Origin of the sequence: Floridaenema fluviatile BLCC-F154, from assembly GCF_041929135.1 — a bacterium.
Classification (GTDB): Bacteria; Cyanobacteriota; Cyanobacteriia; order Cyanobacteriales; family Aerosakkonemataceae; genus Floridanema; species Floridanema fluviatile.
On record NZ_JBHFNS010000069.1, the window covers coordinates 1 to 90794 of the forward strand.

84 protein-coding genes, 1 tRNA gene and 6 pseudogenes are annotated in these 90794 nt (G+C 38.9%); 31 read left to right on the forward strand and 60 right to left on the reverse strand.

Annotated features, from left to right (window positions below):
• Positions 1-183: 183 nt before the first annotated feature.
• The 14 genes from ACE1B6_RS17535 to ACE1B6_RS17600 form a co-directional block, all read right to left on the reverse strand.
• Positions 184-1233: a M42 family metallopeptidase gene (locus tag ACE1B6_RS17535; RefSeq protein WP_413258545.1), complete on the reverse strand. Its 1050-nt coding sequence runs from the start codon at positions 1231-1233 to the stop codon at positions 184-186.
• Between the two features lie 219 nt (positions 1234-1452).
• Positions 1453-2775 (reverse strand): S-layer homology domain-containing protein, encoded by a 1323-nt coding sequence (locus ACE1B6_RS17540; protein ID WP_413258546.1) that lies wholly within the window; start codon positions 2773-2775, stop codon positions 1453-1455.
• 126 nt (positions 2776-2901) lie between these two features.
• Positions 2902-3162 carry a hypothetical protein gene (locus ACE1B6_RS17545; protein WP_413258547.1) on the reverse strand — a complete coding sequence of 87 codons (261 nt, stop codon included), beginning with the start codon at positions 3160-3162 and terminating at the stop codon, positions 2902-2904.
• A 248-nt stretch (positions 3163-3410) separates the two neighbouring features.
• Positions 3411-4484, reverse strand: coding sequence for a WD40 repeat domain-containing protein (locus ACE1B6_RS17550; protein ID WP_413258548.1), 1074 nt, complete (start codon positions 4482-4484; stop codon positions 3411-3413).
• Positions 4472-5440 carry a CobW family GTP-binding protein gene (locus ACE1B6_RS17555; RefSeq protein ID WP_413258549.1) on the reverse strand — a complete coding sequence of 323 codons (969 nt, stop codon included), beginning with the start codon at positions 5438-5440 and terminating at the stop codon, positions 4472-4474. The genes ACE1B6_RS17550 and ACE1B6_RS17555 overlap by 13 nt, the downstream gene beginning before the upstream one ends.
• A 286-nt stretch (positions 5441-5726) precedes the next feature.
• Positions 5727-6632: an alpha/beta fold hydrolase gene (locus ACE1B6_RS17560; RefSeq protein ID WP_413258550.1), complete on the reverse strand. Its 906-nt coding sequence runs from the start codon at positions 6630-6632 to the stop codon at positions 5727-5729.
• A gap of 53 nt (positions 6633-6685) precedes the next feature.
• Positions 6686-7039 carry a hypothetical protein gene (locus ACE1B6_RS17565; protein ID WP_413258551.1) on the reverse strand — a complete coding sequence of 118 codons (354 nt, stop codon included), beginning with the start codon at positions 7037-7039 and terminating at the stop codon, positions 6686-6688.
• 170 nt (positions 7040-7209) lie between these two features.
• On the reverse strand, positions 7210-8199 hold the full coding sequence (locus ACE1B6_RS17570; RefSeq protein WP_413258552.1) for a CobW family GTP-binding protein: 990 nt from the start codon (positions 8197-8199) through the stop codon (positions 7210-7212).
• Positions 8196-8627 carry a SufE family protein gene (locus ACE1B6_RS17575; RefSeq protein ID WP_413258553.1) on the reverse strand — a complete coding sequence of 144 codons (432 nt, stop codon included), beginning with the start codon at positions 8625-8627 and terminating at the stop codon, positions 8196-8198. The genes ACE1B6_RS17570 and ACE1B6_RS17575 overlap by 4 nt, the downstream gene beginning before the upstream one ends.
• 5 nt (positions 8628-8632) lie before the next feature.
• Positions 8633-9637 (reverse strand): porphobilinogen synthase, encoded by a 1005-nt coding sequence (hemB, locus tag ACE1B6_RS17580; protein ID WP_413258554.1) that lies wholly within the window; start codon positions 9635-9637, stop codon positions 8633-8635.
• A 202-nt stretch (positions 9638-9839) separates the two neighbouring features.
• Positions 9840-11225, reverse strand: a complete 1386-nt coding sequence (locus ACE1B6_RS17585; protein WP_413258555.1) for a hypothetical protein — start codon at positions 11223-11225, stop codon at positions 9840-9842.
• A gap of 46 nt (positions 11226-11271) precedes the next feature.
• On the reverse strand, positions 11272-12447 hold the full coding sequence (locus ACE1B6_RS17590; RefSeq protein WP_413258556.1) for an AI-2E family transporter: 1176 nt from the start codon (positions 12445-12447) through the stop codon (positions 11272-11274).
• A gap of 72 nt (positions 12448-12519) precedes the next feature.
• On the reverse strand, positions 12520-12708 hold the full coding sequence (locus ACE1B6_RS17595; RefSeq protein WP_413258557.1) for a hypothetical protein: 189 nt from the start codon (positions 12706-12708) through the stop codon (positions 12520-12522).
• 131 nt (positions 12709-12839) lie between these two features.
• The gene (locus ACE1B6_RS17600; protein ID WP_413258558.1) at positions 12840-13859 is read right to left on the reverse strand and encodes an aldo/keto reductase; all 1020 of its coding nucleotides are present in this window, start codon (positions 13857-13859) and stop codon (positions 12840-12842) included.
• A 150-nt stretch (positions 13860-14009) separates the two neighbouring features.
• Between ACE1B6_RS17600 and ACE1B6_RS17605 the strand changes: the two genes are divergently transcribed.
• From ACE1B6_RS17605 to ACE1B6_RS17615, 3 genes are all read left to right on the forward strand, one after another.
• Complete coding sequence (locus tag ACE1B6_RS17605) at positions 14010-15233, forward strand: BMP family lipoprotein (protein WP_413258559.1); 1224 nt, start codon at positions 14010-14012, stop codon at positions 15231-15233.
• Between the two features lie 105 nt (positions 15234-15338).
• A complete protein-coding gene (locus tag ACE1B6_RS17610; protein WP_413258560.1) occupies positions 15339-16871 on the forward strand; it encodes an ABC transporter ATP-binding protein in 1533 nt (510 codons plus the stop codon).
• Between the two features lie 31 nt (positions 16872-16902).
• Positions 16903-17922, forward strand: coding sequence for an ABC transporter permease (locus ACE1B6_RS17615; RefSeq protein WP_413258561.1), 1020 nt, complete (start codon positions 16903-16905; stop codon positions 17920-17922).
• A 12-nt stretch (positions 17923-17934) separates the two neighbouring features.
• Here ACE1B6_RS17615 and ACE1B6_RS17620 read toward each other — a convergent pair whose 3' ends face one another.
• Entirely contained in the window at positions 17935-19218 is a 1284-nt protein-coding gene (locus ACE1B6_RS17620; RefSeq protein ID WP_413258562.1) for a tetratricopeptide repeat protein, read from the reverse strand.
• Positions 19219-19389: 171 nt separating this feature from the next.
• Between ACE1B6_RS17620 and ACE1B6_RS17625 the strand changes: the two genes are divergently transcribed.
• Entirely contained in the window at positions 19390-20373 is a 984-nt protein-coding gene (locus ACE1B6_RS17625; protein ID WP_413258563.1) for an ABC transporter permease, read from the forward strand.
• A 127-nt stretch (positions 20374-20500) separates the two neighbouring features.
• Here ACE1B6_RS17625 and ACE1B6_RS17630 read toward each other — a convergent pair whose 3' ends face one another.
• On the reverse strand, positions 20501-20908 hold the full coding sequence (locus ACE1B6_RS17630) for a hypothetical protein (RefSeq protein WP_413258564.1): 408 nt from the start codon (positions 20906-20908) through the stop codon (positions 20501-20503).
• Positions 20909-21122: 214 nt separating this feature from the next.
• Here ACE1B6_RS17630 and ACE1B6_RS17635 point away from each other — a divergent pair, with 214 nt between their 5' ends.
• Both ACE1B6_RS17635 and ACE1B6_RS17640 read left to right on the forward strand, forming a co-directional pair.
• Positions 21123-21524, forward strand: a complete 402-nt coding sequence (locus ACE1B6_RS17635) for a fasciclin domain-containing protein (protein WP_413258565.1) — start codon at positions 21123-21125, stop codon at positions 21522-21524.
• 153 nt (positions 21525-21677) lie between these two features.
• Positions 21678-22913 (forward strand): DUF4336 domain-containing protein, encoded by a 1236-nt coding sequence (locus tag ACE1B6_RS17640; RefSeq protein WP_413258566.1) that lies wholly within the window; start codon positions 21678-21680, stop codon positions 22911-22913.
• A gap of 7 nt (positions 22914-22920) precedes the next feature.
• Here ACE1B6_RS17640 and ACE1B6_RS17645 read toward each other — a convergent pair whose 3' ends face one another.
• Both ACE1B6_RS17645 and ACE1B6_RS17650 read right to left on the reverse strand, forming a co-directional pair.
• Positions 22921-23313: a group I truncated hemoglobin gene (locus ACE1B6_RS17645; RefSeq protein ID WP_413258567.1), complete on the reverse strand. Its 393-nt coding sequence runs from the start codon at positions 23311-23313 to the stop codon at positions 22921-22923.
• 78 nt (positions 23314-23391) lie between these two features.
• Positions 23392-24000, reverse strand: a complete 609-nt coding sequence (locus ACE1B6_RS17650) for a class I SAM-dependent methyltransferase (protein WP_413258568.1) — start codon at positions 23998-24000, stop codon at positions 23392-23394.
• 313 nt (positions 24001-24313) lie between these two features.
• Here ACE1B6_RS17650 and ACE1B6_RS17655 point away from each other — a divergent pair, with 313 nt between their 5' ends.
• The 3 genes from ACE1B6_RS17655 to ACE1B6_RS17665 all read left to right on the forward strand — a co-directional run bounded on the left by ACE1B6_RS17655 (position 24314) and on the right by ACE1B6_RS17665 (position 26881).
• Complete coding sequence (locus tag ACE1B6_RS17655) at positions 24314-25624, forward strand: NAD(P)/FAD-dependent oxidoreductase (RefSeq protein WP_413258569.1); 1311 nt, start codon at positions 24314-24316, stop codon at positions 25622-25624.
• 209 nt (positions 25625-25833) lie between these two features.
• On the forward strand, positions 25834-26613 hold the full coding sequence (locus ACE1B6_RS17660; protein ID WP_413258570.1) for a Uma2 family endonuclease: 780 nt from the start codon (positions 25834-25836) through the stop codon (positions 26611-26613).
• Positions 26614-26656: 43 nt separating this feature from the next.
• Positions 26657-26881 (forward strand): hypothetical protein, encoded by a 225-nt coding sequence (locus tag ACE1B6_RS17665; protein ID WP_413258571.1) that lies wholly within the window; start codon positions 26657-26659, stop codon positions 26879-26881.
• Between the two features lie 31 nt (positions 26882-26912).
• On the opposite strand, the gene ACE1B6_RS17670 is transcribed toward ACE1B6_RS17665, so the two are convergent.
• The 6 genes and pseudogenes from ACE1B6_RS17670 to ACE1B6_RS17690 all read right to left on the reverse strand — a co-directional run bounded on the left by ACE1B6_RS17670 (position 26913) and on the right by ACE1B6_RS17690 (position 29891).
• Entirely contained in the window at positions 26913-27236 is a 324-nt protein-coding gene (locus tag ACE1B6_RS17670) for a type II toxin-antitoxin system PemK/MazF family toxin (protein WP_413258627.1), read from the reverse strand.
• A 14-nt stretch (positions 27237-27250) separates the two neighbouring features.
• A complete protein-coding gene (locus ACE1B6_RS17675; protein WP_413258572.1) occupies positions 27251-27487 on the reverse strand; it encodes a hypothetical protein in 237 nt (78 codons plus the stop codon).
• A gap of 71 nt (positions 27488-27558) precedes the next feature.
• Positions 27559-27741, reverse strand: a pseudogene (locus tag ACE1B6_RS30125) (hypothetical protein); the annotation flags it as partial.
• Between the two features lie 84 nt (positions 27742-27825).
• Positions 27826-27942, reverse strand: a pseudogene (locus ACE1B6_RS30130) (DUF2281 domain-containing protein); the annotation flags it as partial.
• 46 nt (positions 27943-27988) lie between these two features.
• On the reverse strand, positions 27989-28486 hold the full coding sequence (locus ACE1B6_RS17685; RefSeq protein ID WP_413258574.1) for a hypothetical protein: 498 nt from the start codon (positions 28484-28486) through the stop codon (positions 27989-27991).
• A 169-nt stretch (positions 28487-28655) separates the two neighbouring features.
• Positions 28656-29891 carry an LL-diaminopimelate aminotransferase gene (locus ACE1B6_RS17690; protein ID WP_413258575.1) on the reverse strand — a complete coding sequence of 412 codons (1236 nt, stop codon included), beginning with the start codon at positions 29889-29891 and terminating at the stop codon, positions 28656-28658.
• 476 nt (positions 29892-30367) lie between these two features.
• Here ACE1B6_RS17690 and ACE1B6_RS17695 point away from each other — a divergent pair, with 476 nt between their 5' ends.
• Positions 30368-31363, forward strand: a complete 996-nt coding sequence (locus ACE1B6_RS17695; protein ID WP_413258576.1) for a glycosyltransferase — start codon at positions 30368-30370, stop codon at positions 31361-31363.
• Between the two features lie 4 nt (positions 31364-31367).
• A complete protein-coding gene (locus tag ACE1B6_RS17700; RefSeq protein WP_413258577.1) occupies positions 31368-32132 on the forward strand; it encodes a 5-formyltetrahydrofolate cyclo-ligase in 765 nt (254 codons plus the stop codon).
• A 21-nt stretch (positions 32133-32153) separates the two neighbouring features.
• Here ACE1B6_RS17700 and ACE1B6_RS17705 read toward each other — a convergent pair whose 3' ends face one another.
• The gene (locus ACE1B6_RS17705) at positions 32154-32534 is read right to left on the reverse strand and encodes a circadian clock KaiB family protein (protein WP_413258578.1); all 381 of its coding nucleotides are present in this window, start codon (positions 32532-32534) and stop codon (positions 32154-32156) included.
• Between the two features lie 126 nt (positions 32535-32660).
• Positions 32661-34373: a circadian clock protein KaiC gene (kaiC, locus tag ACE1B6_RS17710; protein ID WP_413258579.1), complete on the reverse strand. Its 1713-nt coding sequence runs from the start codon at positions 34371-34373 to the stop codon at positions 32661-32663.
• A gap of 280 nt (positions 34374-34653) precedes the next feature.
• Here kaiC and ACE1B6_RS17715 point away from each other — a divergent pair, with 280 nt between their 5' ends.
• The 4 genes and pseudogenes from ACE1B6_RS17715 to ACE1B6_RS17730 all read left to right on the forward strand — a co-directional run bounded on the left by ACE1B6_RS17715 (position 34654) and on the right by ACE1B6_RS17730 (position 37714).
• Positions 34654-35811 (forward strand): MGDG synthase family glycosyltransferase, encoded by a 1158-nt coding sequence (locus tag ACE1B6_RS17715; RefSeq protein ID WP_413258580.1) that lies wholly within the window; start codon positions 34654-34656, stop codon positions 35809-35811.
• Between the two features lie 4 nt (positions 35812-35815).
• Positions 35816-37363 carry a glycoside hydrolase family 1 protein gene (locus ACE1B6_RS17720; protein ID WP_413258581.1) on the forward strand — a complete coding sequence of 516 codons (1548 nt, stop codon included), beginning with the start codon at positions 35816-35818 and terminating at the stop codon, positions 37361-37363.
• Positions 37364-37367: 4 nt separating this feature from the next.
• Positions 37368-37526: pseudogene (locus ACE1B6_RS17725) on the forward strand (DUF6932 family protein); the annotation flags it as partial.
• Positions 37523-37714, forward strand: a complete 192-nt coding sequence (locus ACE1B6_RS17730) for a hypothetical protein (RefSeq protein WP_413258582.1) — start codon at positions 37523-37525, stop codon at positions 37712-37714. The pseudogene ACE1B6_RS17725 and the gene ACE1B6_RS17730, both read left to right, overlap by 4 nt.
• A 68-nt stretch (positions 37715-37782) precedes the next feature.
• Here ACE1B6_RS17730 and ACE1B6_RS17735 read toward each other — a convergent pair whose 3' ends face one another.
• The gene (locus ACE1B6_RS17735) at positions 37783-38154 is read right to left on the reverse strand and encodes a Spx/MgsR family RNA polymerase-binding regulatory protein (RefSeq protein WP_413258583.1); all 372 of its coding nucleotides are present in this window, start codon (positions 38152-38154) and stop codon (positions 37783-37785) included.
• 155 nt (positions 38155-38309) lie between these two features.
• Between ACE1B6_RS17735 and ACE1B6_RS17740 the strand changes: the two genes are divergently transcribed.
• Positions 38310-39650, forward strand: a complete 1341-nt coding sequence (locus ACE1B6_RS17740; protein WP_413258584.1) for a YcjF family protein — start codon at positions 38310-38312, stop codon at positions 39648-39650.
• A gap of 53 nt (positions 39651-39703) precedes the next feature.
• Here ACE1B6_RS17740 and ACE1B6_RS17745 read toward each other — a convergent pair whose 3' ends face one another.
• From ACE1B6_RS17745 to ACE1B6_RS17785, 9 genes and pseudogenes are all read right to left on the reverse strand, one after another.
• A complete protein-coding gene (locus tag ACE1B6_RS17745; RefSeq protein ID WP_413258585.1) occupies positions 39704-40417 on the reverse strand; it encodes a rubrerythrin family protein in 714 nt (237 codons plus the stop codon).
• 95 nt (positions 40418-40512) lie between these two features.
• Positions 40513-41994 (reverse strand): acyl-CoA synthetase, encoded by a 1482-nt coding sequence (locus tag ACE1B6_RS17750; protein ID WP_413258586.1) that lies wholly within the window; start codon positions 41992-41994, stop codon positions 40513-40515.
• Positions 41995-42094: 100 nt separating this feature from the next.
• Positions 42095-42391 (reverse strand): annotated as a pseudogene (locus ACE1B6_RS17755) (hypothetical protein); the annotation flags it as partial.
• Positions 42331-42699, reverse strand: a complete 369-nt coding sequence (locus ACE1B6_RS17760) for a hypothetical protein (protein ID WP_413258587.1) — start codon at positions 42697-42699, stop codon at positions 42331-42333. The pseudogene ACE1B6_RS17755 and the gene ACE1B6_RS17760, both read right to left, overlap by 61 nt.
• 50 nt (positions 42700-42749) lie before the next feature.
• Complete coding sequence (locus tag ACE1B6_RS17765; protein WP_413258588.1) at positions 42750-42932, reverse strand: hypothetical protein; 183 nt, start codon at positions 42930-42932, stop codon at positions 42750-42752.
• Between the two features lie 105 nt (positions 42933-43037).
• A complete protein-coding gene (locus ACE1B6_RS17770) occupies positions 43038-43616 on the reverse strand; it encodes a Uma2 family endonuclease (protein WP_413258589.1) in 579 nt (192 codons plus the stop codon).
• A gap of 55 nt (positions 43617-43671) precedes the next feature.
• A complete protein-coding gene (locus ACE1B6_RS17775) occupies positions 43672-45927 on the reverse strand; it encodes a DUF1796 family putative cysteine peptidase (protein ID WP_413258590.1) in 2256 nt (751 codons plus the stop codon).
• A 200-nt stretch (positions 45928-46127) separates the two neighbouring features.
• Entirely contained in the window at positions 46128-46622 is a 495-nt protein-coding gene (locus tag ACE1B6_RS17780; RefSeq protein WP_413258591.1) for a DUF427 domain-containing protein, read from the reverse strand.
• Positions 46623-46690: 68 nt separating this feature from the next.
• Entirely contained in the window at positions 46691-47428 is a 738-nt protein-coding gene (locus ACE1B6_RS17785) for a class I SAM-dependent methyltransferase (RefSeq protein ID WP_413258592.1), read from the reverse strand.
• Positions 47429-47557: 129 nt separating this feature from the next.
• On the opposite strand from ACE1B6_RS17785, the gene ACE1B6_RS17790 reads away from it, so the two are divergent.
• Positions 47558-49087: a glycine betaine ABC transporter substrate-binding protein gene (locus ACE1B6_RS17790; protein ID WP_413258593.1), complete on the forward strand. Its 1530-nt coding sequence runs from the start codon at positions 47558-47560 to the stop codon at positions 49085-49087.
• 12 nt (positions 49088-49099) lie between these two features.
• Here the strand turns inward: ACE1B6_RS17790 and ACE1B6_RS17795 are convergent, their stop codons facing one another.
• The 7 genes and pseudogenes from ACE1B6_RS17795 to ACE1B6_RS17825 form a co-directional block, all read right to left on the reverse strand.
• Positions 49100-50806: an iron uptake porin gene (locus tag ACE1B6_RS17795; RefSeq protein WP_413258594.1), complete on the reverse strand. Its 1707-nt coding sequence runs from the start codon at positions 50804-50806 to the stop codon at positions 49100-49102.
• A 77-nt stretch (positions 50807-50883) separates the two neighbouring features.
• Positions 50884-51900: a phosphate ABC transporter substrate-binding protein PstS gene (pstS, locus tag ACE1B6_RS17800; RefSeq protein WP_413258595.1), complete on the reverse strand. Its 1017-nt coding sequence runs from the start codon at positions 51898-51900 to the stop codon at positions 50884-50886.
• A 41-nt stretch (positions 51901-51941) separates the two neighbouring features.
• Positions 51942-52481, reverse strand: a complete 540-nt coding sequence (locus tag ACE1B6_RS17805; protein WP_413258596.1) for a hypothetical protein — start codon at positions 52479-52481, stop codon at positions 51942-51944.
• 179 nt (positions 52482-52660) lie between these two features.
• Positions 52661-54016, reverse strand: a complete 1356-nt coding sequence (locus ACE1B6_RS17810) for a hypothetical protein (protein ID WP_413258597.1) — start codon at positions 54014-54016, stop codon at positions 52661-52663.
• A gap of 123 nt (positions 54017-54139) precedes the next feature.
• Positions 54140-55675, reverse strand: coding sequence for a radical SAM protein (locus ACE1B6_RS17815; protein WP_413258598.1), 1536 nt, complete (start codon positions 55673-55675; stop codon positions 54140-54142).
• 324 nt (positions 55676-55999) lie between these two features.
• Positions 56000-56320, reverse strand: a pseudogene (locus ACE1B6_RS17820) (mechanosensitive ion channel family protein); the annotation flags it as partial.
• Between the two features lie 79 nt (positions 56321-56399).
• The gene (locus ACE1B6_RS17825; RefSeq protein WP_413258599.1) at positions 56400-58292 is read right to left on the reverse strand and encodes an aminotransferase class I/II-fold pyridoxal phosphate-dependent enzyme; all 1893 of its coding nucleotides are present in this window, start codon (positions 58290-58292) and stop codon (positions 56400-56402) included.
• 152 nt (positions 58293-58444) lie between these two features.
• On the opposite strand from ACE1B6_RS17825, the gene ACE1B6_RS17830 reads away from it, so the two are divergent.
• On the forward strand, positions 58445-59437 hold the full coding sequence (locus ACE1B6_RS17830; protein ID WP_413258600.1) for a helix-turn-helix domain-containing protein: 993 nt from the start codon (positions 58445-58447) through the stop codon (positions 59435-59437).
• A 21-nt stretch (positions 59438-59458) separates the two neighbouring features.
• On the opposite strand, the gene ACE1B6_RS17835 is transcribed toward ACE1B6_RS17830, so the two are convergent.
• From ACE1B6_RS17835 to ACE1B6_RS17845, 3 genes and pseudogenes are all read right to left on the reverse strand, one after another.
• Positions 59459-61045: a mechanosensitive ion channel family protein gene (locus ACE1B6_RS17835; RefSeq protein WP_413258601.1), complete on the reverse strand. Its 1587-nt coding sequence runs from the start codon at positions 61043-61045 to the stop codon at positions 59459-59461.
• 110 nt (positions 61046-61155) lie between these two features.
• Positions 61156-62274 (reverse strand): mechanosensitive ion channel family protein, encoded by a 1119-nt coding sequence (locus ACE1B6_RS17840; RefSeq protein WP_413258602.1) that lies wholly within the window; start codon positions 62272-62274, stop codon positions 61156-61158.
• A gap of 323 nt (positions 62275-62597) precedes the next feature.
• Positions 62598-62933, reverse strand: a pseudogene (locus ACE1B6_RS17845) (L-histidine N(alpha)-methyltransferase); the annotation flags it as partial.
• A gap of 416 nt (positions 62934-63349) precedes the next feature.
• Here ACE1B6_RS17845 and ACE1B6_RS17850 point away from each other — a divergent pair.
• The gene (locus tag ACE1B6_RS17850) at positions 63350-63766 is read left to right on the forward strand and encodes a hypothetical protein (RefSeq protein WP_413258603.1); all 417 of its coding nucleotides are present in this window, start codon (positions 63350-63352) and stop codon (positions 63764-63766) included.
• Positions 63767-64075: 309 nt separating this feature from the next.
• Complete coding sequence (locus ACE1B6_RS17855; protein ID WP_413258604.1) at positions 64076-65995, forward strand: GTPase family protein; 1920 nt, start codon at positions 64076-64078, stop codon at positions 65993-65995.
• 29 nt (positions 65996-66024) lie between these two features.
• On the opposite strand, the gene ACE1B6_RS17860 is transcribed toward ACE1B6_RS17855, so the two are convergent.
• From ACE1B6_RS17860 to ACE1B6_RS17875, 4 genes are all read right to left on the reverse strand, one after another.
• The gene (locus ACE1B6_RS17860) at positions 66025-66228 is read right to left on the reverse strand and encodes a hypothetical protein (protein ID WP_413258605.1); all 204 of its coding nucleotides are present in this window, start codon (positions 66226-66228) and stop codon (positions 66025-66027) included.
• 300 nt (positions 66229-66528) lie between these two features.
• Positions 66529-66909, reverse strand: a complete 381-nt coding sequence (locus ACE1B6_RS17865) for a response regulator (protein WP_413258606.1) — start codon at positions 66907-66909, stop codon at positions 66529-66531.
• 200 nt (positions 66910-67109) lie between these two features.
• Positions 67110-67499, reverse strand: a complete 390-nt coding sequence (locus ACE1B6_RS17870) for a response regulator (RefSeq protein WP_413258607.1) — start codon at positions 67497-67499, stop codon at positions 67110-67112.
• A 56-nt stretch (positions 67500-67555) separates the two neighbouring features.
• The gene (locus ACE1B6_RS17875; RefSeq protein WP_413258608.1) at positions 67556-69397 is read right to left on the reverse strand and encodes a response regulator; all 1842 of its coding nucleotides are present in this window, start codon (positions 69395-69397) and stop codon (positions 67556-67558) included.
• A 597-nt stretch (positions 69398-69994) separates the two neighbouring features.
• Here ACE1B6_RS17875 and ACE1B6_RS17880 point away from each other — a divergent pair.
• The gene (locus ACE1B6_RS17880; protein ID WP_459563052.1) at positions 69995-70423 is read left to right on the forward strand and encodes a DUF29 domain-containing protein; all 429 of its coding nucleotides are present in this window, start codon (positions 69995-69997) and stop codon (positions 70421-70423) included.
• Between the two features lie 55 nt (positions 70424-70478).
• Here the strand turns inward: ACE1B6_RS17880 and ACE1B6_RS17885 are convergent, their stop codons facing one another.
• The 4 genes from ACE1B6_RS17885 to ACE1B6_RS17900 form a co-directional block, all read right to left on the reverse strand.
• A complete protein-coding gene (locus tag ACE1B6_RS17885; RefSeq protein WP_413258610.1) occupies positions 70479-70814 on the reverse strand; it encodes a XisI protein in 336 nt (111 codons plus the stop codon).
• A complete protein-coding gene (locus tag ACE1B6_RS17890) occupies positions 70784-70933 on the reverse strand; it encodes an element excision factor XisH family protein (RefSeq protein WP_413258611.1) in 150 nt (49 codons plus the stop codon). Before ACE1B6_RS17890 ends, ACE1B6_RS17885 begins: the two co-directional genes overlap by 31 nt.
• Positions 70934-71018: 85 nt before the next feature.
• A tRNA-Ser gene (locus ACE1B6_RS17895) sits at positions 71019-71105 on the reverse strand.
• A 30-nt stretch (positions 71106-71135) separates the two neighbouring features.
• Positions 71136-72077 (reverse strand): TIGR04168 family protein, encoded by a 942-nt coding sequence (locus tag ACE1B6_RS17900; RefSeq protein ID WP_413258612.1) that lies wholly within the window; start codon positions 72075-72077, stop codon positions 71136-71138.
• Positions 72078-72366: 289 nt separating this feature from the next.
• On the opposite strand from ACE1B6_RS17900, the gene ACE1B6_RS17905 reads away from it, so the two are divergent.
• The 4 genes from ACE1B6_RS17905 (at position 72367) to ACE1B6_RS17920 (ending at position 75376) form a co-directional block, all read left to right on the forward strand.
• Positions 72367-72660, forward strand: a complete 294-nt coding sequence (locus tag ACE1B6_RS17905) for a hypothetical protein (protein WP_413258613.1) — start codon at positions 72367-72369, stop codon at positions 72658-72660.
• A gap of 198 nt (positions 72661-72858) precedes the next feature.
• Positions 72859-73830, forward strand: coding sequence for a quinolinate synthase NadA (gene nadA / locus ACE1B6_RS17910; protein WP_413258614.1), 972 nt, complete (start codon positions 72859-72861; stop codon positions 73828-73830).
• 162 nt (positions 73831-73992) lie between these two features.
• Entirely contained in the window at positions 73993-74607 is a 615-nt protein-coding gene (locus ACE1B6_RS17915) for a TIGR04282 family arsenosugar biosynthesis glycosyltransferase (RefSeq protein ID WP_413258615.1), read from the forward strand.
• Positions 74608-74680: 73 nt separating this feature from the next.
• The gene (locus ACE1B6_RS17920) at positions 74681-75376 is read left to right on the forward strand and encodes a TIGR04283 family arsenosugar biosynthesis glycosyltransferase (protein WP_413258616.1); all 696 of its coding nucleotides are present in this window, start codon (positions 74681-74683) and stop codon (positions 75374-75376) included.
• A gap of 21 nt (positions 75377-75397) precedes the next feature.
• Here the strand turns inward: ACE1B6_RS17920 and ACE1B6_RS17925 are convergent, their stop codons facing one another.
• Entirely contained in the window at positions 75398-76033 is a 636-nt protein-coding gene (locus ACE1B6_RS17925; protein WP_413258617.1) for a tetratricopeptide repeat protein, read from the reverse strand.
• A 103-nt stretch (positions 76034-76136) separates the two neighbouring features.
• Here ACE1B6_RS17925 and ACE1B6_RS17930 point away from each other — a divergent pair, with 103 nt between their 5' ends.
• Complete coding sequence (locus ACE1B6_RS17930) at positions 76137-76475, forward strand: DUF4342 domain-containing protein (RefSeq protein WP_413258618.1); 339 nt, start codon at positions 76137-76139, stop codon at positions 76473-76475.
• A gap of 58 nt (positions 76476-76533) precedes the next feature.
• On the opposite strand, the gene ACE1B6_RS17935 is transcribed toward ACE1B6_RS17930, so the two are convergent.
• A complete protein-coding gene (locus tag ACE1B6_RS17935; RefSeq protein WP_413258629.1) occupies positions 76534-76971 on the reverse strand; it encodes an EVE domain-containing protein in 438 nt (145 codons plus the stop codon).
• A gap of 201 nt (positions 76972-77172) precedes the next feature.
• Between ACE1B6_RS17935 and ACE1B6_RS17940 the strand changes: the two genes are divergently transcribed.
• A complete protein-coding gene (locus ACE1B6_RS17940; protein ID WP_413258619.1) occupies positions 77173-77781 on the forward strand; it encodes an HD domain-containing protein in 609 nt (202 codons plus the stop codon).
• A gap of 91 nt (positions 77782-77872) precedes the next feature.
• Here ACE1B6_RS17940 and ACE1B6_RS17945 read toward each other — a convergent pair whose 3' ends face one another.
• The 4 genes from ACE1B6_RS17945 to ACE1B6_RS17960 all read right to left on the reverse strand — a co-directional run bounded on the left by ACE1B6_RS17945 (position 77873) and on the right by ACE1B6_RS17960 (position 83427).
• Positions 77873-79663: a M61 family metallopeptidase gene (locus ACE1B6_RS17945; protein WP_413258620.1), complete on the reverse strand. Its 1791-nt coding sequence runs from the start codon at positions 79661-79663 to the stop codon at positions 77873-77875.
• Positions 79664-79789: 126 nt separating this feature from the next.
• Complete coding sequence (locus ACE1B6_RS17950; protein ID WP_413258630.1) at positions 79790-80473, reverse strand: Crp/Fnr family transcriptional regulator; 684 nt, start codon at positions 80471-80473, stop codon at positions 79790-79792.
• Positions 80474-80664: 191 nt separating this feature from the next.
• Entirely contained in the window at positions 80665-81819 is a 1155-nt protein-coding gene (locus ACE1B6_RS17955; RefSeq protein ID WP_413258621.1) for an ATPase, T2SS/T4P/T4SS family, read from the reverse strand.
• A gap of 480 nt (positions 81820-82299) precedes the next feature.
• The gene (locus tag ACE1B6_RS17960; RefSeq protein WP_413258622.1) at positions 82300-83427 is read right to left on the reverse strand and encodes a HetZ-related protein 2; all 1128 of its coding nucleotides are present in this window, start codon (positions 83425-83427) and stop codon (positions 82300-82302) included.
• 290 nt (positions 83428-83717) lie between these two features.
• Between ACE1B6_RS17960 and ACE1B6_RS17965 the strand changes: the two genes are divergently transcribed.
• The 4 genes from ACE1B6_RS17965 to ACE1B6_RS17980 all read left to right on the forward strand — a co-directional run.
• A complete protein-coding gene (locus ACE1B6_RS17965) occupies positions 83718-85973 on the forward strand; it encodes a hybrid sensor histidine kinase/response regulator (protein WP_413258623.1) in 2256 nt (751 codons plus the stop codon).
• A 222-nt stretch (positions 85974-86195) separates the two neighbouring features.
• Positions 86196-87347 (forward strand): response regulator, encoded by a 1152-nt coding sequence (locus ACE1B6_RS17970; protein ID WP_413258624.1) that lies wholly within the window; start codon positions 86196-86198, stop codon positions 87345-87347.
• A gap of 177 nt (positions 87348-87524) precedes the next feature.
• On the forward strand, positions 87525-88016 hold the full coding sequence (locus tag ACE1B6_RS17975; protein WP_413258625.1) for a putative quinol monooxygenase: 492 nt from the start codon (positions 87525-87527) through the stop codon (positions 88014-88016).
• A gap of 834 nt (positions 88017-88850) precedes the next feature.
• Positions 88851-90794 (forward strand): choice-of-anchor Q domain-containing protein (locus tag ACE1B6_RS17980; protein ID WP_413258626.1); only part of this gene is annotated, 1944 nt, incomplete at its 3' end.

Below are 90794 nucleotides of genomic sequence, written 5' to 3' on the forward strand. Positions count from 1 at the left end.
ATTATCCTTTAACCGTCAGTTCGACGGGGTTAGCCTGTGGAGAATCTAACCAACTTAATGGCGCTGCTATTAAGGATTCTACGAAGCAGGAAGCAAACATCAGTCTACTTAGGTAGATTTGAGTAGGTTTTGCAGAACGGAGTTAATGGTTTTCAAACTTTCCTAGTCCCCAATCCCTAGTCCCTAGTCCCCGATTCCCTGGCAGTATGCTTGTAAGATGTGGATGCAATTGGCGATCGCGCCGAGATGCGCGATTTCATAGCCGTGGGTGTTTTGGGTGGGAAAGCTTAAGCAGGCGGCGCGGGCGACGTGACCGAATTTCATGGCGATCGAGGCATCGGAACCAAATCCGCTGAGAACTGCTAATTGTAAAGGTATGTCTAGTTGTTTGGCGACGGTTCGTAGGTCGTTGTTTAATGATTCGTCATATATTCCGTAGCCATCTTGTGATAGTAAAACTGGTGCTTCTCCGTCTTTAATTGGGTATTCGCTGGATAGGGGACAAATTTCTAGGGCGATTAAGGCTTCGAGTTTTTGGTTTTGGGTAAAGTATAGTGCTCCGATCGCGCCAACTTCTTCTTTTGCTGAGGCTACTAAATAAGTATCGACTGCGGGTTGTTTGATATTTTCGGCTAGGGCTAGGAGGATGGCGATCGAGGCTTTATTATCTAAGGTGTAACTGGCGATGTGGTCTTTGAGGCGGATGGGGCGTTTGCGGTGTTTGCCAATCACTACGCGAGTTCCGGGGCGAATACCTGCTGCTTCTAGTTCTTCGGTTGTCAGTTTGGTTTCTACCCAGGTATCTTCCCATTTTAAGGGTTTGTCTTCTTGGATGGCTTTTTGCGGTGATTCGTGGGAAACGTGGCGAGATCCAAAGGAAAGAATTCCACTTATTGTTTGATTGTCGCCTAGTAAGTCTAATACTCCTTCGCCGTAAACCCAAGGAAATGCGCCGCCTAGTTTGCGAATTTGGATTTTTCCTTCTGATTCGATGCTTTTAACGATCGCGCCGATTTCGTCTTTGTGGGCGGTGATGGCGATCGATCTGGTAGAATCTTTTCCGGGTAGGTGGGCGATGGCGTTTCCGGCGCGATCGATCCAAGCTTTTACTTGTATTTTTTCAAAGTGTTGGAGTAAGAGGCGATCGATTTCGCTTTCTGCGCCACTGGGCGAATGATGCAATACTAATTGTTCGATGATATTGAATAGATTGTCGTAGGAAGAGGTGGACATTTTTGGTTTTTTTTTAACGCAGATGAATGCAGATGAACGCAGATGAACGCAGATGTTGATCGGAGTTTTTGGCTTCGTTTATAATCTTGGTTTTTTTTACCACAGATGTCCACAGATGAACACAGATGAACACAGATGGAAAATGAGGGTTTTTGGTTTGGCGATAACAGATTGATAAAAAATCCCAGTCCCCAGTCCCCAGTCCCCAGTCCCCAGGTTTTAACTAGATTGATTTTTGACTTTTAATGCTTCTTGGGCTGATATCCCTTCGGTTGGAGTGCCAAAAAACCAAATTGTTCCAGCTGCTTCGGCGCGAGTTACGGGTTTTTTTGGTTGAAATAAAGTAGTGTATCCGTAAACTCGACGAATGTTAGAACTGTCTCCGTTTTGAAAATCTGTTAATACTGCTTTTAAGGCTTTTGGCTCAATTTTAAATGTATCTTGGAAGCCCCAAGTTTGTTTTATTGTCTCAAAGGTTGCACCGGAAGTTACTAATTTGCTGTCTAAGGGAACTTTCCAAAGTATCATTTGTTCTCTGGTTAATGGCGCATCAGGGCGAAACAATAATGCAGTATTATCTCCCGAAAGTTGACTAGGAATTATTCCGGCTTCTGCTAATCCTTGAATTGCGGCAAAATCTGGATCTGTACGGGGTACATCCTGAAAGGCTGGTTGGGAACTTTCGTTAGCTAACCTGATTTGTTTGGCTGGTTCCTTGGCTTTAATTTCATTATTTGCTGCCATTAACCATCGCGCAAATTCTCTTTTGGTAATTACTTTGTTTGGTTCAAATATGGTGCTGTTTGGATCGGTTTTTCCGGCTGTTTGGGCGGGAGTTAATACTCCTAATTGTCCTAATTCGGTAATATAAGAACGTAATTCTTTCGGGGCTTTGTTGACATCGGAAAATGTTAGTGATGTTCCCGTTAAAATAGTCGCATCAGGTGCGGAAGTTGCTTTTGGTGTCAGTGTAGCAGCTACTTCCGGGGTTGCTTCTGTTACGGGGGAAGGTGTAATGTTACTTTCTGGTGTTGTTTCGGCAGTTGTTTCCGGTGTTTCTTTAAGGTATTGAATCGTAAATTCTGTAACTTCAGGATTTTGGGTGGGTACAGCAGAAACGGTAACTTTTAAATCATTCAAACGTGCTTCTAAATTACCTGTTTGTCCATCGGTTTGATCTAAAAGTTCCCATTTATTATCTTGAAATTGTTGTTTATAGAAATTCTGAATTTTGTCTGCACTGTCAGGAGTAAACCAGCGAGTGTTAGTAACTGGTAATGTGGAGGTTACTTCCTGTAATTGTGCGTTGGGGTAACGGGGAATTTCTGTGGGAAAATCAGCTGGTAATTCTGCTACTGGTTGATTTTGGGGTTTTGTATTAGCAACATTCTGCCCTAAGTTAGCAGGGTTTTGTTTTAATTGTGGATCGGCTGCGAAGGTTTGTTCTAAGTTTTTGCTGGCTGGATTATTGGCGCAAGCAGTTAGGGAACTTAGCAGCAGGATGATTAAAGTTAGAGATACAGCAGGACGTTTAGTATACACCGCAGGAACTCAGAATTGTTTTTCTTCCCTACCCTAGCGTATCAGGAAACAGGTTGCTGGTTTTGGGGGTGATGCGATCGGAAATTACCCCCCCGAAAGTGAGATTTCCGATCGCATTCAGTTAATCTAAAAAATATTCGGGCTGTTAGTCATCTGTTCAACACGGCTTTGACAAGATGGGCAATTACAACCGACAATCGATCTGATAATTTCCGATCGTCTATCATTATTTTCTATTGTCAATTGTTGCAGGTTTGATTGTGCGATCGTACTCTCTACGCTTTTGGCAGGTTGTAAGTTAATTTCTCCAGCTATTGCCGTATTACTGGATAGTAAAATTACAGCTAAAGAACTACAACCAAGCAAACTCAACTTATCTGTATTCATAATTCCAGTTGCCTAACAGTCTCGCTAAGTTATTTTATTCAATGATTGTTGAGGTTGCCAATATGTTCCCATTTTATATCAAATCGGAGATCCCCCTAAATCCCCCTTAATAAGGGGGACTTAAAACTCTGTATGGTTCCCCTTGGTAAGGGGGACTTAAACAAGAGTCTTGTTTCCTCTGGTTCCCCCCTTGTTAAGGGGGGTTAGGGGGGATCAAGCCTCTGTAGCAAACATTTACCTCATCGATCTTATCTAGATGCAAAACCTTTTCCTCGCGAAACTTTTGACCAAATAAATATTTCGCCGTTGCTACCTCCTGCGGCTAATTTGTTACCTTGGGGTTGCCAAGCGAGACAGGAAAAACCTTCATTTGCGCCATCGAGAATTTGCACTATTTCTTTAGCTTTTTCCCAAATTCCGATTAACCCATCTTCAGCAGCGGAGGCGAGGAGAAAAGTTTGGGGTTGAAAGGCGATCGCCTGTACAATTCCATCATGGCTATCTAATAATTTACCTTGCCAACCTATTGATTCGTCAGCAGCTTTTTCCCACACGACAACACTTTGGGCAGTTGCAACTGCTAAACGTGGCGCACCAATTGATGTTAACAAATCTGACCAACTTAAGGCGCGAATTTTACCGGGAAAACCTCGCATTAACCAAGGTTCAGGAATATCCCATTGCCAAACTGCTAAAGTATTATCTAAGTTTGCAGAAGCAATAAATTTACTGTCTCCTGACCATGCTAGAGTTAAACTGGCAACCGGAATTTCTAAGTTTCTTGGGTCGTCATTCCAGTTTTTAGCATCCCATATTTTTACGCCTAGCTGACCGCTAATTGCTAAGTTTTCGCCGTTGGGTCGCCAAGCTATACTTAATACTGAAGATGATTCAAAATTTAGCGTTACTTCTACTTTTTGGCTGTCAGCATCCCAAATTTGCACGTATTTTCCCATGCTAAATGCTAGCTGGTTAGTTTGGGGATGCCATGCTAGTTTATCAACCCAGTTCGGGGCGTTTTCTAAAGTAGTAATTAGTTGGGTTTCTTCTGCTTCTAACCGCCAAATTTTGACTTCTCCATTTTGTCCTCCTGCTGCTAAGTATTGCCCATCGGCAGAAAAGGCTAGGCAATCTACAGATTGGTCGTTTGCTGTTTGGAGATAGACCAAGTTTTCTCGATCTTTTAATAAGATAATTTCTCCGGCTGCGTCACTGGCGGCGAGAGTTTTTCCATCAGTTGACCAAGCTACAACGGTGATATAATCTGATAATGTACCTTGCCAAGTTTGGTCGAGGATTTTGTTAGCTGCTAAACTAAACACTGGCGAAAGTCCTCTTTTAATTTTGCTTCATCTAAGTTGCGTCCGATGAAAACTAATTCGTTTTTTCGGGTTTCGTTGGGTTTCCATTTGCGATCGGGTTTTCCTTCAAATATCATGTGTACGCCTTGAAAGACAAAGCGTTGATCTTCTCCGGCTATGTTTAATATGCCTTTCATGCGGAAAATATCTGGCCCTTGAGTTCGCAATAAGTTAGAGATCCAGTTGTTGAGTTTTTCTTCGTCTAATTCTCCTGATTCTACTATTGCTACTGAAGCTACTGTTTCATCATGTTCGTGGGCATTTTCGTTGAGAAATTGCGGATCGATTTCTAAGGCGCGATTCAAATCAAAGGCGTTTACTCCTAGCAATGCTTCCATTTCTAATTCGGAGTTTTGAGTACGATAAATTTTCGCTATTGCATTCATCGCCCGGATTCGCTTTTCTAATTCTTCAAGTTCTTCGGGGGTGACTAAATCGGTTTTGTTTAATAAGATGACATCGGCAAAGGCAATTTGTTCTTGGGCTTCGTCGGTTTCCCAATGTTGCCAAATATGTTTGGCATCGACTACGGTTACTACTGCATCTAAGGAGATTTTATCCCTCATGTCTTCATCGACAAAGAAGGTTTGAATTACTGGGGCGGGATCGGCTAATCCGGTGGTTTCTATTACTAGGTGATCGAATTTGTTTCGGCGTTTCATTAGGTTGCCAATTATCCTAATTAAGTCGCCTCGAACTGTACAGCAAATGCAGCCGTTGTTCATTTCAAATATTTCTTCGTCTGTGTCGATTATTAGTTGGTTGTCTATGCCAACTTCGCCAAATTCGTTGACGATTACGGCTACTTTTTTGCCGTGTTCGTAGGTTAAAATTCGGTTGAGTAAGGTGGTTTTTCCTGCACCTAAGTAGCCTGTTAGTACGGTGACGGGGACGAAGTTTTCTGTTGTGTTTGTCACTGTTATTGCCTCTCTGTTGATATTTAGTTGGCTTCGTAATTTCTTTTTTTTTGAACCACGAAGACACGAAGGACACGAAGGAAGAAGAAGAAGAAGAAGAAGAGGATTTTATAGCAGTCCTACATTATTTGTGATTTTTCCTTTTTTTGAACCGCAGAGACGCAGAGGACACAGAGGGGGAGTTAAGGAGGGGTTATTTTACGGGTTGGTTAGGGCTGCTATGGTTTATGGACTTGAAAATATTATAATCATTCTCATTCTACTTTATTTTGCTGTTTGAGAATGTTTAGTTTTGTAAAAATGGCAGGATTTCGGCGGCGATTTCTTGGGGGAATTCTTCGTGCATTCCTAGAGAACCTGGGAGGCGGCGGGTTTGAATGTTGGGTAGTTGGGCTAGGTTGTCCATTTCTTGTTTTGATTTGGGGGGACATTGTTCGCCAATTACTATCATTATTGGTAGGGAAATTGAGTTAAATAAACTGAGGAATTCGCTGTTTGTTTGGATGGGATCTAATGCGCCTGTGACGAAGGCTACGGGGGCAAATTTTCCGCCCGGTTTTTGGGTGATTTGCCATTTTTTATCGATAAAATCCGATGTAAGTATTTTTGGATCGGTGAATACGTGGCTTTGATACATATAACTGAGGAAGGGTGGCGCAGTGTTTAAGCTGTAGAGAATGTCGCCTAAGATTGGCGATCGCACTGTCTCCCGAATTATACTAAACCAATCTTGCTGTTTCCCTGCCATTGTGGGCAAGGGGCCTCGCCATGTGGGGGCGGTTAAAACAATATGCGAAAATAATTCTGGTTGTTGATTGGCTAGCTGCATCACGTAACCTGCGCTGTGTCCGGCTGCAACGACGGCTACAGGGGTTTTAAACACTGTTTTGACGAAATCTGCCAAAAATTGCTGGAATATGGCTGGTTTGTAGTCTAGGGGCGGGCGATCGGATTCGCCAAATCCGGGCCAATCTAATGTTACTGTTTGAAAATGGGGCGCTAGTAAGTTGGCGATTCCTGCCATTTCGGAACGGCTGGAAACTGTGCTAAAAGCTGGTAAGAGTAAGACTGGTGTTCCTTCGCCTGCGGTTTCGTAAACTACCCATAATTGTTGACCTTGCCAGTTCCAAGCGTATTTTTGCAAAAGTCTGTCGGTGTTGGTGGGGTAAGTTGCTGGAGATGTGGTGTTCATGGCTAGAAGGGAAAAAGGTTTTCGTTTGCATCCGTTCTAGCCTTTAATTTAGGTCAGGTTGGCTGACCACGCAACTGTCGCAGGGAACGAACACAGGCGGGACAATCGCAACCAAACAATGCTACGGCAGATTCGCTTTCTTCTTCGGTAAAATCTAACATGGGTGTGTTGTCTTCCCCAGGTTGCACGTTAGTTGGTGTCACCATCGCTATTGGTAAACTTGATTTTTTGACACACACTAATTTCTTGGTGTGTACCGAAGGGCTACAAACTAAATCCTGTTTATTAGTTTCCCCAGTTTGGCTAATTATTTCCGATGCTTGTGCGGGGTTGATGGTGACAAACAATGACAGTATAGACCCTAAAAGTGTCGGTCTAGTCAGTAAAACCAGCAAAATTCTACTCATTGGCTTCCATCACAAATATCTACTTCTTCGCACAGATTATCCGGTATAATACCGCAAAAAGAAACAGAAAAGCAAAAATCTCCCAAATTGCCCTCAGAATTTGGGTTCCAACCTCCTCCTTTTCTTCTCTCTGCGTCCTCTGCGTCTGGAGCGGTTTATATCGAATCTAATTATCTCGTTAAACAATTATTAAGTTGCTGATTAATTTCCAGCGCATTTAAAGAACGCCCAATAAACACTATTTGATTGCTAGGTTTTCCTTGCCATTCTTCATCTTTTAAGTCGTAACGTTTACCGCTAAGTTGAAAAATATGCCTTCTGGTACTTTCTTTAAACCAAAGAATTCCTTTAGCCCGAAACACACCAACTGGCAATTTATCTTGTAAGAATACCTGGAATTTTTTCACGGCGAAAGGGCGATCGCTACGAAAGGAAAGAGAAACAAATCCATCATTAGCAATATGATTGGCATTATTCGGAATATTGGCTAAATCGAGATTCTGGTAAAATTCAGGTTGGGAGAGTTGGACATCTAAAATTAAGGGTAGGGGAACTTGTCCGTATTGCGATCGTAAAATTCTCGCCCCACCTTTGATCGTATCAAAAAAGTTTTCTAATTCTGCGACTTTTTCTTCTGGGACTAAATCTATTTTATTCAAGATGATAATATCACCGTAAGCCACCTGATTAAGTGCGATCGGACTATCCAAATCATCTGGGGTAAAATACTCAGCATCCACTACAGTTAAAACCGAATCTAACGCGATAAACTCTCTTAATTCTGTGCCAACTAAGGTGAGGATAATCGGTAAAGGATCTGCTAAACCCGTAGTTTCAATTACTAGATAATCAATCCGGTCTTGTCGTTCTAAAATTTTATAAACTGCATCGACTAAACCAGTATTCATTGTACAACAAATGCAGCCATTACTCAACTCTACCATGTCTTCTTCTAAAGAAACAAGTAACTGGCTGTCAATATTAATGTCGCCAAATTCATTAACTAAAACTGCAACTTTCAAATTCTCCTGATTTTTGAGTATTTGATTCAGTAAGGTAGTTTTCCCACTACCCAAAAAACCTGTAATTATGGTGACAGGCATTCCCCTCTTGGGAATTTCTGCCAGGAAATTTTGCTCTGTTACTATTAATTGTTTCATGATTCCGAAGTGAGAGATTGATAGGAAAACGCCTGTTTTTTCATGGTTTGAAAGATGTTGTAAAACCCATTGGCGCGAGAAGGAGTTAAACTAACATTCAAGCCCGTATCTTTAATAAAATCTGGAGAAAGTTCTAAAATTTCTGTAGGTGTTAGTCCGTTCAATCCGGTAATTAATAACCCTACCAAACCTTTAACTAACTGGGAATCAGCATCTCCCTGAAAATAAACTTTCCCGCCTTGTAACTCAGAGGTAATATAAACTTGAGAAACACAGCCAGGAACTTTGTTTTCAGGAAGTTTGGCTGCGGCGGAAAATTCTGGCAACTTTTTGGCATACCAGAGGAGTTGTTCGTAGCGCAATTTAGTATCACTTTGACGGGCAAAACGTTGCACTATTTTGGCTAAGGAATCTGGTAATTGTGGCATTTTTCCTAACCTAAAATCATGGCTACTTCTTTGGCAAAATAGGTAAGAATTAAGTCAGCGCCAGCACGTTTAATACTCAACAAAGTTTCTAACATTACTTGTTTTTCATCAATCCAACCTTGTTGGGCGGCAGCTTTAATCATCGCATATTCACCACTAACGTTATAAGCGGCAACTGGCAGATTTGTTTCGCTGCGAATTTGGTGAATAATATCCAGATAAGCTAAGGCAGGTTTTACCATGACAATATCTGCACCTTCGGCAATATCTAAGAAGGTTTCTTTGATTGCTTCTCTGGCGTTTCCTGCATCCATTTGATAGGTTTTTTTGTCGCCAAATTTGGGTGCGGAATCTAAAGCATCTCGAAAGGGGCCATAATAAGCTGAGGCATATTTTGCGGAGTACGCAAGGATGCCAACGTTAATATATCCTTCGGCATCTAAAGCTTTGCGAATTGCGCCAATTCTGCCATCCATCATATCAGAAGGTGCTACCATATCTGCCCCTGATTCGGCTTGAGAAAGTGCCATTTTTACTAACACCTCGACGGTAGGATCGTTGAGAATTGTGCCGTTTTCATCTATTAATCCATCATGCCCATGTGTGGTGAAAGGATCGAGGGCAACATCGGTAATTACTACTATTTGTGGTACTGCTTGTTTAATTGCTTGAACTGTTTGTTGTACTAGTCCTTCGGGGTTGTAACTTTCGCTGCCTGTGTCGTCTTTTTTACTTTCGGAAATTACGGGAAAAAGGGCTATGGCGTTAATTCCTAATTCGGCAACTGCGGCGATTTCTTCTAATAGTAAATCTGGGGTGTAGCGATAACATCCCGGCATTGATGTAATTTCTACTTTTTTTCCCTCTCCTTCCATGACAAAGAGGGGATAAATTAAGTCGTTGACGCTGAGATTGGTTTCTTTTACCATGCGTCGCAAGGCAGGGGTACGCCGCAAGCGACGGGGGCGATGGGTTATGTTTGGTACGGAGGAATCAGGGTTTGAGGTCATGGCGGCAGATTAATTATAGAATGATTCTCATTATATAATTAGTTGTACCAAACCAGAGAAGGGGATTGGGGACTGGGGACTGGGGACTAGGGACTAGGGATTGAGCAAAAATGAATTTTATCTGTGTAGGCTATGGGAAGGTTAAGCTTACATCTGTGTTCATCTGTGTTTATCTGTGGATATCTGTGGTAAAAAAATATTTCTATTCTAAAATTACATAATTTACTAAGTCGGTGATTTGGGGATCGGGGAAGCGGTTTAAGATGCGCCAAAGTACTGTATAACTACCATCTGGATTGCGCGAAATCGGGCGAAAAGCAATTAATAAATCGCTGCTAGGTGTTGTTAGTAATAATTCCAGGTTGCGGCGTTGTCTTTTGTTAATTCGTTCGTTGTTTAATACTGCTTCTGGTAGTTGAAATTGCACTGTTCGTACTAAATAAGTGTGGTTTAAAATTGCTGGCGCTTGGGCAAAAAGTTTAATGCAACATACGTCTTCAATTTTTCCGGTGATGAAGAGGCGACGATCGATCTGCAACGCCTCCAATCTATCGGGTGGTTGATATTTCAAGAAAAATTCTCTGGTAGGTTCTGCAATATTTAATAACTTAGCATTGAGATTTTCGATTGGTACATCTCCTAAGTCTTCAATAAACCCGTAATTTAATCCTCGCTGCACAATTTGAAATTGATTATTGTCAAGTTGAATTTCTAAACGGGGCAGAAATACACCTGTTTCGGCTAAAGGTGGATAAGGAAAACGTTCTAATCTACTTGCTAATAATCGACTGCGTAATTCTTTCGCGTCTTGGCGATAAAATTCTGCTGGTAATATTCGGGCAATTCCTGTGTTTTCTAAGGCGAGAAATGGACTGTATAATTGATTAAGTGCTGCGGAAATATCGTAGGGATCTTCTATTAGTTGACTGGGAAAATTAAACCTAGTTGGAGGGGGAAAAAGTGCGGTTGCTTGGGAGAGTAATCTTCTGGTGGTTAACAGGGGGGTGGTTGCTTCGATCGAAATGGCGATCGCAGGTAAAACTGGCGGTAAATATCCCTCTATTGGTTGTTTAGCTTCTCTGCCAATTATAGGCGGTTCTGGTGAAGGTAAAGGTGTAATTTGTGGAGGCGAAATTGGTTGTACATCTCCCAATCTAACTAACCTTCCGTTGATGATTGGTTTGAGAGTTTCTAAGCTGTTAGTGGAAATGTAAAGGTAACAGTAAAGTTGTAATTGTTCTGGTGTTAAACTAACGAATGGTGGTAGGTTAGTTGAGTTTCCTAAGCTAACAATTCGACAAAGATCTACAGGGGAAGCGTAGTAGCTTCTGAGGAAGCGATCGACTGCTGAGGTATGCAGGAAAAGTTGCGATCGTACTCCTCTGAGAAATTCTGGATCGGCGCTGGCGATCGCCTTTTCTAAGCGAGAAACTAAATAAATTTGTTCCTGTACCAGTTGTTCTGCTGATTGCCAAAAATTTGTTGATTGATTTGATTGATATGAAGGCATGAAAGGATTTTCTTGCGCCTTCACAAGTTGGGGAGAAAACAACAAAAGTGGTAACAGCAAAGATAAAGGCTTTTTCATGGATTCGGGTTTTTTCTAATTACCAACCATCTTTTTACCACATCTTTTAACTTTCGCGATCTTCTATATTTCGATCGTCCTCTTTCAGGTTAATATTTTCTACTGGTAATTCTTCTTTTGGCGAGTCAGTTGGTATAATTACGACTTTAGTTGTCCGATCTTCTTTCTTTTTCTCCCATTCATCGAGTACGTCTTTAATTAAAACTTCTTTAATCCAAACTTTTCCGACAACAGTAATTGGCAAGGCTAAAACTAATCCCAAAAAGCCAAAGAATGTAGCAAAAAGCACCTGAGAAATTAAGGTAATTGCTGGTAAAAGTGATACCTGTTGCGCCATTACATAAGGAGTAATAAAGTTGCTTTCCAGTTGTTGAATAAATATGTAAAGAATTAACACTAAAAGAGATTTCCAGGGACTATCTAATAGTGCCACACCCATCGGCAAAACTACACTTAATGTCGGGCCAATATTGGGTATAAAATTTAGTAATCCGGCTAAAACTCCTTGTGCTAATGCTAATCTTACGCCAATAATTGAAAGTCCAACAAAGCTTAACAAGGCAACCAAAGTCATACTAATAATTGCGCCAATTACCCATTTTCCTAATGCTACTTCACACTCATTTAAAATTTCTTCTACTCGTCGTCGATAAAAAGAGGGAAATAGCCGGACAAATATTTTGCGATAAGCTAAGGGTTGAGCTAACATCATTATTGAGACAACTAGCACAAATAAAAAGCTCAAAATCATTCCTAATGTATTAGAAACAAATACACCAGCACCCCCAACTAATGACTGGACGAAAGGTTGTAATTGTTGGATTAATTGTTGGCTAGGACGGAAAATTTTTGTATTAATATTAGGTCGAGGTATATATTGGTTTAGCCAAGGTGGTAAGTCATTAATCAGTTGTCTAATTCTGGTACTCCAAATGTCGATCGCCCGTGGAAACAATTCAATCAATTCCTGAGATTGAGCAATAAAAGGCGGTACAATTAAAAAGAAAAAGCCAATAGTAACCGCAAAAAACAGAATTAAAGAAAGTATTACTGACCAAAATCTAGGCAGTTTTAATTTTTTGGTTAACCAACGGACTAATTGATTTAAGGAGGTGGCAAATACAATGGCTGCAAATACTAGCAACAGCAATTGCCGAATTTCCCAAAGAATATATAAACAAATAATAATAACTAATAGGCCGACTATTTGACCCAATTTCACTGTCTTAACTCCTTGATATTTTGCTTATTTTGTGATGTAATCGATCTGATAAATTGCTGGTTATTTTTAATTTTAGGTTTGCTGTTGTTGATATCGCCACCAAAGTGCGATCGCTAATACTACCGTCGGCAGCACTACAATTATCAAGGCTATTTGTGATTCTGCGGGAACATTCAAATAGGGACAGAAATATTTAATAATTACTGACAAAATTGTAGAAAAAATGAATATTTTCAGGATGACTTGAGTTTTACTTTCCATTGTTTTATTCGCCTAAATTAGGTAACTAAATGTTGGTGCAGTAAGGCAGAAATAATTGATAAATTGAAAAAGGTAAAAAGCTGAATAGAAAAGTATTATTTCTTCCGCTTTCTGCCTTCTGCCGTCTTCAACTATCGACGATATTCGTCACCACAATCACCAATGTATTTGAATAAATCTTGGGATTGTTGTGTAACAGTATTGATTTGTTCAATATCCTCTCGATCCAAGGTGAAATTAAACACTCTGGAGTTATCTTGAATATGTTCTGAGATTCCTAATCTTGCGCCGACAATTACTCCTCCGACTGCTGGTTTATCAAGTATATACCGAACCGCAACGTTAGGAATACTAATTTGGTGTTTGGCGGCGATTTTTTGCAAAACTTTAAGCAATTCTTGGAATAAATTCCACCCTCCCCAAGCGTCAATCATATTTTTATATTTTCGCAAGGAAACTGTTTCTAATGTCATGGGATTGGGTTCTGGTTTATCGAGATATTGTTCTGATACAAACCCACCACAAACAGTTCCGTAAGTGAAAAGTTTCACATTATGTTGTTCGCATAATTGAATCATTTTGACTTCGGGACGGCGATCGACTAAAGAAAACTGCACTTGGTTGGAAACAATTTTGATCCCCTCTTCTAAAATAATTTGTAGATGTTCGGTATCAAAATTAGTTAAAGCTAAATGCTTAATTTTCCCTTCTTCTTGCAATTCTGCCATATACTTCAAGGCATCCAAGTAATTGCGATCGCGATATTCCCACCAGTGAAATTGCATTAAATCTAACGATTCTACTGCCATTCTGCGACGAGAAATATTAATATTATCTTCCACTATTTTTCGGGTCATTTTTCCTGGTCTGGGTACCCATTTAGTGAAAGCTTGAATGTTAGATAATGCCGCTTCTCCACGGCTAGCAACAAGCTGACGACGAAATTCGCCAATAAAATCTTCTGCTGGCCCATAATGGTCGGCTAAATCCCAAGTTGTAAAGCCTGCATCGACGTATTTCAACATAGTTTCGATCGCTGCTTTCGGGTTAATTCGTCCATGTGCGCCCGACACTTGCCACATTCCGTTTAGTATGCGACAAATATTTAAATCTGGGGTAAATTGTAGTCGGCTTGAGGCGGGTAAATTCATCTACTACTCAATTCCTTGGTTAACAGCAGATGCCATAGATTTTAACACTATTGCTGTAGGAGATGGAACTATTAAGAACAGTGTAATTTTTGACTGTTTCCGCCAAAGTTAAGGAAGAATATATTTAAGCTGTACTAAATAAATAAAAAAATGAAATTCAATACTCTTAAAAGTTTCGGGTGGTTTGCAGCTTTATGGTTAATTTTAACTGCTTGCAACAATCCTACACCCACCAATAGGGAAATTAATACAACTCCAGCCACAGATAAATTTACAGTTGGATTAATTTTAGTAGGGCCAAAAAATGATGCTGGTTGGAGTCAAGCACATTATGAAGCAATGCAGTACGTAAGCCAAAAGCGGCCAAACGTGGCATTAGAATATGTGGATAAAGTTAATCCAAGCGATCGGCCTAATATCAAGGGTTCACAAGTAGCTGATGAATTAATTGCTAAAGGCGCAAAGCTAGTTATTTTTAACTCAGATGACTTAAAAGATGATGCTTTTGAAACAGCGAAAAAACATCCTAACATTGCAATAATTCATGCTTCTGGTGATTACTCTTGGCAAGAGGGAAAAAACTTTAAAAATCAGCAGAATTTAGTGAATATTATGCCACAAATGGAGTATGGCAGAATGATTGCAGGTTGTGCGGCTGCTTTAAGTACTGAAAATGGCAAAATTGGCTTTTTAGGACCATTAATAAATGATGAAACTCGCCGCTTTGTTTCTGCTGCTTATTTAGGCGCAAAACACTGTTGGGAAAACTATCGAAAAAAAGACATTAAAGACTTAAATTTTAAAGTGACATGGATAGGTTTTTGGTTTAATATTCCTGGCGTAACTTTAGATCCGACTAAAGTTGCTGATGACTTTTATAACAGTGGTTACGATGTGGTAATGACAGGAATTGATACGCCTGAAGCGGCAGTTCAAGGGAAAAAAGCAGCGGCAGCTGGCAAAAAAGTGAAGTTTCTCCATTACACTTTAAAAACAGGTTGCGATTTAGCACCAGATATTTGTTTAGGTGTGCCAATATACAACTGGGGGCCATCCTATTTAGATACAGTGAAAAAAGCCGAAGCTGGTCAAATAAAACCCGAATTTATTTGGGGAAAACCTGATTGGAATAATATCAATAACCCTGATACTTCCGCAGTAGGTTTTGTAGTTGGTAAAGCCTTAACTGCGGAGAACAAAAAAACCTTAGATCGGTTTATTAAGGGTTTAGGAGATGGTAGCATTAATCTTTACCAAGGCCCATTAAAATTCCAAGATGGTACAGACTTTTTAAAAGCTGGAGAAAAGGCTACACCCCAACAAATTTGGTATATGCCCCAATTACTTCAAGGAATTGAGGGTAAGAGTAAATAATCCAATCTAAAAGAGAGAATTGGTTGCCAAAAATTCTCTCTTTACTCTCTCTGCGTCCTCTGCGCCTCTGCGGTTTAAAAATCTTCCCTATCTATTACCTAACTGATGAAAATTGAACTGCAAAATATCACCAAACGTTTTGGTAATGTGCTAGCAAATGATGATGTTTTTCTGACTGTAGAAGCTGGTACAATTCACGGAATTTTAGGAGAAAATGGGGCGGGAAAAAGTACTTTAGTGAAAATCCTCAGTGGTTTTATTAGACACGATCGCGGAACAATTTTACTCAACGGAAAACCTACAGAAGTTAAAACTCCCGCTGCTGCCATTCGTGCCGGAATTGGAATGTTACACCAAGATCCGCTAGATTTTCCCACTTTATCTGTTTTAGATAATTTTATGATTGGCAGAGAAGAGGGAAAGGCTAAAACTTCCTCTGTTGTTCTGCCGAAAAAGTTAGCCAAAAAGGAGTTAAAAACCTTAGCATTTGAGTTCAATTTTTATCTGGATGTTAACGAGATTTTGGGAAATTTAACAATAGGAGAACGGCAACAGTTAGAAATTTTACGATTATTATCTTTAGGCGTAAAAACGCTAATTTTCGATGAACCAACTACGGGGATTTCTGCACTGCAAAAAGATGCTTTGTTTGCGGCAATGCGAAAATTAGCCGATTCAGGTAAGTCGCTGATTTTTGTGTCTCACAAATTGGAAGATGTGGGGGTTTTGTGCGATCGCGTCACGGTAATGCGCCAAGGAAAAGTAGTTGGCAAGGCGAAACTTCCTTGCCCAGAAAATCGCTTAGTTGAAATGATGTTTGGGCGAGAATTAGCAACTCCCAACAAGCCAAAAACTGCTAGTGCTGAAATCGCCTTACAATTGGATAATATTATAGTAAAAACCGAACGATTAACTCTACAAATTGACGAATTAAATATAAAATCAGGTGAGGTAATTGGATTAGCGGGATTAGAAGGTAACGGACAAAAATTGTTACTGTTAATCTGTGCAGGTTTGTTGTCACCAACGTCAGGAAATATTATGATTAATGGTCAAGATATGTCTAAGAAAACATATCAAAATTACCTGAAAGCTGGAGTAGGTTTTCTCCCAGCAGATAGACAAAAAGAAGGTTTAGTAAATGGGTTAACTATTCAAGATCATGTAGCTTTACGTCAGTCATTAGGAAAACGTGCTTTTGTAAATTGGAAAGAAATTTTAACAGTTAGTAAAGATAAAATTAGTTTGTTCAACATTCGGGGAAAAGCTGATACTAAAGTTGAAAGCTTATCAGGGGGAAATCAACAACGTACCCAATTAGCTTTATTACCAATGCCGTTAAAGTTATTGTTAATGGAACATCCAACCAGAGGCTTAGATATTGAATCAACAATTTGGGTTTGGCAACAGTTAATCGCCCGTTGTCAAACTGGCACAACAATTTTATTTACTTCCTCAGATTTAGATGAGATAGTGCAGTATAGCGATCGCATTTTAGTCTTCAGCGGTGGCAATGTTTCTGCACCAATTGATACCAAAGAATTAACAGTAAATAAACTTGGGCAAATGATTGGCGGAAAGTTTGAAGATGGGGGATTGGGGACTAGGGATTGGGGACTGGGAACTGGGGAAGAATAAGCTTGATTTTTGTTGGTATGGGTAAAAATATATGGAAAATAACCAAATCAAAATCAAAGATTATTACTTACGGATTGGTTCAATAATTCTGGCTTTTCTATTCGTTACTCTCATGATTTTCCTAGCTGGCGCATCACCAACCGAGGTATTTGTGGCGCTGTGGCAAGGAATTTCTAACCCCGATCAATTTGCCCGTGTACTATTAACTTTAGCACCATTATTGTTGTGTACTAGTGGCTTAGTTTTTACCTTTATGGTAGGGCTTTATAACTTGGGAATTGAAGGGGAAATGATCGTGGGGGCGATCGCGACTACCTTCGCCTTACGCATATTTCAAGATATGATTCCCGGCTATTTAGCCATACTTTTAGGAATGACTTTTGGCATCTTTGGTGGTGCTTTTTGGGGGCTATTTGCTGGGGTATTAAATGTTTATGGTAAAGTCAATGAAATTTTTGCTGGACTAGGCTTAAACTTTGTGGCTCAAGGATTAACATTGTACCTAGTTTTTGGCCCTTGGAAACGTCCGGGTGTAGCTTCAATGAGTGGCACAGAACAGTTTAAAGAATCTGTTTGGTTGCCGACAATTGGAAATACTGAATTTAGTCCGATCGCTTTAATTTTAGCAGTTTTAGGATTAGTGCTAACAGTGATAGTTATTCGCGGTACTTATTTCGGTTTACAATTGCGTGCTGTCGGGCAAAATTTACGGGCATCTTATATATTAGGAATTCCCGCTTATCGCCGACTTTTAGGTGCTTTTGCTATTTGTGGCGCTTTTGGTGGAATAGCTGGGGCATTGCAAGTTTTGGCAGTATTTCATCGCTTAATTCCTAATATTTCGAGTAACCTGGGTTTTTTAGCTTTACTAATTGGGATGTTGGTGGGAGATGGGATTTTATGGATTTTGCCAGTAGCTTTCTTTTTCAGTGCCTTAAATGTGGGTAGTTTACAATTACCTTTATCTTTGCAGTTAGAGTCATCTTTAGCGGGAGTAATTCAAGGAACTTTGGTGTTATTTGTGCTACTGGCAAGGGCATTTAATAAGTAGTAAATTGCTGATTTAGCGATCGCGTTCCAAATCCTGAATCGCTTTTTCCCAATACCATTCTTCCGGCATTCCGGGATATTTATAACGGGCAATATCCACCAAACGATCGGCAATATCTCGGTATCCACCAACCATTCTAATTAGTTGATTTTGTAATTCTGATAAAGATGTAGAATTGCTAGGAGAAAAGAAATCTGCGGAATTTTTTCTTTGATAACGTCGGGGACGAGATTGTACTTTTTTAATTTGATCTAATATTTCTCGATATTGTTGCCAATCTCCGCGATTAAAGTAAATATTAGCAGCTTGTTGGTAATCCTCAATTGCCCCTGGTAAATCTTCAAAATCTAAACGGGCAACTGCCCTTTGATAATAAGCTTGAGGATCGTCTGATTTCTCTTGAATTACGCGAGAATAATCTTCAATTGCTAAGCGATGATTAGCAGATTTGTGATGAGCTTTACCTCGATAAATGTAAACATCAATGTAGCTAGGATCGATCTGTAATGCTTGGTTGCAATCATTAATTGCGCCGCCATAATCACCCATTTCCATCCGTACCATTGCCCGATAACAATAAGCTTGTAAGATTTGAGGATTGAGTTGTAATGCTTGATTTAAATCATTAATTGCTTGTTGATAATAACCGAGTTTAGATAATACCATTCCTCGATAAGAATGTGCTTGAGCATCATTAGGATCGGCTTGAATTAGCCAGTTTAAATCTTCCCAAGCTTCTGTTAATTTGCCTCGTTGTACTTTTTGCAAAACCTGATAATAAAAACCAGTATGGGTAGCTAATGCAGCTTGGGCGCGATTTTGTTCGGCTTGAATTTCTGTAATACTATCAATGCAACGTTGGCAATTTTGCTTATCTTTTTCTGCTAAATAAATGTTAGCAGCTTGCTTAAAACTGACGATCGCTTCCGCCAAATTTCCCAAGCGGCGCAAAGCTGTTCCTTGTAAACTATAAGCAGGAGCTAAATTGTTATTTAATTTCAAAGTTTGTTCGGCATCAGCAAGCGCCCCAGCATTGTCTTTTAACGCTAATTTAGTTAATCCGCGACTTAAATAAATTTCGGTTCTTTCCGGTTGTAATTGCAAAGCTTGGTTGTAGTCAGCGATCGCGCCTGTACGATCGCCTAACTCAAAACGACACCTTCCCCGTTTATAATATGCCTCAATTAGTTGAGGATTGATTCGCAAAACGCGATCGAATTCTCGCACTGCGCCAGCAAAATCTCCCGCAAGCGCCTTTTCTAATCCACGATTGTAAAACTCTTGTTCTTGATCCATGTTACAAAATCCATTTACCCAACCCTTATTTATTACTTTAGCTCATAGCAAAAATCCTGCACTAAATTACACTTAATAGTTCTAAAATTTAAATTTTTACTAATTTTTTCTACCTATCAGTCAAAAGATATCATATAATTTACGAGATTTATTAAACTTATAAAATAGATAATGAACGAGAATTTTATTAACGAAATCTTGACTATTTTAGCTACAGCGATCGCCACTTCCACCCCCTTAATTTTTGCTTGCATTGGCGAAACAATTTCCGAACAATCAGGAGTAATTAACCTTTCCGCCGAAGGCACAATTATGATGGGGGCAATGACGGGATTTGCGATCGCCAAATTCACCGATAACTTATTATTAGGATTTTTAGGTGCCGCAATAGTTGGGGCAATTATCGCTTTAATTGTTACCTTTGGTGCAATTACTTTGAAACAATCACAAGTGGCGATCGGCTTTGTTCTCGCCCTACTTGGCACAGATTTATCATCATTTTTAGGCAACCCAATTGTCAGAGTACCTGGGCCAACTGTACCTAACTTTAAAATTCCTATTTTACAAGATATTCCAATTTTTGGAAAGTTACTTTTTCAAAGTGACTTGTTAGTTTACCTGAGCTATTTATTAATTATTTTCACTTGGTTTTATTTTTACCACACCAAACCCGGATTAACATTAAGAGCAGCAGGAAATCAACCAGCAGCAGCCTTTGCTAGAGGCACAAACGTCATTTTATTGCGTTACTTTTACACTCTTTTAGGTGGTGCATTAATGGGAATTGCTGGAGCCGCTTTTTCCTTAGATTTTAAAGCAGGTTGGAGCTATCGCCACACAGCTGGTTATGGTTGGATTGCCCTGGCGATCGTAATTTTTGGAGGTTGGCATCCCTTAAAAGTTGCCTTTGGAGTTTACTTGTTTGGTATTTTACAATCCTTAGCCAGTGTCGCTCAAAGCGCCATTCCTAACGTACCCACACAAGTTTTTACTGTCGCACCTTTTGCCTTAATGATTATGGTTTTGGTCATCACTTCCAGCGATTTTTTAGTAAATAACAAATTACCATTACCGACAAAAATTCGCCGTTGGATTAACCAAACAATTCGGATTACTCCCCCGGCTGCTTTGGGTAAAACATTTGAACAGGATTAAACTTATTTAAATCTGAAATTACCCCTTACAGCTGATTTTATGGAATAAATTAAGGACTGAGAAATTTTCATTTACTAAATTCAATCCCAAAATCAAAAATTACCCAGTCCCCAATCCCCAATTCCCATTATTCCCAATTCCAAGACTTTAACCGAAACACTAATTTAGCTTCTTCAGGTTTTGGTTGCAACTCAGAAAATTGAGTTAAAAATATCGAATGTCCATTTCTTAAAGTCACAAGATTTTCGGCTTCAATGTGCAAAACTTTATTACTACCAAAATTACAGTCAAAAGGTGCAACTCGGTAAGCACTCAAAGGGCCAAAATGCCTGCCTAATCTAACACCAACACAAGTAATCTCTGAAGGTTTTTTACCTACTTGGCGCAAAGCTGTATTTACTTCGGTGTTCAGTTTGCTAGATTGGCGAACTAAAGGCATAATTTCATTTAAAGCTAGAGTTCCTCCGGCAAAAGCTGGTTGAGAAATGAAACTGCTGGCGATCGCCAAAGGTAGCACAAACTTTGTAATATTCATTTTTGTTCTCACTTGTACAAAATCTCACAATAATATAATAAATTGACTGTTTAGTTAGCGTTTCTGTTCCCAAAAACAAAACATTTGGAATTATTTAGCAAGAAGACTCGCTTCATGCTAAGGTGACAAATTGAGCCAAGAATCCAACGCACTTTTGGCGTAGGAATATTAATAAGCTCAATAAGGCATCTTTATAGTAGATAAACTGAAACTCATGGCGGACATAGTTGATATTGCAGTTAGCGCAGGTTCATTCCAGACTTTAGTCACAGCTGTCCAAGTTGCTGGTTTAGTGGATGCGTTGAAAAGTCCTGGCCCTTTTACAGTTTTTGCACCAAATGACGAAGCTTTTGCCAAATTGCCACCAGGAACAGTCGAGTCTTTGGTGAAAAGTCCTCCTCAGTTAGGCAGGATTCTCAAATATCATGTGGTAGCAGGAAAATTAATGAAAGAAGATTTAGCTAAACTTAATTCTGTCACTTCTTTGGAAGGTTCGCCAATTCCGATCGATTGTTCTGATGCTTTTGAAGTGAAAAATTCTACAGTTATTGCCGCAGATATTGAAGCGGATAACGGTGTGATTCATGTGATCGATCGCGTAATATTGATGGGTTAATCTGCTGAGTAGAGATCTTGTATACAATTGTAGAGACGTTCTATACAACGTCTCTACAACAGGCGTAAAATAGTAGTGTCAGACACAGCAGACAAACTAAAAATTGTATTTAAGAAATTAACTTGCATCGATTGTAGAGCAGACAAAACTAAAATGAAAGGACAAGAAATACAGGGACAAGCAATTAATCTAAACATCAATCCTAAAGATATTTCCTGGGCTTTTTGGCCCCTTGTACCACTTTATCCATACAGCAAAAGACGAACTATTCGTAAAGAAGTGGTTCCCGATAGTATCTGGACTTTCGATCAACTACAAGGTATTTTATATGTTACCGTACCGATTAGAATGACTGTTGTCAGATTAGAAACCGGAGGTTTGTTAATCTATGCACCAGTCGCCCCAACTTTAGAATGTATTCGATTAGTTAAAGAATTGGTGGCAAAATATGGCGAAGTAAAATATATAATTTTGCCCACTGTTTCCGGTTTAGAACATAAAGTTTTTGTCGGCCCTTTTGCACGACGTTTTCCTCAAGCCCAAGTTTTTATAGCCCCAGGTCAATGGAGTTTTCCCCTTTCTTTACCTTTGAGTTGGTTAGGTTTTCCGCCAAAACGCACTCAATTACTTCCAGAAGATAGCAGTAAAACTCCCTTTGCTGATGAATTTGATTATCGAATTTTAGGGCCAATTGGATTAGGTTTAGGTTCATTTGGTGAGGTGGCTTTTTTCCACAAGCGATCGCAAACTCTCCTAGTAACCGATTCGGTAGTTTCCGTTCCCGAAACTCCCCCGGAAATTGTCGAAATAGAACCTTATCCCTTACTTTTTCACGCCAAAGATGATGCTTTTTCTATTGTTGAGGACAACGAAGCTAACCGTCTCAAAGGTTGGCAACGCATCTCATTATTTGCGTTTTATTTTCGTCCTAGCGCAATGGAAACAGTGAAATTAGGACAAGCATTTCGGAGTTCTTTTCAAGTTGGCGATCGCTCGAAAAAAGCCTATTTTGGGATCTACCCCTTCAAATGGAAAAACGGTTGGCAACAGTCATTTAACGCACTGCGAAGAGATGGGCATTTATTAGTAGCACCAATTCTGCAAGCTTTGATTTTGAATCGCGCACCACAAGAAACAATTAATTGGGCAAATCAAGTTACACAATGGAATTTTCAGCAGATTATTCCTTGTCATTTTGATGCACCGATTCCCGCAACTCCACAGCAATTTCGTCAAGCGTTCAGCTTTTTGGAGAAAGATCCTGCTATTAATGACGATTTAATTGGTGCTACTAAACCTCTGCCAGAAGAGGATTTTCAACTACTTAGAGAACTCGATGAAACTTTAGGCAAACTTGGCATTGTGCCACGGTCAAAGGAAAAAATTTAGGCTGATTTTACTTGTACAAAACAGCTGATTTCAAAGTAGCAACTTTACCAAGTGCTTGGTTAATCCCATCCGAAGAAACTCCATGATTAGCCATTGCTTCGCCTAAATGTTTGGCGATCGCATCAAAATGTTCTGGCTGTAAATTTAAACCAGCGTGCGCTTTTTCCATCGATCGACCTGTATATTCTTTCGGCCCACCAAGCGCAAAAGAAATAAAAGCAGTTTGGTGACTCCGTTGCTTTTCCATATCTGTATGCGCGAAAAACTGATTAACAGTATCGTCTGCTAAAACACGGTTGTAAAAGTCATCAACTATTTCTCTAACTGCTGATTCTCCTCCTACTTGTTCATACAAACTTGGTGCTTTCTGTTCACCATTTCCTTCACTTACATTGGTCATAATGACTTTTCCTTTATTGAAGATTCTGCCTGAATTTTATCAGTAGGATGAAGAAATTTTATCTTTCCTAAGAATCATTTAATCTAGTTTTTGCAGAATGCAAAATAAAGCTGGGGGAAAGGGTTCAACTGTTCCTTGATAGACAGTTTCTTCCAGAGAAATTAAGCGGAACTTGTTGCGGAAAATCTCAGCAATTTCTTCTGGCTGAAATTGATAAGGGCCATCATTTATAGTTCTTTTAGCACTGAAGCATTTCAGGAATAAGCAACCATTTGGTTTCAGTAAAGTAGCGATCGCTTGCACATAAGTTTCCCTTTGGTAAGGATGAAAAACATGGAAACAACCGCGATCGAATATCCAATCAAATTCTGTCTTCAGTTGATGATTAAGAATATCATCCTGCTTCCAGATGATATTTAATTGCTGTGCTTTTTTGCTTTTCTTCGCTTTCTCAATTGCGGTAGGAGAAATATCAGTAGCAGTAACTTGAAAACCTAGTTTTGCTAATGCGATCGCCTGCGTACCGGGTCCAGTTCCTAAATCTAAAACCGTCCCAGCGTGCCAATTCAACCTAATTAACGCCTTCTGCAAATCTGAATCCAATTCTGGGCTAAACCAACCCATTTTTTCCACTTGCTTTTCTTGATAAAACTTTTCCCAGTTAGGCAAAGTACGTAATTCTTGCATAACTTACCATTAGAGCGCAACAACTGAATTTTGCAAGTTCAGTAAACTTACCGATCATCTTAGTGCTGATATCGGGAATTTCTAGAGAATTTCTACTATTATTCAGTTAAAAATTACTCAATTTAAGGAATCATACTAATTTTAAGCTTCTGACGCACCCAACAGAATTTATTTAAGTATATTTACTTAATTTTTTTATTAAGAATTAAGTTAAGTATATTTAACAAAATTTACTATTGTCCCCACTTAGTTATATGCTGATATATCTTGCTAATCATACAAACCTAGCAAAAAGTTTTTGGGACAAAATAGAATGGTTAAATCACCTGAAAAACAATCGGAAATTAATGCTTCTGAGAGCCAAATATCAAAAAAAATTCATCATCAAATAGTAATTATTGGTGGTGGTGCAGCAGGGATTACCTGCACCTCGCTGTTATTAGCTCAAAATGATTCCCTCGATCTTGCCATTATTGAACCAGCGGAAAAACATTATTACCAACCTGGCTGGACAATGGTAGGAGGCGGCGTTTTCCAAGTCGAAGAAACCGTGAGAGATGAACAAGATTTAATTCCCGAAGGTGTAACTTGGATTAAAGATTATGCCGTTAAATTAGACCCGGAAAACAACTTAGTTTTAACCAAAGAAGGTTTAGAAATTGAATACGATTACTTAATTGTTGCTGCGGGAATTCAAATTAACTGGCATTTAATTAAAGGTTTGAAAGAGGCGATCGGGAAAAATGGCGTTACCAGCAATTACTCGCCTATTTATGCACCTTATACTTGGGAACTTATTCAAAACTTTCAAGGTGGAAACGCTATATTTACCTATCCTAACACACCGATTAAATGTGGAGGAGCGCCACAAAAAGTCATGTACATGGCGGATGATAAGTTCCGTGAATTGGGAGTGCGCGATCGAACTAATGTCATGTTTTGTACAAGTTTAACTAAAATGTTTACAGTCGAAGAATACTCAGATATTTTAGATCGAGTAGTCGCCGAACGGAACATAAAAGTTAAGTTTCGCTGTGACTTAAAAGAAATCAAAGCTGACAGCAAAGAAGCGGTTTTTGACCTCACCAAGAATGACGAAACGGTAGAAGAAATCACCTTGAAATATGACATGATTCACGTTGCGCCACCGCAAAGTGCGCCCGACTTTATCAAAGGAAGTCCCTTAGCAGTTCCCAATAATCGTTTCGGTTGGGTAGATGTGAATAAAGACACCTTACAGCATAACCGATATCCAAATGTATTTGCTATAGGTGATTCTTCTTCTTTACCAACTTCTAAAACTGCTGCTGCTGTTCGCAAACAAGCACCAGTTTTAGTGGCAAATTTGTTAGCATTAATGTCTTCTCAACCTTTGCAAAACCACTACGATGGTTATACTTGTTGTCCGTTAATTACTGGTTACAACAGGTTAGTAATGGCAGAGTTTTCTGGTTATACATCTACGCCAATGTCCAGTTTTCCCTTAAATCCGATTAAAGAACGCTGGGTTATGTGGATAATGAAAAAACACATTTTACCTTGGGTTTATTGGCATCGGATGTTGAAAGGAGAGAAGTTTGAAGGAGATTTGATCAAGTTCATGCAGTGGCAATATAAGAAATAGGAAAGGATAAGTTTTAGTAGAGGCAAGATGTTTATTTCACAGCTTTTTATGGAATAGGCATCTTTCCCTTCCTTGATCGACTGACGACAGAATCCACAGATGTTTAAATATAAAATTTAAATTAGCCGGAGAGCTTAACAAAAATTGTCATATATACAATATAATAAACTTACTTAACTTGAAAAGTATGATCTTTAGGATAGTGGATAATGTATCAAACAGAACCGCCACTCCCTGCGAAAGAAACATTACCGACAATGTACGATCTTCCTAGCGAAGACCCAGAGGAAGCAGGTTTGCCAGATCAATTTCATTTATTTCAACCACAATTGTTAACAGAAACATTCCGTCCGCCTCTTTATCCGATCGAGGAAATATTTACAGCTAGCGATCTGAATCTTTATTATGATTCTCGTTATCCACTGTGGCATAAACGCCCGGATTGGTTTGCAGTTGTGGGTGTTCCTTATCTTTATGAAAATCGAGATTTGCGTTTAAGTTATGTAGTTTGGCAAGAAGCTATTAATCCTTATATTGTTGTTGAGTTACTATCACCAGGAACGGAAAAAGAAGATTTAGGTCAAACATTGCGAGATGCGGAAAAACCGCCTAGTAAATGGGAAGTTTACGAAAAGATTTTAAGAGTACCCTATTACGCCATATTCGATCGCTATAAGTCTGAGTTTAGGATGTTTCAATTGACAGGCGATCGCTATGTCGAAACTTTGCATGAAACAACTTTATCTAATTCCCGTTTTTGGATTCCCGGCTTAGAATTAGGGTTAGGAGTTTGGGAAGGTAAATATCAAAATGTCCAAAGACTTTGGTTACGTTGGTACGATCGAAATGGTAATTGGATGTTAATTCCCGCAGAAGAGGAAAGACAAAAAGCCGAACAAGAAAGGCAAAAAGCTGAACAAGAAAGGCAGAAAACAGAGAGATTAATTGCCCAATTGCGATCGCTGGGTGTTGAACCTGATTTAGATTAGAGCGATCGCATCCCATATATAAAACACACTAGATTTAAAACAGATGTCTATTTCCAAAACAGAAGCAAAGCAACTTTTAGAAAGAATGATTTTTGAAGAAACAAGTCCTCAAGATTGGGTACAAGATGTTTGGGGATTAAGCCCTCTGTTGGGAGATAGCGCCGCCAAATTATTTGAAGCTTTTGAAATGTTAATTGAGTGTTGTCCTGAAGAAAAATTAGATAATTTGCTGCAATCTTTGTATCGAGAATTTCTTGATTCGCAGTGATTAGGGACTGGGGAGTTTTTTTTGTACTGGGCTATAAGTACAAGATTGTTCTTAGCCCTTCGTCTATTTCCTCTTGTAAATAGCCAGGTATTGTTCCAACACGCTCAACCAAAAAAGTTTTATCGATCGTCAAAATTTGAGAGACATTAGCAACAGAATCTTTAGGCAAACCTGATGTTTCACAGGACAAAAATACATTTCCTGGTGCTTCTGCTAACTGAGTATTTGAGGTAATAATAACGACGATTACTGTACTGATGCGACTCTGATTAAATGTGTCATCTTGAACGATTAAAACAGGACGACGATAACCAGGCTCCGAACCTACTGGATCGGGTAAATTTGCCCACCAAATTTACCCACGATACATTACCAATCCTCTCGCTGTAGAGAGATAAATTGCATTTTTGCTAATAGGGGATCTAGCTCAGAAGACTCTTCAGAATAGACTTTGTTTAGCTTATTCAAAAGCTGATTACGATTATATTTTTGCAAATATGCTTGCAACGCCTTGGTATAAAGTTCGCTGCGTGATAAGCCTAACTTTTTAGCCAGTGCTTCTGCTTCTTGAAAAACTGAATCTGGTAGCGAAATAGCAGTTTTCATTTGGTTTTGACTGTAATCGACTACACTTTTAGTTATACTTCTGTTATACCAAAACTGCAAGAGCTAAGTCCCTACTCAGCAGATTTGCGCCATTCTTGTCCAAGACGAATCGCTTCATCAAAAGTAGAATCGTTTTCAAAGCTGCCTGCAACTTTTAACCACCAATCATTCTCTTTAGAATTAGGAGCATCAAAGTCATCTGGAACTGTAAACTCACCTGCACACAAACCAAATGGTCGTAGTTGTTTATTGCTTGGTTCTGCGGTTGTTACTTCTAATTGATCGACACTTTCAAACCATTTTAACCATGCTTCGACAAGCTTTTCTTTACTCTGGCTTTCAGCAGTTTTGGCAAGATGTTTTTGGGTAATAAAATCGATAAAATCGCTCACTTCCTGTAAGAGTGGTTCGGGAAGTTGTTGTAATTTGGCGATCGCACTATCACGAATAGTCATAAGAATTGCCTCTTTTAGTCGTCTTAATTAAAACAAAACCTATGAACTATAGGCTTTGGTTAGGAATAAGTTGATTGTGAATGTTGAGTAGGTCAATATAACATTCTCTAGCCATCCATGCTGGATCTCCCATTACAATTTTAAAAGCCATTTTTATGTCACGGAACTTTAAAGCAAATTTCCTTATCAAAATTACTTCGTTACAAATTCTTTTGAACTGCTTAGTAGGAATTATCTCTACAATCTCTCGGATATTAGCATCCCAAAATGGCAACGAAATAACAAAATCCTCTTCTTCGCCGAGGAGAAGAACTTTACCATTGTACTCTACTAGTAACCGTGCATCTATTTGTCCCTTCATACAACTTGCGTCTCTAGAAACCCAACGCATCTTTTGATGAATGCTATCTTTGGCTTCCTGGATCTCCACTTCCAAAGCAGCAAGAAATCGCGATCCTATCATTCTTGACCGAAAAATGGAGGATAGTGATGTAAGGATAGAGCCAATTATAACTCCCAACAATGCTGCAATACCTTGATCCATATAGGTACTGTTCTCCCATAGCTTATAACTAAATTTTTTACTACCAAAAGCTCAGAAAGCAAAATAAAGCTTTTAAATGCAGTCTTGACAAATATTAACTTACTTTCAAAATTTAATGATTAAATTTAACTATTTATTCAGGGTGAGCAAAGCCCACCCAAATTTCATCTTACACCTTAAACTTTTCGGTAATTCGCTTCATCGCTTCTTCCACATTTTCCCGACTATTAAATGCAGAAATGCGGAAGTAACCTTCACCTGCTGCGCCAAAACCAGAACCGGGAGTTCCTACAACATTGCAATTTTGTAACAGTTTATCAAAGAAATCCCAACTCGATAAATTATTTGGGGTTTTTAGCCAAACGTAAGGGGCATTTACTCCGCCATAAACTGCGATTCCTGCTGATGTTAATTGTTCGCGGATAATCCGAGCATTTTCCAAATAAAAACTGACTAATGCTTTAACTTGTGCTTTGCCTGCTTCGGAATAAACTGCTTCTGCGCCTTTTTGTACGATGTAAGAAACGCCATTGAATTTAGTTGATTGGCGACGATTCCACAATTTCCATAATTCTACATCGGAACCGTCGGCAGCTTTGGCGGTTAAGGTTTTTGGTACTACTGTGAATGCACAACGAGTTCCGGTAAATCCGGCGGTTTTGGAGAAAGAACGAAATTCGATCGCACAATCCCGCGCCCCCTCTATTTCATAAATAGAATGGGGTATATTTGACTCAGTAATAAATGCCTCGTAAGCTGCATCATAGAAAATAATTGCATTGTTTGCTTTGGCATAATCAACCCAAGCTTTTAAATGTTCTTTTGTCGCAACTGCACCTGTGGGATTATTAGGAAAACAGAGATAAATTAGATCGGCTTTTTCCGTAGGAAGAGAAGCGGTAAAGTTATTTTCGGCGGTGATTGGCAAATAAATTAAACCTGCAAATTCGCCTTTTTCACTTGCCTCGCCCGTGTGTCCCGCCATTACGTTAGTATCTACATAAACGGGATAAACTGGGTCGGTTACTGCAATAATATTGTTATCGCCAAAAATGTCGAGAATGTTGCCTGTATCGCACTTTGAACCGTCAGAAATGAAGATTTCGGAAGCGTCTACTTCGCATCCTCTCGCTTGGAAGTCGTTAGCAGCAATTTTCTCTCTTAACCAAGCATAACCTTGTTCGGGGCCATATCCTTTAAATGTGTTGCGATCGCCCATTTCTTCCACAGCTTTAATCATAGCTGTGCGGCAAGCTTCTGGCAAAGGTTCAGTAACGTCACCAATACCTAAGCGAATAATTTTAGCATCAGGATTAGCTTCAGCAAAAGCATTGACTCTTCGCGCAATTTCGGGAAATAGATATCCAGCTTTCAGCTTCAAGTAGTTGTCGTTGATGGTTGCCATGTTAAATTGCAAAAAACGCCCTAAAATAGCTTACTGCTAAATAAGTATCTATTTACCTGGTTGATTCTTTGTCGATATTACCCGATCGGGTGAATCTCATGGATGAAGTAGCAAAAGTTGCAATTTTGCGAGAATATAGTTAAGTGGCGATACAAGCTTTCCGCCTGTGTCTCCCAAAAAACTATGCTGTGTTTCCCCACCCTCAAAAGTGGGGTTTCTTATTTTTTCCAGGGTAATTTTGTCCCCATTTCTGTCATCGCTGAAAAAATTAGATAAAGTATTAGCAAGCAAACTCCACCACAAAAAGCTAACAAGTCCCGATCCATATTGTTTTTAATTAATGCTTTAAGTAATAATAACGCAAGTTGCTAGCTATATTCCGTAGGGTGCCTCAGACACCACGATTTTGGTAAATCACAATAATTTTCTGATTCTGACGCACCCTACAAATTAAAATAGTTAATTGAGGTGATGTGATGCGAAAACTTTACTTTTTATTACCGGGAACTCAAGGCAAATTTGCTTGCGGTGGACTTTGGGCAGAATTGAAAACTGTGAAGTTAGCCCAACAAATATGTGATGCTAATATTGTTACTTATCGCCAAAGGGAACAAGATCAACTTTTTATTGATGATGTTTTAAAATATCCGAATTTAGATCGGGCTATTTTCGTAATTAGTTGGGGTTTTGATGTTCCGAAACTTGTTACTAAATTGAAAGGTAATAACTTAATTTATCATGCTCATAGTGCAGGTTACGGCTTTAAGCTTCCGGCAAGTATTCCCATTATTACTGTTAGTAGGAATACTCTAGGATATTGGGGTCAACAATCTCCTCATTCACTAATTTACTATTTACCTAATCAAATTTCTGATGAATTTACTAATTTAAGTTTATCACGGGATATTGATGTTTTAGTGCAAGCGAGAAAGTCTTCTACTTATTTAATTAAAGAGTTAATTCCAGATTTGAAAAAATATTGCAAAGTCGAAGTGATTGATTCTTATGTGTCAGATTTGCCAGGGGTTTTTAATCGATCGCAAGTTTATTTATATGACTCTGCGGAATACTGGGCGCAACAGGGAGTAAGTGAGGGTTTTGGTTTACAACCAATGGAAGCACTTGCTTGCGGTTGTCAGGTTTTTTCTAGCGTAAATGGTGGACTTTCAGATTATTTAGATCCGGGTTTTAATTGTCATAAAATTGCTGGTTACTCAAAGGAATATGATATAAAACGAATTTTAAATGTAGTCCAAAATTCGGCAAATATTACATGGTCAGAACAGTTTATTACTGAATATAGAACCGAGAATATTATTAAGAGATTACAGGTTATTTTGGGGGAAGTCAATCAATTTTTCGACCAAAAGCGGGATTTTTCCACTGAGATTCAAGATCTAACGAAAATGCGAATGTTTCGGCTAAAAACGCAAACATTGCTGAAGAAAATATTAAAAAAGGTAAAGGGTTAAACCAATGAGTGATAAGGTTAAGACTGGGTGGAGTGGCTACAATTTAGAAAAGGATCGGTTAAGAAGTGAAATTTGGTCTTTACTGAAAGAGGAAAAAGCTGCAATTCGCGATCCTTTTGGTCATATTCCTAATTTTGTGGGTGCGGAAAAGGCGGCGGAAAAGCTGACGGAGTTACCCATTTGGCGAGATGCAAAAACTATTAAATGTAATCCTGATTCTCCTCAAGTTCCGGTAAGATTGCAAGCTTTGAAAGATGGAAAACGCTTGTATATGGCGGTTCCCAAGTTAACAAATACTCGCTGTTTTGTGGAGTTGACGGCGGAAATTTTGCGTCAGAATAATGTAGAATTGGGGGAAGGTGCGATCGCACGCCAAGCACTAAAATTTGGTCGATTAGTCAGCTTTACAGAAATGCAACCAATTGATTTAGTAATGGTAGGTTGTGTCGCTGTCACGCGCAATGGCGGACGCACTGGAAAAGGTGCAGGTTTTGCAGATTTGGAATTGGCGATGTTAAAAACTTTTGGATTAATTGAGTCCAATACTCCGATCGCAACTACAACACATCCATTACAAATTGTCGCAGATTCCCGCTTACCAATGCAAGCTCATGATTGGTCGCTTAACTGGATTGTTACGCCTTTTGAAGTAATCGAAATTAATGCTGATTTTCCTCGTCCTACCGGATTAAATTGGGATAATATTCGTCCTGAGCAATATCAGAAAATACCAATTTTAAGGAAGTTAAAAGACCAATTTATCGATTAAATATACAACAGGGATTTTAGTTTACCAATCTTTATGCAATTTTTTATAGTGAACTTCTTTATTCTTTAAAGAAATACCTAAAGAAGCCAGAACTTTTTTGGTATTTGACAAATCACCGACTAACCTTTTTACAGGTAAGGGCGATGCTTTAATCAGAGTAGGAATCGCCACTATATTTTCTGATAAAAGCGTTTCTGGTTGTTCGTAAACATCTATTACTTCTAATTCATAGTTATCGGGAAAATACTTTTCAGCAATTCTTTGCAAGTTTCTTAAAGCTCTAGCAGAATTAGGTGTAGTTCCAGCAACGTACAAACGAAAACAGTAACGCTCATCAGTTATTTGTTTTACCACAGGTTTATTAAATATTTTCGCTAAGTTTTTAACATCTTCTCTTTCCATAAGTTATACCTAAGTTGAGTTTTAAAGTGCTACAATTTTTCGCTAACTCTGCTAGATTTTTCCATCAATAAAAAGCCCTAATTTGCATCTTCTTAGTTAGTATACCCCTTCCATTTGAAAATCTCACTAATCTACATCCGCTTGTCGCCAATTCGCAACTTTTCTTTGCTCTTGGAGAGAAATATCTTGATACAACTGTTCTTGTTCAATCATTAACTGAAACTCTTCTTGTTCGGTTTCTAATTGAGTTTGTAAAGCTTCGATTTGCGATCGCACTAAAGCTTGTTTTTTTTCTAATTCGCGCCGTTTCCGTTCAAATTCTTGCTGACGAACTAAGCTAGCAGCTTTTTCCTTCGCTTCTTGCACATTTCGCGCCGTACCAGTTAGCACAGTTCCCTGTCCTAAATAAACATCTTTTAACTCTATACCTTGACTTGTAAGCACGAATTCCCGTAGCTGATTAGAATGTTCCATTCCGCGAGATTTTAACACATATAAAACTCGGTTACGTTCTCCACTGCTTTCATTAACTCGCAGTTCTAACCATGTATCCATTAAAGATGAAATACCAATTTCTGTATGTTCTAAAGAACTACTACCCGTCACTAAATTAGTTAACATTACCGTAATCTCTTGACTCTTTAAAGAATCAATCAATCGCATGAAAAATGATTTAGACTGAAGTAAATTACCGCCTAAAACTAAATTACTCATTGGATCGACAATCACCACAGTTGGCTGCAATTCATTAATTAAATTATGAATTTGGATCAAGTGCATTTCCAACCCAAAAGCCGTAGGTCGTACTGCTTGAAACTTGAGCAAACCTTTCTCGACAAAGGGACGTAAATCTAGTCCCACTGATAGCATATTGCGGAGAATTTGTTGGGGTGCTTCTTCAAAAGCTAAGTAAAGACAACGTTCACCGCGAAGACAGGTTGCTTGAGCAAAATGAGCAGAAATTGTACTTTTTCCCGTTCCCGCTGTACCTGTTATTAAAATGCTACTACCTCGAAAATATCCTTGACCTCCTAACATTGTATCGAGGCGAGGTATGCCTGTACTGATCCGTTCGGTAGAAATTTCATGGTCTAATCCTACTGAGGTAATAGGTAAGACGGAAATTCCTTTTTCGTTAATTAAAAAGGGATATTCGTTAGTACCGTGACTAGAACCACGATATTTAACTATTTGTAAACGTCGAGTCGAAATTTCATTTTGGATGCGTTGATCTAAACGAATTACACAATCAGCAACGTATTCTTCTAAACCATGTCTGGTGAGAGTATTTTCTCCTTTTTCTCCTGTAATTATTGCTGTCACACCTTTGCTTTTTAACCAGCGAAATAATCTTTGTAATTCGGATCTGACGATCGTCGCATTGGACAAACCAACAAATAATGTTTCAATGGTATCTAAGACAATTCTTTTGGCTCCAATTTTATCAATTATTTGCCCTAATCTAATAAATAAAGCTTCGAGGTTATAATCTCCAGTCTCTTCTATTTCATAAGGATCGATATGAATGTGATCGATTAAAAACTTTTTCTCAGCTATTAGCTGCTTTAAATCCCAACCCAAAGAACGGACATTTTGGATCAGTTCTTCCGGTGTTTCTTCAAAAGAGACGAATACGCCCGGTTCTGAGTAAGAAATCGCACCACAAACCAAAAAATTAACCCCAATTAATGTCTTACCACTCCCCGCTGTTCCGCATACCAGGGTTGGTCTTCCTTGGGGTAAACCACCGCCTGTAATCTCATCTAATCCCTGAATTCCTGTGGGAGATTTAGGTAGTTGATTATTGTCTGATTTAGTAGTTTCACTGTCTAGTAGCATATTAACCGAAAGTTTGACTCTATGAAATTTAAAGAACGAAATTTATGTGTTCTTTCTAATTTATACCAATTTATATTCAAATTGTGGTGTTAATTAGCGGTCTCAGGTATTTAATATTTTGTAATCACGAATCACCTGGTTTAGTTTTGTTTGAATCACCAGATTTTATAAAGACAGGTCTTTTAACTCTTTACTTTTTACCATAATCAGTCTTTAGCTTGGTCAATATGTTATAAACTACACAAGCATAACAAAGTTAATTTGGTGAGGATACTTAACAATGCGAGTGATGATTTTGTATGCTTCTCTAGGAATGGGGCATATTAGTGCTGCTAAGGCTTTAAGTCAGGCTTTCTCTTGCTTTCCAGGGATAGAAGTGCTGAGTGAAGATGCTTTAGCTTATGCTAGTTTAGTTTATCGCAATGCTGTTATTCAAGCTTACAAAAATTCTAGCGAAAAAGTACCGCAACTTTACAAAGCTCTATATGAAGGAAGCGATATTTCTGATTTGGAAAGGTCTTTGGATAGTAACTTAGTGTGGGCGAAGTTAGAACTTCCATTTTTTAGGCGTTTGGGAAGATTAATCAGAGAAACTGCGCCAGATGCGATCGTCTGCGTGCAACAAATTCCCAGCCGACTGTTACAATTATTAGAACCGGAAGACAAAGTAAGCAAACCACAATATGTCGTTGTGACTGATTTAATTGCTCATAGCACCTGGTTAAATTATGGCGTAGATGGCTATTTTTTACCGAACGATTTGAGCGCCAATATTCTGAAACAAAGAGGTTTAGATCCAGCAATTCTTCATGTTACCGGAATTCCGGTTAAACTAGAAATTAGTCAGCCAAAATCTAAATCAGAAGTCCGATCGCGCCGTCATTTACCCCAAGATTTATCGATAGTTACTTTATTTGGTGGGGGGTTGAATAGTCGCCGAGTTTATGCGATCGTTTCCTCTTTGTTGGAAACTCTGACTTCCGCTATGATTGTAGTAGTAGCTGGTAGAAATGAAGACTTACTAGAAACCTTAACCGACTTAACCGATAGCACTCATGTAAGATTAAGTAAATTAGGCACAATTGATTATGTAGATGACTTAATTGTAGCTAGCGATCTAATTATTACCAAAGCCGGGGGACTGATTACTAGCGAAATTTTGGCAAGGGGAACACCAACAATTATTGTCGATCCAATTCCCGGTCAAGAAGAACAAAATGCTGATGTAATTGCTGCCGCAGGTGCCGGAGTACAATTACGACTATTAGAAATGGTTGCCCCAGCAGTTACATATCTTTTAAATCACCCAGAAAGGCTAAATCAAATGCGCCAATCTGCATTGGAAATAGGTAAACCTGATGCAGCTTTAAAGATAGCTCAACATATTTTATCAGATTGGCGATCGCGTACCAAAATGTTACAACCTAGCAAGATTTAAAACTATGGCAACTTCTCTAAATATCCCCACAAAAAATCAGCAAAATGCAGCTTTCCTCTGGGGAGTTGCCACATCCGGTTATCAAAGCGAAGGCGGTTACAATGGTTTTTCCCAACCCCAAAATAATTGGACATTTTGGGAAAAGCAAGGCAAAGTAATGCCAACAAAAGATGCTACGGAATTTTGGCATCGCTACGAAGAAGATTTTAAAACCTGCCAAAGATTAGGTTTAAATTCTTTCCGCTTAGGCTTAGAATGGGCAAGAATTCAACCTTCGACTAGTCCAGAAACTGCCACTGCGCCTGAATTTGACACCGCAGCTTTAGATAATTATACGGCAATAATTGCTGCTTGTTATCAACATAAATTAGAACCAATTGTTACCTTACATCATTTTACCCATCCAGCATGGTTAGGTTTAGATGCTTGGTTATCCAAAGATACAATTGACTGCTTTGTTGAATATGTTCGAGTTACAATTACTCACATAAATCGCCGCTTAACTGATTACTATCAATTGCCGCCAATTAACTGGTATATTACCATTAATGAGCCGAATATTTTGCTGTCTAACACCTATTTAAGCGGTCAATTTCCCGCAGGTTCCGCTAAGGGAATTGGGTCAATGATGAAAGGTTACAATCACATTTTAGCGGCTCATGTGCGGGCTTACAACGTGATTCATGACATTTATGCGGCTGAAGGTTGGACAACGCCGCAAGTTACACTTAATACTTATTGTAGCGATTTGTATTGGTCGGAAAAGGTAATTTGGGATTTACTAAATCATCAAAAAATAGGAATTAAACCTCAAGAATTACCTGAATACATTATTAATAATGCTAAAGAACTTGATGCTGCACTAAAACGCGCAAAATTGCCTTTTCGTCGCAACTTACCCTATTTTTTAGGGAAATTAGTTCATCAGGTATCTAATAAATTAGGCTATCGAATTTTTGATCCAAAAAATTTGGATGTTTATCTGGAAGAGTTGGGAAAATCGGCGCGATCGCAAATCTTCGACTACCTAGCTATTGACTATTACGATCCCTTTTTGGCGCACATTTTTCGACTACCAGATTTTTCCGATTTTGAATTTGAAACCAAAGATTTTCGCGGTTGGTTAATGAGTGGAATTACTAGTAAATGGTGGGATTGGCGATCGTTACCAGAAGGATTACACTTTTTCTGCAAATATTATACTGAAACATTAGGTTATCCGATAATGATTGCCGAAAATGGCATGGCATTACGCCGCAAACCTGACAATAGTATTTCTAGTTATCGTCGGGATCAAATCAAACGCAGCGATTTTTTGAAAGCACATATTCAGCAAATCAAAAAATTATTAAATGAAAAAGTGCCTGTAATTGGTTATATGCACTGGTCATTAACTGATAATTATGAATGGGGTTCTTATACTCCCAGGTTTGGACTTTTTAGTATTGATTTTGCTAAGAATAGCGATCGCATAATTGAAGACCATTTAGGCGATCGACCTTCGGAAACTTACGCACAATTAATTCAAGAAACAAAGAAAGTGATAAGCTAAAAATGACAGAAATGGACAAAAAGCTAAGTATAAAGGCGAAATCTTCCCATGTAACCAACCTGTAGGTGATTACGGAATTAATTCTTTTGATTTTTTTCAAACTGACAGACGCGGAAATAAGAAAGGTATCATAGCTATAGATTTAATAAGGTGGGAACCATGATTAAAGCCGAATTAGAGTATCAAGTTACTCAAGAATGGATAGATAAGTTTAAAAAATCTATAGCATTGATGGATAAAGATGTTCTTAACCTAATCAGGGCGGGTTTTGTTGAAAGATTGTTTGTGAGATGGAAATGTTATCTGCTAAACCCGCCCCTACAAAAATCACGAAAGTATATTTGTTTATAAATGATTGATCCAAATGTGTAGGGGCGGGTTTAGCCAAAAGTTTGGAATACCCAGGAATAAAATTCAAATCAAAACCCGCCCATCCCAATCTCTAGCTTTTGTTTAATGATTTCCGGTTTTTCTCGAAAACCAACTAATACTGCTGTGCCATTTTTAACAAATAATGGTCTTTTAAGTAACATTGCATCTTTAGCAAAAGCATCTATCCATTGTTCATCCGTCCAACCTTGTTTTACTTCCCCCAAAGCGCGGTAAGATTGTCCAGAAGTGTTTCGCATTGGTTTAGAACCCAGCGTTTTTACCCAAGTTTCAATTACCTCACGAGAGGGAGGGTTTTCTTTAGTATTGATGAAATCATATTTAATATTATTATCAGACAACCATTGTAGTGCTTTCTTGCAAGTGCCACAGTTAGGAATGCCGTAAACTTGAATCGTCATAGTGTTGATTACCGAAAATTTGGGGAGAGTTTACCGAAATTGAGATTTTTATTTAATCATCTAGAATTATAAAGTGTAACTCCTAAACTTAATAATCTCAATCCTTGATTTTGAGACAAAATGGAGTCGATAACTAAATCACGGTTTTGATACCAATGGCAGAACCACATAACACTAATTTACCTTCCGATGATTCTTCGGAGTTGAATCAAACAACTGACGATCTTACTAAAAAGTCAGTTGATGAATCTTGGCAAAGTCGTATTGCTGAGGTTTGGAATAATACTGGTAATAGCTTGAATGAGTTTAAAAAACTCCTACCTGTTGAGCCAGTGGCGCAAAAGATTGTAGAATTATTTAGTGTCAGCGAGTCTCAAGTAGCAGAAATTCTGGCAACTGTTCAGGCAGAATTACCCACAACTGAAGCATTGTTAATTGGGAAACCGCAAGCAGGAAAAAGTTCAATTGTTCGCGGACTAACAGGCGTTTCTGCGGAAATTGTTGGTCAAGGTTTTCGTCCTCATACGCAAAATACTAAACGTTATGTTTATCCTTCTGATGATTTGCCGTTGCTGATTTTTACTGATACGGTAGGTCTAGGAGATGTTAATCAGAATACACAGGCTATTATTGATGAATTGGTTGGAGATTTACAAAAAACAAATCGGGCAAAAATCTTAATCCTGACTGTTAAAAGTAATGATTTTGCTACTGATACTTTACGCCAAATCGCTGAAGAATTGCGGAAAAAGTATCCCGATATTCCCTGTTTGTTGGCGGTAACTTGTTTGCATGAAGTTTACCCGCCTGGTGTTGATAATCACCCAAATTATCCGCCTGATTTTGAGGAAGTTAATCGCACATTTACGGCTTTAAAAAATGCTTTTTCTGGTTTGTACGATCGCGCAATCCAAATCGACTTCACCCTAGAAGAAGATGGTTATACTCCCGTATTTTATGGTTTAGAAGCGTTAAGAGATGCCTTAGCAGATTTACTCCCAGAAGCCGAAGCTAACGCGATTTATCAATTATTAGATCAAGAAGAAACTGGCAGAAAATTAGGTAATCTTTATCGAGATGTCGGGCGACGTTATATAATGGCTTTTTCGATTATGGCTGCTACTTTAGCCGCTGTACCTTTGCCTTTTGCAACTATGCCTGTATTAACTGCTTTGCAAGTTTCCATGATAACTTTATTAGGAAATTTGTATGGACAAACTATCACGCCATCCCAAGCAGGTGGGATTGTCAGTGCGATCGCAGGTGGATTTTTAGCTCAAGCGATCGGCAGAGAATTAGTTAAATTTATCCCCATTTTTGGTAGCGTTATTGCTGCATCTTGGGCAGCTGCTTATACTTGGGCTTTAGGCGAAGCTGCTTGTGTTTATTTCGGGGATTTAATAGGCGGAAAAAAACCCGATCCTAAGAAAATTCAAAACGTCATGAAAGAATCTTTTAAAGCAGCAAAAGAAAGATTTAAAGGAATAAATAGTTAATCATAATTAAATGTAGAGACGTTATATATAACATCTCTACATTGGATTATTTTTTAAGCAGCGATCGCTTCTTGATAAACGATAAACAGACTCTTTTTCGCCCCACAAATTGGACAATACCAATCTTCTGGAATCTCAGCAAAAGGAGTTCCCGGAGCAATTCCCGAATCAGGATCGCCTACAGTAGGATCGTAAATCATCGAACATTGGCGACAAATCCATTTTTGCATAGCAGGATCTTCACTTGCAGCTTTGGGAACAGCAGCTTTCCCATCCAAAGCACCCAAAGCTTCGGTATATTGTTGCGCGTGATGTTGCTCAATGTGCGTTAACAAACCAAAATTTTTGGCTGCGGTGTGAAACATAGTAGCGTGTTCTTTAGATTCCGCTGTCTGTGCGTCAAATTCGGCGACTGCATCACTATCTTTATCAGCTTTTGCTTCAGCAGCAAAGCCGGGATACATGGTAGTGTATTCGTAAGTTTCGCCCTCAATAGCGAGTTCTAAACAACGAGCAGCGATCGCCTTTTTCTCCTCTTCACTCAGTTTAGCCGGATCGTCCACAATTAACTCAGGATGCAACAAACGAAAATGTGCAAAAGCGTGTTCCGTCTCTTGATTAGCTGTTTCTTTGAATAACTTTGAAAGTTCACTCATCCCCAATTTTCGAGTCACTTCCGCAAAAAACAAATACTTGCGATTTGCCATTGACTCGCCACCAAAAGCAGCTTCCAAATTTTTAGCAGTGTTCGACTGTGAAAGATCCATCCGTGTCTCCTCAAAATCCAAGAGGCTGTTCGTCAACTTTATCTTAAATCCGTAGGGTGCGTTAGCGCCAGCGTAACGTACCTTTTTTATATTTTCTAAAACAACTTCGCCACGCTAGGCTTAGTAACTTTCCCCATCGCATTCCGAGGTAACTCTTCAACCACCAAAATTTTACTAGGAACTTTATAAGTAGCCAATCGTTCTTTCGCCCAACTTCGGAGAGTTTCTAAACTTAGATCGCTCCCCGATTTTAATATCAAAGCCGCACAAACTCGCTCACCCCATTCAGCATCCTCCACTCCCACAACAGCACAATCTAAAATATCTGAATGAGTGCGTAAAATTTCCTCAATTTCCAAAGCCGAAACTTTATAACCGCCAGTTTTAATAATATCAACACTCATCCTTCCCAAAATCCGATAATTATCGTTTTCTACTACCGCAAAATCCCCCGTACAAAACCAACCATCACAAAAAGCTTTAACAGTAGCTTCTGGTTTTTGCCAATATTCCAGAAAAACAGTTGCGCCTCTAACTTGAATTTCTCCCGGAGTTCCCGAACTTACTAATTCCCCATTTTCATCTACTAATCTAACTTCCACTTGCGGCAAAGGTTTACCCACATATCCGGCAAATCTTTCCCCCTGCAAAGCGTTAGATAAAGCCATACCAATTTCGGTCATTCCGTAGCGTTCTAAGAGAAAATGACCGCTAATATTTTGCCATTTTTCTAATACTTGAACGGGTAAAGCTGCCGAGCCGGAAACCATTAATCGCATTTTAGCACAACCCTCAGAAATTCTTTTTTGTCGATCGCCATTACTCCCTTCCCAAGCTGCAATTAACTTAACATAAATCGTCGGTACAGCCATAAACAAAGTTAAGTCACCTTGACTAATGCGATCGCAAACAATCTCCGCATCAAACTTAGGTAAAATATGACATTCTGCGCCACTCCACAAAGCACAAGTAAGCACGTTAATAATGCCATGAATGTGATGTAAAGGTAAGACGTGCAAAATGCGATCGTCCTTTGTCCATCCCCAAGCAGAAATTAAACTTGTTACTTGCGCTTCAATATTTTTATGTGTAGTAACAACACCCTTGGGTTTTCCAGTTGTCCCGCTAGTATAAAGGATTAAAGCTCGTCTAGTAAGCTCAATTTTTGGCAACAAACTAACTTGTTCGGGCAGAGTTTCCGAAGTTAAAATAAATCTAATATTTTTCTCTTCAGCTATAGGACGCAATAGATTTTCAAAACTCGGATGTGCAATAATAATTGATGCACCCGAATCAGCAATTACATAATCTAACTCAGGTTTGGGATGCGAAACACACAAAGGTACAGCGATTCCTCCAGCACGCCAAATCCCCCATTGGGTAGCGACATATTGAAATCCCGAAGGTATGAGAAAAGCCACTCGCTGTTCTTGTAAATCTGTTATATTATCCAAAAGTTTAGTCGCAACTTTAGCCGAAATTTCGAGCAAATCCTGATAAGTAAAGGTTCCTTCAGTGGCGACAATTGCGGTTTTGGTTGGGTTTTGGTGGGCGCGATCGATCAATGGGAGATTCACGTTAGTTAGTCAGTTTATTCTGGTAACATAAAGAATAACATTGTGAGGCAAATTTTCATACTTGTCAGACTTGCTTGTTTACAATTGTAGACTTGTTGGACTAGATAACTCCATGCTTGATAAAAAGTTTTTCAAAAAAACTTGTAGTCAAGTCTTTACCAGTTTTTTCATTCAACTCAAACCCGCCAAAGCGATAAACTTCGTATTCTTGTAACCTTAACTTTCTATCCTGAGCAACCATCTCTGAATATTTTTGAGGACTAGCTTGATTGCCGTCTGCGTAATGATGCTTTCCATCTACTTCAATAACAACTCGTTCACTATTTGAGAATAGTATTAGAAAATCCATTCTTTGTCTTGGTAGCCGTTTTTTTCCTTTAACTCCTTCAAAGTTTTTGGGTCGTAGTGTAGATAGACTTGAGGAACTAAAGCTGGTAAAGCTTCTCCTAACTTTTCTCGGAAATGGCTAAAATACGTTTCAAATAATAAAATTTCCCCTGGAGAATCAGGAGCAAGTGATTTCTTTAGCCTAACAAATAGATTTTCTTCAGTCTTCTCTTCAGGAAATGGTAAATTATGTTGACTTGCCCACCATTTCACTATATCTGTCCACAATAAACCTCTTTGTAAAATAGGTAAGTCATACACCAGGCATTTATCAGCATTGCTAACAATTTCTATGGTGTTATCCAGTGCATCAGACAAAACCAATCCTGGTTTAAGGCCATCAGCAACAAATATAATGTTTTTAATAGTTAAACGCTTGGATGCACTGGTTTATTAGGCTTTTTCTTCGGAGGTAAGGTTACTGACTTCCTACCACTTTCAGCTTCTCTTTTGCGCCAGTCTGCAAACATAGCAGCTACATCATAATTAAATGATTTAGCATAATCTTCCCGAAATTTATGAATTTCCTCTAAAATTTCATTGGTCAACATTTCCATAGTCTCCCATTAATTCATAAGGTGTGCAAAAAGCTACTAACGTTTCTATTTTAGCGTAGTGATAGGTGCTACAAACTATGCGATCGCCACAACCTAAAATTAAGACAAAATTGAATTCAGATCCAAAACAAAACCAGGTAACACATCTTCACCAGAAAGAGTCGCCGGATTTTCTAAAATTTCTACTTCTTGATTTAGGCGATAAATTTCAACTTTTCCAGTCTCTAAATCAATTAACCAACCTAATCTAGTACCATTTTCTCGATACTCTTGCATTTTAGCGCGTAATCTTTTTAAGCAATCATCTGACGTGATAAATTCAACTACGAAATCAGGGCAAACAGGAGTAAAACTCTCCTTTTGTTCCGGTGTTAAAGCATCCCATTTTTCCCGCTTTAACCAAGAAGCATTAGGAGAACGAACAGCACCATTTGGTAGAGTGAAACCTGCGGAAGAAGCAAAGGCAACTCCCAAAGTTTCGTTACGATTCCACATTCCTAATTGATAAGTTAAATTGGCATTGCGGTTGCTGTTTATGCCGCCTAAAAGTGGTCTAATTACAATGCTTCTATCAGCATTACGTTCAAATCTAATTAGTTCGTGGCGCTGGCAAAGTTGAAAGAATTGTTCGTCTGTTAATTCGGCGATACCGTTTAGGTTTAGGGTAAAAGTGTACATATTTTTGAGAACTAATTTTGAAATTCCTTCTGCTGCAAACCTCTCACTTTTTCAACTAATCTTTCGGCGGATTTGGCGGGCACCAAAACAAGTTTTTACTAGTCACTCCCAAGGATTCAATAATTTCTCGCATGACATCTGTACAATACTTCCAATATCCCAAATCATCATACATTTTATCGGGATTGAACTCCAAATTATAATGCAATACATGAGGTATTCCGCCAAATTCATCGGAAGATTGCGGAGAAATTAGCAAAACTCGGAACGGTTTTTCTTGACATTTTGCGGTCAATTTATCCACCAAATCTAGCACGTAACCGCGATCGGTAATCCCTGTGCGAACAAACAATGCTTCGTCACATTTTTTAAGCGTATACCAAAAGCGTTGAGAACGGGCAGAATAACGCACTCGCATCCGTTCATAAACGGGAGACATATCATTTAATGGATCGTCTGTTTCTTCAACTTCATGGGCGAAAGATAAACCCGACCATTTGCCGTGATAGATTCTCCTTTCTTCATGATTGTAATGTAAAAACTGAGGATTCCACATATCAGAGAATCCATTTTCAATCATGTCTGCTACATCACCAAGGTTGGTACTTCTTGTTAAATCAAAGGGAAATGCTGGCCCGTCATATTCCATTTTGTACAATAACATTCTAGCAGCGCATCGATCGCCTAATGGCAGAATCGCTACTCGGCTAATATCTGTTAATTTACTCTTGTATTCAAAAATTACTGATGATTTAGCTGGTACTTTCACTCGATTTTCTAATCCATCTTTACCAATCATCATTGTCCGAAACGGTAAATCTGGTTCAAATAAATCTTCATAAACACCTTCTGGCATTTCTTTTAAGGCGCTGCGTACTTCTTTCCACATTGGGTGGATGTTATATTCATGGTCTGATTCGTTGATTACTCGAAGAGTAGTATCGCTTTCTTTTAATATTCCTAAAAGTCCGTCGTAATGTAAGACTTGGGAGACTTTTGGGGCAAATAAATGGAAAGCGGCGCTATACTCTACATCAGCACCAGGGGGAATATTGATGCTAGTTTCGATCGCCCCATCCTCCCGCACCCAAAAGTAAGGAACTATCCCTTTTTCTACCTTTTTGCTAATATAAATTCCCGGAATTAGTTCGGCTTTACTTTGAATATGCGCTTGTAGTTCTTCCCAGGAAGTTGCGATCGCATAACTATGTTTTGAAGTATTAATAATTCGCAAACTCTTCTCTTCTGGACAAGCAAACAGATGGAAACCTAAATTATCTCGATAAATTGGTAATTCCTGCTTTTGATTAGAGCGTTGTTTTAGTTGAGTTAATTTGTTTTTATCGATGTCGAATATGGGGAGATCGATCGCCTCAAACATCAATCGATGCCCTAAACTATTAGGATGAGCCACATCAGAAGAAATCCCAGCTTTCCAACGCCCCGCCCCATCATCGATCGCATCCAACCAATTTAACACGGGTACACCCCAACCTAGCATTCGATTGTGCGTATCTCGCAACAGCCAATTATGCTCGGAATAGTAATCCCCATTCGGGTATAATCCCGCTAAAATCGGCATTGCACCCAATTCCTTGGTCATTTTTACAAGTTGCTGCAATCCTCTTTCAAAACGGCGCTGTACCACCCGTCTTTGGTGAGGCGCACAATAAGCTAACCCTTCGTTACCTAAAGAAAGGGCAATAATCACGATATCCGGTTGTTCTGGTGCAACTACCAAAGGAAATCTATCAATGGTTGTGCTGACATTAGCACCAACTTCTGATACATTTACCAGAATGTGACCGTATTTTTCCTGTAATGCTTGGGACAAATGCCAAGCCCAACCCCGCAACAACCAGGAATTACAACCTAAAGCTACAGAACTGCCAATAACAGCGATTTTTAGACCTTTCTTTCCTTTAACGGCTGGGTTTTCGGCAATCGGTTCCTGAAAATATCCGTAGGGAAAAGGTTGCACCCAACCGAACCAGCCATCTTCTACAATAATTGTGGCTGGTGGTAGATTGGATTCAATCGGTATCCAACGATTATTTCCCCAAGCTTCCCATTGCACATTACCATTTGCGCTAATTCGCACATACTTATATTGAATATTTTGCTCATTGGGTGACTCTAAGGATGAAGGAATATCGATTTTAATTTCCGTCCACCATAATGGATAACTTTCGCTACTAGTATTTAGAGGTACGCACCTATTTATGTCCCACATTCCTAACTCAGGAGTCGAACCGACAAGTGCAATAAATTCTCCCCTTTGTGTTTGTGCCCTTACTTGAAATCGATACATACATTTCTCTTCTAATGCTTAAAAATACTATGCCAGACAATTTTAAATAATCAAAACGAAAATGCAAACTACATATCTATTTAAATAGAAGAGTTTACAAAGTTGATTTAAGGTTATCACAATTAGCGATCGATTTCTGTCTTGCAGCACACCAAAACAATTAGATCCCCGACTTCTTGAAGAAGTCAGGGATCTGGAAATTACCAACCCCATGTACCGGGGCCACCTTTAAAAGGCCCAACAATATCAGCAGTAATCCATCCGCCATAAAAATCACCTGCTTGGGGCGTAACTAACTCATCATTGACATAGCAAGCATCCATTAAATTAGCATTAAATCCATAGTATTCTTGAATTGACTCAAAATCAGGGGTAGGCTGAAAAACTCGCCAAACAGCATGATTTATATACTTATCACCAATGCTAACATCGTAATATTTCCAGTACCCTTTCCATTCACACAAACCTTTTGTAGATGTGGCAATCAGGTGTTCTAGTTTAATATCTTCTGGAGGGAAGTAGTAGGTAGGAGGATGGCTTGTTTCTAAGACTCTTTTGCCTTTGCTGGTTTCGGCTAAAATAATGCCATTACAAATTACCTTCAGATGTTTATTGGTATCTTCTAAGATTGCCGGACGAGGGTAATCCCAAACTGATTCTTGACCGGGTTTTGGTGGTATTGGATTGGGTCTCATGGTGAATGATTTCCTGATTTAATGAGGTTGGGCTATTGGTCGATCGCACTGTATAACATCTGCTAATGTTACCACTTGCGATAACAACGAGATGTAATTAGGTAAGGATGAAAAATTTCTAAAAATTTAGTTTGTAAAGTCTGAAAAAATCTTTCTATCAGTTGTTTATCGTCATGGTGAAAAGGAAATTCCTGATTAAACCCTTTGAAGAAATACCAATTAAGAATTATCTTTCCTTCATCAGTCAAAGCTTGATGAAACTTGAGTAACTGTTGTATTGGGTCTGGTAAATGTTCCAGCACATCAAAACAAACTATTGTGTCAAAACTTTCTGTATTGGGCATTTCTTCACATAAGATAATTTTGTTTTCTAACCCCAGTTGTTTAGCTCGATACTTTACAAAATCACGATTGATCGGATTAATATCGCAAAATACCACCTCTTTTACATCAGGACAAAGTGCTGCGCCGATCGCATGAGTACCAATTCCTCCACCAAAATCTAATACCCTACCTTGGGCATATTTAGCAATTAATAGTAATGTATTACCAATATAATCATGACTCGTTAAATGCCAAGCTCCTAGTTCAAACAAATAAGCATCCTTCACCCGGTCTTGATAGAAAGCTGTAGCTTGTTGCCAATCAAAATCTTTGTGACCTAACTCAGCCATCTGTTTTTGACTAGCTGCTAATTTACTTTCTAATGTTTTTACATCCAAATGTAAAAATTCCTGGAGATGCTGCTTTAAATTAAAAGCATCTTGCCAAAAGCTACTTAAAAATGATGGAATTGGTGGTGTCACTCTGTTTTTATACCTTTTTGTTACAAAATTTTAACTCAAGTATATAGTAGGTTTTAGCTATTACCTGCTTTATAGTTGAGTATAGTTTGAAAACCTTGTTAATTATAAACCAAATCATCAGGAGCCAAAATGTTTTTTACTCAATACGCCCCAGAAATTATCCTCCGCATGGGACAACATTTAATTTTAGTGGCGATCGCCATGACAGTAGCAACTGCGATCGGCATTCCTTTAGGCATCCTGATCGCACGCCAACCAAAAATTGCCCAACCAATTCTCGGTGTTGCCAACGCCATTCAAACCATCCCCAGTTTAGCAATTTTTGGCTTCCTAATTTCTGTACCATTTCTGGGAGGAATTGGCACAACTCCCGCCATTGTTGCTTTAACTTTGTACGCTTTACTTCCGCTAATTCGCAATACTTATATTGGCATTAATAGTGTCGATCCGGCAATTCGAGAAGCCGGAAGAGGCATGGGAATGACAGATAATGAATTGCTGTTTCAAGTAGAAATTCCTCTAGCTTTTGGTGTAATTTTAGCAGGAGTCAGGGTAGCCACAGTTATTTCTGTGGGAGTTGCGACTATTGCAGCTGCGATCGGTGCTGGCGGATTGGGAGTATTTATTTTTCGCGGTATTGCTTCAGTTAACAATCAGTTAATTTTAGCAGGGGCAATACCCGCTGCTTTTATCGCTTTAAGTGCAGATTTTTTCTTAGGTTGGGTAGAAAAGCAACTCACACAAAACAGACAAAAAAAAGGGAAATTTAATCGCCAAATTGCTGTTGCCTCTGGCATATTAATCTTAATGATACTGGGCTTATTTGTCTTTGCCAACCGACCAACAGCGCCGACAATTGCGATCGGGGCAAAGAATTTCACTGAACAATTTATTTTAGGAGAAATTCTGGCTCAACAAATTGAGTCTCATACCAATTTAAAGGTCGATCGACGCTTCAATTTAGGAGGAACTTTCATCGTTCATGAAGCTGTAAAAGCAGGTAAAATTGCCGGATATGTGGAATACACAGGAACAGCATTGACAGCTATTTTAAAACAAGAGCCAATCAAGAACCCGGAAATTGTCTATCAAAAAGTCAAGCAAGAGTACGACAAAAAATTCAACTTAGAAGTCTTGCAGTCTTTAGGATTTAACAGCACCTACGCTATGATTATTCGCGGAGAAGATGCTAGACGTTTAAAAATCAAAACTCTTTCCGAAGCTGCCAAATATACTCCCCAATGGCAAGCTGGATTTTGGTATGAATTTCTGGAAAGAAAAGACGGTTATGAAGGGTTAGTTAAGACTTATGGCTTCAAATTTACCAAACCTCCAAAACAAATGGAATTAGGATTAATGTATCAAGCTTTAAAAGAAAAGCAAGTAGATTTTATTGCTGCAAATGCTACAGATGGCTTGATTCCTATGCTGGATTTAGTAATTTTGGAAGATGACAAAAAGTATTTCCCTCCATATTACCCTATCCCAGTTTTTAATCAAGCAACGCTGCAAAAATATCCTGAATTGCGAGAAGTAATCAATGAATTAGCTGGGTTAATTACAACTAAAGAAATGCAAAAAATGAATTATCAAGTAGATAAGCAATCTCGTCCAGTTGGAGAAGTTGCCCGTGAGTGGCTGAAATCTAAAAAACTTTAATCTTAGCCTGACCTAAAATGAAAACGAAGTTCGGATCAAGCCAACCCAAATCGGTGGATTTGCAGCGTTATGTTCGGGATTTGTAACTACCAAAAATCCCGGAATGATAAAAATTCTGTCGGTTACAGGGTAGCGATAAGATAATTCAAAATGCAAAGAAGTATCCCGATCTTCCCGTCCAAAAACATCATTACTTATCACTCTCGGAGGCATACCAAAAACAAAACTTAATTGCGAACTTGTTTTACCTAAATCTGCTAAAAATGCCGTCAGTGCCCAACTCCAAATCTCGGCTTGAGCACCCCGAAAACCATTTAACCCACTCACGCTGGGAGAAGCTTCCGCTTTAGCATTAAAGTAGCTAACCCAACCACCTAATATCAGTTTAGGACTGATTTTGTAAGTAAATTGTAAGCCAAAAGCATTGGAGGAAGTTGCTGTACTTGTACCGAAAGGAAATTGACCGAATACACTACCTTTACTTCCCGTTATATTATTAGTTATTCCAGGTTCGGGTGCATAATAATGACCGTAGGTAAAAGCAAATCCAAATTGCTCGGTTGGGGTATAACTTATTTGACTCAAAACAGTGTACTGACCCTTAAATAGCCCTTCGCTTACATTGCTAAGGGAATCGCTTAAATAACTGATACCTCCCGCTAATTTGTCAGTAAAATTGTAGTAAATTACTCCCCCACCACCAAAGGCAAAAGAATAAATCGGACTTTCTGCGCCAAAATTTGATATGGAACTAACTGGATTAAAAGCTGGGAAAATCCTTGTAGGAAAGTCGGCAATAGGAGCGATCGCTATCACCCCCCTTTTCCCCAATGGAAATTGATAAAACAACGTCCCTAAACGAATATTATTACCAGTGTTTATTGTCAGCAAACGAGACATTTCTGTGCCAGTAACACCCCGACCAAAATTATTAGTATTTCCAGCTACCAGTTGAGTTCGCAATCTATCTTTGCCAGTAAAACTAGTATCAAAATTCAGTACTACTGCTCCTGATAATGTGACTTCATCATCTAACTTTTCCCTAGAGCGAATCCCTGGAGAAACTGCTTTTCTGTCACCAAAAGTACTAATTAAACCAAAATTTGCTGAACCTCGTAAAACTGTAGTCGGACTAAATTGATGTCCTTCAATAAAAGCTACTCGCTGTTCTACGTTGTCTATTTTGGCAGTAATATTCTTCAGTTCTGTAGCGAATTCTGCTTGCAATCTTTCGATAACTAGCAAGTCTTCTTTTTGGGGAAATTGATTGTTAAAACTTTCAATTAAACGCCTAATACTGGTTAAGCAAGCATTTAAACCTGCGGCAAATTCGTAGCGAGTCATCGCTCGATTACCATTGAAATTTCTGCCAGGAGAACCGCTGATACAGCGATATTTTTCGATTAAACTTTGTAATGCTTGATAAGCCCAATGACCGGGAGTTACATCTAATAACTGATTCACATTAGTAATCGTTTCATCCAAATCATCCAAAACCGGAGGAGGTCCACTGTATAGTTTTTCAATTTTTTCAATGGTAGTTTCTTCTTCAGATTCAGGATTATAAGTTACTAATGGTAATCCCCCTGAATTACTTAAAGATGCTTCTTCGATCGGATTTGAATTGAGATTTGTTTGTCCTATAACTGGCGATAATATTAGTAAATTACCACCCAGAATTGCTGAGGTAAGAGAGAAGGATAAATTTAAGTTTTTCATGATGGTTTTGACAGATACATCCTCACACCTAAAACCGCTGTGAAACTTCGCGGTGAATATTGTCAAAAACTAGAAGTTTAATAAGGTCGAATTGACATTTGAGTTTTTACAGCTTCGATCGCCCTTTGCGCCACATCTTCAGGAATTCTGGTATACTCTAACTGCTCATTAAACTCTTGACCTTTAGTTAAAATCCAAGTCAACAAATTTTGCGTTGCCTTCATCGTATCTGGGTTAAGATACTTTTTAGACACCAACAACCAAGTTAAACTCACTAAAGGATAACCCTCTTCTGGATCTTGGATATCTTCAGTAGTGAAATCCTCATTAAATTTGACATTTGCTAAAGCTTTCTTGGTTTCTGCTAAAGTTGGTTGAACGTAACGACCTTTCCGGTTTTCAATACTAGCAACAGAGAGATCGTTGGCAATAGCAAAGCTACTTTGAACATAACCGATCGCACCATCAATTCGGCGCACTTCTCCCGCTATTCCCCCATCTTCAGGAAAAGCAGAATATACCTGAAATCCCCAATTTGGATTTCTACTAGCTGGGATTTTTCCCTTAGTAATTTTGTGAAGATATTTACTCAGAATAAAACTAGTAGCACAGTTGCCAGAACAAACTACCACTTGAATTCTTTGATTAGGAAAGCTAGAATCAATCTGTTGCCAATTGTTAATTTGACCTGTGAAGATTTGCGCCAGTTGTTCGCGAGATAATTTAACTTGTTTGGACACATTTTTCAGGTTATAAACAATAGCTAATGCACCTCCACCTGTGGGCACCATTAACAAACCATCTTCCATTTGATTTTGCTCAATAGGAGTGGGAATTAAACTACTTCCGCCAAAATCGATCGACTTTCTCGCAAATAACCGAATCCCACCACCACTGCCAATAGTTGTGTATTTAAACCTTTCTCCGGTTTGTTGTTCGTACTCTTTGCTATAACGTTGATAAAGAGGTTCGGCAAAAGAATCACCACCGCCTCTAAGTTGCGCCCAAACAGCATTACTCGTCAAAGACATTGTGGTTATTGTTAATGTGGCAATTAATTTTTTCTGCCAGCCATTAATACTCAAATTCTTCATAACTTATTGTCCCTGATCTGCGTAGTTTGACTTTTAACTTATTAACGTAGTCTGCGATTAATGATGACTTTACTAGCATCAGGAGTAACTTCTAACCAAAAATCCGGGATGACAAATTGATAGTACAATTCTCCCAGTCGCACGCTCCGCCAAGTACTAGCAATGGGAGCATTTGGTACCCATACTTTCAGAGCTTTGGTGACAGTTTCAGGAACCGCACTAGGATCTATTTGTTCGTCAATTTGAAGAATATTGCCATCAGCAGTAACTTGAACTTCAACTTCAAAACCTTGTTGGTTTTTCCCTCTGATTTTGTAGAACAGGGAACCATCTGATTTTAGTTCAGTTCTGGCTAAGTTAAAGGTAGCACCTGAAACTGTTTTTGCGGAAGCCATTGCCGGAAGGGGTACTTCTTCTAAGGGAATTTGTCGTTCTATTCCTGCTAAATTTTGAGCAATTATGAGATTTTCTCTCTCAATTTTTGTTTGAGCTTGAACATTACAGGGATAGATAGAAAAAGCAGAAATTGTTATACCTGTAATGATTAATATGCTTTGCCAAGTCTTTGTGTGGAACATCATAGTTTTTTAGTTGGTTGGTGTTTTTTTGGGTAAGCTGTTACGCATTTAAAAGTCATATTGTAGGGTGCGTCAGATTTAGATATTTTCCTTTCTATATAAGGCTTTACCGTCTGACGCACCCTACTCTTTAATAAGTGATTTAAATGCGTAACAGCTTAGTGCGATCGAACAATCCATTTTTAGAACTTATCTTTGAGTTGAGCAAACAGAGCATCAGGAATTGCGTGTTCCTTTAAATACACAAAATTGTACTTTTGTTCGATGTTTTGCCAATCTATAGAACTGTCTGAGAGAATTTCTTGCCTAAACATTTCCAATGCTTTACCAGATAATCCTTTTTCCAAACATCTTTTCATAAATAAACGGCTTTCGTCAATTTCGCCAATACATTCAAAGGGTGTATGAACTGATAAACCTACCATTTCTCGAAATGTCGGTAGTAAATCTTCATCATCAAACAAGTTTGTTTGAAATACTGCATCTACTCGATCGGGTTGACAAAAAGCCATTAACCCTAACCAAACATAAGCACATTTTGGGCATTTTTTACACCAAGGTTTTTGGATGTTACAGGAATGAATTTGGGGAATGACTTCGGGATATTTGCTTAAGTTTTGAAAGATGCGGAAGTCATAAATGGGTTGTAAAATGCTGAAATATTTAAAATTAGATAACAAATTTTCTCGAACAAATCGATCTAAAATCTGTTCTGCTTCCAGACTTTTACCCCATTGATGATTAACTTCTCTGCCAATTTCTGACCAAAATAAGTTACCTGTATTAGCACTTTTTTCATGAGCCAAACATAAATAATTGTATCCTCCAGCTAACATCAAAAATAAAGATTCAAAAATAGAAACGGGGGTTTCTGGGGCGGTGATTCCTGAATTTTCTGGGAAATATAACTGGAGAAAGGGAAAGTCTATAAAATCATCAAAAATTGAGATTTTATGCTTTTTAACTGGCTGGACATTTTCTAGTACTTGACTGATTAATTTGTGTTGCAAGTCGGCTTTACCATAAACACTATGAGAATATTGCATGGAAGCAAAAGGAAGATCCGCTTCTTGCAACATTTTCATGGCTACAATACTATCTTTACCACCCCCACAACCTGTGAGAATAGTCTGATTATCTCCAAAAATTTGCTCTGGATTGCTTTCTCCTAAATCTGCGGAATAGATAATTTCGGGCTGTTGGTAATCTGTGACATTATTTTCGTACCAATGTTGCCCAAATACGCCTTGGTAGATTTTGACAAATAAATCTAAAACTGGTTTTTCCAGATGTTGAGAAATGTTTGAGATATCGTAATATTTGGGAAATAAGGAACATAGTTTCATGCCTTCAAATAAGGCAATATGGGCAGCAATGCGTTCTATTAATTGTTGAGAATATTTTTCTTGCAGTGCTGAAAACGAGATATCATGATAAAAAACTTTTGTGGCAAATTTGAATTTATCCGCACCATAGATAATTTCTAGATGATGTTCATGAATTGCCAAATCATCTATTTTAATTACTTCAATTTTCATTACTGATTGTGTAAGTAACCTTTGTTCGTTATTTTAAGGGTTAATGGCTCAGATATTTATTAAAATTTGTTTAATAAATACAGATCCCCGACTTCTTCAAGAAGTCGGGGATCTAAGACATAATTAACTGGCAACAGCTAGTTTTGTTAGTCCACCATGATAGTTAATTAATTTGGATTCAGCTTTGCCGATTTGAGCTAACCGAAATTGCCACTCAGAAATCTCTTCATAGCTGAGTTGGTGGGTGTCACAACAGGGTGTCCATAAACCACCAACAATTGAGGGATCGTCAAAGCGCAATAAACCAGATTTGCGGATGGTTTCGCCTTGGGGTGTTCCGGGTATGGGAGAAATGGAATAGGATGCGACTTGAAATTCTAAGTCTGGGTTAATTTCTCTGAGTTGTTGATGGAGTTCTAAAATTGCTTCTTCAAGACGAAGTAAACTGTCGTGGTTGTCATCAGGAAATCCAATGATAAAACCATAGATAATTACGGGAAGTCCGACTCGAACGATCGCTCGCATCATCTCACAATGTTGTTGCCAAGGAAGAAGTTTGGCGTAAGATTCTCTGCCAAAAACCGGACGTTCGGCGGGAATATAACCGAGAAAACCGCCAACTTTGCCATCCCATCCCCAAAGTGCTTCGATTAATTCTTCGTCAGGTGTCAAGTCTGTACTATCGTAGTTGCGTCCTCTGCCTAAAGTGGCTTTTCTCAGTTCTAAACCATTGGGCCACAACAGAGGCATTCCCATTTCTCTTGCGCCTTTGGTAATTTGCAGAACTTCTTCTCGTCCGTTGGGAAACAAGACTCGACCGAGAAATTGATCGGACCCCATAACCGTACATTTTGCCCCAGCTTCTTTCTGACGCGCAATCCATTTCAGAGTAGTTTCTGGTGTCATGCGGCGATAGCCTGATGTGTAGGTTGGGGTTTGGCAAAAGTCACATTTGCGATCGCACCCGATGTCAGGATAGACTGAGCCGATCGGTACAAGTTCTTCCACAAAAGGTTCTTCGGAATATTCTTGACCCAAACATTGTCTTGCTACTTCTACTGATGGTAGTGCCCACTCATCTGGACTCATGGCTTTGGTGCGGGTAGGATGATAACGACCATCTGCCAAAATTACACCTGTGAGATTTTCGCGTGGGGTTTTTCCTAACACATAGTCGAAAATGGGCCAATTAGCGGCACCAGATTTATCAATTACGATCGCTGTTGCACCTGCTTTTAGGTAATGCTGAGGTTCAGCAATGGCATCAGAACCACCGACGACAACGGGTTTGCCTTTGCTGGCTAAATGTGCGATCGTCATACAAGTAACTTGGCGTTCTTGGGTGTAGTTAACTGTCACTCCCCAAGCATCATAAGCTTCTGGATCTAAATCAAAAATTCTCCCTCCAACATAAGCTTTCGTCAGATTCATGCCTTTCCAAGTTACTTCTCCGAAAGGTTCTCGACAATCGCCATCTTTGAGATTAACCAATTGTGCATCAAAACCACCCGCTTGCAGATCCGCCATTAAAACCTGCTTACTGAGCAAAGTATTCTTTCTGTATAATGCCGTCCAATTATGTCCTTCTTCGTCATACAATCCCAGCGCAGGTACTTCTACTAGTCCAATTGTCGAAGCCTTTTTTGATGATGATGTCATGAAAATCTCCTAAAAAAGTAAGGAAAAACATGAAATATTTGTACAACTATAAAATAAACTTGAGAAATAGGGAAGCATGAGTTTTCACCTATTAGTTACGCATTTAAATCACTGATTAACGAGTAGGGTGCGTCAGACAGTAAAGCCTTATATAGAAAGGAAAATATCTAAATCTGACGCACCCTACAATATTACTTTTAAATGTGTAACAGCCGATCGCTTCAAAAATACTAATTGCTGACGATCGCGCCTACCGTTACAGTTAAATCGGAAAATGTCAATGAGTAATTTTTACCAATTGTTAATGTAGATTAAAATGGCAAATTAATCTTCGCTACTTTCCCTAGAAGCAGGAAGCAGAATACCTTCCCGCAACAAGGTATCCATAAAATTCTTTCGCAGAATGCGCTGGATCTGAAGATGTTTACCTGGCTTCACTTTGGTTAGAGTTCGTAGCAATAAGTTAGATTCGCCTAGACTTTCTATACCATCTATTTGTGTGGGTTCGAGTACATCTGGATAATCTGTGTTTAATTGTTGTCCTATTTCTTCTATTACTTGATAGATATGAACCAAATTAGAGTTAGAAGGTACGGCAACTTCGACTACGGCAAAAATGTATTGTTTGGAGTAATTGGTAATTGATCTAAACCAACGGTGAAATAAATTAAGTATCGGGACTTAAAAATGTTTTAACTCCCGTTAATTCTATCGACAAAATACGTTACCTCCGTAAAATTAGTAGCTCGTGGTTGCAGCTTTTTAACACACTCATTCTTTCCTTGAAAACTTCTTGCCACATCTTTAGGACACAATAATTTTTGATGGGATTGTAATACAAATCATTATCTTCGACTCTGAGAACTACAGCAAAAATACCACCTGGTTTAAGAATCCGAATCAGTTCCTCAAAGCTTTCTAAAGGAACTTGATTGCGAGTAAAAACGCCTGTTGATACTAAAGCGTTAAACGTATTATCTGCAAAAGAAAGAGTGTTACCCAACTCTTCTAGATGCAAAGCATTGTATATCCCCTGGTCTTTTAATAGGTCTAAAGACTTTTGGCTAATATCCAGTCCTTGGAGATTTTTAAAGCCGTAAGAATTGAGTTCTCGACCTAATAATCCTGTACCACACCCTATATCTAAAATTAAAGCATCTTTCTTTAAATAGGATCTGAGGGTGTAAGCAATATGGTTGAGTAAAACCGTCCAGCCGTTATCGTAATGTTCCTGGTCGTAAAATAATACCCAATTATCGTATTTTCCCCTCACTTCTTCGAGGTTTTCAAAGTAATCTGTTAATCCATTTCGATAATCTTGCTCATCATCTTTTTTCAAGATTTTATACAGAACATCTTTGATAATATAGCCGATTAAATTGAGGTCGTCGAAATTAAAAGATGATGGCAATCTCAGATCGCAAGCCGAAGAAATAATCGATTCGGTTTTTTCTAGGCTGGGTGTTTCCGTAAATGAGTATTGCCAGTTTTTGTAATAACGAGAATTATCGTCTCTGCCAAAAATCTGGATCGCCACACCCCTCTCGCTAGTTTGTTGTACAAATTGATCTACCTGTTCTGAAGTTAATCCCAAAAGATTAAATTGCAAACTGTCAGGCGCACGTTTCACTTTTGACAAAGGAGAGGGAATATAAATATTTCTGACAGAACTGAGAATTTCTGCTAACCGATCGTACTTTTGTATACCTTGAAATATCTTGTCTTCTAAAAATTCTATTTGAGGTCTTAAGACAGCAGCAGTTAAGTTACTCATTCGCAAACTAAAATTAGGAACATGAGGCTTAAGTTTTTCAAATAAATTATCATCATCAGGACGAGCCAGATGTTTCTTGTACAATTTTTCGTAAGAACCCGATCCTAGAATACAATAGGCAGCAAATTGTGGATTATCAGTGGCAATTAAACCCCCTTCACCAGAGTTGAGTAATTTATAACTTTGGGTACTAAAGCAAGCAATTTCTCCATGATGTCCTACTAAGTTTCCATCCCATTTTGCACCTAGACTATGAGCGCAATCTTCTATTAAATAAATTCCCGCGTTGTCACAAATATTCTTGACAGCATCTAAATCGGAAATATGTCCTCTCATGTGAGACAAAACAAAGAACTTTGCTTCTGGATGAGCTTCTACTTTAAGTTTTAAATCTTCAATATCAATTCCATATTCAGAGTTACACTCCACGTAGATCGGAACTCCACCAGCATGAACAATACTACTAGGAACTGCTGTGAAGGTAAAAGAATTAGTCAATACTTTGTTTCCAGCTTTGACCCCTGTTGCTTTCAGGGCTAAAAAGAGCGCACTTCCACAGGAGTTAACTGCAATAACATAGTTATGTTTTGTGTAGAGACTAAATTCATATTCCAGTTTGGCTACTTCAGTTGCTAGTTCCTCATCTCCATCTTTTAACTCATAAGGCTGGCTAGAATTACTCAAATCATCTGAAAAATTATAGCGATAAAGTCTTCCTTTTTGCATCAATTTTATTGCTTGCTCAATACCTGCTTGAGGAATTTGGTCGGGGGTTTTGAAACTCTTATTAAATTTAATTACTGATTGTTGTTCTTGTTTTGATGCGATCGGGTTAAATTTCATTTTTGATTACCCCTAGTCGATAATTTTCCCATGACTTAAAAATAGTATGATGCTATTTCCGCAAAAGGAACATTCCAGAATTCCAACTTTTTAATGTCTGAATAATCGACAAAATAGAGTATAGTTGGGGAACTATCGCCGATAATCTCATCATGTCGATCTCTAGGATCTGTGAAAGCCAACCTGACTCTGCTCCTGTTGTCGTGACGGGCCAATTCGACGATATTGATGTTTGGGCCGAAGCCATCAAACATTTGAATGTTACTGGCAACCAGTTAACCTCTGGTCAGTTTGTGGGGAGAGTTAATTTGGCAGACTTGGAGAGCGTGAAGTTTACTGACGTTACCTATAATCAAGCGATGAGAATAAAGGGGTTAAAAAATCCTCATCTCCTGGCATTTACGATCGCACTTCAAGGCAATCAGACACAGGTACTGTCTCATGGTTGTCCGATCAAAAAACACGACCTATTTGGTTTCGAGCCAACGAGAGAAATTGATATGACGGCAGGGAAAGACGCTCACATAGTCGTCGCCAACGTTAATTTGACAGTTTTCCAGTCCCTAGCCGAGCAAATGGGATACCATGACTTAGGGCAAAAGTTTCTCCAGCAAAATTCACTCCATTTCCATCCCGCTTCATTTCGCCATCTCAGAGCTTATTATCAGCAAGTCTCTCAAATGTTTATTCATCAACCATCATTATTAATGGAGTCGCTAGCCCAATCCCACATCGTCGAAAATTTCTTGCCGTTGCTGATGGATACGATTGGAGCAGGTATCCGACAAAAAAAGCCGATCATAAAAACTTTACGCCGTTACCCGCTCGTGAAAAAAGCCGAAGAAATTGCCCAATCTTATATTGACAAACCCTTAACCCTTAAACAATTGTGCGACGCATTGGAAACTAGCAGTAGCGCCTTATGTTATGGATTTCAAGACATTTTTGGCATGAGTCCAATGGCCTATATCAAGATTCAACGACTCAATGGGGTACGTCGCGCTTTAAAAAATGCTGACCCTGAGACAACAATGGTGATGCAGGTGGCTCATAAGTGGGGATTTTGGAGTTCAGGGCATTTTGCCAGAGATTACCAACAAATGTTCGGTGAATTGCCATCAGAAACGCTGCGACAACAGTCTTAAATCAGAACAAACTAATCAGCATTAATCTTCGCTACTTTCCCTAGAAGCAGGAAGCAGAATACCTTCCCGCAACAAGGTATCCATAAAATTCTTTCGCAGAATGCGCTGGATCTGAAGATGTTTTCCCGGCTTCACTTTGGTTAAAGTTCGTAACAATAAGTTAGATTCGCCAAGACTTTCTACGCCATCTATTTGTGTAGCTTCGAGTACATCTGGATAATTTGCGTTTAATTGTTGTCCTACCGACTCAATTATTTGATAAACATCAACCAAATTAGAATTATATGGTACGGCAACTTCTACTACAGCAAAGATGTATTCTTTAGAGTAATTAGTAATTGAACCCATCTCGCCATTGCGAATAATCTGTAATTGACCGTTGGGATGTCGGATGCGGGTAGTTCTTAGTTCGATCGCTTCTACAACACCTTCTACTACTTTTTCTTCAGCTTTTCCCGCTTCAATATAGTCCCCGACTAAATAGTAGTTTTCAAACAGAATAAAGAAACCGCTGACTATATCATTTATTAATGCCTGTGCCCCTAAACCTATGGCTATACCAACAATACCTGCACCTGCTAGTATGGGAGTTGGATTAATATCGAGAGTGTAAAGGATGGAAACCCCAACGGTGAAATAAATTAAGTATTGCAATAAACTACGAAACAACGGAATCAAAGTTAAGCGTCTGCTTCTTTGGATATCCGTCAAATTTTGTTCTTTAAATACTATTTCTTCAGCTATTAAATAGATAACTTCAAAAATTACCTGACTTAAGAAAATCATGGCAATGATTTTGATTATTCGCAGACCAAAATCGGACAGGTTGGCGATTAACTGCACCTGCTGAACTACCAATGTAGCGATGCAGACGTAAATGAGAAATTCTAAACATCGCTTCAAAAAGGGGATTAGGTGTTGGAGGCGATCGTAGAATTTTAACCAGTTATCAGAACTAGAGTATTTGGTGGTGAGAGCATCAAAAATATCAACGATCGAAGCCACTGCTTTGAGGATGAGTAATCCCACAGCAGTTATCAAGTATATTCTGAGTGCGATCGACAAATATTCGGAAATTATTGCTGGAAATTGGAGAAACAGAACACAAGAAATGATTACCCACAGCCAAATTCCCCATTTTATTCTTTGATAAAGTGAATGGAAGAAAGCTTCAATAATATCATCGTCTGCGGTACTTCTTTCTATGTTTTTGGCGCGATTACTTACTACTTTCAAAGTATATTTGAGTATTTTTAGAGCGATCGCTGCTACAATTACTGCGCCAATACTTTGAGCAATACCAATTCCCAGTGTCACCCAAAATCCTGCCGGGATTTGCCCAATCAAGTTTAGCGTATATTTTTGCAGGTCTTGACCTTGATAAATCAAGAAACCATTAACACCTACAATCAAAATACACAACACCGCACCAACAAGTAACAATAATCCTGTAATGTTCCGGCGTAGGTTTTTGATCTGGCGATCGGTCAGTTTAAATACTGAATATTTCATCAATAGCTTGGATGATCTATCAACCAGCAGAATTAAGGAGAGAGAAATAATTATTACCAAGCTGACTTCAGCCAAGATAATTAATAAGTTGATCATTTTTTCATTAAGTTTTTTTTTGGCAAAATCGATCTGATTTAGAAGTTAAGGATCGAGCTATCCCCATTCCGCTTCTTGTTTGAATGGGGATAGAGACAAGAAATATTTTGTCAATTATTGGCAGCTTTCTCTGCAAATTTGCGTTTTTCTGGTTCGGTTCTTAGTTCCACATGGAGGAAATCGATGTTTTCTTGTTCGAGTAATTCTAATATTGCTAGATTCAATTGTTTCTCAGCATCAAAGTAGAGATTGTCATCATTTACAAAAGCGATAACTTCAATTACTCTAGCATTCTGTTCAATTTGTTTAAATCGAACTATACATGAAGGAGAAAAGCCTTTAATATTTTTCGGCATTTCTTGAATAGCAGCACAAATTCTCGCTGTTTTAGTTGCGGAAATTCCGTCAATTTTGAGAATTAAATTAACCCCCCACTTTAACTCAGTACCAGGATTTTGTGACCAGTTTTCCACAATTCCCGAAATCATTTTAGAGTTGGGCATTTTCACGATCGAACCCCATTTAACCACATGAAGGGTTGTGGTTCTAAATCCGATCGCCATTATCTGCACAAAACCCTCTAATCCCGATACTCCTACCCAGTCACCTTCTCGATAGAGACCATCGGAGTAAATAATGATCGTACAGAACCAATCATAAACGATATCCTTCAACAGCAAACCTAAAGTGATACCAGCACCACCTAACAACCCAACAAGTGCTGCTGCTGATTGCCCTAAAAATATCTCACTCACTTTAATTGCGAGTACGATAATTGCTGCCGATTGAAAAATTTTCGGCATCAAAGGTCTGAGTAATTCATCGAGTTCAGTTTCAGTATGCAGCATCACATTAGCGATTAGCTGCCCGAAGATTGAAGCACTGCGATAAATAACATAAGCAACTATGAAAAAAACTATTAAGTTGAGAACTTTAGTGATGGTTTCACTTAATTGAGCCCCAATATTTGCGGCTAAAACCTCCTTGACTATCCACAGTCCACCAATCAGAATTAACCAACTTAATGCTGGTTTGACAATCGCAATTAATTCGTCATCAAGTGTACTTTCAGTTTTAGCAGTTAAAACCTCAATGCGTTTAATAATCGCAGCAGTCACAAATCTTCTCAATACCTGTGTTATCGTCAAGATGACAATAACTAAAAGGATTTTGCCGATCGGGATGCCTGAATAATCGATATTTTTTAGCGTATCCCAAACTTGTTCCATGATTTAGTTTTTCTCCTGCTCTATCCCACGTACTACTCAGAATTGGGAAGGAACCAATTGCGGTAATATCTTAATAATATTTTAAGGTCTTTGTCCCAATTCAAGAGTGTTAGTTGTTATTTTTTTGTGAAATAATCATATCACGAAAGCAGCAATAGCGATCGGAGAAAGAATATTTAATTTTTGTCGATCGTCGAGAGAATGATAGACAAGCATTTTGCCTGTCTATCACTAACCTTACTAGTTTTGAACTACTCTAAAACCAGCGTGTTGATAGAAATGGGGACGGAGAATTGATCTTAGACTGAGCGATCGCAAATAACTCATTTTGCTGCTTGACAAAGTATTAAACCAAACCATTTTTGTGGATCAGTAAATACTTTTAGAGTCTTTAATCCTTTAGCATCTAGTTGTTGTTGCACAGTCTCTAAGTCAAACTTCCGAGAAATTTCGGTGAGGATACTTTCCCCTGTTTTCCAGGTAACTTTAAAGTCTAGACTTTCTAAATATACAACATGGCTTTTTTGGCAATGTAAATACATTTCAATTTGATTTTCTTTTTGATTATAAATGGCTTGATGGGTGAACAAATTGGTGTCGAAATTCCCTTGAAAACGCCAGTTTAAATGCTCAAGCATATTTAAATTAAAAGCATCTGTTTTTTATATGAAACAATTAATATTGCTAAATTAGTAATCTATAATAATCATCGTATATTTACTTCATAAGACGGAAAATATTTATATTAGTTTTATTAATCAGTTATCGTTCAATGAACATTCGAGAATTTCAACTTTATTATTGTCTGAATAATGAACAAAATAGAGTATAATATGGCGGCTAATATCTAGAAGCTAGCTAAAGTTGAGCCAATCAGTTAACTTCAGTCGGTTCCTGAAAGGAGTTAGTTTTGTCGAGTTGGGAGAATTACTAAATGCTGGCGATCGCACTTACCGATAAAGCTAAATCTGGAAATACTATGAAGTTTTTATGAAGAACCAATAATGACCGTTAGCAATGATATTTGATGGGCAATACTAAAAGTAGGTAGATACTTTTAGTCGGATTTAGTCGGATGAAAATTAGACTCGGATTAGTTACTATTACTGCTTTAATCGGTTTGACTGCTACAGTTGCTAAAGCTCAACAGCGTCCTAATATGTTTATATTCCTACTCAATATAGACGGGAAAGCAAGATTAGTTGGCTTAGGTGGTAAAGATTTGGGACTAGTATCGAGTGACAAATCTTTAGCGGATAGTATCTGCAATTCACCAAGGGCTAATAGTTCAAAGTCGTCAACTCCTTCCATTTGGAATAGATCTTCACCTTATGGCGATCGCACCAGCAGTACCTCTGCTTACAACCCAAACGCCACCCAACCCCCTGTAATGGTATTTAAAGATGGATCGGCAATTTATGTTTCTAAGAATCCCCGGCTCATAGCAGTCGATCCTGATGTAGTTTATAAAGGGCTTTGCAGACAGCAATAAATTAAAATAATACCTTCTAGTGCAGCAGGGCAAAAACAATAATACTCTTTGTTTGAGAATAGATATAGCCACTGATGTACTCTTTACCATCAGGCAATTATATTTGCATCTACTCTACATCAGTGTGTTAAATTCAGTGGTTTCTAAAAAACTTTTAGAAAGTCAGGTAAAATTTCTATCGAGGGTAATTTTTTATCTGACTGGCTCGATCGCAATACCATAAAAAATTCCTCCTTTATACTAATTCTGATGGACTAGCATTGATAGTACAGGTTATCTTTTGCGTCTAAATTAGGTAGGTTAAGGACAATGGTAAGACTAAAACCTTGGAAAATCGTTTTATTAGCAACGCCGATCGCCACTATTATTGCTTTCCTGATGATAGCAGCAGGGCAACAAATTCACGCTTGGGGCATTAATTGGATTTGGGCAATCTTCACTTTAATTTTGCTTGGTTGGCGTTGGTTGTTGGTAAAATGGACGCAACCTGTGGTAGCGCAGATAGAAACTGTGGTTGCAGAAGTGAACAAAGAATTGGCAGCAGCTTCTGAAGATGCTGTCAGTTTACCCGCGGGAAATGATGCTGTAATTAAAACCGAAGCAGCGTTACAAGAAGTATTAAAAACTGCACAGAACGATCGCCCAGTTTGGGAAGATTGGGGTACTTTTTGGCAACGCTGTCAGGATTTGGTAATTGCGATCGCACATTCCTACAATCCCGAAGTAAAATATCCCTTACTTAACATCTACATTCCCCAAGCTTACTCCTTAATTCGCGGCACAGTAGATGATATGGATCGCTGGATGCAAAAATTGTCACCAGTGTTAAATCAAGTTACCGTAGGACAAGCAGTAGAAGCTTATGAAGTTTATCAAAGATTAGAACCTTCGGCGCGAAAACTTTGGCAAATTTGGAATTGGGCACAATGGATAATTAACCCAGCAGCAGCCTTAGCAAGAGTAGCTAGTCAGCGTTCCAATAATCAAGCAACTCAGCAATTGTTGATAAATTTAGGTCAACTGATGCGAGAAGCTGCTTTGCGAAATTTAGCTCGCCAAGCAATTCAACTTTATAGTGGAATTGCAGCAAATCTTTCCGAAACTGCGATTGTTACACCCACACTTCCCCAAGCAAAAACCCAAACTTTACGAGATATTTTAACTCAAGCCGAACCTGTAGAAAAAGTAGAACAAAAACCCGTAAATATTTTATTAGCGGGAAGAACTGGATCGGGAAAAAGCAGTTTAATTAATACTTTGTTTCAAGCAGATTTAGCGGAAGTTGATGTTTTACCTAGTACAGATCAAATTCAAAGCTATCAATGGCAAACTCAAACCGGAGAAAGTTTAACCCTTTGGGATACTCCCGGTTATGAACAAGTGAAACGGGGAGAGTTCCGCGATTTAGTAATTGATTATGCGACAAATGGCGACCTTTTGTTATTAGTTACTCCCGCTTTAGATCCAGCTTTGCAAATGGATGTAGACTTTCTCAAAGATATTAAAGGAGAAGTTGCAGACATTCCAGTAATTACAATTGTTACTCAGGTCGATCGCTTACGTCCGATTCGCGAATGGCAACCCCCTTATGATTGGCAATGGGGCGAAAAACCAAAAGAAATAGCAATTCGAGAAGCGACTGAATATCGAGTAAAACAATTAGGAGAATTCAGCAAACTAGTTTTACCTGTGGTTACTTCAGATAGCCAAACTAGCCGCCAAGCTTGGAATATTGAGCAGTTATCTTTGGCTTTAGTAAATGCCATTTCTCCCGCCAAACAACTACGTTTAGCCAGATTTTTACGTAACTTAGAAGCGCGAACTCTCGCCGCTGCAAAAATTATCGATCGCTACACTTTCCAGATGACAACAACCCAAGGATTAGCGGCATTTTTGAAAAGTCCAATTCTGCAATTTATCTCTACCATGTCTACTGGATCGCCATCCTTAGCCTTTGTTTTAGCTCAACAAATTCCCGTCGAACAATTACCTGTTGTTATTGGTAAATTGCAAATGGCTTATGATATTTACTCGCTGTTAAATGACAAATCGAAACCGCTTGATTTTGACTTAAGACCACTTTGGTTATTGTTACTAGAAAATTCAGCAGCGCCCGATCGCGACGCTTGGGCATTTGGACATACCTTAGTCGAATTTTGGACAAAAAACCTGACCCTACCACAACTACAAGAACGCTATAATTACTACTTAAATTCTCTGAAACAATAGTAAAATACTCATCGCTTCAGTAACTTAAATTAAGATACACTTTGGCGAAGTTTTTCAGATGAGAGCAAAACTTTTTTCTGAAGGAGACTTTCCAAAGATTGACTATATTTTGACAAGGAAGGAGGAGAATTGAAATTAGGCATTTCTTGCCAACAATGGCGACAGTACCAAAAAATTTGGTTATGACGGATATGCCGCAATAAAGTATGAGAACAACAGGGACAACTTGCCATTTTCTTAGACCTCAAAAACTAACGAGGAAGGATGACAATTGATTTACCAGTAACGATTTTGAGAGTAAGAAGAAGATTTGAAGATTTTTTGAAGATGAGCTAAAAATAACGAGAAAGTTATAAAACTACACAATTGTTTACATGGGCAGCCGAGCAGGGGTGCAGTTTTGAGTTAATTAAATTCCCCCAGTCCCCAATCCCCAATCCCCAGTCCCCAATCCCCAATCCCCAGTCCCCAATCCCCAATCCCCAGTCCCCAGTCCCCAGTCCCCAGTCCCCAGTCCCCAGTCCCCAGTAACTTTAAATAGTCAAAAAACAATCAGTCACTACTGCTAATAAATCATGCTTGGTAAAAGGAGCGATTAAATAATTAGTAATCCCTAGTTCTTTAATCAAAGAAATAGCTTCAAATTCGTAATTAGCAGTGATTAAAAGACTTGGTTTTTGCAAATTATGTAAACTGGATTTGATTCGTTTCAGGAGATCTTCTCGGTGTAGGGAGTAAAAATTTAATTCAAAAATAATTAGATCGAATTTTAAGTTAACAGCTAAATCCAAACCAACAGCAATGTTACTGATTAATGTGATGTTAAATCCATCTACATCTAGAATCTTGGCGATATTTGTGCCAAACTCTAAACTGCTGGAGTAATTATCTTCAATAATTAAAATCGTAGTCACTCTTCCTCTCCTGGGATCTCAACGGCGTTACAGTCTTACTTAGGCTCAAAATTTTTACCAGGGGTTTCTGACTAATAATCTTAGATATATTAATGGATAAACTGCCTCTACAGTCTCAGAAAACACCCGTCAAAGTTTTGTGGATGACTACTGCCAGATTAAAGAGAAAGTTTGAAGAAAATTTGAAGAAAATCTAAAATTTACAAAAATTCAAATTTCCAGCCTAAACTTTGGGCCACCTGCTCAACTAATTTTATAGCGTTAAAAGGTTTAATAATTATGCCAGCAACTTGGGGTAACTGAAGAAACTGCTCTCTTTCAGGAGAAAAATTCCTCGCAGTTAGTAAAAAGACAGGGATTGTCTTCGTTGTCAGATTCTCTTGTAATTTCCGTAACATTTGAATTCCGTTCATTTCTGGCATGGAAATATCTAGCAAAATTGCGTCCAATGGTTCGGAGTTAGCAATACGAAGTCCTTCTAAGCCTGAACCTGCTAGCAACACTTGCCATCCGGCTAACTCTTGCAAACAACTCTTAATCACTTCTTGAATTGCTTCGTCGTCGTCAACTACGAGGATTTTTTTATTCATAATTTAATACACTAGATGTATTTATTACTTTCCTATTAATTAAACATCATAGTTAATTAACTAGGATTGCGTTTTAGGCGGCGAATAATTCGCGTTGCTATTTCAGTTCCCACTACTGATTTGTTAATGTAATCATCTGCGCCAGCAGCAAAAGCTCTTTCTATTTGTTCGCTGCCAGTATGTGAAGAAACAAACAAAATTGGTAGATGATGCCATTGCGGATCGTTGCGAACTACTTGACACAATTCTACACCATTAAAATCAGGCATTTCTAGATCGAGAATCAGTAAATCGGGCGTGCAAGCAGTGAGAATTTGCCAGAATTTTTGGGGATTTTGTAATGTTGTCACTTCTACACCCCAAGTTTTTAAGAGGTTAGAGAGATGGGCTAAGGCGATTTGATCGTCATCGACAATCATGATCCGATTTTTGAAAGTTTTTTGGTGTTGAGCAAGTACTTCGCTAACTACTTTTAGAATTTGATGAGCAGGTAATGGTTTGTGTAAAAAAGCACTGGCTCCTAAGCGAGCAACGGCTAATCGATCGCTCAAAGTTTCTCTACCAGTTAAAGCAATTGCCGGAATTGCAGGAACACGCTCAGTGATTTCTTTTAGTAAGGTAGTGCCATTTTCTCGATCGCTAGGAAAGTTTAAATCTAAGAGAACAACATCAGGTGGTTTTTGGGAAATTAATTTTCGGGCTACAGATAAGTCGGTAGCAATTTCTACTCGTAATCCCCAGGCGATCGCTTCAATTCGCACCCGTTCTGCTAACACCAAATCATCATCCACAATTAAAATTAACGGTGCATAAGAATTCCCTGTGGATGATGCAGGAGAAGTAGATTTTGGTTGCACTTCTTGATATATTGCTGTAGCTAACTCAGAAATTCGCCTGACTTGTTCTGCCTCTAGTTGCAAATAATCTAGTTGTAATAACTCTTCCAACTCCTTAGCTAATCTTGAGCCTTCCATAAACCCAAAAATCCCCAAAGATCCAGCTAATTTGTGCGCCTCGTGTTTAGCCTGTTGCTGTAATTCATCTGTCAAAGTTCCATCTGTTAAAGCAGCTGCCGCTTCTCCGAGTGTAGCGATTTGTCCTAACATTTTGCCTTGAAACTTTTCCCAGACTTTAGAAGTTGCTGCTTCGACTCGCTGACGATAATCAGCACCAGTTTTTGGTTCGGGAATTTCCAAGTTATGAGAAATAGTTGTTTCTGGTTGATAAGCAGGAATTCGCAGTCGATAACCTAAACCATGAACTGTTTCAATCATATCGGTTGCTCCTGCTGCTTTCAGTTTTTGCCGCAAACATTTAACATGAGTACTCACTGTTTCTTCTCCGGGTGCTTCGGCAAAATCCCAGAGGCGATCTAAAATAGCCCGACGACTAAAAATCTGTTTGGGATTGAGTAAAAACAGTTCCAACAAACAATATTCTTTCGGTGTTAAATGTAAGATATTTTTCCCACATTTAACTTCATTATTAACTGAATCAAAGCAGACATTTTCCCAAGTAATTAAAGCCGAAGAAACTACTTTTCCTCGACGCAGTAAAGCCCGAATTCTTGCCATTAATTCTTCAAAATCAAAGGGCTTAACGACATAATCATCTGCTCCCGCATCTAAGCCCATAACTCGATCGGTACTGCTATCTTTGGCAGTTAAAAGTAGAATTGGGTTTTGGTATCCACTAGCGCGAAGTTGCTGACAAACACTGATGCCATCGAGTTTAGGAATGACAATATCTAACAAAATTAAGTCATACTCAAACTCTAAAGCCAAATCCTTAGCTACTACTCCATCGGTAGCTAAGTTAACAGTATAATGATGTGTTGTTAAAGTTTCAGCTAGGGCTGAACTGGTCAAAGAGTCATCTTCGACTAATAAGATTTTCATAAGTTTTTCCTGTTTAATCGAGGGTGCGATATACCTACGGCAGATTATGCCAACGCTCACTGGAAATCTAGTACCACTAGACGGAATTTAAAATTAAAAAATTAAAAGAACCTAAAAAATCCGCTATTCAACGATTTTTAATGGTTGGTTTCCGCTGGCAACACTAGTTATTTATTAAGCTGTCAGCTATCAGCCAATAGCTTAATAAATAGCTCACCCCTTCTGGACGACCTGTTTAAGCCGACTGCTGAGTGCTGAGTACTGGTTACTTTTATTGTCGCTGGTTTTTTAGTAGCTACTGTTACAAAAAAGAATTAATTTAGGATTGCTCAAACCCTTAATATTTATAGATTTGAGCAATTACAGAAAGTTACAATTCAAAAGAAAATCTAAAATTTTGCCAAACTGTGAGATATGGATGAGTTAATTACAATTAATTCATCAATGTCGGCATTTGTACTTATTTTGCGATAGTTTTATTAATTGCTTGTTGACGAAAATATTACAGTTGAGTAAATAGGCACATTAGGCGATCGACGACTTTAGCTAAAATATATTTTTCTTCCACTTTCAACCTGAATAATACAGGAAAAAATGATGAAGTCAAGCACCCATGAAAATGATTTTTATGCTTGGACACAGGAACAAGCACATTTGTTAAAAACTGGACAACTCCAGCAGATCGATCGGCAAAATATAGCCGAAGAACTAGAAGATATGGGATGCTTTGAAAAACGACAATTAGAAAGCAGATTAGAAGTTTTAATCATGCACCTATTAAAATGGCAATTTCAGCCTAACTTACGTTCTCGAAGTTGGGAATTAACCATTAAAGAACAACGCCTCCGTCTAGAAAAACTCCTGCAAAAAAACCCTAGTCTTCAACCTAATTTGACTGAAATTATAGAAGATATTTATCCTTTAGCTACTCTAAGCGCCGAAAGAGAAACTGGTTTATCTTTATTTCCTGAAACTTGTCCTTACACCTTAACAGATATTTTATCACCTGAATTTTTCCCAGAATAAATCTGTTATTTCAATATTGTCACCAATGACAATTAATTTTCTGGAAGGCAATCACTTATACGGCTGCAAATTCGGTAAACTGACGTAAACGGGGTGGATGAAAAGCTAAGACAATATCTTCACGAGGCACTCCTGCTTGTAGCAAATCAGTTGCAACGCCGTCTTCCGTCGAGTCTTCTTCAATCCAGATTTTTTGGTCTTTCAAACGAAGGTGAATGACATTGCGTTTGATGCGGTTATCTTGATGCCACCCCATTTTCAGGAGAAGATATTGATCGCGAATTGGGTCAAATAGTAGAGTAGATTCAATATCAGAGTTACCTGAACCGAGTTTGTGATATTCTTCTAAAATTTTCTGGATTAAGCTTCGGTAGTGGTTGAGTTTATCCATTGTCGAATCACCTCTTGAATTGGATCAAAAATCAATAGGTTGATTTGGGCTGTTTGAAGCATTAATTGAGCGAGTGGGGTTTGAAAATTATTGTGATATATGTCGGCTGGAATTGCCAAATTGCTCTAAATTGTACACAGATACCCAACTTCTTCAAGAAGTCGGGTATCTGACTTGCAGTATTATCACCAACTAAAAATTCAACGGAGAGGGTGGGATTTGAACCCACGGTGACATTGCTGCCACACTTGATTTCAAGTCAAGCGCAATCGACCACTCTGCCACCTCTCCAGGCACATTTGTTTATCTTATCAGAAATAATTACAACTGACTACAGGCAGTTTGAGTTTCCGTTGGGGAAACTTGATACAGTATTTCCTCGGAAATTACGTTATAGTCTTTGTCAACCCAAACTAAGGATGCTTGAGTTACAACACCAGCTTGCAAAGTTACTAAAGAGAAGTTGCGCTTGGTGCGATCGCCTTTGTGGATAATTCTCGGTACACTCGCAGAGTTTAAATACACTGTACCATCGTCACTGATGGAAATCTGAGTGCGTAAGCGGTCTTTGCGATGACGGAGGTGATGGTGCATGTGACCAAAAGTAACTAAGGGAATTGATTTTCCCAGGTTTTTCGCTTGGTCGATCGCATTCGCCAAATCCACATCCCCAAAATCTCCCCCCAAAGGTTCCCAGTCTCTCCCACAAGCATCTTCCGGTCGATCGCCCAACCCCAAAGGCCCATTATGTCCGAGAAAGATAATCGTATTATAAGCAGCTTGATTCACTGCTGCCACAATTCGCTTAGTAGAATCAGCAAAACTAGTCACACCATAGCGTTGAGCGTAAAAATCGGCATTTTTCCAAACCTCGCCGCCCCAACTAAAAGGACGACCGCCCACCACAGTTAAGTTAAACTCAGGAAAATCGAGTTTGCTGTATCCCACATGAGTTTCGCCCAGTAAGTCTAACTGATCTTGAACCCAATCTTCCTGTTCGCGATCGTAAGGACAACGCTGACGACCCCACTCGGTAGCAGTGTACCACGCATCATGATTGCCGAAAATTGCCGCTTTGGGGATATCGAGAGATGCGATCGCCTCCACCACCCCCACCGACTCATTCCCAAAATCCCCGACAAATAGCACCAAGTCCACACCCAAACGGCGCAAAGCCTCTCCATCCGCCGTTTCCCATTGGTCGTGAACATCTCCGACCACTGCAATTTTAACCAGTTGATTTTGATTCCCCAAGATGCCCATGCCTTAATGTATTTTTCTGTCTTTTCTTAGCATATTCAAGCAAGAGCAATTTTGGCAGCTTACTAACTGAAGTAAAAATTTCCTGCATGATTACAAGGCACTATTGTTAAGGTGCGTCAGAAGTTCAAACTGTGATATTCTCGATCGAATCTCTGGTCTGACGCACCCTACAATATAGGCAAGCAAGAGCGATCGGCAAATCAAGCATTATTACAACCTGTCTTTTGACAAGCTAGATAAAACTGCCTAAAGTATTGCCCAATCTAAGCTCCCGGCAAGCAGGTTTAAGATGAAAAGGAAATGGTTGTCTGTAGGAACTGTGGCTCATGGTACTGTAGCCATTGGTGTTTCAGCGCATGGGATTGTGGCGATCGGCGTTTCGACTCATGGAATTGTGTCGATCGGTATAATTTCAATGGGAATTTTTTCCGCAGGATTAGTTTCAATGGGCATACTCAGTGCCGGACTGGTAACAATGGGATTAGCAAGTTTTGGCACACACGCAATGGGATTAATGCGCCACTCCCCCCCAGCACAAGAATTACCCCAACCCATGCCAAACACCCATCAGCATAATCATTAAACTCTTGTAGGGTAGGCATCCTGCCTGCCTTTGAGATTCTTTGTTGGAGAGATCAAACGATCTCCCCAGTACGTAGTTGCGCTTTTGTCAGAGTTTCCGTAATTCTTACTGATACTCTACACCCCCATTTTTAGTAAAATCAACTATAATTAATGAACAGTAACCATAATGTCTTCTTAGTTTAATTAGAAAATAGCTGTGTTTATTACTACATTACCTCTCAAAGAAAATACGCAAAGTTCAGCTATCCCCTATGACTTAGTAGGAGCGATCGAAGCTCTGAAAAAAGAACTGAACGCAGTTGTTCTGGCGCACTACTATCAAGACTCGGAAATTCAAGATGTAGCCGATTATATAGGTGATTCCTTGGAACTGTCCCGCCGAGCCGCCAGTACAAATGCTGACGTAATCGTTTTTGCTGGGGTTCACTTTATGGCAGAAACTGCCAAAATTCTCAACCCCGATAAATTGGTACTTTTACCAGATGTGAATGCTGGGTGTTCGTTGGCGGATAGTTGTCCTCCCGATCGATTCGCTGCTTTTAAAGCTGCACACCCCGAACATTTAGTAATTTCTTACATTAATTGTTCGGCGGAAATTAAAGCAATGAGCGATATTATTTGCACTAGTTCCAATGCGGTGAAAATAGTTAATCAAATTGCCGCAGATCAGCCGATTATTTTTGGGCCCGATCGCAATCTCGGACGCTACGTAATGCAGCAAACCGGAAGAGAAATGTTACTATGGCAAGGTGCTTGTATTGTCCATGAAAACTTTTCCGAAAAGAAGATAATCGAGTTAAAAATTGCTCATCCCCATGCCGAAGTTTTAGCACATCCCGAATGCGAACCGCCAGTTTTACGCCACGCTGATTTTATCGGTTCTACCAGTGCTTTATTGAAATATTCCCACGAAAATCCCGGTCAAGAATTCATCGTCGCAACTGAACCGGGAATTATTCACCAAATGCAAAAACAAGAACCGGAAAAACATTTCATTCCCGCACCACCAATAAACAATTGTGCTTGCAATGAATGTCCATTCATGCGATTAAATACCTTAGAAAAGTTATACTTAGCAATGAAAAATCGCACCCCAGAACTCACCTTACCAGAACATTTGAGAATTGCCGCATTACGACCCATGCAAAGAATGCTAGAAATGAGTTAGCGATCGTTTGTCATTGGTCATTTGCATCCTACAATAAATCTTAACGAACATCTGTGTTCATCTGTGTTTATCTGTGGATATCTGTGGTTAAAAAACAAACTCTCGCATCCCACAAAAAAACCTGCTGAACATCTGTGGTTAAAAATTTCATACGAATGACTAATGACTAACAAAAACCCAAAAAACTGTTTAATAATTTTCACTCGCTACCCCGAAGCAGGAAAAACCAAAACGCGATTAATTCCGGTTCTTGGTGCTGAAGGTGCAGCAAATTTGCATCGACAATTAACGGAAACTGTAATTACTCAAGTTAAAGAACTTCAAAACGTTAGAATTGAAGTGCATTTTACTGGCGGAAACCAACAGTTAATGCAAGCATGGTTAGGAGAAAATTTTACTTATCAACCACAAACTGAAGGTGATTTAGGTCAACGAATGGCGACAGCTTTTCAAACAGCTTTCAACAATGGAATGGAGAAAGCGGTAATTATTGGTTCGGACTGTCCGGCGTTAACTTGCCAACTAATAGAATCAGCATTTACAGAACTTTCTCAAGATGAATTAGTTCTTGGTCGTGCAGCAGATGGCGGTTATTATTTAATTGGGTTAAAGCGATTAATTCCCGAATTGTTTACCGGAATTAATTGGGGAACTTCGGAGGTATTGCAGCAAACTGTGGAAATTGCCAAAAATCTGAAGTTAGCAGTTAGTTATCTTACCACTCTTTCGGATATCGATCGCCCAGAAGACCTAGCAATTTTAGATTTGCGATTTTAGATTTTCGATCGGGGATTTTAAATTGCTGCATCTGTGGTTAATATAAGAAAAGGATCTATTTTTTAGTTGATTAATGGTCAACGATCGAATAAAAATTTCGGTAATCATTCCAGTATTGAATGAAGCGGAAGCAATTAAAAATGTGTTGCTTAATTTACAAACTTATCCTGAATTAGAAGTTATTGTGGTGGATGGGGGAAGCGAAGATGAAACTATTGCTATTGTGAAAGGTTTTGGTTACAAAGTTTTAACTTCTCCTCGCGGACGATCGATCCAAATGAATGCAGGTGCTACAGTTGCAACAGGAAATATTCTCCTATTTTTGCATGGCGATACAATTTTACCTGCTAATTTTCCCTCGATGATTTTAGCAGCAATACAAAAACCGGGAATAGTTGGGGGTGCTTTTGAATTAGCGATCGATGCTAAAGTTAAAGGGATTAGGTTAGTAGAGAAAATGGTGAATTGGCGATCGCACTTTTTCTCCCTACCTTACGGCGATCAAGCTATCTTTATTAAAACAGAAATATTCCGCAAAATAGGCGGTTTTCCCATCCAACCAATTATGGAAGATTTCGTCTTTATCCGCCAACTCAGAAAACTCGGAAAAATTGCCATTATCCCCACACCAGTTATCACATCAGGTCGCCGTTGGCAACAACTTGGCATAGTAAAAACCACTCTAATTAACCAATTAATGATTCTCGGTTATTACCTGGGAATTTCTCCAGAAAAACTAGCAGCTTTTTATCGCAAAAAGCGCAATTAGTGAAGGGAAACAGCAAAGCATTCAGCCGAATGTTTTGCCCCTACTCCAACCTCTTAATTTCTGATGTACGCAAGCTAAATACCACATATAATCTTCTAACTCATAACTAACTGCTTGACCAATATAATCTTGAGATTTTGGCAGATCTCCCTCAGCTTCGTAATACAAACCCAAGTAAAGATTGCTATAAAATTTTCCTTGCTTACCTTCCGAATCTCCAGCAATTAACACATCTTCGATCGAACAATTTCCCGCGAATAAATCATAAATACACCGCATAACTTTTCGCGGATCGTTTCGCACCTCTAATAAAGTATTTTTCGCTTCCTTTACTCCTTGAAACCTAGCAATACAAACATATCGCCACACCGTTTCCTCAACATCGTGAGAATTCACAGTTAAATCTATTTCAAATTGATTTGCACCCTCAGCAAATTTTTCGGCATAATAGTAAGAGAGACCACGTTGCCAAAGATATGGCGTGAGACTTGGGTCTAACTTTTCTCCTGTGTCAAAATCCTCAATAGATTCGGCAATTTTAGCCAACTTAAAATTAGTCATTCCCCGGCGAATATATGCCTTAGCATCTTGAGGATTAGTGCGAATAACATTATTCCACCAGGAAAGTTGTGCTAGCAGTGAAATTTGGCTGTTCATGCAAAGTAATATCAACTGTTAGAATGATTTTAATGTAGGAGGTAATGAGTAAATTGTAAATACTTTGATGTCTGATGGTAACTTAATATTGGAGGAATGAATCATGAACACACCTCAAGAAGATGCAAAACCTGTGGAAATTGAAGTAACTACAGTGGAACCTCAAGCCGAAGACACAAAACAGAATGTTAGGGTAGAAGAGTTTAGTGTTAATGGTGATGCTTTAGTAGGTAAAATTAAAGAATTGATTCACCAAGGTAACATTCGTCGCATCACCATCAAAAATGAAGAAGGACATACATTAATAGAAATTCCTCTAACTATTGGTGTTGTCGGAGGAGTAGTTGGTACGGCAATTTTCCCTCTTGTAGCAGCAATTGGGGCAATTGGGGCATTAGTTGCTCATCTAACAATTGCTATTGAAAAAGTTGAAGACTCTTAAGAGAAACTCGGCTTTTTCAGCGTTAATTTTGGGGTAGGTAGATCCTACCCTATTATTTTTAAATTGATAGCTTTAAAATGCTTTTTGCTACAGTTTCGCTGACAGGCATTACTGATAAACGATTACCTTGTTTCACGACTAAAAGTTCATCGCCCCTAAACTCTTGTTTGAGCTTTTCTAAAGTAATAATTTCGGGGAAAATTTGTTTAAATTCTACAATTACAGTTTGCCAGCGTGGAGATTCAGGAGTAGATTTAGGGTCATAATATTTACTTTTAGAATCGAATTGAGTTGGATCGACAATATTATTTTTGATGACGTGCATTAAGCCAACAATTCCCGGAGGATTGGCGTTAGAATGATAAAAAAATGCTAAATCACCTGGGTTCATTTGGCGGAGGAAGTTTCGCGCTTGATAGTTACGCACACCGTCCCAAATAGTTTGGCGATCGCACTCCAAATCAGCTATACTATAAACCGCTGGTTCCGACTTCATCAACCAATAATTAGTCAAGTTGACCACCTTTTTAAAATCGCGACAATATTTTTACGTTTAAGTTTAATCGTACCATTGTTAAATTAGCAGTAAAAATCTGGGAAAAAAACTATGAATATCACCTGAAAAACTGAACAAGTTGGCGCAATTTAAAAGCATTAATTGAGTTAGAACAAAATGAGATTTAAACAGGAATAAAATATGAGCGATCGACTAACCCAGCAAATCCAATTCATCATCGAAATTGACAAACTAAAAAACATTCTACGCCAAACCAAATTAACCGATAGTTCCCGCCAAGAAAACAGCGCCGAACATTCTTGGCATATAGCAATTATGGCAATAATCTTAGCCGAATATGCGGAACCAGAAGTTGATATTATTAAAGCAATTAAAATGCTCTTGATTCACGATTTAATCGAAATTGATGCTGGGGATACTTTCTGTTACGACGTAAAAGGTAACTTAGACAAAGCAGAAAGAGAACTCCAAGCAGCAACTCGACTTTTTGGTTTGTTACCTCCAGAACAAGCTAAAGAATTACGAAAACTTTGGGAAGAATTTGAGGAATCAAAAACAGAAACTGCCAAATTTGCGATCGCCCTAGATCGCCTACAACCTCTCCTGCAAAATCAACAAAATCAAGGCGGAACTTGGCAAACTCACGGAATTACCGAAAACTTAGTCAGAAAAAGAATGTCTCCTGTACAAGAAGCATCGCCTATTCTCGGTAAACTAGTAGAAGAAATAATTGCTGATTGTATCGCCGCTGGATATTTGAAAAAAGAGCGATTAGCTAATCCCAGATAAATTATATATTTAGCACAAATCCTAGTAACACATCTTTCCATCTTGATTGATAGAATTAGAAAGGTGCGTTAATAACGCACCCTACGCAATGTTAATTTGTTAGGTTTTCTAAAGGAATTCCTAACCAAGCTTGAAAGTTTTGCTGTTGGGTTCGATCGGGATTTTCCACAGCAACAATTTTGTAATTGTTAGGTTGCGGTTCTGTTAAAGTAATGGGGAGAGTTTGCAATTCATCTTGATGGAAAATTGACAGATGAATTGTATCTCCGGGTTGATAATCTTTTAGCCTTTCGTTTAGTTGATCTGCATTGACTCGCATTCCATCAATAGCTAATAATTCATCATCCGTACTAACGCCAGCTAGTTGTGCAGGTGAACCAAATTCGACAAATTCAATTTTTTGTTTGCCATTTTGGAATTTGGCTTTTAAGCCAATATAGGGAGGTTGATTTGCATCAATATCAGCTTGTAAACGTAACCCAAAAGGTGCTAAATATTCATCAAAAGGTAACTCTTCAATACCATCAATGTAGCTGGCAAAAAAGTCACTTAAATCTTTTCCGGCTACTAATTCGATCGCCTCTTGCAACTGTTCACCTGTAAACCCAATTTCCCCCTTACCAAAATTCTCCCACATATAGCGCATTACATCATCAAGCGATCGCTCATTCCCCTGTCTCTCCCGAATCAGCAAATCCAACAAAAATGAAACCAATTCCCCTTTCAAATAATAGGAGATTTGACAATTATCACTATTCGCATCTCGGCGATAAAGCTTAATCCAAGCATCAAAACTCGACTCACTCAAAGGCTGAACTTTTCGACCTGGTTTAGTCTGCAACAAAGTAACTTCTTTGCTTAAATTCTGCAAAAAAGTCTGAGCATCATAGATTCCCGCACGCATCGGAATCTGTAAATCATAATAACTAGTTGTGCCTTCAGAAAACCAAAGAGAAGGAGTGTAATTTTCGCGATCGTAATCAAACTTTTCCAAACCTTTCGGACGTAACCTTTTCACATTCCACAAATGAAAAAACTCATGCGCCACCAACTGCATGAAACTTTCATACTTCTCCTGTTTGCGGAAATTAAACCGGGGATAAATTAACGAACAAGCATATTTATGTTCCAAACCCCCACCCGCACTGGGCGACAAATGCAGCAAAAACAAATACCTTTCATAAGGCAAACCACCAAAAATTCCGGCTTCTACCTCAATGATTTTTTTAATATCCTCAATCATCCGTTCTGGTTCAGCATTCCCCTTACCCCAAATCGCTAACTCATGGAACTTACCTAAAGCTTCAAATTGATAAAATTGATGAGTACCAACTTCAAACGGACTATCCACCAAAGTATCAAAATCTGCCGCTACAAAAGTATTTTCTATCCCTGGAACCACAGGTAAAGGCGTTGCAACTTGCCAATCTGCTTGAGGCGGAATAATCGTAATAGTAATTTCTTGCTCGGTAAAATCCGGGATATAAAAACACAGTGCCGCCGGATTAAAATAACCATGAGAACAATCTAAATGATTAGTTCTTACCGATAACTCATTGGCAAAAATCCGATATTGTACCGTAACTTCGTAAACTCCATTTGTTCCCACTTGCCAATGATTTTTCGCCAACTTTCGCCAAGGCAAAATTGTGTTTCCTGCTTGGACAGAAAAATCTTGCAAATTTTTGGCATACTCGCGCACTAAATAAGAACCGGGAGTCCAAACCGGGAGTTTTAAATCTAAAACCGATCCCGACCATCCCGAAATTTGTAAACTCACCTCAAACAGATGTGAACTAGGTTGAGGCATAGCAACTTGAAAGTGAATTTTCGGTGTAGAGCGTGGTAAATTGCTAGGGCGAATAGTAGTTGCTTCGGTCATGGTAATTGAAAATTGATAATGTTTATTTACTTAGTTAAAAATGGCAATCAATATTTTGAAAGAGGAGAAAATTGCGCTAATCCTCTCCCCTACCCCTTGACTGCCTTCATAACTTATGACAGTTGACTAGATTTTTCCCGCTAGGTGCGCCAACTGCTTAAGATTGATTAAATGGATAACTTGACGTGATGGGTCGATTTTAATCCAACCCTTACTATCTAACTTTTCCATAATCTTAGTAGTTTCCTCGACACCTATATCAGCCACATCAGCCAAGTCTTTAAACGGAATATTATAAATTTCCGTTCCTTTGTCTGTGGCTTGACCATAGTTTTCTCCCATAGAAACCAAACTGTTAGCCAATTTAACTGCGGGGGGTTGATGACGTAGTTGAAAACGAATATTCATCTGGCGCAGTCTTCTGACCATCAGTTGCAGCATTCTATGATGTAGCTGCGGGTCTTTAAACAAAGTTTGGATAAATCGCTGCGCGTGAACGCTAAGTAGACGTACCGAGGACAGGGCAATCACATCTGTAGAACGCGGAGATTCATCGAGAATCGCCATTTCTCCAAAAAAGTCGCCCTGTCCCAGAATTGCCAGCGAGCTCCCGTCTTCGCCAACAATCCGGCGGACTTTCACCCAACCGGATAGCACGAAGTAAACCGCATTACCCCAAGCATCTTCCATAAGAACTGCTCTGCCAGCGGGATATTCGTGCTCGTCGGCAACCGATAGCAACCATTCTAAGGTCTCTGGATTGACCGTATTGAAAAGCGGAAAAAGTTCACTAAAATCTTCAGTCTGCATGAAAGATCTTAAAATCACTAAACCAGTATCGCAGCAATAAAAATCTTCTCCTTGGTTGAACAAGGGCTGCTTTCCTGGTAGAAACAATTGGCAATTACCATCGTAGTCTAGGGACGGGTAATTTAGGTTCGATCGATTATACTGAATTTCTTACTGACAGTAAAAAACAGCAACCTTCTTGGGAACTACTGCTAGCTGTGACTGTTTTTCTTGGCTTGAGCTTGAACAATTCTTAAATATTTAATTTGTGCTTCAACATTCTGAAGTAATTCATCTAAAGCTGGTAGAGCGTCTAGCTTGTCTGTATTCAAGCTGGGATCGAGATTAGTCCTTTCGCGAATTTCATTAACTTTTTGTTGCAACTGCTGAGCAATATTCAAGGCATCCCGACTCAAATTTTCCAGCTGTTGCTGTTGATAAAATTTCAAAGCTGCGCCCCTTAGTACTTGTAGGGTTGCTTCTTCGCCATAAGTACCTGGCATCACTCGCAGGCGTAGCAGCAAGCGGTTTTGCTTGTAAATCCGTTCAATTTCGGCTTGCTTGGGTTTTTCCACTGCTAACATTGGCAAGTGGGTTAAACGCTTCAATTCTTGAATTAATCCCTGGAGAATTGAGGTGTTTACGCCTTCTAAGACTAACTGAAGAACTCCGTTTTGGCTCCAGAGAATCCGTCCTTTATCGCTGTGATTTTCTAAATATAACCGTCCAATTCCTCCCGCCAATACTCTAGCCAGTAATTCGTTGAGTAAAATTTTTGGTGGCAGTTCCGCCAAGACTTCGATCGGACTAGATAAGTATTGAGCTTCTACCTCCAAAGTTGGTAAACTTAAACCTCCACTGGGGGCAGCAGGTGGAGTTGGCGCTTTCCGCTTTCCTGTCGGACTGGCAGATAGCGGTTTCTGCGCTGTCAAATTTTGGGAAATAGTTGGTGCTGAAGTTATTGCTGAGGGAGCTTTTTCTTGAATATACTCGCTAGCTGATTCTTCATCATCTAAAATCAGCGTTGGTTTATTATCTTGATTTGACTTTTGGGTAGGGATTTCTGACTGCTCTATGCTAGTTACTGTTTGCTTTAGTTGTCCGGTGTGGCTTAAGTAAGCTGAGAGCAATGCTTGGTGATTTTTCGCGGAAAGTGGCTGTGGGATTAATGAACAATTCATGTAAGCCAAAATCCGGCGAACATAATCCAGGGCTTCTGTATCATTCGTATCTACCATGCCTAAGTTTAAGCGAGTTCCCTCTAGAGAAAGAGGAACCACTTGATGATATAAACAAGCTTCAAAGGGAAGAATACCATCAATCAGGCGGAACATTGCTTCATCTGTGTGAAACTGGTCATCTTTCATCGATGAAAAAGTCTCTCCCTGAGTGTTGATGTGCTTGCTCTTTACAGAGTTAATTTGTGCGGGTAGCATAAATATTTACTTTGACCTGGATTATTTTTTCTAATTTGTTCCCATTTCTTTTCCCTGTTATTGTTGCTTCAGCTTTTTAATTTAGCTTTGGAGAAATGCTAGAAGAGCATTACTTCAAATTTCTCCTGCCAAATGAGTTGAGAGGAGTGGGTAAGCTGAGAAATGACAACTGTTTCAGGTCTGCCAAAAGCCGATTACAGATTACCTGTTAACTTTAAAGTAGTTTTTCCTGAATTACTCAGGAAAAATACTTAATTAAGTATCAGGTGATGATACACCCTGCTAATTAAAAGATATTATAACTTTTGTCTTTTGATACTGTATGGCTCTAGTTAACAATCGCAAATATTTCCCTCGTCTTGTTCTTTAGCTCAAAATCAAAGTTCTTCCGGGAATTTTTACATTTCTTTACTAAGCATTGCGTATTTCTTGGGCGGCTAGATAAATTTTGCTCCATTCCCCCATTACTTGATTAGTTTTCAGGTTTAAGTCTTGGGCTACAGCTTCTAAGGTTTTCCCAGTGGTTAAGTTGTCTAAGAGTCGGCGTTGTTCTGGTGTTAAACTATTCCGATATTCTTGCCACTGGCTTGGGGTTAAGCCAAGACGATGTTCTTCTAGAGAGGTTTCTAACCAGGTGGAAACTAGTTCTGGTTGTACTTTCAGGGCAAAAACTTTGATGGCATGGTAGCTGATTTTTTCCCGGAGGCGATAGATTTCTTTAATTGGTTTGTTTAAAGCACGGGCGATTTCTTCTTGGGATCTGCCTTGTAGGTACAGCTTCAGCCATTCTGAGGCTACCGAATCAATATTTTTCGCTAAATAGGTTTCAAATTCTGTTTTGACGGCAGTACGGGCAGTTTGTTTTTCTTCCCATTCTTGGTTTTCTTGGTATTGGGCGATCGCTTGATTATCCAATAAACTAATTGGATTTTCGGCTTCTTCGGGTACGACTTCTTCCGAAACTAAGCGTACTAAGTCTCCGGTTGGTACTTGGGTGATTCCGCCTCGTTGGGAACGGCGCAAATAATTAACAAAACGATACAGTAGTAATGGTTGGTTGCGAATCGGGCGCATACAGTACTCTTCGGTGCTGGTTAATAACAGCGTGTTTCGCAATCTGGAATCTGTGGTACATTCTCTTATCCAGCCAATTTGCTCTTGGAGGTAGCGATCGGATTGTAATAATTCTTGAATTACTTCTTGGAGAACATCAACCACTGCTCTTTGCCGATCGCGACTTAAAGCCACCCAAGTCTTAATTTTATTGCGAAGCATGACCAAAGAACCCAAGCGAGTCATTAAATTTTTATATGCTCTTTCTGGCCCTACTCCTAAGTACCGATGGTGTAAAATTCGGTAGCGATAGTCTATTGCTTGTCTGGCAATTGCTAACTGATTTGGTGGTAGCGTTTCGTAACGCTCTAAATCTTTTCCCAATAACCATTTAATAATACTCTCTTGAGTTTGTTGGCTGATGTTTTCACAGTCCATTTGCAGCTGCTTTCGCAATTCATTTGTTAGTTTTTCAGCTATTAACATGGACTCTAGCTCCTCAATTCCCTATAACGAAAGTGTGCCCCCTATCTGACTCAAAGCGTTCACCCATAATGGGTAGTGTTTACCTTTGAGAGATATTTTTCTTGACGACAGGTGAAGTGAACCAATTTTACCCACAGGTTTTTCAAGTATATTTTCTCTACTTGTTTAATTGCCACAGGTGTTTTAGATCACAGTTAATCAGAGAGTAGACTCACTAACCCCAAATGTTAATTTTTGTTAACTTAACCGTTGGATAAAAGAATTGTTTGTTCTTAAGAGTGTTTCCCAAGATGAATTTAGAATCTATAGAGATGCGCCTGCAACAACTTAAGCAAGAACAGGATCTAATTGTTAATCAAGTGGAAAATGCGATCGCACTTTTCGATCGATCTCACCAACTAATCCTATTTAACAATAACTTGATCCAGATGTGGGGATTGTCTCCAGAATTTCTGGGAAAAAAGCCCAAGGATGAAGTTGTTTTCCATCATATTGTAGAACAAGGATACTGGTCAGAATCACAAAAGCAACAGTTGGAAACATATTTACAAACAGCAGATACAAACAACACTTGTTTTTACTTGCAACAAAGTAATAACATTTGTTTAGAAGTTTACACTACATTAACATCTGACGGTGGGCGGCTATTTACGTTCCGCGATGTGACAAGATATCAACAAGCACTACGTTCAGCTAGCGAAACCCAAGCTTCCTTAAATGCCGAAGTCAGAAGATTAAATTTTCTCCAACAACTTACCGAACGATTGCAACCTGCTACTGATTTAAAAGAACTGGGCAAATTTGCCCTTGGCTATTTGGTAGAGGTAACGGGTGCAGCTTTTGGAGATGTGAAGGTAATTATCGGTAATGGTAATCAGAGTTATGCTAGTGCGATTACTAATCAGATTTCGGCACAATTTATTGCTACTCATGGAGAAATTGCTGTTGCAGAAATGCAAGGTTTATTAAGTCAAGGTATTCCTTATAATCAAGGGTTACTCTGGGAAGTGGTGGAAACTGGGAAACCCATCTTTGTGGAAGATTACTATAAACATCCGAAAGCTTTACCGGGATTTAAGCATCCAGCGATCGGACAATTAGGAATTTTCCCGATTCCGGCGGCTGATGGTACGATTATCGGAGTGCTAACTTTAGAATCGCGGAGTTTACAGAAGTTACAACAAGCACCACAACAAGATATGCTGATTGCAGCTTGTCGGACTTTGGGGGTAGCGATCGAACGAGTATTAGCGCAAGAAAATTTACGGCAGATTAATGAAGACTTAGAACGCGCTTCCCAAATGAAATCAGAGTTTTTAGCTTCAATGTCTCACGAATTACGCACGCCGCTAAATAGCATTTTAGGGTTTTCTGATTTATTGTTACGCCAAAGTGCAGGTTCTTTGAGCGATCGCCAACTCAATTATGTGCAGACGATCGAAAGAAGCGGCGAACATTTATTACAACTAATTAACGATATTCTCGATCTTTCCAAAGTTGAAGCTGGCAAAGTTGAACTGAACTTAAAGCCAATTTCGATCCATTATTTATGTACAGAATGCCTGAAAATGATTCAATTACGGGCGGTAAAAAAGCGATTGGCATTAACTTTGGAATTAGATTATCGTTTGGAACAAGTTAACATTGATGAACGTCGCGCTTGTCAGATTTTAATTAATTTGCTTTCCAATGCCGTAAAGTTTACCCCAGAAGGCGGACAAATTAAACTTTCTAGTCGTTTAGCTTATGGTAGCCAATTAGAAAAAGAATATCGTCCCGATCGTTCTCCGATCAATCCCAGTACTCCTTACCTTTGCTTAGAAGTGCAAGACTCCGGTATTGGGATTGCCAAACATAAATGGCATTTGCTATTTCGTCCTTTTCAACAAGTCGATACTTCCCTAACTCGCCATCACGAAGGTACTGGTTTAGGTTTGGTGTTAACAAAGCGATTAGCGGAATTACATGGTGGTACAGTTTCTTTAGAATCGGAAGTAAATCAAGGTAGTAAATTTCGAGTTTGGATACCGCTGACGGAGATGCGTCAGCAACAAACTGGGATAGCACAAATTGAGTTTCAACCAGAGTCGAAAATTAATTTACAACTTCAAGAACCTGCTGTTTCTCCTGCTAAATCCCAGACTAAACGAGTTTTGGTAGTGGAAGATCAACCCTACAATCAAGCTTTTATTTCGGAAGTGCTGGAACTCGAAGGATATAAGGTAGAGATGATTTATGATGGCGGAACGATGATGCAGACAATTTATTCTCCTTTGGTTACGCCCCAGTCTCTCCCAGATTTGATTTTAATGGATATTCAATTGCCCCAAGTGGATGGGATTCAGATTATCCGCCAACTGAAGGCGCATGATTTGTGGAAAAGTGTGCCAGTGGTTGCGGTTACGGCGATCGCCATGTCGGGCGATCGCGATCGGTGTTTAGCCGCTGGTGCTGATGCTTACTTGAGTAAACCCTTAAAAGTCGATGAGTTAATCGCTTGCGTGCGCTTGTATACAGACAAGGAAACCAAAGAAGTAAATCAATAAGTAATTAGGCTGGGAGTTGAATATTTTTCGGGAAATTGTTTCAATATATTAAGAAGGCTTGACAAGCATTTGAGTAAAATTACTTGCAGCTAACTTACTGTGAAGGATAAAGCGGGTGTATCTCATCTACCACAGTGTAGAAAAATAAAGACAATGGAGTTATTACTAACTTTAAAACTGATGTTTGTGGTTAGACCACATTAGTAGTTTTTTTCCTTAACTATGCTAAACCACCCGCCAACAATTTTGCTTGTAGATGACGAACCTGTAAATATTACTTTACTAGAAAGTTTACTAGCCGCAGAAGGCTATGATACTGTATCAGCCACTTCTGGAATGGCAGCATTGTCAATGGCTAAAACGTCAATTCCCGACTTAATTGTGCTGGATATCATGATGCCAGAAATGAATGGGTTTGAGGTTTGCCAAAAACTTCGAGAAGATCCTAATTTACAAACTGTACCGATTATTTTTTTGACGGCGTTGGATGACGATCATTCTAAATTGCGTAGTTTAGAAGTGATGGGAGATGATTTTGTAACTAAGCCGTTTAAGAGTAGCTTACTTTTAAGAAAAATTGCCAATATTTTACGACTTCAGGAAATGCGATCGCAACAAGCGCAACAAGAAATTAAAGAAAAAACCAAACGGCAATTTTCAGCAGCTTGGAATATTAATTTAGCCCTTTCGGAAAAATTACGTTTATTTGTCCCCGATCAATTTTTGCGCCGCATTGCACCCACTGGAGTAGAATCAATTCAATTAGGCAATGCTCAAGAAGAAGAAATTACAGTTTTATTTTGTGATATTCGTAAATTTACTACTATTTGTGAATCCCAATCTCCCAGTGAAACTTTCCAATGGTTAAATGTATTTTTTACCCAAATGAATGATTGTATTACAGCAAATTACGGTTTTATTGACAAATACTTGGGAGATGCTTTAATGGTAGTATTCGATCGAAAAGAAACTCACGCCCAAGATGCGGTAAATGGCGCATTGATGATGCAACGAAAGATTGTGGAATTTAATAGCGATCGAACCAAATATAACTTAGAACAACCAATTAATATCGGTATTGGAATTCACACAGGTAAAGGCATTATTGGCGCTTTAGGTGCTGACTCTCGAATTGATTCTACAGTAATAGGTGATGTCGTAAATACAGCAGCAAGACTACAAGAATTAACCAAACATTATGAATGTGGAATTATCGCCAGTGATTCGGTAATTTCTCTATTAACAGAATCCCAGTATTTTGAAGTGCGGTGGATCGACAAAGTAGTACCCAGAGGTAAACAAAAAGCACAAGACATCTACGAAATCTGCGGTAAAAGCACACCACCCACAAATACACCTCTGATGCTAACTTAATCCTTTGTAGAGTGCGTCAAATAATAAATCTAATCGACAGCATCCGGGGTTAAATTTCTGACATACCTTCCTTAAACCTACGCCAGTTGCCTAAGTTATGAAACTTAAATTAAGATTTTGCTAACAGCAGAAATTGCCTGGTAAAATTGAATTGATTTTATTTAACTAAGGTGAGTGATGTTGAAAGTAAATCTAATCAAGTGGTTGAAAAAACCCGTCTTACTGTTGTTAGTAGTAACTTTGACTTTGGGCATCGCTATATTACCACAAGCGAATGCTACAAACACCAAACAAATAAATCAACCTGTTGTCGAACAAAGAACTAAACAAAATCCCACAGACACAGATTTTGCCGGATTACCTTTAGTATTAGCAGCGAGATTTAAAATTAAACCTGCACAACGCGCCACCTTTCTTCAGCTAGCTAATGTTGCTTTAAAGGAAACAGTTAAAGAAACTGGAGTTATTACTTATAACTTGTATGAAGATACAGATACTAAAAATTCCTTTATCTTTTTTGAAGAATGGAAAAGTAGACAAGCACTTGATTCTCACCTGCAAAGAAACTACACTAAAAACCTTTTAGACAAATTTCCCCAGTTAGTTGATGGCGAACCTAGCATCAAAGTTTATAAAGTTCAAGGGGTTGATTTTATTTTGGGAATGTAGTGGGATGGTGCGTTACTAACGCACCTTACAAATATAACTTTTCCGAATTTTTACGTATTTATTCTAGTCCCAAACTGCTATATTAATATTTCTCATCTGTCCATTAAGTATATATTCTGGTGGAATACCACCGCTACAGGTAAGAAATACTTAATTTTTCCAGGTAGGAGCAATTATTAATTTAAGTAAAAATACTGGACAGATATTTCTAAGCTGTCAGATAATAATGATGTGTTTTCCTTAAATACATAGAATTACACAATCCTCGATGAGGCTGTTTCCGAAGAAGTGTAAATACTTGGAAAACTGGCTCAAAAAGTAGCCTTTAAAGATTCCCAGTTTTCTCTTTTTTAGGGCAGGGTGGTTTCATACAAAAGATAAAATTTTGGTAATTTCAAAGTTTTTAGTTCGTGACTTGTAATAATCTAAAAAATTACTACAGAATTCTTGCCTTTGGGAATTTTAGAGGGCATTTATCCTTATTGACGCAAGACAGATAGTTTAACATTTCTAGAGATTAAGCCTAAAAATCAGCGTAAAAAGACCTTTTTTGCCTAAAGATTTGCCGGAATAGGAGTATCCCTATCTAGGAGAGTGCCTACTAATTGTCGGGATATCTGTAAGCTAGTTAATTCAAGTTTTAATATTTCTAGATGTTCTGCTTTTATCAAAAGCACAGGGATAATTTTCCCAAATTTTCCGATCGCAAATTGAAACAAAAAGAAACCAAAGACCACATTAGCTTTCACAAGGTCAATCTCGATCGCAAAATTAATCAATTTATCTGTTTAGTAACTTGTTTCTATGAATAGAAGCAAAAGGAGAAAATAGGCTATGAATAACTATTCAGTTAGCAATCCTTTGATTCTGGAAGAAAGTTTACAAGTAACGCAAGAGTACTTAAAAAAAATTGTCACCAAACCAGATTTTCTCGCCGATATGCAGCGAGCTTTTGGTAACAGTTTTGCTCCTGAGTTAGCCTTAAGTTTAGTACAGAATTGGGCAAAGAGTGATTTTAGCGATTTACCAAAGATTGAGATTCATTCTAGAGATGAGATAAATGGAGCAAATGGTGCTTTTGCTAGCGCCACAAATACGGTTTATCTGTCAGAAGAATTTCTCAAAGCCAGTAGTGCTGAGAATATAGCTAGTGTACTGCTAGAAGAAATTGGTCATGCCATTGATGCACGGTTAAATCAATCAGATAGTCCGGGAGATGAAGGAGCAATTTTTTCAGCATTAGTTCGCGGGAAAGTGCTTTCTCCGCAACAGTTAGCAGCACTGAAAACCGAAGATGATACGGCAACTATTACCTTAGATGGGCAAGCCCTAAAAATTGAGCAATCCAATCTTGTCGTCAATACTATTCTTGATACCGTTAATCCTAATGACGGAAAACTCTCTTTGCGGGAAGCTATTGAACAAGCAAATAGTACCTCTGACGCAGATACTATCACTTTTGATCCCAGCTTAAGTGGTCTGGGAATTTATCTGACTGGGAAAGCACTTGATATTGTTGATTCTGGTGGTAGTTTGACCATTCAAGGTTTGGGAGAAAATCAGCTGACTATTGATGCCGATGGGAAAAGTCGGGTCTTCAATATCACTACTACCAATCCTCAGAACTTGATTGCGATCGAAGAAATAACAATTTCTGGGGGTCAACCCAATTATTCTGAGAGTTATGGCGGCGGAGGTGGCATTTCTAACAGTGGAAATCTTACACTGAGCAACGTTACCATTAGGGATAACAAAATAACTTATTCGACTAGTAACCCATCGGCTGGTGGTATCTATAACACAGGTGTTCTCACCTTAAGCAACGTCACTATCAGCAACAACAGGAATAATAATGGCACTTACAGTACAGGTGGAGGTATATCTAACACAGGTACTATTATTGCCCTTAACAGTACCATCCAAAGCAATGTTTCAGCGTATGGTAATGGCGGTGGGATCTATAACTCAGGGGGAACTCTCACGCTGATAAACACTACTGTTAGCGGTAACACCGGGGCGTACAATTATGTTGGTGGTGGTATTTACACTTATCAGGGTACTGTGAGTCTGATCAACAGCACCGTCAGCGGCAACAGTCTCGGCAACAGTCTCTACTATAGTGGTGATGGTGGTGGTATTTACAACGATATCGGTTTTGTAACTCTAAGTAACAGCACCGTCAGCAATAATTCTCAAGCCGGAATCTCAAACCACGGAAGCCTCGATATCACAAATAGTATTATTGCCAACAATAGTGGTGGAGATTTCAGTACAGTTGGCATAATTAGACCTCACGGTATCAACTTGATAGAGGACGGTAGTGTAACTGGGCTCAATATTATTAATGCCGATCCTAACCTTGGCCCTCTACAAAATAATGCAGGTCTAACACCAACTCATGCACTCCTCGTAGGTAGTCTAGCCATAGATGCGGGAGATAACACTGTAATTTCTCCTGATAGTTCCGATCTCGATGGTGATGAAAATACCAGTGAACCTCTCCCATTCGATCAGCGGGGTGTTGGTTTCTCGCGTATTTTCAACGGTAAGGTTGATCTTGGTGCCTTTGAGTCTTCTGTTGCCAACGCATCAGGCAGTTTAGCTTTTAGTGCGGCTGATTACAGTGTGAATGAAGATGGTACTACTATTGCTGCTGTTACCGTTACCCGCACAGGTGGTAGTGATGGCGCTGTCAGCGTGAATGTGAATCCCACTGACGGTACAGCTACTGCTCCTAATGATTACGACAATACGCCGATTCTGGTTAGTTTTGCCAGT

What these genes read in the sequence shown, in the direction of transcription:
- ACE1B6_RS17810 (WP_413258597.1), bottom strand. Translation starts at nt 54,016, where the DNA reads ATGAAAATTGAAGTAATTAAAATAGATGATTTGGCAATTCATGAACAT.
- ACE1B6_RS17690 (WP_413258575.1), bottom strand. Translation starts at nt 29,891, where the DNA reads ATGGCAACCATCAACGACAACTACTTGAAGCTGAAAGCTGGATATCTA.
- ACE1B6_RS17960 (WP_413258622.1), bottom strand. Translation starts at nt 83,427, where the DNA reads ATGTTAATAGCTGAAAAACTAACAAATGAATTGCGAAAGCAGCTGCAA.
- ACE1B6_RS17935 (WP_413258629.1), bottom strand. Translation starts at nt 76,971, where the DNA reads ATGAAGTCGGAACCAGCGGTTTATAGTATAGCTGATTTGGAGTGCGAT.
- hemB (WP_413258554.1), bottom strand. Translation starts at nt 9,637, where the DNA reads ATGACCTCAAACCCTGATTCCTCCGTACCAAACATAACCCATCGCCCC.
- ACE1B6_RS17730 (WP_413258582.1), top strand. Translation starts at nt 37,523, where the DNA reads ATGATTAAAGCCGAATTAGAGTATCAAGTTACTCAAGAATGGATAGAT.
- ACE1B6_RS17875 (WP_413258608.1), bottom strand. Translation starts at nt 69,397, where the DNA reads ATGAAAATCTTATTAGTCGAAGATGACTCTTTGACCAGTTCAGCCCTA.
- ACE1B6_RS17850 (WP_413258603.1), top strand. Translation starts at nt 63,350, where the DNA reads ATGAAAATTAGACTCGGATTAGTTACTATTACTGCTTTAATCGGTTTG.
- ACE1B6_RS17905 (WP_413258613.1), top strand. Translation starts at nt 72,367, where the DNA reads ATGAAAAGGAAATGGTTGTCTGTAGGAACTGTGGCTCATGGTACTGTA.
- ACE1B6_RS17925 (WP_413258617.1), bottom strand. Translation starts at nt 76,033, where the DNA reads ATGAACAGCCAAATTTCACTGCTAGCACAACTTTCCTGGTGGAATAAT.
- ACE1B6_RS17735 (WP_413258583.1), bottom strand. Translation starts at nt 38,154, where the DNA reads ATGACGATTCAAGTTTACGGCATTCCTAACTGTGGCACTTGCAAGAAA.
- ACE1B6_RS17830 (WP_413258600.1), top strand. Translation starts at nt 58,445, where the DNA reads ATGTCGATCTCTAGGATCTGTGAAAGCCAACCTGACTCTGCTCCTGTT.
- ACE1B6_RS17920 (WP_413258616.1), top strand. Translation starts at nt 74,681, where the DNA reads ATGGTCAACGATCGAATAAAAATTTCGGTAATCATTCCAGTATTGAAT.
- ACE1B6_RS17775 (WP_413258590.1), bottom strand. Translation starts at nt 45,927, where the DNA reads ATGTATCGATTTCAAGTAAGGGCACAAACACAAAGGGGAGAATTTATT.
- ACE1B6_RS17625 (WP_413258563.1), top strand. Translation starts at nt 19,390, where the DNA reads ATGAACGAGAATTTTATTAACGAAATCTTGACTATTTTAGCTACAGCG.
- ACE1B6_RS17770 (WP_413258589.1), bottom strand. Translation starts at nt 43,616, where the DNA reads ATGTACACTTTTACCCTAAACCTAAACGGTATCGCCGAATTAACAGAC.
- ACE1B6_RS17685 (WP_413258574.1), bottom strand. Translation starts at nt 28,486, where the DNA reads ATGGATCAAGGTATTGCAGCATTGTTGGGAGTTATAATTGGCTCTATC.
- ACE1B6_RS17915 (WP_413258615.1), top strand. Translation starts at nt 73,993, where the DNA reads ATGACTAACAAAAACCCAAAAAACTGTTTAATAATTTTCACTCGCTAC.
- ACE1B6_RS17615 (WP_413258561.1), top strand. Translation starts at nt 16,903, where the DNA reads ATGGAAAATAACCAAATCAAAATCAAAGATTATTACTTACGGATTGGT.
- ACE1B6_RS17585 (WP_413258555.1), bottom strand. Translation starts at nt 11,225, where the DNA reads ATGAAAAAGCCTTTATCTTTGCTGTTACCACTTTTGTTGTTTTCTCCC.
- ACE1B6_RS17560 (WP_413258550.1), bottom strand. Translation starts at nt 6,632, where the DNA reads ATGAACACCACATCTCCAGCAACTTACCCCACCAACACCGACAGACTT.
- ACE1B6_RS17535 (WP_413258545.1), bottom strand. Translation starts at nt 1,233, where the DNA reads ATGTCCACCTCTTCCTACGACAATCTATTCAATATCATCGAACAATTA.
- ACE1B6_RS17945 (WP_413258620.1), bottom strand. Translation starts at nt 79,663, where the DNA reads ATGACCGAAGCAACTACTATTCGCCCTAGCAATTTACCACGCTCTACA.
- ACE1B6_RS17955 (WP_413258621.1), bottom strand. Translation starts at nt 81,819, where the DNA reads ATGAAAGATGACCAGTTTCACACAGATGAAGCAATGTTCCGCCTGATT.
- ACE1B6_RS17720 (WP_413258581.1), top strand. Translation starts at nt 35,816, where the DNA reads ATGGCAACTTCTCTAAATATCCCCACAAAAAATCAGCAAAATGCAGCT.
- ACE1B6_RS17840 (WP_413258602.1), bottom strand. Translation starts at nt 62,274, where the DNA reads ATGGAACAAGTTTGGGATACGCTAAAAAATATCGATTATTCAGGCATC.
- ACE1B6_RS17660 (WP_413258570.1), top strand. Translation starts at nt 25,834, where the DNA reads ATGTATCAAACAGAACCGCCACTCCCTGCGAAAGAAACATTACCGACA.
- ACE1B6_RS17815 (WP_413258598.1), bottom strand. Translation starts at nt 55,675, where the DNA reads ATGACATCATCATCAAAAAAGGCTTCGACAATTGGACTAGTAGAAGTA.
- ACE1B6_RS17795 (WP_413258594.1), bottom strand. Translation starts at nt 50,806, where the DNA reads ATGAAAAACTTAAATTTATCCTTCTCTCTTACCTCAGCAATTCTGGGT.
- ACE1B6_RS17740 (WP_413258584.1), top strand. Translation starts at nt 38,310, where the DNA reads ATGGCAGAACCACATAACACTAATTTACCTTCCGATGATTCTTCGGAG.
- ACE1B6_RS17930 (WP_413258618.1), top strand. Translation starts at nt 76,137, where the DNA reads ATGAACACACCTCAAGAAGATGCAAAACCTGTGGAAATTGAAGTAACT.
- pstS (WP_413258595.1), bottom strand. Translation starts at nt 51,900, where the DNA reads ATGAAGAATTTGAGTATTAATGGCTGGCAGAAAAAATTAATTGCCACA.
- ACE1B6_RS17620 (WP_413258562.1), bottom strand. Translation starts at nt 19,218, where the DNA reads ATGGATCAAGAACAAGAGTTTTACAATCGTGGATTAGAAAAGGCGCTT.
- ACE1B6_RS17675 (WP_413258572.1), bottom strand. Translation starts at nt 27,487, where the DNA reads ATGAAAACTGCTATTTCGCTACCAGATTCAGTTTTTCAAGAAGCAGAA.
- ACE1B6_RS17790 (WP_413258593.1), top strand. Translation starts at nt 47,558, where the DNA reads ATGTTTTTTACTCAATACGCCCCAGAAATTATCCTCCGCATGGGACAA.
- ACE1B6_RS17635 (WP_413258565.1), top strand. Translation starts at nt 21,123, where the DNA reads ATGGCGGACATAGTTGATATTGCAGTTAGCGCAGGTTCATTCCAGACT.
- ACE1B6_RS17780 (WP_413258591.1), bottom strand. Translation starts at nt 46,622, where the DNA reads ATGAGACCCAATCCAATACCACCAAAACCCGGTCAAGAATCAGTTTGG.
- ACE1B6_RS17950 (WP_413258630.1), bottom strand. Translation starts at nt 80,473, where the DNA reads ATGCAGACTGAAGATTTTAGTGAACTTTTTCCGCTTTTCAATACGGTC.
- ACE1B6_RS17665 (WP_413258571.1), top strand. Translation starts at nt 26,657, where the DNA reads ATGTCTATTTCCAAAACAGAAGCAAAGCAACTTTTAGAAAGAATGATT.
- ACE1B6_RS17600 (WP_413258558.1), bottom strand. Translation starts at nt 13,859, where the DNA reads ATGAATTTACCCGCCTCAAGCCGACTACAATTTACCCCAGATTTAAAT.
- ACE1B6_RS17705 (WP_413258578.1), bottom strand. Translation starts at nt 32,534, where the DNA reads ATGGAAAGAGAAGATGTTAAAAACTTAGCGAAAATATTTAATAAACCT.
- ACE1B6_RS17745 (WP_413258585.1), bottom strand. Translation starts at nt 40,417, where the DNA reads ATGGATCTTTCACAGTCGAACACTGCTAAAAATTTGGAAGCTGCTTTT.
- ACE1B6_RS17545 (WP_413258547.1), bottom strand. Translation starts at nt 3,162, where the DNA reads ATGAATACAGATAAGTTGAGTTTGCTTGGTTGTAGTTCTTTAGCTGTA.
- ACE1B6_RS17655 (WP_413258569.1), top strand. Translation starts at nt 24,314, where the DNA reads ATGGTTAAATCACCTGAAAAACAATCGGAAATTAATGCTTCTGAGAGC.
- ACE1B6_RS17855 (WP_413258604.1), top strand. Translation starts at nt 64,076, where the DNA reads ATGGTAAGACTAAAACCTTGGAAAATCGTTTTATTAGCAACGCCGATC.
- ACE1B6_RS17870 (WP_413258607.1), bottom strand. Translation starts at nt 67,499, where the DNA reads ATGAATAAAAAAATCCTCGTAGTTGACGACGACGAAGCAATTCAAGAA.
- ACE1B6_RS17970 (WP_413258624.1), top strand. Translation starts at nt 86,196, where the DNA reads ATGCTAAACCACCCGCCAACAATTTTGCTTGTAGATGACGAACCTGTA.
- ACE1B6_RS17605 (WP_413258559.1), top strand. Translation starts at nt 14,010, where the DNA reads ATGAAATTCAATACTCTTAAAAGTTTCGGGTGGTTTGCAGCTTTATGG.
- ACE1B6_RS17805 (WP_413258596.1), bottom strand. Translation starts at nt 52,481, where the DNA reads ATGATGTTCCACACAAAGACTTGGCAAAGCATATTAATCATTACAGGT.
- ACE1B6_RS17595 (WP_413258557.1), bottom strand. Translation starts at nt 12,708, where the DNA reads ATGGAAAGTAAAACTCAAGTCATCCTGAAAATATTCATTTTTTCTACA.
- ACE1B6_RS17610 (WP_413258560.1), top strand. Translation starts at nt 15,339, where the DNA reads ATGAAAATTGAACTGCAAAATATCACCAAACGTTTTGGTAATGTGCTA.
- ACE1B6_RS17825 (WP_413258599.1), bottom strand. Translation starts at nt 58,292, where the DNA reads ATGAAATTTAACCCGATCGCATCAAAACAAGAACAACAATCAGTAATT.
- ACE1B6_RS17645 (WP_413258567.1), bottom strand. Translation starts at nt 23,313, where the DNA reads ATGACCAATGTAAGTGAAGGAAATGGTGAACAGAAAGCACCAAGTTTG.
- kaiC (WP_413258579.1), bottom strand. Translation starts at nt 34,373, where the DNA reads ATGCTACTAGACAGTGAAACTACTAAATCAGACAATAATCAACTACCT.
- ACE1B6_RS17940 (WP_413258619.1), top strand. Translation starts at nt 77,173, where the DNA reads ATGAGCGATCGACTAACCCAGCAAATCCAATTCATCATCGAAATTGAC.
- ACE1B6_RS17835 (WP_413258601.1), bottom strand. Translation starts at nt 61,045, where the DNA reads ATGATCAACTTATTAATTATCTTGGCTGAAGTCAGCTTGGTAATAATT.
- ACE1B6_RS17765 (WP_413258588.1), bottom strand. Translation starts at nt 42,932, where the DNA reads ATGTTGACCAATGAAATTTTAGAGGAAATTCATAAATTTCGGGAAGAT.
- ACE1B6_RS17630 (WP_413258564.1), bottom strand. Translation starts at nt 20,908, where the DNA reads ATGAATATTACAAAGTTTGTGCTACCTTTGGCGATCGCCAGCAGTTTC.
- ACE1B6_RS17965 (WP_413258623.1), top strand. Translation starts at nt 83,718, where the DNA reads ATGAATTTAGAATCTATAGAGATGCGCCTGCAACAACTTAAGCAAGAA.
- ACE1B6_RS17900 (WP_413258612.1), bottom strand. Translation starts at nt 72,077, where the DNA reads ATGGGCATCTTGGGGAATCAAAATCAACTGGTTAAAATTGCAGTGGTC.
- ACE1B6_RS17565 (WP_413258551.1), bottom strand. Translation starts at nt 7,039, where the DNA reads ATGAGTAGAATTTTGCTGGTTTTACTGACTAGACCGACACTTTTAGGG.
- ACE1B6_RS17650 (WP_413258568.1), bottom strand. Translation starts at nt 24,000, where the DNA reads ATGCAAGAATTACGTACTTTGCCTAACTGGGAAAAGTTTTATCAAGAA.
- ACE1B6_RS17880 (WP_459563052.1), top strand. Translation starts at nt 69,995, where the DNA reads ATGAAGTCAAGCACCCATGAAAATGATTTTTATGCTTGGACACAGGAA.
- ACE1B6_RS17640 (WP_413258566.1), top strand. Translation starts at nt 21,678, where the DNA reads ATGAAAGGACAAGAAATACAGGGACAAGCAATTAATCTAAACATCAAT.
- ACE1B6_RS17975 (WP_413258625.1), top strand. Translation starts at nt 87,525, where the DNA reads ATGTTGAAAGTAAATCTAATCAAGTGGTTGAAAAAACCCGTCTTACTG.
- ACE1B6_RS17885 (WP_413258610.1), bottom strand. Translation starts at nt 70,814, where the DNA reads ATGGATAAACTCAACCACTACCGAAGCTTAATCCAGAAAATTTTAGAA.
- ACE1B6_RS17570 (WP_413258552.1), bottom strand. Translation starts at nt 8,199, where the DNA reads ATGAAACAATTAATAGTAACAGAGCAAAATTTCCTGGCAGAAATTCCC.
- ACE1B6_RS17700 (WP_413258577.1), top strand. Translation starts at nt 31,368, where the DNA reads ATGAGTGATAAGGTTAAGACTGGGTGGAGTGGCTACAATTTAGAAAAG.
- ACE1B6_RS17695 (WP_413258576.1), top strand. Translation starts at nt 30,368, where the DNA reads ATGCGAAAACTTTACTTTTTATTACCGGGAACTCAAGGCAAATTTGCT.
- ACE1B6_RS17715 (WP_413258580.1), top strand. Translation starts at nt 34,654, where the DNA reads ATGCGAGTGATGATTTTGTATGCTTCTCTAGGAATGGGGCATATTAGT.
- ACE1B6_RS17860 (WP_413258605.1), bottom strand. Translation starts at nt 66,228, where the DNA reads ATGGCAAGTTGTCCCTGTTGTTCTCATACTTTATTGCGGCATATCCGT.
- ACE1B6_RS17575 (WP_413258553.1), bottom strand. Translation starts at nt 8,627, where the DNA reads ATGCCACAATTACCAGATTCCTTAGCCAAAATAGTGCAACGTTTTGCC.